Raw genomic sequence first — 112,154 nt, 5'->3', positions numbered from 1 at the left:
GCTCCGGCGACGAGGGTGGCGCCCGAGAGCGCGGCCGTGGCCGCTCTGGTCAGTGGTGAGCCGTCCCAGCCGATCACTGTGACCCGGTCGGCCATCTGTCGTCAGTCTCCTGGAGGTGTCGCAGGTGGGGCTGGTTGCCCGGGGCCGGGCAGGGTGAGGCTACCTGGTCCGGACCACAGCGGTGTGGGTGCCCCGGGGAAGTCAGTTCCAGTCGTTGTAGGTGCCGTAGCCACCGGCGTCGGCGAGCTCTTCGGCCACCCCTTCGAGGTCTTCGGGGAGCAGGCCCCAGACGATCAGGTCGGTCCTGATGTCGGTCCATCCTCCGTCCTCGGTCTGTGAGCGGGCTATGCGGGCGTTGCGCAGCACTCCCTCACTGATGCAGCCGAGCTTCTGCGCGACCTGCTGGGAGGCGGTGTTGTCGGCGGCGGTGCGCAGTTCGATGCGCTCGAATGCCTGGTCGCGGAAGAGCCACTGGGCCACGGCCAGGACCGACTCGGTGGCGTACCCCTCACCCCGTGCCCACGGAGCGGTGATGTAAGCGGCCTCGGTGGCGCGGGTGCGCCAGTCGGTGTTGCGCAGCCGCACCTGGCCGACGAGGCGCTGGGTGAGGAACTCGGTGACGGCGAACACGATGCCGTCGCCCGTGGTGCGCTGGGCGGGAGCGATCCTGCGGACCCAGCGTTCGGCGTCGACCTGGCCGTAGGGGTGGGGCGCCTCGGTCCAGGCGACGACGAGTTCGTCGTTCATCATCTCGATGTACGCGGGGACGTCCGCCATGTCGAACGGGCGCAGCACCAACCGGTCCGTGCTGATGGAGATGTCCGGAAAGGTGGAAGTCATGCGCAGCTCCATGCCGAAGACCGTGTAAAGGCACAGCATGCAGCATCGGGCGGGCCTCGTGCATGGCCGGGTCGGCACGGCGGAGCCCCGCACCCCCGGGCGGGGTGTGCGGGGCTCTAGGGGCAAGTGCCCTGCCGGGGTCAGGACTTGGCTGCGGCGTCGAACGCCGGAATGACCGAGCCCTGGTAGGTGTCCTCGATGAACTTCTTGACCTCGTCGGAGTGGAGGAGCTGCACCAGCTTCTCGACGCGGGCGTCCTTCTCGTTGCCCTTCTTCACGGCGATGATGTTGGCGTACGGGTTGCCGTCGGCCTTCTCCAGCACCAGGGCGTCCTTGGCCGGCTTGAGGTCGGCCTCGATGGCGTAGTTGCCGTTGATGACGGCGGCGTCCACGTCGTTCAGGGCGCGGGGGACGGTTGCGGCCTCCAGCTCCTTGAACTCGAGCCCCTTCTTGTCGGTGATGTCGCTCAGCTTGGCGCTGGTGCCGACCCCGGCCTTGAGGGTGATCAGGCCGTTCTCGGCGAGCAGCTGGAGGGCGCGGCCCTCGTTGGTGGTGTCGTTGGGTACGGCGATGGTCTGGCCGGACTTGATGTCGCCCAGGCCCTTGACCTTCTTGGAGTAGAGGCCGAGGGGCTCCAGGTGCACGGTGCCGACGGAGACCAGGTGGGTGTTGTTCTTCTTGTTGAAGTCGTCCAGGTAGGGCTGGTGCTGGAAGAAGTTGGCGTCGACCTGGCCGTTCTCGGTGGCGGTGTTCGGCAGGACGTAGTCCGTGAACTCCTTGACCTCCAGCTTGAGGCCGGCCTTGGCCGCCAGGTTCTTCTTGACGAAGTCCAGGATGTCGGCGTGCGGCGTCGGGGACGCGGCCACGACCAGCGCCTTGGAGGTGTCGGCCTGGGCGCCGGTCCCGCTGTTGGACGACGGGTCGGAGTCCGTGCCGCAGGCGGTGAGGCCGAAGGCGAGGGCGGCGGTGGCGGCGGCAGCCGCGGTGATCTTGATGTTCTTACGCACGAAGAGTGCCTCTTTCAGGTGGTGACGGTGGTACGCCCGGACAAGGAGTGCGGGCTCGGGGGGAGAAGTCTCAGGAGGTGGTGCGGCCGCGGCGGGCCAGCAGGCGTACGGCCCCGTCGCCGATCAGCTGGATCACGGTCACGATGACGATGAGCAGCGCGACGGTGATGAGCATGAACTGGTTGTCGAAGCGCTGGAATCCGTAGGTGACGGCCTTGGATCCGAGTCCTTCACCGCCGACCGCGCCCGCCATCGCGGAGTAGCCGATGAGCACGATGACGGTGGTGGTGACGCCGGAGACGAGGGACGGCAGCGCCTGCGGCAGCAGGACCTTGCGGACGATCGTCGGGATGGAACCGCCCATGGACTGGACGGCTTCGACGAGCCCGTGGTCGACCTCGCGCACCGCCGTCTCGACGAGCCGGGCGAAGAACGGGATGGCGCCGACGGCGAGCGGCACGATCATCGCGGTCGGGCCGATGAACGTGCCGACGACCCAGGTGGTGAAGGGGATCAGCGCGATCAGCAGGATGATGAACGGCAGCGAGCGGCCGATGTTCACGATCACGCCGATGACCTTGTTCACGGGGGTGTTCTGCAGCAGTCCGCCCTTGTCGGTGAGGACGAGGAGCACGCCGAGCGGCAGTCCGGCCAGGACGGTGACGACCGCGGACCACAGGACCATGTAGAGGGTGTCGACGGTCCCCTGCGTCAGCAGCGGCTGCATTTCGGACCAGGTCACTTCGCCACCTCCTTGGTGAGCGGTGCGGGAATGATGACGGGTGCGGTCTCGACGACCTCGGCCTGCAGCCCCTGCTCGCGCAGGAAGCCGATCGGCACGACGTTCTCCTCGAACCGGCCGGGCAGCTCGATGCGCATCCGGCCGATCTGCTTGCCGCCGACGGTGTCCATCGCGGCGCCGAGGATCGAGATGTCGATGTTGTACGTACGGGAGAGCTGCGAGATCACCGGCCGGCCGGCGGCGTCGCCGTGGAAGGTGACGTCGATGACCGTGCGGTCGGGGCCGGAGGCGCTGCCGCCGACCGGGAAGAGTTCGTGGGCGAGTTCGGAGCCGGGGGTGGCGAGCAGATCGCCGACGGTTCCGGACTCGACGACGCGGCCCTTGCGCATCAGGGCGGCGGAGTCGCAGATCGTCTTGACGACGTCCATCTCGTGCGTGATGAGCAGGACGGTGAGACCGAGCTGCTGGTTGAGGTCGCGCAGCAGGTGGAGGATGGAGCGGGTGGTCTCGGGGTCGAGGGCCGAGGTCGCCTCGTCGGAGAGCAGCACCTTGGGGTCGCCCGCGAGTGCCCGGGCGATGCCGACGCGCTGCTTCTGGCCGCCGGAGAGCTGGCCCGGGTATGCCTTGGCCTTGTCGGCGAGGCCGACCAGGTCGAGGAGTTCGAGGGCCTTGCGGGACCGTTCGCGGCCGGTGACGCCGAGGATCTCCAGCGGGAGCTCGACGTTGCCCTGGACGGTGCGGGAGGCCAGCAGGTTGAAGTGCTGGAAGACCATGCCGATGCGGCTGCGTGCCTCGCGCAGTTCCTTGCCGGCCCGGCGGCCGCGGCCCGCGAGAGCGGTGAGGTCCTGGCCCGCGACGGTCACGGTGCCGGAGGTGGGGCGCTCCAGCAGGTTGACGCAGCGGATGAGGGAGGACTTGCCGGCGCCGCTCTGCCCGATGACGCCGAACACCTCGCCCTCCCGGACGTGCAGGTCGACGCCGTCCAGAGCGGTGACCTCGCGGTCGCGCGACTGGTAGACCTTCGTGAGGCCCGTAGTGGTGATCACAGGGTTTCCGTCACTGTCGAGTGCGCGGCGCGGTGTCCGCCGGGCACGGGGCATTCGTCCGGTGAGACTGTCCGGACGTTTCGATCGGACGTTCCGAGCGGGGTTCCGGCACGGCCGGGCGCGGCGGTGGCCGCGCGGTAGCGTGCAGGAGGCGCGTTCCGCTGGATGCGGACGGCTCGGGCTCGGTCTCGCTTCGGGGCGCGAGGCTCAGGCGTGGGCCCTCAGAAGGCGCGCATTCGACACATACAACGAGCACCGGGCGTCGTGATCGCCTCGGTCGCAAGGGTGCGGCTGCTCGTCGTGGTCATGCGCCAAGTAAAACAGACGTGAGGTTCCCGCCGGACCGGCTGTCCGGATAGCGGACAGCGGTGGATGGAACGGCGCCCCGGCCCGGCCGGCCTCGGCGGTCTCCGGCCGCAACGCCGTGACCTGCACGGATAGGAGGGAGTGGCCGGAGCCCGGCCCCTCCCCCGCAGGCCTCGGACCCGTGCGCGTGTGGCCAAGACCACGACCCCCGGCCCGGCTCCCCGCCGGCCGGGCGGGTGCCGGGGACCGGGCTTCGCCGCCGTCGGGAGCGGTGTGCGGGCACGGGGGCGCACGCAGCGGGCCCGGGGGCCCGTAATACCCTCGCCTCATGCTTGACGCCCTGACGATCGCGGTCGGCGTGGCCGCCCTCGCCCTCGCCGCCTGGTGCGGATTCGCCGCCTACCGGGACCAGCCGACCAAGGACTGGCACTTCATCGGGATGGCCGTGGTCTCCCTGCTGGCGCTGTCCCAGCTGGTGGTGGGGATCGTGCAGACGGCCCGCGGCGAGCGGCCCGAGCAGGGCATGACCATCTTCATCGCGTATCTGATCGGGGCCTTCCTCGCCGTACCGGCGGCGGGCTTCCTGTCGTTGAGCGAGCGGACCCGGTGGGGTTCGGTGACGGTGGCGGCGGGCGCGGTCGTGCTGGCCGTTCTCGAAGTACGGCTCTACGACATCTGGGGAAACTGACCGTGACCGACACCGATCGCACCCCCGCGGCCGCCGGCGAGAAGCAGCCCTTCGATCTGGGCACGGGTCCCGGGCGGGTACTGGTCTGGTTCTACGGCGTGTTCACCGTGGCGGCGGCGTCCCGCGCAGTCGTCCAGATGATCCTGGACTTCGGCAAGGCCCCCCTGTCATACCTGCTGTCGGCCGCCGCCGCGGCCGTCTACGGCTTCATCACCTATTCGCTGGTGCGCGGGGGCGAGAAGGCGCGGCGGACGGCGCTGGCGTGCTGCGCCGCCGAGCTCGCCGGGGTGCTGATCGTGGGCACGTGGACGCTGGTCGAGCCCTCGGCTTTCGCGGACGCCACGGTCTGGTCCTACTTCGGCCGGGACTACCTGCTCATCCCGGTGATCCTTCCGGTCACCGGGATGATGTGGCTGCGCCGTGCGAGGCCTGCGTAACCAGGAGGTGTCCGCCGAGGCGGGTCCGACGGGACGCGCCGGACGGAATCAGGCGCTCGTCACGTAGGCGGTCGCCGAGGCCTCCTTCTCCAGCAGGATCATCCGGACGCCGTCCTGGCCGGTGGCGTCACCGACCGGGGCGTAGCCCGCGCGCCGGTAGAGCCGCAGATTGCCTTCGCTCCGGTGACCGGTGTGCAGTTGGAAGCGGGTGGTCGACCTCTGGTCGGCGAGTCCGGCCTCCGCCGCGCCCAGCAGGCGGGCGCCGAGGCCGTGCCCCTGGAGCCGGGGGTGGACGCAGAGTTTTCCGATCTGTCCGGTGCCGTCCTGGTCCGCCGACCCCCGTACCGAACCGACGACTTCCTCGCCGAGCCGCGCCACGAACACCAGGTTCGTGGCGATTTCGGCGCGTACCGAGTCGAGGGTCTGGACGAGGGGGTCGATCCGGTAGTTCCCGTACAGCTCCGCCTCGCTCTGGAAGCAGAGGTACTGGAGTTTCAAGATCTGTTCGGCGTCCTGTGCCTCCGCCGCCGAGATGATCACGCTCATGCCCATCTGCGCATGCCTCTCGCTCACCTGATCCGCCGGTTGTCTACCGCTCCTTTCCCCGCAGTTCAGGAGCTACAACCTCCGCCGCCAGCATTCTGCGCAGACATCCAAGGCATCGGGAACGGATCGGACCCAAACTCCCCTGTGACATACCCAACTCCCCTGCGATTTCCCGGTAGGTGGGATCGCCGGGGGCGAGCAGCGCGTGCAGCAGCCGAGCGCAGGGGCCGGGCAGCCGGTCCACCGCGGCGCGCAGCATCCGGCGCTGGTCGGCGCCGAGGGCGGCGCGCTCCGGGCAGCCGGAGGGGTCGGCGGCCGTCTCGTCCCGGTAGGGGCGCTCGCGCCGGGCGGTGCGGCGGGCGCGGCGGGCCTCCGCCCTGACGGTGCGCCGCACCCACCGGGCGGGGTCCGCCGGCAGCCCCTGGCCGGCCGGCCGTTCCAGCAGCCGTAACCAGACGGCCTGTTCGAGATCGGCGGGGTCGACGGCGGCGCCGGTGGCGGAGGCCGCGGCCTCCGCCACCGCCTCGGCCCTGACCAGGGGATAGAGGGTGCTGACGAGGGTCGCGGCACTCGGGGCGGGCGGGGCGTGAGGAAGATCGAGAAGCGTCACGCCCCCACCCGACCGCGCGCAGCGGCCACTGGGCGCCGAATCTGCCCGGACCACCCGACCGGGGCACGCCCCGGCCGGGTGCTGACGCCCCCGGGCGGGGGGCCGCTACCGGCCGGCGAAGTCCGCGGCGGCCAGCAGCGCCGTGTCCGGGTTGTCGGAGAAGATCCCGTCGATTCCCGTGGCGAAGTACGCCGCGAAGGCGCCGAACGCGTCGCCGTAGGCGTTGGGGTCCGTGCCCCGGCGGAAGTCGGCGGGCAGGAAGGTGTTCTCGTTGCGCATCGTGTACGGGTGCAGGATCAGGCCCTGCGCGTGCGCGTCCCGCACCAGGGTGGTGGGCGTGGTGAGCCGGCCGGCGCCGTCCTTGGGGATGACGAGGTCCAGGGTGGGGCCGATGCCCTGCGCGAAGGACGCCATCCACTTCAGCCCGGCGGGCTTCACCAGGTCGTCGGTGGTGCGCGGGTCGCCGGAGGCCACGAAGTCCCAGGGCCTGGAACCGGCGCCCGAGAGCAGCACGACGCGCGGGGTGGCGACGAGTTCGGACAGCCGCCGGACGCTGCCGGGCTCGAAGGACTGGAGGATGAGCGGCGACTGCGCACGGTGCCGGCCGTAGCGGCGCAGCAGCTTGGCGAGCGGCTCCTCCAGGCCGAGGCCCAGGCCGCGGAAGTAGGTGGGGTGCTTGGTCTCGACGTACAGCCAGACGGGCTTCTGCCGCCGGCGGCCCTCCCGGTCGGCCCAGCGCAGGACCTCCTCGAAGGTGGGGATCTGCCAGCGGCCGTCGTACAGCGTGTTCTTCTGGCGGGTGCCGGGGATGCGCTCCTTGGCCCGGAGCGTCTTCAGTTCGGCGAGGGTGAAGTCCTCGGTGAACCAGCCGGTCAGGGCGACGCCGTCGACCGTCTTGGTCGTGCGGCGGCTCGCGAACTCGGGGTGAGCGGAGACATCGGTGGTGGCGGTGATGTCGTTCTCGTGGCGGCACACGAGGTGGCCGTCCCTGGTCGGCACCAGGTCCTGCTCGATGACGTGCGCCCCCATGTCGAGGGCCAGCTGGTAGGAGCCGAGCGTGTGTTCGGGGCGGTATCCGCTGGTGCCCCGGTGGCCGATGACCGTCGGCACCGGCAGGTCGAGTCGGTGGCCGCCGCCGTTCCCGCCGGACTTTCCGGCGGCCTGCGCCGATCCGGTGACCCCGAGGGCGGCGGTGCCGAGTACCGCGGCCCCCACGCCCATGACGGTCCGTCGTCCGGGACTGGCCTGCGCACGCTCTGTCATGAATGCTCCTCGCATGTGATGTCCGGCACCTGTCGGGCGAGGACCGAGCGTAGGCGGACGGCACGGTCCGGACAGCGCCATCTGGGCGAACTTGGCGCAAACACAGGTCAACACTGCGTATCCACCGTGTGAACCCGATGTGCGATCAGCCAGTACCCGCGAGTATCGTCCTCACCTGCATGGACCCTCTCAATCCGTCGCCTCGGCCGGCCCGGCCACTACACCGGAGGAACCGTTGTCCCGACTCGCACTCATCAAGGCAGTGCTCGGACCGATCCTGCGTCTGATGTTCCGTCCGCGGATGGAGGGCATCGAGAACATCCCGGGCTCCGGGCCGGTGATCCTGGCGGGCAACCACCTGACGTTCATCGACTCGATGATCATGCCGATCTGCTGCGACCGGCCGGTGTTCTTCATCGGCAAGGACGAGTACGTCACGGGCAAGGGACTCAAGGGCCGGCTGATGGCCTGGTTCTTCACGGGCGTCGGCATGATCCCGGTGGACCGGGACGGTGGTCGCGGCGGTGTCGCGGCGCTGATGACGGGCCGCCGGATCCTGGAGGAGGGCAAGGCCTTCGCGATCTACCCGGAGGGCACCCGCTCCCCCGACGGCCGTCTCTACCGGGGCCGTACGGGGATCGCGCGGCTGACGCTGATGACGGGCGCCCCGGTGGTGCCGTTCGCGATGATCGGTACGGACAAGCTGCAGCCCGGCGGCTCCGGCCTGCCGCGGCCGGGCAAGGTCACGGTCCGCTTCGGCGAGGCGATGGAGTTCTCGCGCTACGAGGGCATGGACCGGGACCGCTATGTGCTGCGGGCGGTGACGGACTCCGTGATGGCCGAGGTGATGCGGCTCTCCGGCCAGGAGTACGTCGACATGTACGCGACGAAGGCCAAGGCCGCCTGACCGGAGCGCGACGGCGCTGCGCGCAGCGGCGGGAAGGGCCCGTACCCCGGTCGTCGGCGGTACGGGCCCTTCCGCATGTCCGGGCCTGGGGGGCGCCGGCCTACTCGTGGACGATGCCTTCCTCCAGTTCCTGGCCGCGCAGCAGGAACCAGGCGGCGACCGCGGTCGCCATCAGGACGACGGCGCCGATGGCCGAGGCGGCCCCCAGTCCGTCGACGAAGGCGTCCTGGGCGGAGGACACCAGGGGTGTCGCCTGCTGTTCGGGCAGCGTCTTGGCGGCCTCGACGGCGCCGCCCAGTGACTCGTGGGCGGCCGAGGCGACGTCGGGCGGGGTCCCGGCGGGCGCGGTGAAGCCCTGGTAGACGCCGGTGACGATGGAGCCGAGCAGGGCGATGCCGAGGGCGGCTCCCAGTTCGTACGCCGTCTCGGAGACCGCGGACGCCGAGCCGGCGTGCTCCTTCGGGACGCTGGAGAGGATCACGTCGGAGGTGACCGTGAAGGCGAAGCCCGCGCCCACCCCGACGACCAGGAGGAGCGCGCCGATCAGCGGGTAGGCGGTTTCCTTGTGGACGGCGGCGACCGCGGCCAGCGCCAGGGCGATCCCGGCGAGACCGCCGGCCACCACGACCCGTACGGAGAACCGGCGGGCGGTGGTTCCGGCCAGCAGACCGGCGGTGACCGCGCCGACGGCCGCGGGGAGTTCGGCGAGCCCGGCCTCCAGCGGTCCGCGCCCCTGGACCAGTTGCAGGAACTGGGAGAGGAAGAAGACCAGGCCGGAGAGACCGAGGATGGTCAGCAGATCGGCGAGCACGGCTCCGGAGAAGCCCCGGTGGTGGAAGAGCCGCATGTCGAGCAGCGGGGCGGGGAGCCGGAACTGCCGGCGTACGAACCAGACGAGCGCCGCCAGACCGCCGAGGCCCGAGAGCGCGACTTCCCAGCTCCCGCCGTGGGCGGCGAGTTCCTTGATGGCGTAGACGACCCCGATCATGCCGACCAGCGAGAGCCCCACGCTCACCAGGTCCCAGGGTCCGGGCGCCGGGTTCTTCGACTCGGGGATCATCTTGATACCGACCACCACGAGGACCGCCATGACCGGCAGGTTGATCAGGAAGACCGAGCCCCACCAGAAGTGCTCCAGGAGGAATCCGCCGACGACCGGCCCGACGGCCGCGCCGGCCGAGGCCATCGCCCCCCAGATGCCGATGGCGAGGCTCCTCTCCCGGGCGTCGTGGAAGAGGTTCCGGATCAGGGCGAGGGTGGACGGCATGAGAGTGGCGCCGGCGACGCCGAGCAGGGCCCGCGCCAGGATCATCATCTCGGGCGTCTGGGCGTATGCGTTGAGCACCGAGACCGCGCCGAAGGCGGTGGCTCCGCACAGCAGCAGCTTCTTGCGGCCGATGCGGTCACCAAGGCTGCCCATCGAGACCAGGAGCCCGGCGATGACGAAGGAGTAGACGTCGCCGATCCAGAGCAGCTGGGTGCCGGTCGGCTCGAGGTCCTCGCTGAGGAAGGGGGTCGCCAGGCCCAGCACGGTGGCGTCGACGGCCACCAGCAGCACGGCGAGCACCAGTACCGCCAGCGCGATCCACCGCCCGGGACGGTACAGCTCGGGCGGGGGCTCCGGTTGCCGTTCCATGCTGCTCATTGCTCCACGCTCCGGCGTGCGCCGCCGAGCAGCAACTCGACGATCATGTACGCGAAGTCCTGTGCGGCCACCCGGCCCGCCTGAACGGCCCACGCGGCGCTGCTGATCAGCCCGTACAGCGCTTCGGTCAGCCACGCCGTGGTCAGGTCGACGCGGATCTCGCCGCGCTCCTGGCCGCGCCGGAAGAACGCGGCGACCCGGGCGTCCAGCCGGTCCCAGCCGTCGTTCTGCTCGTCGCCCTCGAAGAGCTGGTTCTCGGTCACGAGGAGGGAGAGCAGCCCGGCGCTCGGTTCGATCGCGGCGACGAACCGGCGCAGCGCCTCCTCGGACGTCCCCTCGTCCAGGGCGGCGGCGTCGAGCGCCGCTCCGAACTCCTGGATCCCCAGTTCCTCCAAGGCCCTGACCAGGGCGTCCCGCCCGGCGAAGTGCCGGTGCAGGGTGGCGCGGCCGATGCCGGCGGCCTTGGCGACCTCGTCCATGGTGGCCGTCGACTTGCGGGTCAGCAGGGCGGCGGCGCTGCGCAGCACCTGCTCTCGATCAAGCGTCATGAGACGACACTAACCCAATTGAGACATGAACGTCTCACCCAAACGCCTCGCGTCGCCCACCGTGGGCGGAGGACCATGGCGGCATGAAGCCGCTGCTGCTGATCGACGTCGACGGTCCGCTCAATCCGTACGCGGCGCTCTCCCGCCGCCGCCCGCCCGAGGGATACACGCGGCACCGCATGCGGCCGACAGGGTGGACCACCGGCCCGGCGCTGCCCGTTCTGCTCAACCCCCGGCACGGCGAGGAGCTGCTCGCGCTGGCCGCCCGGTACGAGCTGGTCTGGGCGACCACTTGGAAGGACGAGGCGAACGAATGGGTCGGGCCGCGTCTCGGGCTGCCCGCACTGCCGTACGTCGACTGGCCGGCCATGCACGGCAGCGCCCCGGCCGGGACGTACTGGAAGACACAATACATCGTGGAGTACGCGGCCGGACGGCCGTTCGCGTGGATCGACGACGAGATCACCGAGCTGGACCGGGAGTGGATCGCGGCGGGCCAGGGGGCGGACGGGTCGAGTCTCCTGCTGCGGATAGATCCGTGGGTCGGTCTCGAGCGGGCCGACTTCGACGCGCTGGCCGCGTGGGCGGACGGCCGGGGCAGCGGCTGACCACGCTGACCACCCTCCCCGCCGGCCCCGCTCAGTCGTCGAGGAGCACCAGGTCGAGTCCGGGCAGCTGCGCCGGGTCGTTGATCACGAAGAGTTCGACGACCTTCCCGCGCTCGATCGTGAACCGCATGACGGAGAAGTTGCGCCCCTCGCCCGTCGAGACGACGGCCGGGGCGCCGTCCACCAGCGCGAACCGCGCCGACCGGGCGAACGGGGCGAACATGAGCGCCTGGCGGGCCACGTTCGCGGCGCCGCGCACGAGCGAGGCCGCGTCCTCGGACCGGGCCACGACATCCGGGTCGAGCACGGTCACGAGCGCGTCGAAGTCGCCGCTGCGGGCGGCGGAGAGGAAGGCGTCGACGACCTCGCGCCGGCGGGCGGCGCCGGGGTCGGGCACCGGGTCGGCGCCCCGCACCCGGCGGCGGGCCCGGCTGGCGAGCTGCCGGGCGGCGGCCGGGGTGCGGTCCACGATCCGGGCGATCTCGTCGAAGGGCACCGCGAACATGTCGTGCAGCACGAAGGCCAGGCGCTCGGCCGGGTCCAGCGTCTCCAGCACGACGAGCAGCGCGAGGCCCACCGAGTCGGCCATCAGCGCCTGGTGCTCCGGGTCGGCGTCCGGCTGCGGGCCGAGGGCCTGGCCTTCCGGCGTGCCGGTCTCCAGGAACTCCTCGCGGCGGGAGCGGCGCGAGCGCAGCATGTCCAGACAGACCCGGCCGACCACGGTGGTCAGCCAGCCGCCCAGGTTGTCGATCGCCGCGCTGTCGGAGCGGCCGAGCCGGATCCAGGCCTCCTGGACCGCGTCCTCCGCCTCGCCGTCGGAGCCGAGCATCCGGTAGGCCACGGCCTTGAGATGGGCCCGGTTCTCCTCGAAGCGCGCCGCCAGGAACTCGTATCCGTCCACAGCCGTCCTCCTGCGTCGTGTGCCGTCACCACCCTGACGCACCAGGTCCCTCGGATGTGACGGGAGTGCGGGAAGGGCTCAGCTCCACGGGAGCGACGCGCGATGCCGCCAGTACGCCTCCGGCTCCTCCACCAGCGCGGCCAGCCCGGCCCTGCGCTCGTCGTCGAGATCGAGGACCGCCGCGTGGAGGTTTCCGGAGAGCTGGCCCACGGTCGCCGCACCGGAGAGCACGACCCCGGCCCACGGCTGGTGCAGCACCAGCGCCAGCGCCACCGCGTCGCTCCCCAGGCCTTCTTCGTCGGCGATCTCCCGCATCACGGCCGGGGCCTCCGTGCCGGCCAGCCGGCCGTTGGCCATGGCCTCCTTGACGATGACGGTGAGCCCGGCGGCGTGGGCCTCGGCGAGCGCGGGTCCGGCGGAGGTCTCCAGGGCGTTGTAGGTGGCCTGGACCGTGCGGAAGAGGGGTTCGCCGTCCACCGTGACGGCGAGGGCGGCCCGGATGGCGTCGGCCTGGGCCGGTCCGCTGGTGGAGAGCCCGACGCTGACCCCGTCGGCGGCGAGCGCGGCGAGCCGGGCGTGCAGTTCCTTGTCGGTGAGCGCGGGGCTGTCGGGGGTCACCGAGTGGATCTGGTAGAGGTCGAGCCGGTCGCCGAGCAGAGCGGCGCTCTCGGCGCGCTGGCGCAGAAACGTACCGAGGGTGTGGTCCTTGACCTCGTGCGCCTCGGCGTCGACGCTCCAGTCGGCGGTGTAGGTGTAGCCCCACTTGGAGCCGATGACGACGTCGCGGACCTCGGGCCGGGCGGTCAGCCAGTCGCCGAGGAACTCCTCGGAGCGGCCGTAGGAGCGGGCGGCGTCGAAGTAGCGGACGCCCTGCGCGTAGGCCGCGTCGAGCAGTTCGTGGGTACGGGCGCGCAGCGCGTCGACGGTGCGCTCGCCGGGCAGGTCGCGGTCACGGTGGAGGTTGATGTAGCCGGGCCTGCCGACCGCTGCCAGGCCGAGCCCGATGTGGGCGGTCGGGGTGGTCGCTGTGGTCAGTCGGGCGAACGGCATCGCGGGCTCCTCGTCGTGGGCAGGAATCTCGGCTACCCCCAACGTAGCCCGCGATGCCCGTCCGGCTACTCGCGGGCCGCCGCCCAGGCGTGCTGCGTCGCCAGGTCCGCCTTGACCTCGGCCAGCTGGACGGCGACGGCCGAGGGGGCCGTGCCGCCGCGGCCGTCGCGGGAGGCGAGCGCACCGGCCACGTTGAGGACCGTGCGGACCTCGGGCGTGAGGTGCTCGGAGATCTTCGCGAACTGCTCGTCGGTCAGCTCGTCGAGCTCGATGCCGTGGCTCTCGCACTCCTTGACGCACTCGCCCGCGACCTCGTGGGCGACCCGGAACGGCACGCCCTTCTTGACCAGCCACTCGGCGATGTCCGTGGCGAGCGAGAAGCCGGCCGGGGCCAGTTCCTCCATCCGCGCGCGGTTGACGGTGAGGGTGGCCATCATGCCGGTGAAGGCGGGGAGCAGGACTTCGAGCTGGTCGCAGGAGTCGAAGACGGGCTCCTTGTCCTCCTGGAGGTCGCGGTTGTACGCGAGCGGCAGGGCCTTGAGCGTGGCCATGAGGCCGGTCAGGTTGCCGATGAGCCGTCCCGACTTGCCCCGGGCCAGTTCGGCGATGTCGGGGTTCTTCTTCTGCGGCATGATCGAGGAGCCGGTGGAGAAGGCGTCGTGCAGGGTGACGAAGGAGAACTCCTTCGTGTTCCAGATGATGATCTCCTCGGCGATCCGGGAGAGGTTGACGCCGATCATCGCGGTGACGAACGCGAACTCGGCGACGAAGTCCCGCGAGGCCGTGCCGTCGATGGAGTTGCCCACCGAACCGCGCTCGAAGCCGAGGTCGGCGGCGACCGCCTCCGGATCGAGGCCGAGCGAGGAGCCGGCGAGCGCGCCGGAACCGTAGGGGGAGACCGCGGTCCGCTCGTCCCACTGACGCAGCCGCTCCGCGTCCCGGGACAGGGACTGCACATGGGCCAGGACGTGGTGGGCGAAGAGCACCGGCTGGGCGTGCTGGAGGTGCGTGCGGCCGGGCATGGCCACGTCCGGGTGGGCCTCGGCCAGGCCGACGAGGGCGTCCTGGAGCTCGGCGATCAGGCCGCCGATGATGCGGGCGTGGTCGCGCAGGTACATCCGGAAGAGCGTGGCGATCTGGTCGTTGCGGGACCGTCCGGCGCGCAGCTTGCCGCCGAGGTCGGGGCCGAGCCGCTCCAGCAGCCCGCGCTCCAGGGCGGTGTGGACGTCCTCGTCGGCGATGGTGCCGGTGAAGGAGCCGTCGGCGACATCGGCTTCCAGCTGGTCGAGCCCTGCGGTCATCCGCTCCAGCTCGTCCTCGGTGAGCAGGCCGGCCTTGTTGAGGACGCGTGCGTGGGCGCGGGAGCCGGCGATGTCGTAGGGCGCGAGCCGCCAGTCGAAGTGGACGGACGCGGACAGCCTGGCCAGCGCCTCGGCCGGACCGTCCGCGAAGCGGGCGCCCCAGAGACGTACGTCGCCGTTGCCGTTGCCGTTGCTCACTGCGTGCTCCTCGGAAGAACCAGGGGGTGGGACGCGCGACCGCTTCCCCGTGCGCGTGCGACACGCTCGGACACGGATGCCTGCTCACGGCGCGATCCGCGGTGCGGCCACTGCCGCACTCACTATCAGGCATAACTATGCGGTCCTCTGTATGTTTTGTCAAAGCTGCCGGGCGGGACGCGACAGGCGGCTCACGCGTGTGCCCGGTGACGCCTCCCCCGGTACGGTCGGCGCTCGCACCCCGCGGGGGACCAGGAACGACGCCCTGACGGCGGCACGGCGACCGGCCGGCCGCGCGTCCTTGAAGGCTGCGCGCGCCCGGCCCCGTCCCACCGGTTGAAATGCTCCCGCCGATCCAGGAGTTGCAGCCGATAATCGGGCCATGGGAAAGACGTACGCACGCATGGACGGGCGACTGCGCGCCTTCATCGAGGAGCAGCGCATCTTCTTCACGGCGACCGCGCCGCTCGACGGGGAGGGCACGGTCAACCTCTCCCCCAAGGGCGTCAGTGGCTCGTTCACCGTGCTGGACGAGCAGCGGGTGGCCTATCTGGACTTCGCGGGGAGCAACGCGGAGACCGTGGCGCATCTGCGCGAGAACGGCCGCATCACCCTGATGTGGTGCGCCTTCCAGGGGCCGCCGAACATCGTGCGGGTGCACGGCCGCGGAGAGCCGGTCTTCCGTGACGACCCCCGGTTCCCGGAGCTGCTCGGGCGGTTCGAGGGGGTGGACCCCTCCTCGCACGGGCTGCGGGCGATCATCGTGGTGACGGCCGACCTGATCCGGGACACCTGCGGGTACGGCGTCCCGTTCATGTCGTACGACGAGGACCGGACGCTGCACGCGCAGCGATTCGCGCGGGAGGACGACGCCTCGCTCAGCGCCTACTTCGCGAAGAAGGAGTACATCGCCAGCAGCATCGACGGCCTGCCGGGGCTGCCGCTCCCGTTGCCGGCCATGCCGCCCTCGCCCTGAGCGGCTGGGCCGTACGGAGCAGGCCCGCAGGTGGTCACGCGGCAGCCGGTCTACGGTCCGGGGCATGCGCGGACTTCTGGTGACCGGTGCGGTCCTGCTCTCTCTCGCCGGCCTCGTCGGGGCCCGTCCCCCGGCGGTGGCGCTGCCGCTGCGGATGGCCGACACGGGCGGCGGCAGCCAGCTCATCACGGCCGAGGCGGCCGGGAGCGGGTCCACCACGGGCACGGTCACCTGGTGGAGTCTGCGGGCCGGCCGCTGGGTGGCGGCCGGATCGGTGCCCGCCCGCTTCGGGGCGAACGGGCTGGCCGAGGGGGCTTCCCGCAAGCAGGGCACGCACACGACACCCACCGGGCTGTACGACCTGCCGTACGCCTTCGGGGTCGAGGCGGCCCGCCCCGGGACCCGCTATCCGTACCGCCGGGTCAACGACCGGTCGTGGTGGTGCCAGGACAACGCGGCGCGTGCCTACAACCGGTGGGTGGAGCCCCGCCCCGCCGACTGCCGGGCCGCCGAGGCCGAGCACCTGATCACGTACCCGGCGCAGTACGCCCGGGCGCTGGTCGTCGGGTACAACTACCACCGGCCGGTACGGGGCCGGGGTGCCGGGATCTTTCTCCACGTCAACGGACGCGGAGCGACCGCCGGCTGCGTCTCCGTTCCGGCGGCCGCGATGGACCGGATCCTGGCCTGGGCCGATCCGGCCCGCCGTCCGCATCTCGCGATCGGGACCCGCTCGGGCCCGACCGCGATCATCCGCTACTGACGTCAGCGCTCGTTCTGCGCGAGCCTCAGCAGATGGTCGGCGAGCGCCTGCCCGCCGGCCGGGTCGCGGCTGATCAGCATGAGCGTGTCGTCGCCGGCGATGGTGCCGAGGATGTCGTGCAGCTCGGCCTGGTCGATCGCCGAGGCGAGGAACTGGGCGGCGCCCGGGGGCGTGCGCAGCACCACGAGGTTGGCCGAGGCCTCCGCCGAGATCAGCAGTTCGGAGGAGAGGCGGCGCATCCGCTCCTCCTTGGCCGAGCCGCCCAGCGGGGCCTGCGGGGTACGGAATCCGCCCTCGCTCGGCACCGCGTAGATCAGCTCGCCGCCGGTGTTGCGGATCTTCACCGCACCGAGTTCGTCCAGGTCCCGGGAGAGCGTGGCCTGGGTGACGCTCAGCCCGTCGTCCGCGAGGAGCTTGGCCAACTGGCTCTGCGAGCGCACCGGCTGCCGGTTCAGGATGTCCACGATCCGGCGGTGGCGTGCGGTGCGGGTCTGCGGCACGGACGGCCCACCGTGCTCGGAATCCTGCGCCTCGGTCATCGTCGTCGCCTCATTCTCCGGTGTGTCCCTCTCCGGATCGTCCGTCCCCGTAAGCCGCGTCGAGGGCGCCCGGCAGCGCCTGGAGGAACGCGTCGACCTCCGCCTCACCGATGATCAGCGGCGGCATCAGCCGTACGACATCGGGGGCGGGCGCGTTGACCAGGAGTCCGGCTCCCTGAGCCGCCTGCTGCACCTGGGGTGCGAGGGGCTCGGTGAGCACGATACCCAGCAGCAGGCCGGAGCCGCGGACGTGGGAGACCAGCGGGTGGCCCAGACCCTCCACGCCGTCGCGGATCTGCTCGCCGAGCCGCTTCACGGTGTCCAGCGCCCCGTCGGCGGCCAGGGTGTCCAGGACCGCGAGACCGGCGGCGCAGGCGATCGGGTTGCCGCCGAACGTCGTGCCGTGCTGGCCGGGTCCGAGCAGATCGGCTGCCGCACCGAACGCCACCGTGGCTCCGATCGGCAGTCCGCCGCCCAGCCCCTTGGCGAGCGTGACCAGATCGGGCTCCACGCCCTGGTGGGCCTGGTGCTCGAACCAGGTGCCGCACCGGCCGACGCCGGTCTGCACCTCGTCGAGGACGAGGAGGGTACCGGTGGCCCGGGTGATCTCCCGGGCGGCCTCCAGGTAGCCCTTCGGCGGCACGACCACACCGTTCTCGCCCTGCACCGGCTCGATGATCACCAGAGCGGTGTCGGTGGTCACCGCGGCCCGCAGCGCCTCGGCGTCCCCGTACGGGACGTGCGTGACGTCACCGGGCAGCGGGACGAACGGCTCGCGCTTCGCGGGCTGGCCGGTCAGGGCGAGAGCCCCCATGGTCCGGCCGTGGAAACCGCCGTCGGTGGCGACCATGTGGGTGCGGCCGGTCAGCCGGCCGATCTTGAACGCGGCTTCGTTGGCCTCGGCGCCCGAGTTGGAGAAGTAGACCTTGCCCGTGCGGCCGAAGAGCTGGAGCAGCCGTTCGGCGAGGGCGACGGGCGGCTCGGCGACGAAGAGGTTGGAGACGTGGCCGAGGGAGGCGATCTGGGTGGAGACCGCCTCGACGACCGCGGGATGGGCGTGGCCCAGCGCGTTCACCGCGATGCCGCCGACGAAGTCGAGGTACCGGGTGCCGTCGGCGTCCCACACGTGGGCGCCTTCGCCGCGGACGAGGGGCAGTCGAGGGGTGCCGTAGTTGTCCATCAGCGCGTGCTGCCAGCGCTGGACGAGTTCCTGGTTGCTCATGACTCCCCCTGTGTTCCGGCTGCGTCGGGCACGACCATCGTGCCGATTCCCTCGTCGGTGAAGATCTCCAGCAGGATCGAGTGCTGGACCCGGCCGTCGATGACCCGGGCGGTCTCCACGCCGTTGCGCACGGCGTGCAGGCAGCCCTGCATCTTGGGCACCATGCCGCTGGAGAGTTCCGGCAGGAGCTTCTCCAGTTCGGTGGCGGTGAGGCGGCTGATCACGTCGTCGCTGTGGGGCCAGTCCTCGTAGAGGCCCTCGACGTCGGTCAGGACCATCAGCGTCTCCGCGTTCAGCGCGGCGGCGAGTGCGGCGGCCGCGGTGTCGGCGTTGACGTTGTAGACGTGGTTGTCCTCCGCCGAACGGGCGATGGAGGAGATGACCGGGATGCGGCCGTCGTCCAGCAGCGCCTGGATGGCCCCGGTGTCGATCGCGGTGATCTCGCCGACCCGGCCGATGTCGACGGCCTCGCCGTCGATCAGCGGGCGGTGCTGGGTCGCGGTGATGGTGTGCGCGTCCTCGCCGGTCATGCCGACGGCGAGCGGGCCGTGCTGGTTGAGCAACCCGACGAGCTCGCGCTGGACCTGGCCGGCGAGCACCATCCGTACGACGTCCATCGCCTCGGGCGTGGTGACGCGGAGCCCGGCCTTGAACTCGCTGACGAGGCCCTGCTTGTCGAGCTGGGCGCTGATCTGGGGCCCGCCGCCGTGCACGACGACGGGCTTGAGGCCGGCGTGGCGCAGGAACACGACGTCCTGGGCGAAGGCCGCCTTCAGCTCTTCGTCGATCATGGCGTTGCCGCCGAACTTGATGACGACGGTCTTGCCGTTGTGCCGGGTCAGCCAGGGCAGTGCCTCGATGAGGATCTGCGCCTTCGGGAGTGCGGTGTGCTTCCGCGCGGCGGTCATGAGCTGTACGCGCTGTTCTCGTGGACGTAGTCCGCGGTGAGGTCGTTGGCCCAGATGACGGCCGACTCGGCGCCCGCGGAGAGGTCCGCGGTGATCTTGACCTCCCGGTAGCGCATGTCGACGAGATCGCGGTCCTCGCCGACCGCGCCGTTCTTGCAGACCCAGACGTTGTTGATGGCGACGTTCAGAAGGTCCGGCTCGAAGGCGGCCTTCGTCGTGCCGATGGCGGACAGCACCCGGCCCCAGTTGGGGTCCTCGCCGTGGATGGCGCACTTGAGGAGGTTGTTACGGGCGATGGAGCGGCCCACCTCCACGGCGTCGTCCTCGCTCGCGGCGTTCACGACCTCGATCCGGATGTCCTTGGAAGCGCCCTCCGCGTCACCGATCAGCTGCCGGGCGAGGTCGTCGCAGACGGCCCGTACGGCCTCGGCGAACTCCCCCTGCTCCGGGGTGATTCCGCTGGCCCCCGAGGCCAGCAGCAGCACGGTGTCGTTGGTGGACATACAGCCGTCGGAGTCGACCCGGTCGAAGGTGGTCCGGGTCGCGTCGCGCAGTGCGGCGTCGAGCGCGGGGGCCGCGACGTCGGCGTCGGTGGTGAGGACGACGAGCATCGTGGCCAGGCCGGGGGCGAGCATGCCCGCGCCCTTGGCCATGCCGCCGACGGTCCAGCCCTCGCCGCCCGCGACGGCCGTCTTGTGGACGGTGTCGGTGGTCTTGATGGCGATGGCGGCCTTCTCGCCACCGTGCTCGCTCAGGGCGGCCGCGGCCTTCTCGATGCCGGGCAGCAGCTTGTCCATGGGCAGGGGCAGACCGATGAGCCCGGTCGAGGCGACGGCGATCTCACCGGCGCTGTGGCCTTCGAGCACCTCGGCCGCCTTCTCGGCGGTGGCGTGGGTGTCCTGGAAGCCCTGCGGTCCCGTACAGGCGTTGGCGCCGCCGGAGTTGAGGACGACGGCGGTGACCTCGCCGCCCTTGAGGACCTGCTCCGACCACAGGACGGGAGCGGCCTTGACACGGTTGGAGGTGAAGACGCCCGCGGCGGCGCGACGCGGACCGTTGTTGACCACGAGGGCCAGGTCCGGGTTGCCGCTGTCCTTGATCCCCGCGGCGATGCCCGCCGCGGTGAATCCCTGTGCTGCCGTGACGCTCACGGTGCCACTCCGATCGTGGAAAGTCCGGTGTCCTCGGGAAGTCCGAGGGCGATGTTCATGCTCTGCAGGGCGCCGCCCGCGGTGCCCTTGGCGAGGTTGTCGATGGCGCTGATCACGATGACGCGGCCGGCCGCCTCGTCGTACGCGACCTGGATCTGCACGGCGTTGGAGCCGTACACGGCGGCGGTCGCGGGCCACTGGCCCTCGGGAAGCAGATCGACGAACGGCTCGTCGGCGTAGGCCTTCTCGTACGCGGCGCGCAGCGACTCGGCGCTCACGCCGGGCTTCGCCTTCGCGCTGCACGTGGCGAGGATGCCGCGGGGCATCGGCGCCAGGGTCGGGGTGAAGGACACGGTGACCGGTTCACCGGCGGCGGCACTGAGGTTCTGGATCATCTCCGGCGTGTGCCGGTGGACACCGCCGACGCCGTACGGCGACATGTTGCCCATCACCTCGGAGCCGAGCAGATGCGGCTTGGCCGCCTTGCCCGCGCCCGAGGTGCCGGAGGCGGCGACGATCACGGCCTCGGGCTCGGCGAGGCCGGCCGCGTACGCCGGGAAGAGCGCCAGCGACACGGCGGTCGGGTAGCAGCCGGGCACCGCGATGCGCCTGCTCCCCGCCAACGCGGCCCGTCGGCCGGGCAGCTCGGGCAGACCGTAGGGCCAGGTCCCGGCGTGCGGCGAGCCGTAGAACTTCTCCCAGTCAGCGGCGTCCTCGAGCCGGAAGTCGGCTCCCATGTCGACCACGAGCACCTCGTCGCCGAGCTGCTCCGCCACGGCGGCCGACTGCCCGTGCGGCAGGGCGAGGAAGACCACGTCGTGCCCGGCGAGCACCTCGGGTGTGGTCGGCTGGAGCACCCGGCCGGCCAGCGGTCGCAGATGCGGCTGCAGGGCGCCGAGCGGCTGACCCGCGTTGGAGTTCGCCGTAAGGGCCCCGATCTCGACCTCGGGGTGGACCAGCAGAAGGCGGAGCAGTTCCCCGCCGGCGTATCCGCTCGCCCCTGCCACCGCTGCGCGTACCACCATCGAAACCCTCCTCGTTGATGGCATGACTATACGCATCCCTGCACTTTTATGCAAAGAGTTGCGATCATCCGGCGGCGTCAGCCGGGGCTCAGCGTTCCAGGGGCCCTGCGGCGTCTGGCCGGTCCCCTGTCGCTCCGGAGGTACGACAGCGCACACCCCCTCCTCGCCGGGCCGTTCGGATCAGGGGCCGGGGGGCGCGGGTGATCCGGAGGCGTGGCCCGCGGGGCGGGCGTAGAACGTCGGTCGGGTTGGCGCCATGGCCAAGGTGAGCGGGGACGTGCCGGCCGAGCCCGGTGGGGGCGGGGAGCCCGGAGCGGCTCGTGGCGTTGTCGGACGGGGTCTACGCGATCGCGATGACGCTGCTCGTGCTGAGCGCGTCCGGCTCGGGCGGCGCGCACGTCGGCGGGCACGGGCGTCCGGGCAGGGGCGTCCTCCTCGTCCCTGCGAGACGGGCGGTCCGTGGGTGCCACCCGGCGCCGGCCCGCGCGATCCGCCGGGTGCGTCCGGCCCCGGCCGCTCGTGAACACCGGTGAAATCACCGATGCCGCCCGCCCCGCGCGCCCCGACCCTGAACCGAGCAGGCATCTGCGTCCCCGCATCCCCACACCCCTGTCAGGAGCGCTCCCATGCGTCGTCGTTCACCCCGCCGGCTTCTCGGCGTTCTCGCGGCCGTCACAGTCGCGTTCACCCTGTTCGGCTCGACGTCGACGGCCGGCGCTGCCGACCGTGCACCCGCCGCGAAGTCCGCCGCCGCGGCAGCCGTGACGCCCCTGTCGACCAGCACCCCGGTCGTCTTCGTCCACGGGTACACCGGCAACGCCTCGAACTGGGTCACCGCCATGAGCGTGTTCCAGCTCAACGGCTGGTCGAGCTCCAAGCTCTTCGCCTACGAGTACAACTCCTACGGCAACAACGTCACCAACGCCCAGGGCCTCGCCTCCTTCGTCAACAACGTGAAGGCCCGGACCGGCGCGAGCAAGGTCGCGATCGTCAACCACTCGATGGGCGGCCTCGTCAGCCAGTACTACCTGAAGGTGCTGGGCGGCAACACCAGCGTCAGCCACCTCGCCTCCATCGCGGGCGCGAACCACGGGACCACCTTCGCCGGCGCCTGCCTGATCTACACGACCTGTCAGCAGATGTACCCGGGCTCGTCCTTCATCTCCCAGATCAGCGCGGGCGACGAGACGCCGGGTGACACCAGGTACGCCACCTGGTACTCGGCGTGCGACGGCGTCATCCTTCCGTACACCAGCACCCGGCTGAGCGGCGCGACGAACAACAACGTGCTCTGCCAGACCCACATCGGGTACCTGGCGGACACCGTCGTCCTGGGCCAGATCGCGCGTTTCGTCGCCTCCTGACCCGGCGCCGCAACCCGACGGTGTCCCGCCCCCGCCCTCTCCGGGCGCCGGGGCGGGACACACCGCCCGTGGGTGGCGCACTCAGTGGGCGGCGGCGCCGAACCACCGGGGCAGCCGGTCCAGCAGGGCCCGCTGGTCGTCACCGGCCCACGCCACGTGGCCGTCCGGGCGCAGCAGCACCGCGGCGACGTCCACATCCTCAACGGCGTCGACGACGTGGTCGACCCGGTCGGTCCAGCCCTCCACCGAGAGCCGGCCGGTCCGGTCGAGGAGCAGCCCGCGCCCCTGGTGCATCAGCGAGTAGAGGCGCCGCCCGCCCTTCAGCTCCACGTCCCGCATCCGCCGGCCGAGCAGTTCGTGGCCCTCGCCGAAGTCGTAGCGGATGTCGACCGCGGTGATCATCCCGGTCACGTACCGGTTCACTTCCTCGAAGCCCATCAGCTTCGTGAACAGCGCCCGCAGCGCGGTCGCACCCGGGTCGGTCCCCAGCAGCGTGATCTGCGCGCGGGTGTTGTCCAGCACGGCGGAGCCGACCGGGTGGCGCTCGGCGTGATAGCTGTCCAGCAGACCCTCCGGCGCCCACCCCTGGACGGTGGCGGCCAGCTTCCAGCCGAGGTTGAACGCGTCCTGGACGCCGAGGTTGAGGCCCTGCCCGCCCGTCGGCGGATGGATGTGCGCCGCGTCGCCGGCCAGCAGCACCCGCCCCACGCGGTAGCGCTCGGCCTGGCGGGTGGCATCGCCGAACCGGGACATCCAGCGCGGTGAGCGCACCCCGAAGTCGGTGCCCGCGACGGCCCGCAGCCGCTGCTTGAAATCCTCCAGCGTCGGCGGGGCCGTACGGTCCTCGGCGACCCCCTCGGCAGGCACGACCACGCGGCACACCCCGTCCACCGGAGGGCTGACGCCGAACCGCAGCTGGGTCCTGCGGACCTCCGCGACCACGGCGGCGACCTTCTCCGGGTCCTCGGCCACCTCCATCTCTCCCAGCAGGGTCTCGACCGTGGCGGGCTCCCCGGGAAAGCCGACGCCGACCAGCTTGCGCACCGCGCTGCGGCCTCCGTCGCACCCGACGAGGTAGCGCGAGCGCAGCCGTGTGCCGTCCGCCAGTTCGACGGTCACCCCGGCCTCGTCCTGGCTCACCCCCACCACTTCGCAGCCGCGCCGGATCTCGGTGCCGAGTTCCACCGCGCGCTCCTCCAGCAGCCGCTCCGTGACCGGCTGCGGAGTGGCGACGCCGTACGGGTGAGCCGTGTCCAGCCGCTCCGGCCACGCCGTGGCGATACCGCCGAAGAGACCGCCCACCTGGAACTTCTCACTCACCGCCAGGAACCGGTCCAGCAGGCCGCGCTGATCCAGCATCTCGACGCTGCGCGCGTGCAGCCCCTGCCCGCGGGACTCCCCCGTCGGTCCGGTCAGTTTCTCCAGTACGACCACGTGCACGTCGTGCAGCCGCAGCTCGGCGGCCAGCATCAAGCCGGTCGGTCCGCCGCCGACCACGATCACGTCCATCATCGAAACGCCCATTCAGCAGATCGGATTCGGGCCGGCCGCTCCGCGCGGTCCGGTTGCTCGTCCACCCGCCCGTCCGCCGGTGCTCCGCCGGTCCGACGGCCGGGCGCCCCTGGGCGACAACAGCGCACAGGAGGCGTGGACCCGCGCATTCCCGCAGGTCCTGGCCGAGGCCGATCATTCTGCGGCCCCCGGGGGGCCTTGCCGCAAGCCCCCCGGTGGGCTATACCTTGAGAGTGGCAGGGAGCGGGTTCGCTCCTTGCCTTTTCGTTTTCCGGCCCGGGCCGCGAGCGCCGGTGGCTCGCCGCCGAAGGCGCGGGCAGCCCGTGATCACGCCGCGCCGGTGACGGTTCCCTCCCTCAGCTCCAGCCGGCTGCCGGTGAACCGGGCCCGCATCCGGCGGTCGTGGGTGACCAGCACCAGCGCGCCCGCGTAGCCGGCGAGCGCCGCCTCCAGTTCCTCCACGAGCGCGGGCGAGAGGTGATTGGTCGGCTCGTCCAGCAGGAGCAGGTCCACCGGCTCGCTGACCAGCCGGGCGAGTTCGATGCGGCGCCGCTGGCCGTACGAGAGGTCCCCGACGCGCAGCCGCAGGACGTCCGGCTCGAACAGGCCGAGCGACAGCAGCCGGTCGGCGTGCTCGTCCCGGTCTCCGGTGCGGCCGTGGGCGAACGCCCCCAGTACGGACAGGCCCGGTGGCCAGGGCGTCTCCTCCTGCCGCAGGTGCCCCGCCCGGCCGGCGACCCCCACCGTGCCCGCGTCCGGACGGAGTTCGCCGGCCAGGACCCGCAGCAGGGTGCTCTTGCCGGCGCCGTTGGGTCCGGTGACCAGCAACCGTTCGGACGGGCCGACGCGCAGCTCCGGCACCTTCAGCCGGCCCTCGACGACCACGTCGTCCAGGGCCGCGGCCGGAGCCCCTGAAGGAGCGCCCGCGGTGGCGATCCGGGCCGTGAAGGACAGCGGGTCGGGCGGCGGTGCGACCGGGTTCGCGGTGAGCCGCTCGACCCGCTCCTTGGCGTTGCGGATGCGGCTCATCGCGCCGTGGGCCCGGCCGCGCGCACGGAACGCGCCGGCCCCGGAGCCCGGCTTGGTCAGCTTGCGCGGGATGGCGTCCAGGCGGACGGCGTTGGACGCGGACAGCCGGCGGCCGCGGTCGAGCGCGGCCCGCCACTCGTCGTACCGCTCCTGGCGCCGCCGGCGTTCGGCGGCCTTGGCCGTGCGGTATCCCGCGTAGCCGTTGCCGTGGCGTGAGACGCCGCCGCCGTCGACCTCCAGGACCGTGGTGGCGATCCGTTCCAGGAACACCCGGTCATGGGTGACGGCGACGACCGTTCCGCGGTGGGCCCGCAGATGGTCCTCCAGCCAGCCGACCGCCCGGTCGTCGAGATCGTTGGTCGGCTCGTCCAGCAGCAGCAGTTCGGGACGGGACGCGAGGGTCGCCGCCAGCGACAGCCGTGAGCGCTCACCGCCGGAGAGTGTCCGCAGCGGCCGGTCCCGGGACAGCCACGGCAGTCCGAGTCCGTGCATCGCGGCGTCCACCCGCGTGTCGGCGTCGTAGCCGTCGCGCGCCTCGTACTGCTCGATCAGGCGCGCGTAGGCGGCGAGGGCCGCCTCCAGTTCCGGGCCGGGCGGTGCTCCGGCCAGCGCGGACTCCGCCCGGCGGAGCTGGGTTTCGAGGGCGCGGAGCTCCCCCAGTGCCACGTCTACGGCGTCCTGGACCGTGGCCCCGTCAGCCGCCCCGAGGGCCTGGGCGAGGTACCCCGTCCCACCGGGAGCGACGACGGACACCTCGCCCGCGTCGGGCCGTTCCGCGCCCGCGAGGAGACGGAGCAGGGTGGACTTGCCCGCCCCGTTGTCACCGATGACTCCGGCCTTCTCACCGGGCGCGAGGCTGAACGAGACGTTGTGGAGCACGGTGCGATCGCCGTAACGCTTGGTGACGCCGTGCAGAGAGAGCTGTGCGCAGTGTGCTGGGTGCATGAACAAGCCCCTGTTCCCGGCCATGCCGGCAGAACGGATTCGAGACGAATCGGCACCACGGCGGCGGAGCTGAGCTCTACGCGGTCGTGGGCGGGGCGATCACAGCGTTCCCATGCGGACCACGGTACGCGGGGGCCCGTAGGACGTCATCCGGTTTTCGGACCGACGGCGCTCGCGCGGAAACGACGAGTGGGTGGCATGCGTCCCGGCGCGGAACGCGAGCCACCCACTCGGCGATGTCTTCGGGCCGAGGCGCTACTGGGACGCGTCCTTGCGCTGCGCGTTCCGCTCCTTGATGCGTACGGTTTCCTTCCGGACCTCCGCCTGCGTGGCCCGCTCCTTGCGCAGCCACTCGGGGTCGTCCTGCTTCAGGGCTTCGATCTGCTCCGTGGTGAGGGCGTCCGTGACGCCTCCGCGGGCGAGGCCGGAGATGGAGACGCCGAGCTTGGACGCGACCACCGGGCGGGGGTGCGGGCCGTCGCGTCGCAGATCCCGCAGCCACTCGGGCGGATCGGCCTGGAGGGCCGCCAGCTCGGCGCGCGAGACGACACCCTCCTGGAACTCGGTGGGGGTGGCCTCGAGGTACACACCCAGTTTCTTCGCCGCGGTCGCGGGCTTCATGGTCTGGGCGGTCTGGTGCGACGTCATGGTGTCAAGAGTATCGAGCGTGTGCGCCGCCTCTGACCACGACCGGTAACCTGGCGGAGTGACAGGCTCGGAAGTATCCCCTTCGTTCCGGCTCGCGTATGTCCCGGGGGTGACGCCCACCAAGTGGGTGCGTATCTGGAACGAGCGCCTGCCCGGCATCCCTCTTTCGCTCGTCGCGGTGCCCGCCGCCGAGGCGACGGAGCTGCTGCGCGGCGGTGGCGCCGACGCGGGTTTCGTCCGGCTGCCGGTGGACGGGACGGATCTCAGCGCGATTCCCCTCTACACCGAGCAGACCGTCGTCGTGATCCCCAAGGACCACGTGGCGGCCGCCGTCGACGGGCTCTCGCTCGCGGAGCTGGCCGACGAGATCGTGCTGCATCCGCTCGACGACACCCTCGGCTGGGAGCAGCTCCCCGGTAAGCCCGCCGTCGAGCGCCCGGCCACCACGGCGGACGCCGTGGAGCTGGTGGCCGCCGGGGTGGGTGTCCTCGTCGTCCCGCAGTCGCTCGCCCGTCTGCACCACCGCAAGGACCTCACCTACCGCCCGCTGTCGGACGCGCCCGAGTCGCGGATCGCCCTGTCCTGGCCCGAGGACAGGACCACCGACCAGGTGGAGGACTTCATCGGGATCGTCCGCGGGCGGACCGTGAACAGTTCGCGGGGCCGCGGTGCGACGCCCGCCGAGCAGCCGAAGTCGAAGGCGAAGCGCGCCGAGGACGGCGGTACGCGCCGCAAGCCCGCGGCAAGGACGTCGGCCGGGAAGAACCCGCGGGGCGGCTCCGGCGGGGCGAAGGGCGTGAAGGGCGGCGCGCGCGGCGCCAAGGGCGCTTCGGCGGCCAAGCGCGGAAAGCCGCGCCGGCGGCCGTAGGCCGAAGCCCCGGCCGGGGGTCACGGCGGCGTGATGTCAGACCCTTCTGGCAGCCTCGCGATCATGACGAACACCGCACGTCCGATGCCGCCCCTGAACGCCGACGAACGCACCGGTCTGGCCGCCTGGCTCGACTTCTACCGGGCCACGGTGGCCCTGAAATGCGAAGGCCTCAGCGACGAGCAGGTGCGCCGGACCTCGGTGGCGCCGTCGACGCTGACCCTGAGGGGACTCGTCCAGCACCTGACGGAGGTCGAGCGGAACTGGTTCGGCCGCGTGCTGACCGGCGAGGACGTGGCGCCCGCGTACGGCGCACCGGCCGGCCCGGACGGCCACGACGGAGGGTTCGACGTCTCCGACGACGAGACCTTCGCGGGAGCCCTCGCGCGCTGGCAGCAGGAGATCGCCGTGTCCCGGGCCAACTGCGCCGCGCGGTCGCTGGAGGACACGGCTCCCTTCATGGGAGCGGAGGTGAACCTGCGGTGGATCTACACGCACATGATCGGTGAGTACGCCCGTCACAGCGGCCATGCCGACCTGCTGCGGGAGCGGATCGACGGCAGCACGGGGGTGTGAGGGGGCGGGGCGTGCCGGGGCCGGCGCTCCGGCGGGGTGTCCACCACATGCCCCCGGCCGGTCACCCGTGAGCGGCGTTTGGACGCGCCCGCCCGTCGGGGCCGGGCGGGCAGATGTCAGGATGGTTCCATGACGAGCAAGGTTTACTTCGACATCACCATCAACGACGAGCCCGCCGGGCGGATCGTCTTCAATCTGTTCGACGACGTCGTTCCCAAGACCGCGGAGAACTTCCGCCAGTTGGCCACCGGCGAGCAGGGCTACGGTTACAAGGGTTCGTCCTTCCACCGCGTGATCCCCGAGTTCATGCTGCAGGGCGGCGACTTCACCCGCGGTGACGGCACCGGCGGCAAGAGCATCTACGGCGCCAAGTTCGACGACGAGAACTTCAAGCTGGCGCACACCAAGCCGGGCCTCCTGTCCATGGCGAACAGCGGCCCGAACTCCAACGGCTCGCAGTTCTTCATCACGACCATCGTGACCTCGTGGCTGGACGGCAAGCACGTGGTCTTCGGCGAGGTCGCCGACCAGCAGAGCATGGACCTGGTCAAGAAGATCGAGGGTCTCGGCTCGCAGAGCGGCCGCACCAAGGCGAAGGTCACCATCGCCGACTCCGGGACGCTCTGACCCCGGTCCGTCCGCACGATCACCGGAACGCGCCCGCCGACGTACACCGTCGGCCGGCGCGTTCCGTCGTTCCGGGACGGCGGCCGCACGTGTGTTCACCTGCCGCACGGGTGTCAACTCAAGGTTGACACACGCCGACTGTCAACCTACCGTTGACACATGACGCATCCCGTAGGCATGACGCAGCCCGTCCGTCTGGACGACCTCATCGCAGCCATCAAGAAGGTCCACCCCGACGCCCTCGACCAGCTTCAGGACGCCGTCATCGCGGCGGACCACCTCGGCGACGTCGCCGACCACCTGATCGGCCACTTCGTGGACCAGGCCCGGCGTTCCGGCGCCTCCTGGACGGAGATCGGCAAGAGCATGGGCGTGACCCGGCAGGCGGCCCAGAAGCGGTTCGTGGCCAAGGACCCCGGCGGCCTGTCCGAGCTCGACCCGAGCCAGGGCTTCAGCCGCTTCACCCCCCGCGCGAAGAACGTCGTGATGGCCTCGCAGAACGAGGCCCGCGCCGCGGGCAACACCGAGATCGGCACCGAGCACCTCGTGCTCGGGCTGCTCAGCGAGCCCGACGCGCTCGCGGGCGCGTTCATCAAGGCGCAGGGTGTGGCCCTGGACACGGTCCGCCAGGCGGCCGAGCAGGCACTCCCGGCGGCCACGGAGGGCGAGCTGCCCGAGCTCATCCCCTACAACGCCGACGCGCGCAAGGCCCTGGAGCTCACGTTCCGGGAGGCGCTGCGGATGGGGCACAACTACGTCGGCACCGAGCACATCCTGCTGGCCCTGCTGGAACACGAGGACGGTACGGGGCTGCTGACCGGCCTCGGGCTCGACAAGGCGACCGCGGAGAGCGCCATCACCGAGGCGCTCACGCTCATCGTCGGCGCGCAGCAGAAGGACTGACCGGCCCCGGCGCTCCCCGCCGCAAGGCCCGTACACCCTTCGGCCGGTCCGCCACCGGCCGAGCGGTGGAACGGGGGGATCCGCGGACGTGTCGTGGGCGACGGTTCCCGTAGCGCCCTCTACGTTCTCGGGATGGGCACGAGGGACGCGCGGCGCCCCGACCGAACCGGCCCGTCCCACTTCTCCGGGGAGCGCCATGGTCCCGTCCAGCAGCACGTACGCCCCACCGGAACGCTCCGGCGGCAGGTGGCTGCTGCGGCTCGGCGAGTGGTGCGCGCGCCACTGCGTCGTGGTGATCGTGCTGTGGGTGGTCGCCCTCGGCGGGCTGCACGTCCTGCAGAGCGCGTTCGGGGGAACGTACTCCGACGACTTCAACCTGCCCGGCACCCAGTCGAACACCGGCGCTGAACTGCTGAAGGCGCACGACCCGGCCGCGGGCGGCACCGGGGCGCAGGTGGTGCTGCACGACGCGCAGAAGCCCCTGACCGAGGTGCAGGACCAGGTCGACCAGGTGGTGGGCAACCTCCAGAAGCTGCCGCACGTCCTGTCCGCGCAGAACCCGCTGCCCGCCTCCCCCTCGTCGACGTCCACCTCACTGTCCAAGGACGGCACGACCGGCTACATCACCGTGCGGTTCGACGTGAACCCGACCTCGCTGGACGACTCCTACCTCGACCAGGTCGACACGGCGGTGAAGCCGCTCCGCAGCGCCGGCGTGGAGGTCGAGTACGGGGGCCCGCTGGGAGAGCTCGCCAGGCCCGAGACCAAGGACCTCACCAGCGAGGCCATCGGATTCGCCGTCGCGGTGGTCGTGCTGCTCATCGGGTTCGGCAGCGTCATCGCCGCCGGCGTCCCGCTGGTCACCGCGCTCATCAGCGTGATCGTCGGGCTGAGCGTGCTGGCTCTGGTGGCCGCCGCCACCACCTTCGCGAGCGTCTCGCCCACGCTCGCCACCATGATCGGCCTGGGCGTCGGCATCGACTACGCCCTCTTCCTGATCACCCGCCACCGTCAGCTCGTCATCGACGGCGCCGACCCGGTCCGGGCCGCGGGCCGGGCCGTCGCCACGAGCGGACGCGCCGTCCTGGTCTCCGGCTGCACCGTCATCGTCGCGCTGGCCGGTCTGTACGTCTCCCGGGTGAGCTTCATCGGCAAGCTGGGGGCAGCGGCCGCGGTCACCGTGATCACCGCCGTCATCGGTGCGATCACCCTGGTCCCGGCGCTGCTCGGCCTCATCGGCCGCCGGATCGACCGCTACCGGGTGCGGCCGCCGGTCGCCGAGGGCGGGGCCGGGCCGGGCTCCGCGACGGAGGGCGGCTGGCACCGCTACGCCCAGCGGGTGGAGCGGCGGCCCTGGTGGTTCCTGCTCGCCGGGCTGGTCGTGGTGGGAGTCCTCGCCATCCCGCTGTTCTCCATCCGGCTCGGGCACATCGACGACGGAGCCGATCCGACGAGCTTCACCGACCGGCGCGCTTTCGACCTGATCTCCACAGGCTTCGGGCCCGGCGCGAACGGTCCGTTCACGCTGGTCGTCGATCAGCGGTCGGTGCCCGGGGCGGACCGCTCGGCACTCGCGGACAGTCTCCAGAAGGCGCTTACCGACGTGCCGGGCGCGGCCAGTGTCAGTCCGCTGCAGCCGACGGACGACGGGGCGCTCCTCGTCGGCACGGCCCTGTCCGAGGAGGCCCCGCAGGACGCGGGCACGACGTCCCTCTTCAACCACCTCAAGGACGACGTCCTGCCGCGGGGAATCGCCGGCACCGACGCCTCCGCCTACGTGACCGGTACGACCGCGGCCCAGGAGGACTTCCTGGACATCATCGCCCGCAGGCTGCCCCTGATCATCGCGGTCGTGGTCGGGCTCGCGTTCGTCATCATCCTGATCGTGTTCCGTGGCGTGCTCGTCGCCGTCAAGGCGGCCGTCCTCAACCTGCTCTCCATCGCCGCCTCGTACGGAGTGGTGGTGGCGGTCTTCCAGTGGGGCTGGGGCGGCCCCTCCCTGGGTGTCTCCGGAACGGTGCCCATCGAGAGCTACGTACCGATGATGATGTTCGCCATCGTCTTCGGCCTGAGCATGGACTACGAGGTGTTCCTGATCTCGCGGGTGCACGAGTCCTGGCTGCGGACCCGGGACAGCAAGGGCGCCGTGGCCCACGGGCTGGAGATCACCGCACGGGTGATCACCTGCGCGGCGCTCATCATGGTCAGCGTCTTCGCCGCCTTCGTCATCAGCGACAACATCGTGGTCAAGATGCTGGGGCTCGGGCTGGCGGTCAGCGTGCTCGTCGACGCCACGATCGTCCGGTTGCTGCTGGTCCCCGCCGTCATGACCCTGCTGGGCAGGAGCGCCTGGTGGCTGCCCCGGTGGCTGGACCGGGTGCTCCCCCACATCGACACCGAGGGCGAGCCGGTCCCGCCGCCGGCCCGCACCCCGTGACCCGGCCCGTGCCGGGACGGCCCCGGAACGGGCCGGTCACAGCGACGCGTACACCGCCTCGACCAGCGCCCTCTTGCGCGGGTCGTTCGCGATGTGCGGACCCATCCGGTTCATGACGTAGCCCAGGGCGACCCCGTTCTCCGGGTCGGCGAGGCCGCAGGAGCCGCCCGCGCCGTCGTGGCCGAAGGCCCGGGCGTTGGGTCCGTAGCTGGCGTCAGCGCCGCTCAGCCACAGGCCGAGCGCGATCTCCGTCTCATGGGTGAAGCCCGCGCCCAGCACCAGGTCGCGGCACAGCCCCTGGCCCTCGCGGACGCGCTCGGCGGCCTCCTCGGACAGGATCCGCACCCCGCCGAGACTTCCGCGCCCCGCGAGGATGCCGTACAGCGCGGCGACCGCGCGGGCCGTGCCGTGGCCGTTGGCGGCGGGGATCTCCGCCGCCCGCCATGCGGGGGTGTTGGCGGCGGCCGCGCCCGTGGGCGGATTGATCAGCGAAGCAAGGGCGACCGGCTCCAACTGGGCGAAGAGCGCCGCCTGCCGGGTCCGGTCCGCCTTCGGCACGACGAGTTCGGCGGCGCGCGCCGCCTCCTTCTCCGGCAGGCCGACGGTGAAGTCGATGCCGAGCGGACCGGTCACCTCCTTCCGGAGGAACTCCCCCGGCAGCAGTCCGCTGACCCGCCGGATCACCTCGCCGACCAGGAAGCCGAACGTCAGAGCGTGGTAGCCGGACCTCGTCCCGGGCTCCCACCAGGGCGCCGTCGCCGCGAGCCGGGCGGTCGTCAGCTCCCAGTCGTAGAGCTCCGCCAGGGTGTGCGGCTCGCGGAGGCCCGCGAGGCCGGCGCGATGGGAGAGCAGGTGCCGTACGAGCACGGCCTCCTTGCCCGCCGCGGCGAATTCCGGCCAGTAGGCGGCGACCGGGGCGTCGAGGTCGAGCAGGCCCCGGTCGGCGAGGATGTGCGCGCACAGCGCGGTCGGCCCCTTGGTGGTGGACCAGACGTTGACCAGGGTGTCCTGGTCCCAGGGGCGGGTGCGGGCGCCGTCCGCCCATCCTCCCCAGAGGTCGGCGACGGGCCGGCCGTCGACCAGGACGGTGACGGCCGCGCCCAGTTCGCCGCGCTCGCGGAAGTTCTCCTCGAACGCGCTGCGCACCGCGGAGAACCGTTCCTCGCAGTGGCCGTGGATCTGTGGCACGGTGGCCTCCCTCGCCTGGGACACGCCGGGTCGGACTCGACCCCGTCAACATACCGACTGGTCGGACTGCCGGGAAGGCGTGGCGCGCCCGGACCTTCCGGAGTCCTCCGGGCGCGGTCAGCGGGGCCCGGTCTCCAGGCACAGGCTCCAGCAGCGCGGCAGACCGATGAGCGTGACGGTGGAGAGCGGGCGCACGTCGACGTTCCAGTACGCCGACGGCGGGGCGTTGAGCGCGTAGACGAGGGCGGCCCGGATGACGGCCGGTTCGGTGACGGCGACGATGAAGCCCTCGCAGGCGGGCCGGGTGTCCAGCCAGTTGCCGATCCGGGAGATGAAGGCGAGCAGGGGCTCACCGCCGTGCGGCGCGGAGCGCGGGTCGGCGAGCCAGGCGTCCACGGCGGCCGGTTCGCGCGCGGTGACGTCGGAGAGCGTGCAGCCCCGCCAGCGCCCCATGTCGCAGTCGCGCAGGGCGGGCTGGACCAGCGGTGCGAAGCCGAGTGCCCGGCCGGTGGCGCGGCTGCGGGCGGTCGGCGAGCAGTAGCGCAGTTCGGCCGCGCCCAGGGGCAGGAGGGCCGGGGCCGCGAACTGCACCTCGTGCCAGCCGGCCTCGTCGAGCGGCCGGTCGTCGTCGAAGCGCTCACCGAGCAGGGAGGAACTGCGGGCCGTGGCGACGAGCGAGACTCGAACACTCATGGGCGCGATCGTGGAGCCGAACGCCGCGCCGGTCAAGAGTGCCGCCGCGGCGGTTTCCGGTTCAGGCGAACCGCAGGCACATCCACTGGTCCGGGTGGTCCAGTGGCCGGAAACCGGCCTTCTCGTACACACCGTGGGCATCGGCCGTGGCGAGCAGGAACCTGCGGACACCGGTCGGGGCGAGGTGGTCGCGCGCCGCCGCGACGAGCCTTCCGCCCAGACCGTTACCGCGGGCCACGGGATCGACGTAGACGTCGCAGAGCCAGGCGAACGTCGCGAGATCGCTCACCACGCGGGCGTACCCGGCCTGTTCGCCGGAGACGACGTCGTAGGCGCCGAAGTTGAGCGACCCGGCGATGGCCCGGTCCTGGTGCTCCCGGGTGCGCCCCTTGGCCCAGTAGGTGTCGGTGGACAGCCAGTCGTGGACCCGGGCGGCGTCCAGCCGGGCGGGGTCGGACGAGATCTCGTACCGTTCCTGCGGCGTTTCGGTCATGACGGGAGACTAACCGCCGGCGTGTCGAGCACCCCTTCCCAGGCGGTGCACAGCCGCCGCACGCCCTCGGCGATCTCCGCGAGGCCGGCGACGGCCACAAAGCTCAGCCTGACGTGGGGCGCGGGGGGTTCGGCGCAGAAGTAGGGCCGCCCCGGCGCGATGGCCACACCGGCGCGCAGGGCCGCCGCGACCATGGCGGACTCGTCCGCGCCGGCGCCGGAATCGGGCAGGCGCAGCCAGAGGCTGCCACCGCCCGCGGGAATGTGCGGCAGCGCGAGACCGGGCAGCTCCCGGCGCAGCGCGGTGATCATGGCGGTGCGACGGGTGCGCAACTCCGCCGAGACGGAGCGCAGATGGCGGCCCCAGGCGGGAGAGCCGACGAGTTCCAGCGCGGCCTCCTGGAGCGGCCGGGAGACGAAGAGGCTGTCGACGACCTGGATGGCGCGCAGCCGTTCCAGGACCGGCCCCCGGGCGGCGAGGGCGCCCACCCGGAAGCTGGGGGAGGTGGCCTTGGTCAGCGAACAGACGTGGACGACGACCCCGTCGGGGTCGTCGGCGGCCAGCGAGGCGGGGAGCGGCCCGGCGTCGTCGTGCGCGAGGTTGCGGGCGAAGTCGTCCTCGACGACGAACGCCCCCGCTTCCCGGGCGATCCGGACGACCTCGGCCCGGCGGGTGCCGGCGAGGACGGTGCCGGTCGGGTTCTGGAAGAGGGGCTGGCACACCAGGACGCGGGCGCCGGTGACCCGGAAGGCCTCGGCGAGAAGTTCGGGCCGTATGCCGTCGGTGTCCACGGGGACGGGCACGGGCCGCAGTCCGGCGGCCCGTGCGGTCGCCAGCATGCCGGGGTAGGTGGGCGATTCGACGAGGACCGGGGCGCCCGGCTGGGCGAGCGCGCGCAGCGCGGTGGCCAGGGCACTCTGCCCGCCCGCGGTGATCAGCACATCGGCCGCGGTGAGAGCGGGGCCGATCTCGCGGGCGAACCACGCGCGCAGTGCCGTGAGCCCGTCGGTGGGCGGCCGGCTCCACGCGCCGGGGCGGCGGCCGGCCCGGGCGAGGGCCGCGGCCATGGCCCGCTCGGGCTGGAGCGAACTGTGCAGGTAACCGCCGTTGAACTCGACGACCCCGGTGGGCGGGGGCGTCAGGGTGACCAGGAGACCGGACGCGTCGACCGTACGGGGCACGACCTCGGGGCCGCCGTCGCCGCTGAGCGACACCTCCTGCCAGGAGGTGTCGGCGGGCGGCCGCACGGGGGCGAGGGGCTCGGCCCGGAAAGCGCCGGAGCCGGGGCGGGTGACGACGAGTCCCTCGGCGGCCAGCCGCGCGATCGCCCGCGAGACGGTGACGGGACTGGCCTTGAACCGTTCGACCAGGGCGCGGCTGGACGGCAGCTTCTCACCTGGCGAGTAGCGGTTCAGTTCCCCTCGGAGTACTTCGGCCAACTCGGCGACACTGCTACGCTCTTGCATGACAGCAAAGGATAGCGCTACTCAGTCGCCCACGATAGCGGTAGTCCCGGCGGCGGGCGGGACCACGCCCCGCACCTCTGTGCACTCCCCCGGCTCGCCCGACGGCGTCACGGCGGGCCGCAACGGCACGTTGCTCGCCCTGCTCGGGGTGGTCTCCTTCTCGCTGACCTTCCCGTCCACCGCGTGGGGCCTGGAGAGCTTCGGCCCCTGGTCCCTGGTCGCGCTGCGCAGTCTGCTGGCCGCCGCCGTCGCGGGCGGCGTCCTGCTCGCGGCCCGGGTGCGGGTGCCCGAGCGGCAGCACTGGGCCGGTCTCGCGGTGGTGGCGGGCGGGGTCGTCGTGGGCTTCCCCCTGCTGACCACGCTGGCGCTGCAGACCTCCACGACCTCGCACGCGGCGGTGGTGGTCGGCCTCCTGCCGCTGACGACCGCGGTGTTCTCCTCCGTGCGCACCGGATCGCGGCCGCCGCGCGCGTTCTGGATCGCGGCGCTCGCCGGGGCGGGGGTGGTGATCGCCTTCACCGTGCTGCAGAGCGGCGGTGGTCTGTCGACCGGGGATCTCTACCTGTTCTGCGCGCTGCTGGTCTGCGCGGCGGGGTACACCGAGGGCGGCAGGCTGGCGAAGGTGATGCCGGGCTGGCAGGTGACCGGCTGGGCACTGCTCCTCACCGTGCCGCTCGCGGTGGCGGGCGCCGCGCTCGCGTTGCCGCACGAACCGGTGCGGCTGACCGCGCACGGCCTGATCGGCCTGGTCTGGGTGTCGGTGGCGTCGACCTTCTTCGGGCTGTACGTCTGGTACCGCGGCATGGCCGAGATCGGAGTGGCGCGGGCCAGCCAGCTCCAGCTCGCGCAGCCCCTGCTGACCCTGATCTGGTCGTTCCTGCTCCTCGGCGAGGAGATCACGCCCGCGGCCCCGGTGGCGGCGGTGGCCGTGCTCGTCTGCATCGCTGTCACCCAGCGCGCGGGAGCCCGCCGGTCATAGACTTGTCGACATGGAACGCCACCCGTGAGGAGGTCACTCCCGATGGAGGCACACACGGGCGACCGGCTGCTGACGCACGGCAGGACCGTGGGACAGCACGACCGGGTCGCAGAGATCGTCGAAGTGCTCGGGGACGGGGGCACTCCCCCGTACCGCGTCCGCTTCGAGGACGGACACGAGCACCTGCTCGCGCCCGGCCCCGACAGCGTCGTGCAGCACACCCCCGCCAAGGACCCGAACCCCGGAAGCTAGCCCGCCCCGTCCGCGCCGTACCGTCCCGTCCCGTCCGCCGCGCCCCGCCGCGGCGGACGGGACGGCTATCAGCGCGGCGGGCGCGTCCGCGTCCGGTAGTGGTCGGCCACCACCCGGTCCATCGCGCCGATCCGGTCCGTGACCACACTCTTCCCCGAGAAGTAGACGTGGCCGCGGACCTGGTCGTACCCGGTGGCGAAGTCGATGTGCCGGGACAGCTCCGCCGGGTCCTGCCAGGCGGCGGACTGGGCGGGGTCCCCCGCCTTGTACAGGGCCTCGCCGATGAACAGGTCCACGCCCGTGCCCCGGACCACGTCGGCCCACCAGGGCACCAGCGCGGCGTAGTCGGCGGGGGCGTAGCCGATGTTCCAGTACACCTGCGGGCAGACGTGATCGATCCAGCCCTTCTTGATCCAGCCGCGGGTGTCGGCGTACAGGTCGTCGTACGTCTGGACGCCCGCCGAGGTCCGCGAGCCGAGCGGGTCCGTGGAGGCGTTGCGCCACACGCCGAACGGGCTCACGCCGAACCGGACGGCCGGCTTGAGCGCCTTGATCCGCCCGGACATCTCCCGCACCAGCGTGTCGGTGTTGGAGCGCCGCCAGGCCGCCCGGTCGGAGAAGCCCGCGCCGTACTTCGCGTACGCGGCGCCGTCCGCGAAGGTCTGTCCTGCCACCGGGTACGGATAGAAGTAGTCGTCCCAGTGGACGGCGTCGATGTCGTAGCGGCGGACCGCGTCGAGCATCGCGTCCTGGACGAAGGCGCGGACCTCGGGCAGTCCCGGGTTGTAGTACAGCTTCCCTCCGTACGGCAGGACCCAGTCGGGGTGCAGCCGCGCGGGGTGGCCGGCCGACAGCCGGGAGGGGTCGGTGTGGTTGGCGACCCGGTACGGGTTGAACCAGGCGTGCAGTTCCAGGCCGCGGCTGTGGGCCTCCTTGACGGCCGTGCCCAGCGGGTCCCAGCCCGGGTCCTTGCCCTGGACGCCGGTGAGGCACTGGGCCCACGGTTCGTACGGGGAGGGCCAGAGCGCGTCGGCGCTGGGGCGGACCTGGAGGATCACCGCGTTCAGCCGCCGGGCGACGGCCTCGTCGAGGTACTTGATCAGCCCGGCCCGCTGGGCCGCCGCCGACAGACCCGGGCCGGACGGCCAGTCGATGTTCTGGATCGTGGCCACCCACATGCCCCGGAGCTCACGCCGGAGCACATCGCGGGGTGCGCCGGGCCTGCCCGGACGGCCGACGCCCCGCGCGGCCGCGGCGGCGTCACCCGCCACGGCGGCCGAGGCGACCACCCCCGCGACCGTCCCGGCCGCGCCCGTCACGAACTTCCTTCGGTCGATGTGCCGCATTTCGCCGTACCTGCCGTTTCCCTACTCGTCCGCAACCCCGGAATCCGGGCGTGAAGCCGAGCATGCACGCCCCGGCCCCCGATCCCCGGTAAGGCGCGGAGTAACGTCGTGGGGTCGTGGTGGAGCCCGGAATCACACGGAAGCCGCCGAACGGAGAACAGCGAAAGGCACGAGGTGACGGACTCTATGGCCGACATTGCACGCGTCGGAGTGGTGGGCTGCGGCCAGATGGGCGCAGGCATCGCGGAGGTGTGCGCCCGCAGCGGCCTCGACGTCAAGGTGGCCGAGACCACCGGCGAGGCGCTGGAGATCGGCCGCACCCGGCTCCACAACTCCCTCTCGAAGGCCGCCGAGCGCGGCAAGATCACCGAGGAGGAGCGCGACGAGACCCTGGGCCGTCTCAGCTTCACCACCGACCTCGGCGAGTTCGCCGACCGCGATCTCGTCATCGAGGCCGTCGTGGAGAACGAGCAGGTCAAGACCGAGATCTTCCAGGTGCTGGACCAGGTGGTGACCCGGCGGGACGCCATCCTCGCCTCCAACACCTCCTCGATCCCGCTGGTGAAGCTGGCCGTCGCGACCTCCCGTCCGGACCAGGTCATCGGCATCCACTTCTTCAACCCGGCCCCGGTGCAGAAGCTCGTCGAGCTGATCCCGGCACTGACCACGTCGGACGAGACGGTCAAGCGTGCCGAGGCCGTGGTGCAGGACGTCCTGGGCAAGCACCCGATCCGCGCCCAGGACCGTTCCGGCTTCGTCGTGAACGCGCTGCTGATCCCGTACCTGCTCTCGGCGATCCGGATGTTCGAGTCGGGCATCGCCAGCCGTGAGGACATCGACAACGGCATGGAGATGGGCTGCGCCCACCCGATGGGCCCGCTCAAGCTCGCGGACCTGATCGGCCTCGACACGGTGGCCTCGGTCGCCGACTCGATGTACGCGGAGTACAAGGAACCCCTGTACGCCGCTCCCCCGCTGCTCCAGCGGATGGTCGACGCGGGCCGCCTCGGCCGCAAGACGGGGTCGGGCTTCTACCCGTACGCCTGATCCCGCCCGCGCCCACGTGCGACAGGCCCGCGGCCTCTCGCACGTGGGCGCGACGCTGCCGGGTGACCTGCGGCAGCCCCTCAGCCCAGCCGTAAGTGGTGCAGCATCATCAGCCCCGCGGCCATCCCCGCGGCCGGGACCTCGCCGCGGGCGATCATGTCGGGCACCAGCTTCAGTGGTATCCACTCACGGCGCGAGGACTCGAAACCGTCCACGGGCTCACCGGTCCAGCCGGCCTCCTCGCCCCAGTAGAAGTGGTGCCGGGCGTCGGTGAGGCCGTTCGACGGCTCCACAGTCAGCAGCGGGTGCAGCGGGCCGGGGCGCCAGCCGGTCTCCTCCTCCATCTCCCGGGCGGCCGCGGCCGCCGGCTGCTCACCGTCCTCGACCACCCCCGCGGCGAGCTCCCAGCCCCAGCTGTCGGTGATGAACCGGTGCCGCCAGAGCAGCAGCACCTCGTTGGCCTCGTTGACGACGGTGGCCGCCGCGACGGCGCGGAGCCGGATCACGAAGTGGTCGAGGTGGTGGCCGTCCGGGAGGACGACGTCCGCCAGATTGACCCGGAACCAGCGGTTCTCATACACAGTCTGTTCGTTCAGATTCGTCCACTGCACAGTTCTGCCACCTTCTGACTAGTAGGTGGCCATATCGCAGCAGAACCCGGGTCACAGCGGTACGCGCAGCGCACCATCGACGATGCCGGCGGCCCGCTCCGCATCGGCGCTGCCGCTCGCGACCAGGTGCTCGCGCACCGCCCGCAACCGGTCACGCAGCCGCTGCGACTCCATGCCCCGGGCGCGCTCCGCCATCTCCGCCGCCGTGACCGCGGCCCGGTCGGCGTCGCCCTGCCGGAGCTCGATCGTCGTCAGCATCGCCAGCCGGTGGACCCGGCCCCGGTCGTGCGCGGGGGTGCGCACCGCGGCCGCGGCGTGCTCCCTGGCCGCCGGCAGGTCCCCGAGGCCCAGCAGGGCCTCCGCGACCTGGACGTCCACCAGGCCCGGCTGGACGTACCCCGTCTCGTCCGGCTCCCGGCCCGGCCGGATCCGCTCGGCCTCGGACTCGGCGCGCCGGATGCACCGCAACGCGCTCGGCCCGTCGCCGAGATGGGCGTACGCCTTGGCCTGCATCGCATGGAGGTCGGCCGCGAGCGCGGGGGTGATGTCGCGTCCGGCGGCCCGCAGCGCCGCCTCGGCGAAGGCGACGGACTGCCGGAAGTCGGCGAGGAAGAGCGACTGGTTCACCAGCAGGGCGATCACATAGCCGCCCAGCCCCCGGTCCCCGCTCGCCTTGGCCAGCCGCAGCGCCTGGTGGAAGTAGCGCTGGGCGAGCCCGTGCGCGTCGGAGTCGTAGGCGCAGATGCCCGCCACGGCCACCAGGGCGCCGGTCGCGCGGTGCAGTTGACGCCCCATCGCGTCGCTGTAGCCGCCGCGCAGCAGCGGGGCCGCCTCGGTGTTGAGGAAGCCGACGATGCGCGAACGCGTCGCGATACCGCCTGCCTTGCGGTACATCAGTTCGTAGTGGGTACGGGCGGCCCGCAGCGTCGCTATGTCGGCCGGGCCGACGCGTTGCGGACCGGTGCGGGACACGTCGGCGTCCTCCGGCGGGTTCTCCCACTCCCAGACGGGCATCACCGCCGTGGTTCCGGTGACGGCCGGGGCGGCGACGACATGCGGGCGCTGCTGTTCGTCCGAGCGCCACAGGGCGGTGGCCCGCTCGACGAATCCGGTGAGCGAGGAGCCCTGCACGGGCGGGTGGCCACCGAGGACCGCCATGCCGATGTCGTCCAGCGACAGCGCCCTGCGCAGCCGGGTCCCCAGCACTTCGCAGATCAGGTCGGGCACCTGGCCACGCGGCCGCTGGCCCTTCAGCCACCGGGCGACGGCGGTGTGTTCGTAGCGCAGGCCCAGCCCCCGGGCGCGGCCCGCCTGGTTCACATGTGCGGCGAGCCCGGCCCGGGAGACACCCGCCTCGTCGATCAGAGCCTCTAGCAGAGTGTTGGGCTCCATGGCCCCCATTGCCCCCTCCGATGGGTCGGCACGCCAGGACGTGTCGCCCCAGTGGAGCACGATTCACACGGGGTGTGAACGCAATGCCCGAACTGTCCCCCCGCGCACGCTGTCGGACGGGTCCGCGGCTCGCTTGAATGAGTCCCTCGCAAGAGGCGGCCGGGTCGTCTGCTCCCCCTCGTACAGCACGACGACCCGCATCCGCGCCGTCCGCTCTGCCGACCTGCCCGACACTCCGCGGCAGTGCGGACGGCGCCGGATCGCACGACCCACTGCCCACGGATCGGAGGGTGGCGGCGGGGCCGGCCAGAACCGGGTTCACCGGACCTGGGCCGGAGACCGCCCGCGTGCGGTCCTCCGCTTCTGGGCGAGCACACAGGAGGGGCGTATCCGGTGGCCGGACACGCCCCTCCTCACTGTGCGGGTGCGGCGTTACGCGCCGCGCAGCACCGCGCCCGTGCGCTCGGCGGCCAGGGCCACCGCCGTGTCACGGGCGGCGCTCGCCTCGTCGACGGTCAGCGTGCGGTCCGCGGCACGGAAACGCAGCGCGTACGCCAGGGACTTGCGGCCCTCGCCGATCTGCTCGCCCGTGAACACGTCGAACAGGCGCAGCGACTCCAGGAGTTCGCCCGCTCCGTCGCGAAGCGCCCGCTCCACGTCGGCGGCCGGCACGTCCTGGCCGACGACCAGGGCGACGTCCTGGGTCGCCACCGGGAAGGTGGAGATCCGCGGCGCCTGGAGGACGCCGTCGACGGCCCGCTCCAGGACGTCGAGCTCGACCTCCATGGCGCAGGTGCGCTCGGGCAGGTGGAGCTCCTTGATGACGCGCGGGTGCAGCTCGCCGGCGTGGCCGAAGAGGGTCTCCTCGCCGTTGACCGTCACGTAGAGCGCGGCGCAGCGGCCCGGGTGCCAGGGCGCGTGCTGGTCCGCGCGGACCGTCAGCTCGACACCGGCCTCACGGGCGAGCACGCGGGCGGCCTCGACGGAGTCCGCCCAGTCGGCGGGGCGGCCCTTGCCCCACCAGCCGGCCTGCTCGCGGGCTCCCGCGAGCACGACGGCGGCGTGGCGCGGCTGACGCGGCAGCGCGGCGTCGAGGGCGGCGATCTCCTCGGCGGAGGGGCGCCGGTCGACGGGCAGCCGGACGGGCTTCGTCTCCTGGCCGGTCGGCCGGAAGACCAGACCGGTCTCGAAGAGCGCGAGGTCGTGACTGCCGCGGCCGTCGTTGCGCCGCAGGGCGCCGAGGAGGCCCGGCAGCAGCGTGGTGCGCAGCGACGGCTCCTCGTCGGAGAGCGGGTTGACGAGCTTGACCGTGCGGCGGCGGGCGTCGTCCGCCGCCAGGCCGAGCTGGTCCAGGACCGCCTCGCCGGTGAAGGGGTAGTTCAGCGCCTCGACGTAGCCGGCGCCGGCGAGTGCCCGGCCGACCCGGCGGTGCAGCCGCTGGCGGTCGGTGAGCCCGCGGCCGGACGGCGGGGTCGGGAGCGTGGAGGGGAGGTTCTCGTAACCCTCCAGCCTGATGACCTCCTCGGCGAGGTCGTTCGGCTCGTTCAGGTCGGGCCGCCAGGACGGGGCCGTGACGAGGAGCTCGTCCTGCCCGTAGACGTCGCAGCCGACCTCCTGGAGACGGCGCACGACGGTCTCACGGCCGTACGCCACGCCGGCCACCCGGTCGGGGTGGTCGGCCGCCATGGTGATGGTGCGGGGTCCGGACGGGGCGCTCACCTCGGTGACGCCCGCCTCGGCGGTGCCGCCGGCGAGCAGCACCAGCAGGTCGACGGTGCGCTGCGCGGCGGCCGCCGCGGCCTGCGGGTCGACGCCCCGCTCGAAGCGCTTGGACGCCTCGGAGGCCAGCTTGTGGCGGCGCGCGGTGCGGGCGATCGAGATCGCGTCGAAGTGCGCGGCCTCGATGACGACCTCGGTGGTGTGCGCGTCCTCGGAGGCGTCGGCGATCTCGGTGTTGGCACCGCCCATGACGCCCGCCAGGCCGATCGGCCCGCGGTTGTCGGTGATGACGAGGTCGGCGGCGTCCAGGACGCGGACCGTGCCGTCGAGCGTGGTGAGCTTCTCGCCCTGCTCGGCGCGGCGCACGCCGATCGGACCGTCGATCCGGGTCCGGTCGTAGGCGTGCAGCGGCTGGCCCAGTTCGAGCATCACGTAGTTGGTGACGTCGACGGCGAGCGAGATCGGCCGCATGCCGGCTTTCTGGAGCCGGCGCTGCATCCAGATCGGGGACCGGGCCTCGGGCTGCAGGCCGACGACGGTGCGCGCGGTGAAGCGGGAGCAGCCGATCGGGTCGGCGACCTTGACCGGGTAGCCGTACGCGTTGGGCGCGGGCACGTCCAGGAGGGCCGGGTCGCGCAGCGGCAGTCCGTAGGCGATGGCGGTCTCGCGGGCGACGCCGCGCATCGACAGGCAGTAGCCGCGGTCGGGCGTGACGGCGATGTCGAGGACCTCGTCGACGAGCTGGAGCAGCTCGATCGCGTCGGTGCCGACCTCGTGCTCCGGCGGCAGCACGATGATGCCGTGGGTGCCGTCGTCGCCCATGCCGAGCTCGTCGGTGGAGCAGATCATGCCGTGCGAGGTCTTGCCGTACGTCTTGCGCGCGGCGATCGCGAAGTCGCCGGGCAGCACGGCGCCCGGCAGGACCACGACGACCTTGTCGCCGACGGCGAAGTTACGGGCGCCGCAGACGATCTCCTGCGGCTCGCCGGTACCGTTCGCGGAGCCGACGTCCACCGTGCAGAAGCGGATGGGCTTCTTGAAGCCCTCCAGCTCCTCGATGGTCAGGACCTGTCCGACGACCAGGGGGCCCTTGAGGCCGGCGCCGATCTGCTCGACGGTCTCGACCTCCAGACCGACCTCGACGAGTTTGGCCTGGACGTCGCGGCCGGTCTCGGTGACCGGCAGGTCGACGTACTCCCGCAGCCAGGAAAGCGGGACGCGCATCAGATCTCCATCCCGAAGGGCCGGGTGAACCGGACGTCGCCTTCGACCATGTCTCGCATGTCTTCTACGTGGTGGCGGAACATCAGCATCCGCTCGATGCCGAACCCGAAGGCGAAGCCGCTGTACTTCTGGGGGTCGACACCGCAGGCGATGAGCACCTTCGGGTTGACCATGCCGCAGCCGCCCAGCTCGATCCAGCCCTCGCTGCCGCAGGTGCGGCAGGGGCGGTCGGGGTTGCCGACGGACTCGCCGCGGCAGACGTAGCAGACCATGTCCATCTCGGCGGACGGCTCGGTGAACGGGAAGAAGTTCGGCCGCAGCCGGGTCTTCATGTCCGGGCCGAAGAGCGCCTGGACCATGTGGTCGAGGGTGCCCTTCAGGTCGGCCATGGTGAGGCCCTCGTCGACGGCGAGCAGCTCGATCTGGTGGAAGACCGGGGTGTGCGTGGCGTCGAGCTCGTCGGTCCGGTAGACCCGTCCGGGGCAGACGACGTAGACGGGGGGCTCGCGGTCGAGCAGGGTGCGGGCCTGGACCGGCGAGGTGTGGGTGCGCAGGACGACACCGGACTCGTCGTTCTTCGCGCCGTCGGCGCCCTCGACGAAGAAGGTGTCCTGCATCTGCCGCGCCGGGTGGTCGGGCACGAAGTTCAGGGCGTCGAAGTTGAACCACTCGGCCTCGGCCTCGGGGCCCTCGGCGATCTCGTAGCCCATGGCCACGAAGACGTCGGCGACGCGCTCCATGATCGTCGTCAGCGGGTGCCGGGCGCCGGCCGGGGTGCGGTCGTAGGGCAGTGTGACGTCCACCGCCTCCTCGACCAGGACCCGGGCGTCCCGCTCGGCCTCCAGCTCCGTCTGGCGGGCCGCGAGGGCCCTGCCCACGGCGGCGCGGGCCTGGCCCACGCGCTTGCCGGCCTCGGCCTTCGCCTGCGGCGGCAGCGCGCCGATCTCGCGGTTGGCGAGTGACAGGGGCGAGGTTCCACCGGTGTGCGCGGTCTTCGCCTGGGCGAGCGCGTCGAGGTCGCCCGCGGCGGCGAAGGCGGCGAACGCCTCGTCCCGGATGCGCTCGATCTCTTCCGGTTTCAGTGCCTCGACCTCGACTGGGTCGTACGACTTGTTCGGTGCCGACATCTCTTCCCGTACTTCCGATTGGCTGGTACTGCGCTTACCGGGGGATACCCCCGGACCCCCGTGGCCCCGCTCGACGCCTGGAGGACACAAAGGTGCCAAAGGTCGAGTCTACGGGCCGCAGGATGTATGGGGCGCCCGTGGGCCGCTCAGACCAGGTAGGCCGGCGTGCTCACGGGCAGGATAAATCGGAACTCGGCGCCGCCGCCGAGGCCGCGGCCGACCGTGATCGTGCCGCCGTGCGCCTCGACGATCCCCTTGACGATGTAGAGGCCGAGCCCGGTGCCGCCGCGCTTGCTGCCCCGCCAGAAGCGGGTGAAGACACGGCCCATCGACTCCTCGGGGATGCCGGGGCCTTCGTCGCTCACGGTGACCGCCGTTCCCATGTCGTCGCTCTTCGCCGGTGCGGGCGCCACCTCGATGGTGACGGTTCCCTCGCCGTGGCGCACCGCGTTTTCCAGCAGGTTGCCGAGCACCTGGTCGACCTTGTCCGGGTCGGCCCACACGGCGGGCAGCGGCTGGCAGGTGCGGACGAGGAACCGGCCGGGGTCCTGGCCGGACGCCGTGAGCGCCTGGACGTGGCGTTCGACGGCTGCGGACAGGTCCACGGGCTGGCGGCGCAGCTCCAGGCGCCCCGAGTCGATCCGGGAGATGTCCAGGAGTTCCGTGATCAGGCGGGTGACCCGGTTGGCGTCGGCGTCGACCGTCTCCAGCATCAGCCGCTTCTGGTCGTCCGTGAACCGCTCCCACTTGGCCAGCAGCGTGGCGGTGAAGCCCTTGACGGACGTCAGCGGCGAGCGCAGCTCATGGGCGACGGTCGCGATGAGTTCGGCGTGGCTGCGTTCGTTGCGGCGGCGGGCCTCGGTGCCGCGCAGGCTGACCACCAGGCGCCGTACGGGGCCGGTGGGGCTCTCGCGCACGTAGCGGGCGGAGACGAGGACCTCACGGCCGCCGGGCAGCAGGAGGTTGCGTTCGGGCTGGCCGACGCGGGTGGCGAGACCGCCGTAGGGGTCGGTCAGCTCCCACCAGCGGCGGCCCTTGAGGTCCTCCAGCGGCAGCGCGTGCTCCAGCGGGCGGCCGAGGGCGGCGGCCCGGGGCACGGCGGTGATCCGCGTGGCGGCGGAGTTGAAGCAGATGACCCGGCCGGTCTCGTCCGCGACGACGAGCCCGTCGGGAAGGTCGTCCGGATCCAGTGCGTGGCCGCCGGATCCGGCGCCCGCGACGGTGAGACCGTCCGGGTCCTCGGCGGCGCGCACGACGGCCGCGCGTCTCGCTCGCGGCCCGCTCATGCCGACAGCCATATTCCCGTACCCCACCTCTCGAACCGGTGCAGTGGGCCCCCGAGTTCGTCACCCTACTAGTCGCCGGTGACGGAGCGACACCCTCGGGAGCCGTGGGCCGGGGTGCGGCGGGGTTCAGCCGGCGCTGCGGCGGGGGCGCTGGGCGCGCGCGGAGGCGTACAGGCAGACGGCGGCCGCGGTGGCGAGGTTGAGGCTCTCCGCCCGGCCGTGGATCGGCACGCGCACGACGGCGTCGGCCAGCGCCCGGGTCTCCTCGGGCAGGCCCCACGCCTCGTTGCCGAAGACCCAGGCGGTGGGCCCGCCCATGGTGCCGGCGTCGAGTTCGTCGTCGAGGTCGTCCTCGCCCGCCCCGTCGGCGGCGAGGATCCTTGACCCCGCGTCCCGCAGCCCCCGCACGGCCTGCTCGACGGGCACGCCGACGGCGACCGGCAGGTGGAACAGCGAACCGACGGAAGCGCGCACGGACTTGGGGTTGTACAGGTCCACGGAGGCGTCGGTGAGGACGACCGCGTCGGCGCCCGCGGCGTCGGCGCAGCGCAGCACCGTACCGGCGTTCCCGGGGTCGCGGACGTTCGCCAGGACGGCGACCAGCTTCGGCCGTGCCGCGAGGACCGACTCGAAGGGCGAGTCGAGGAAGCGGCAGACGCCGATCAGTCCCTGCGGGGTGACGGTCTGCGACACCTCGGCCAGGACCTCGCTGTCGGCCAGGTGCACCCGGGCGCCCGCCGCGAGGGCGGCGTCGATGATCGCTTCGTACCGCTCGGCCGCCTCGACGGTCGCGAACAGTTCGATGAGGGTCGGCTCGCCGTCGCTGCCGCGGTGGTCCGCGGCCTCGCGCACGGCCTGCGGCCCCTCGGCGATGAACCTGCGCTCCTTACCGCGGAAGTTGCGCCTGGCCAGCCGCCGGGCGGCGGCGACCCGTGGCGATCGCGGGGAGATCAGTTCGGGGGTGCCCATGTCGGCGGCGAGCCTCTCTGCGTACGAAGGTGCTGGGTCGTGCAACGCACCGGACCCGCAGGCGGCGTGCACCTGCGGGTCCGGCTCGGAAACCGAGAAGAACTGCCTGGATCAGGCGGCCTTCGGGGCGTTGACGTCGCTCGGGAGGGCCTTCTGGGCGACCTCGACGAGGGCGGCGAACGCGTTGGCGTCGTTGACCGCGAGCTCGGCCAGGATCTTGCGGTCCACCTCGACGTTGGCGGCCTTCAGACCCTGGATGAGGCGGTTGTACGTCATGCCGTTCTGGCGGGCAGCGGCGTTGATGCGCTGGATCCACAGCTGACGGAAGTCGCCCTTGCGCTTCTTGCGGTCGTTGTAGTTGTAGACCAGGGAGTGGGTGACCTGCTCCTTGGCCTTGCGGTACAGGCGCGAGCGCTGACCGCGGTAACCGCTGGCGGCCTCGAGGATTGCCCGGCGCTTCTTGTGGGCGTTGACTGCCCGCTTGACGCGTGCCACTTGTTAACTCCTTGTAGCGGGGCCGTGGTCGTACTCACACGGCCCGGAAACGAATTGGTCCCGGTCGGATCGAGGGCGCGTCCCAGGTGTCACCGGGGACGACGGCCTCACTTGCCGAGAAGCTTCTTGATCTTCTTGGCGTCGGCCGGAGCCACGACGACCGTGCCGGTCAGCGAGCGGGTCTTCTTGGACGACTTGTGCTCGAGCAGGTGGCGCTTGCCGGCCCTCTCGCGGAGCACCTTGCCGGAGCCGGTGATCTTGAAGCGCTTGCTGGCACCGCTGTGCGTCTTGTTCTTCGGCATCGCGCCGTTCTCTCCTCGTCAGTGGCGCCCCTCTCGGTGCGGGCACCGGACTACAGGGGCGTCAGATCTTGGTGGGGATTCCGCGGGGACCCGGGGGCGCCTGGATGGCAGCCCCCGGAGGTCACGCCTCGGAAGGTGTCTCGGCCGGAGCCTCGGAGGTCGCCTCGGGGGTCGCCTCGGCCGGAGCCTCGGCAGCCTCGTCCGCAGCCTCGGCATCGGCGTCGGGGGTGTAGCCCTGACGCTCCGCCTTACGGGCGGCCTGGGCCTCGCGGGCCTCGGCCATGGCTTCGGTCTTCTTCTTGTGCGGGCCCAGAACCATGATCATGTTCCGGCCGTCCTGCTTCGGGTTGGACTCGATGAAGCCGAGTTCCTCCACGTCCGAAGCGAGACGCTGGAGCAGTCGGAAGCCCAGCTCCGGGCGGGACTGCTCACGACCACGGAACATGATCGTGATCTTGACCTTGTCGCCCTGCTTGAGGAACCGGACGACGTGACCCTTCTTGGTGTCATAGTCGTGCGGGTCGATCTTCGGCCGGAGCTTCATCTCCTTGATGACCGTGTGCGCCTGGTTCTTGCGCGCCTCACGGGCCTTCATGGCCGACTCGTACTTGAACTTCCCGTAGTCCATGAGCTTGCACACGGGCGGACGGGCGGTAGCCGCCACCTCGACCAGGTCGAGGTCGTACTCCTGTGCGAGTTCCAGGGCCTTGGCAAGCGGAACAATCCCGACCTGCTCGCCGCTGGGACCGACAAGTCGCACCTCGGGTACACGAATCCGGTCGTTGATGCGGGGCTCGGCGCTGATGGATCCTCCTCGGTAGCACCACGCGGCCGCCTGGCGGACAGCCGCGTAACGTCTGTTTTCGACAGACCAACCGCGCAAGGCCATGAAAAATGCCCCGCCGGGACACAGGCGGGGCTCCAGAACAACCGGAACACCGCCGCGGTCAACCGCGGGGCGCATCGGGCGGCTCCATCGTCCGTACGGAACGATGGGCGCCACCTGACCGGTGACCCGCCGTCCTGAGGACGGTCAGGTGGGAGATCGGAGCCTCCACTTGTGGGCCGGGCACATAGATGCCCAGCCGGTCGTTACACAAGGTTAGCAGCTCCCCGGGGCAGGCGCTAACCGGTGGTCACACGCACTCCCGCAGACGGGGCGGGCCTGCCGTGGGCCTATCGTATGGCCCATGAGTGACGCGACCCCCACCAGTGATTCCCCCGGCTTCGACGAGATGGCCCGCGACATCGCGGAGGTGCCCGCGGTCGAGGTGATCGTGACGGTCGCGGTCAACCTGATGAGCGCCGCCGCCGTGAAGCTCGGGCTGACCGAGGACGGCGACGAGCACAAGGACCTCGACGAGGCCCGCAAGCTGGTCCACGCGTTGGCCGGCCTGCTGGACGCGAGCACCACGGAGATCAGCTCCTTCCACGCGGCTCCGCTGCGTGACGGTCTGAAGTCCCTGCAGCTGGCGTTCCGCGAGGCCTCGCTCGTACCGGACGAGCCCGGCCAGGGCCCCGGCGAGAAGTACACCGGACCGGTCTTCGGCTGAGTCCGCCCCCTTACCTCCCGCCTCTCCGAACGCTGTGAGCCCCCTGCCGGACGGCAGGGGGCTCACAGCGTTCACGGAAGGGCCTGGGCCCGGCGCGGGGGGTCAGCGCGTGAACAGGGCCTCACCGGGCGTGGGCGCGTCGGCCGGGAGCAGAGCGAGGTCCAGGCCGCGGACCAGCCGGGCGCGCAGCACCTCGTCGGCCGCCAGCGACCGCGCGACCCGGCCGGCCGCCTTGGCGGGGTCGGCGTCCGCCGCCAGCACCAGGGCGAGCGTGCCGTCCGCGCGACCCGGTCCGAGGTGGGCGCGGAGCACCGCGGGCTCGACGGCGACGGCGGCGCGTACCGCGGCGGTCACGGCGGGGTCGTCCAGCGGGTCGGCGCTGGTCCGGCCCTCGGCGAGGGCGAGCAGAGCGGACCCGGTCAGCTCGAAGGCCACCGGCCCGGCGAGGTCGAGCACCACCGTGTCGGCCTTCTCGTGCACGGCGGCCTGGAGGGCCTGGTGCAGGGGCACGGCGACCGGGCGGGCCTGCGGGTCCCAGAGGGCCAGCGAGGCCGTGGAGGTGAAGGCGGGCAGGGCGCGGCGGTCGCCCGCCTGGAGCGTGGGGACCGCCATGTCGCTGGTCTTCTCCCGGCGCAGCCCCTTCTCGTCCTCCTCCACCTCGCCGAGAACGGCCACCACGGGAACGAGGAGACGGGCCCCCTTCAGGGCTTCGAGCACCGGGCCGACGGCCTCGCGGTCCTCGGCCCAGGCGGCCAGCGCCTCGGTCAGGGCGGGGTCGGCCGTGCCGTCGTCGTCGGAGTATCCGGGGTCCGGAATGTTCTTCTGCGCCACAGGGCGAGCGTAGTGCCTGGGCTTTCTCATCCTGCCGACAGGTCGGGCTCGGCCTCCTTACAGCCGCGGTTCCTGGCGTCCGGGCCATGCCCTGACACAGAATCCGCAGATCCGCCAGGTCCGCTTCTTTTTCGGCCGCGGCCGTACTGGCCGGCTCGGCCGCCGTGGGCGCGTACGTGACCGGCGGACCGCCGGATCACACGCCCGCCGCCGCGGCTTCCGTATCGTCCGTCCCACCGGCCGCGACCGCTCCGGTCGCGGCGGCGAGCGAGGAGCCGGTGATGGATGCGGACGCGGAACTGGCGGCGGCCGTCGAACCGCTGCTGGCCGGTTCGGGCACGGCGGCCGTGTCGGTGGCCGTGCTGGACAGCGGCAGCGGTACGCGTGCGGTGTACGGGGGCGCGGACGCGACGTACGACACCGCGAGCATCGTCAAGGTCGACATCCTGGCGGCGCTGCTGCTCCGCGCCCAGGACGAGGGGCGTGACCTGACCGCCGGCGAACACGCCCGGGCGGTCGCGATGATCGAGCGGAGCGACAACGACTCCGCCACCGCGCTGCTGGCGGCGGTGGGCGGGGCGGCCGGACTCGACGCCGCCAACGAGCGGCTCGGACTCACCGCGACGACGGCCGCGCAGGCCTGGGGGCTGACCCGGACCACCGCGGCCGATCAGCTGACGCTGCTGGAGGCGGTGTTCGGTACGGACACCGACGGGGAGCTGAGCGAGGGCTCCCGGACCTGGCTGCGGGAGCTGATGGCGCGGGTCGAGGCCGGCCAGCGGTGGGGGGTGTCCGCCGCGGGCAGTGACTGGGCGCTCAAGAACGGCTGGATGCCGCGGACCGCCACGGGGCTGTGGAACATCAACAGCATCGGGCGGGTGACGGCGGGCGGGCGGACCTGTCTGGTGGCGGTGTTGTCGGCCGGCCAGCGGACCAAGGAGTCGGGCATCGCGCTCGTCGAGTCGGTGGCGAAGGCGGCCGTGGGGGTGGTGCGGGCCGACGCCGCCGGCTGAGGCGCCAGTTCGGCGGTGACGGACGACCGGGCGGGGGCCGGTGCGCCCCCGGACGGAGGGCCCGCTCAGCGGGGCGGGACGAGCCGGCTGAGCGGCGCGGGACGAGCCTGCGGCCTTTGCGGCACGAGGTGCGGACTGTTTCAGCGACCCGGGACGAGGCCGCGGCCGTTGCGGCCGCGCCACAGGACGACGGCCAGGGCCAGCAGGACCGCGCCGAGGCCGCCCGCCGCCGGGGCGAGCCAGCCGGCGGGGCTGTCGTCCACCCGGGGCGGGGTGGGACCGGAGCCGAAGTACCGCTCGCGGTAACCGGCCGCGGCGGACTCGCCGCGCAGCCCGGCGGGGCGCACCGAGCCGCCCGCCTTGATGGCCGCGGCCGGGTCGACGATGCCGTAGCCCCGGGCGTCGTCGCGGCCGGCGGACGGGGAACTGCGGGCGGTGTCCGTGAGCAGCTTCCTGATCTGGGCGGGCGACAGACCCGGGTGGGCGGCACGCACCAGCGCGACCGCGCCGGAGACGAACGCCGCCGCCGCGGAGGTGCCCCACTCCACGTAGTACTTGCGGTCGGGCGCGGGGACGACGATGTCGACCCCGGGCGCGCTCACGGCGGCGTACCAGCGGCGGGTGGAGAACGAGGCACGGGAGCCGTACCGGTCGACCGCGGCGACGGCGATCACGCCCGGGTAGGCGGCGGGGTACGAGATGTGGTCGCCCTTCTCGCCCCCGTTGCCGGACGAGGCGACGACGACCGCGCCCTTCTTCAGCGCGTACTGGACGGCGGCGTCCTCACCGGGTTCGGGGTGCGCGGACTCGCTGTCGTCGCCGAGGGAGAGGTTGATGACGTCGGCGCCGTGGTCGGCCGCCCAGCGGATGCCGTCGGCGAGGGCGGTGCCCCGGGACTTGCGGGCCTCGGCGCGGGCGGGGTCGCTCGCTTCGAGGATGACCCGGACGGGCAGGATCCTCGCCTCGGGCGCGATGCCCATGACGCCCTCCTCGCCTCCGCTGCCATGGCCCCGGCCGGCGATGATCCCGGCCATCGCGGTGCCGTGCCTGGCCCAGGCCCGGTCACCGCGTCCGGCGCCGAAACCGATCATGTCCTTGCCCGCGAGCACCTGGCCCGTCAGGTCGGGCAGGGTGCCGTCGACCCCCGTGTCGACGACGGCGACCGTGATCCCCTTGCCCCGGGTGGTCTGCCAGGCGCGGTCCGTGTGGAGGGCGTCCAGACCCCACTGCTGGGCCCGGATGGTGTCCGCCCCGGCCGGGGACGCGGGCAGCAGCGCGAACGCGGTGGCGGCGCAGACCGCGCCGAGGAGTCTGCGGGAGCGGACGCGGCGGGTCATTCGGGCTTCTCCGTGAGATCGGCGACGGTTCTGCGCAGTCCTCGCTCGACCCGGTCCGCCACGCCCTTGGCCTCGTGTCCGAGTCCGGCCTGGGCGGCCGCGGTCGTCGCGTTCACCGCCATGGCCTTCTCGGCCGGCTGCGGGTCGGTGACCTTCCGGCCGTCGGCGAACCCGGAGACGGCGAACATCACGACCGGCACCTCGGTCAGTACGTGCACGGTCCAGCTGGCCCGCTGCCGGTCGCCGAATCCGGCGGCGGGGCCGCCCTTCACGGCGTAGGGCCGGGGCATCAGGTCGCTGCGCGCGTCGAGGTGCTCGCCGGCGAAGCGGGTGCTCAGTGTCCGCATGGCCGCGGTGTCGGCCTCGGTGAAGACCATGCCGACCGTGGTGACGCTGCTGCTCGTCGCGTCGGTGTACGTGGCGCGGAGCAGGCGGGCGCAGCCGACCGGGCGGAGGGTGTCGAGCAGCAGCGGGTCGAGCGCGCCCGCGCAGCCGCCGTCCGGCGCCACGGCGATCCTGGTCCAGACCCGGTCGGCGCCGCCGGGCCCCGCGCCGTCGCCCTTGAGCGTCCGGGGGAAGAGCGTGTCGACCGGGACGCTGTGCCAGGCGTCGCGGCCCACGGTGTAGGCGCTGTGGGCCGCGGGATCGGCCGAGGAGTCGCTGATGAGCCAGCTGCCGGTGGCGGCTCCGCCGATCAGCCCGAGTCCGAGCACGACGCAGACCGCGGCGGCCGCGGCCTTGAAGGGGTGCCGGGTCCGCACGGGCCGGAGCCGGGTGGTGGTCTCGGCCGGCGTCTCCGCCGGGGGGTGGACCTGCGGGGACCGGTACGCGTACGGGACGGCTGCCCCGGGTCCGGCCGGGGGGCCGCCGAGTTCCACGGCGCCCACGGGCCGCCGCCGGGTCGCTGCGGGGGGTGTAGCGGGCGGCCGCGGCGGAAGCACCGGCTGCGGGGGCGCCTCGGCGGGCCGGGCCGGGGGCACGGGGCGCAGGCCGGCGGTCGTCTCCACGGGCGGCGGGGTCCGGGGCGCGGGCGCGGCAGGGGGCTGCGGTGGAGCCGGGGGCCGCGGTGGGACCGGGGGCCCGTCCGGTGCCGCGCCACTCGTCGCGGGCCCGGATGCGGGGCCCTCCCGGGGCTCGGCGTCGGGGCCGGGCGGGACGGCGGTCCGGGTGGCCCGGTCCGTGTGCTCCGGGCGGAGCGGTGGCGGGGTGGTCGGACGTGGCGGGACGGGAGCGCGCTGCGCCTCGGTACTCATCCGCCCCCCTGGTCCGTTCCGTACCGCACGCGGATCGGGCGCGAGGCAGGCCCGCCGCTCGCCGCGTGTCCGTCACTCTACGGGCTGGCGGGGCCGGGGTGGGAGCGGGCCGCCGCTCTCGCGGTCGATCTGCACAGATCGTCCCCCTACCCAGCGGTACAGCCGTCTGGCAAGCTGCGGCCATGACTGCCCGCGCCGCTGACCGGACCCGTTACAACCGGGCCACCGCCCATCTCGACGCCCCGATCGCCGTCGTCGATCTGGAGGCGTTCGACGCCAACGCCGACGATCTCGTGCGGCGTGCCGGCGGCAAGCCCGTCCGGGTGGCGAGCAAATCGGTGCGCTGCCGGGCCCTGCTCGAGCGGGTGCTGGCACGGCCCGGATTCGCCGGGCTCATGTCGTTCACGCTCGCGGAGTCGCTGTGGCTGGCACGGGCCGGGTTCGACGACGTCCTGCTGGCCTATCCGTCGGCCGACCGCTCGGCCTTCGCGGAGCTGGCCGCCGACCCGAAGCTGGCCGCCGCCGTGACCGTGATGGTGGACGACCACGCGCAGCTGGAGCTGATCGACGCGGCGCGGGCCGGCGGCACGGAGGAGATCCGGGTCTGCCTGGAACTGGACACCTCGCTGCGGATGCTCGGCGGCCGGGTCAGGATCGGGGCCCTTCGTTCGCCGCTGCGCTCCCCCGCCCAGCTGGCGGAACTGGCCAGGTCGGTCGCCCGCCGCCCCGGATTCCGGCTGGTGGGGCTGATGGCGTACGAGGGTCACATCGCCGGGGTGGGCGACTCGCTCGTGGGGCGGCCGCTGCGTTCCCGGGCGATCCGGCTGATGCAGGCCTCGGCCCGCCGGGAGCTGGCGGCCCGGCGGGCCGAGGTGGTCCGGGCGGTCCGGGCCGTGGCACCGGACCTGGAGTTCGTGAACGGCGGCGGCACCGGCAGCGTTCAGCACACCGCGGCCGAACCGGCCGTCACCGAGATCGCGGCGGGCTCCGGCCTCTACGTCCCGCGGCTGTTCGACAACTACACGTCGTTCACGGCCCGCCCGGCGGCCCTGTTCGCCCAGCCCGTCGTCCGCCGCCCGGGGGTGGGCGTGGTGACGGTGCTCGGGGGCGGCTACCCGGCGTCCGGGGCGGCCGGCGCGGACCGGCTGCCGGTCCCGTATCTGCCGGAGGGACTGCGCTACGACCCGCAGGAGGGCCCCGGCGAGGTGCAGACCCCGCTGCTCGGCGCCCCCGCCGACGATCTGCTGATCGGCGACAAGGTGTGGTTCCGGCACGCGAAGGCCGGGGAGCTGTGCGAGCGGTTCGACGAGCTCCAGCTGATCGAGGGCGACCGGGTGACGGCGACCGTGCCGACGTACCGGGGCGAGGGCCGCACCTTCCTCTGAGGGGGCGGGGCGGGCCGGCTCAGGGGGCGACCGAGCTGCCGACGCCTCCGCCGGTCTCGCTGTCGCCGAGGGGCCGGATGCCCCGGGTGAGGGTGTCCATGAGGGCGAGCGGCGGCCCGTCGGGGCCGGCGTCGAAGGCGTAGCGGACGACGACGGGCGACTCGCTGCCGACGGCCGAGGGGAAGGCGAGGGACTGCACGTAGCCGCCCGGTCCCTTGCCCGTGACGACCCGCCAGCGCACCTGGTATCCGGTGCGGCCGGCCACGGTGACCGGGCCGGCGGCGATCTGCCGGTGCGACATGATGCCGCCGTGGAGGGGCCGGCCGATGATGTCCTCGTCGTAGGCGCGCTTCGCCGCGGCGTCGATGTCCTCCTCGGCGATCTCCTCGGGCGTGGTGGCGTCGGTGCCGCTCGCGGTGCGCGTGGTCACCGTGCCGTGGTGGCACAACGCGGAGGAGGTGCCCGGGCAGTAGTAGGCCTCGGCGTCGGCGGTACGCATCGTGAGCATTTCCTCGACGGGGTGCTCGACCCGCTCCCAGCCGTCGGGGATCGGCAGGGTGATGCCGTTGAGCTGGTCGACGAGCACGGTGGGATCCTCCCCGGCCGGTGAGGACGCCGGCGACGGGCCGGCGTCGCCGCCGGCCGCGTCGGTGCCGGTGGCCGCGGGCCGCGACGGGGCGCCGCTCGACCGGTGCGCGGTGGGCGAGGCCTCGCCGTCGCCGGTGAGCAGGACCGCGCCCGTCACGACCGCGCCGACGACCACCGCGCCGGCCGCCACGAGTGCGACGGTCCTGACGCTGCGGCCACCGGCGCCGCTTCCCCGGCCGGGCCCCGGCGGCACGGGCACGGTGGCGAGGGGGCGGGTGTGGGCGGTCCACGTCGCGCCGTCCCACCACCGCTCGTTGCCGGGCGCCGCTGCGTCGGGGTACCAGCCGGGCGGGGTCGGATAGCTCATCGCCCCACTCTAGGTTCCGCCGCCGGGGCCCCGTCCTAAGGGCTGAGAGGTGTGACGTACGCCCCGGAGATCCCGCCGTCGACGAGGAAGTCGGTGGCGTTGACGAAGGACGCGTCGTCGCTCGCCAGGAACGCGACGGCGGCAGCGATCTCCGTCGCCTCGGCGAACCGGCCGAGCGGGATGTGCACGAGCCGGCGGGCCGCGCGCTCGGGGTCCTTGGCGAAGAGCTCCTGGAGCAGCGGGGTGTTGACCGGCCCCGGGCACAGCGCGTTGACGCGGATGCCCTCGCGGGCGAACTGGACGCCCAGTTCCCGCGTCATCGCCAGCACGCCGCCCTTGGAGGCGGTGTACGAGATCTGGGAGGTCGCCGCCCCCATCCTGGCGACGAAGGACGCGGTGTTGATGATCGAGCCCCGGCCCTGGCGCCGCATGTAGGGCAGGGCCGCCTTGCAGCACAGGTAGACGGAGGTGAGGTTGACGTCCTGGACGCGCTTCCACGCCTCCAGCCCCGTGGTGAGGATGGAGTCGTCGTCGGGCGGCGAGATGCCCGCGTTGTTGAAGGCGATGTCGACGGAGCCGTAGGTGTCGTACGCCGCCTTGAACAGGGCCTCGACCTCTCCGGGATCGGTGACGTCCACGCGTACGAAGGTGCCGCCGACCGCTTCGGCGGCCGCCTGGCCGGCGGTCTCGTCGATGTCGCCGCAGACCACGTGCGCGCCCTCGGAGGCGAGGCGGTGCGCGGTGGCCAGGCCGATGCCGCTGCCGGCGCCGGTGATGACGGCGGTGCGGCCGACGAGGCGGCGGCAGATGTTCCCGTTGTCCGTGGTCATTCCGGTTCAGGCCTCCGTGCTGAGGAAGACGTTCTTGGTCTCGGTGAAGGCGGTCAGGGCGTCCGGGCCCAGTTCCCGTCCGAGTCCGGACTGCTTGAACCCGCCGAACGGGGTCCAGTAGCGGACCGCGGAGTGGGAGTTGACGGAGAGGTTGCCCGCCCGGACGGCCTGTGCGACGCGCAGCGCGCGTCCCACGTCACGGGTCCAGAGGGAGCCCGCGAGGCCGTACTCGGTGGCGTTGGCGAGCCGGACGGCGTCCGCCTCGTCCTCGAAGGGCAGGACGACCGCGACGGGCCCGAAGACCTCCTCGGTGGCGGCGGGCGCGTCGGCGGGAGCGTCGGTGAGGACGGTCGGGGGGAACCAGAACCCGGGCCCCTCGGGCGCGCTGCCGCGGAGCGCTGCGGCGCGCTCGGGGACGTACCCGCGCACCCGCTCCAGCTGCGCCCGCGAGATGAGCGGCCCCATCTGCGTCTTCTCGTCGGCGGGGTCGCCGACGACGACCGCCGCGAGGGCCGGGGCGAGGAGGTGGAGGAAGCGGTCGTACACGGAGCGCTGGACGAGGATCCGGGTGCGGGCGCAGCAGTCCTGGCCGGCATTGTCCAGGAAGGACAGGGGGGCGGCGGCCGCCGCGGCTTCGACGTCGGCGTCGGCGAAGACGATGTTGGGGCTCTTGCCGCCGAGTTCGAGGGTGACCCGCTTCACGCGTTCGGCGCACTTGGCCATGATCCGCTTGCCGACCCGGGTGGAGCCCGTGAAGACGATCTTGGCTACTCCCGGGTGTTCGACGAGGGCGTTCCCCGCCTCGTCGCCCGCGCCCGGCAGGACTTGGAAGAGGTGCTCGGGAAGGCCCGCCTCCAGAGCCAGTCCGGCGAGCCGGAGTGCGGTCAGCGGGGTGGTCTCGGCGGGCTTCAGGACGACGGCGTTGCCCGCGGCGAGGGCGGGGGCGGCCCCCCAAGCGGCGATCGGCATGGGGAAGTTCCAGGGCGCGATCACCCCGACGACGCCGAGGGGTTCGAGCAGGGTGAGGTCGATGCCGCCGGGGACGGGGATCTGACGGCCGCTGAGCCGCTCGACTCCCCCGGCGGCGAAGTCGAGCAGATCACGCACGTTGCCCGCCTCCCAGCGGGCATTGCCGATCGTGTGCCCGGCTTCCCGGACCTCCAGCCGGGCCAGTTCGTCGAGGTGGGTGTCGACGGCGACGGCGAAACGGCGCAGCAGCCGGGCGCGGTCGCCGGGGGCGAGGGCGGCCCAGACCAGCTGTGCGGCGGCGGCGCGGGCCACGGCGGTGTGCACCTCGGCCGCCGTGGTGGCGGGGACGGTGGCGAGGAGTTCCTCCGTCGCCGGGTTCAGGACTCGGTGCTCGTGGACCGGCTCGGGGATCGGCTCAGGGGTCAAGGAGGTCCTCACAGGCGTTCGAAGGAGCGTCGGAGCTCCCAGTCGGTCACCGCTGCGTCGAAGGCGTCGAGTTCGACGCGTGCCATGGTGCGGTAGTGCGCGACGACGTCGTCGCCGAAGGCCTCGCGGGCGATCTCGCTGTGTTCCCAGAGTCCGGCCGCCTCGCGCAGCGTGGTGGGGACGCGGTCGTACGCGGCGGCGTAGGCGTTGCCCTCGCAGGGCTCGGGGAGTTCGAGGGCGTGCTCGATGCCGTAGAGGCCCGCGGCGACGAGTCCGGCCACGGCGAGGTACGGGTTGACGTCGCCGCCGGGGAGGCGGTTCTCCAGGCGCAGGGACTGGCCGTGGCCGACGACGCGGAGGGCGCAGGTGCGGTTGTCGTGGCCCCAGGCGACGGCGGTCGGGGCGAAGGAACCCGGCTGGAAGCGCTTGTAGGAGTTGATGTTCGGCGCGTACAGGAGGGAGAAGTCGCGCAGGGCGGCGAGCTGGCCGGCCAGGAAGTGGCGCATCACCGGGGACATGGTGCCGTCGGTGTCCGCCATGACGCTGCGGCCGGGTTCACCGGTGGAGCGGAGCGAGAGGTGGATGTGGCAGGAGTTGCCCTCGCGCTCGTTGAACTTGGCCATGAAGGTGAGTGCCACACCCTCCTGCGCGGCGATCTCCTTGGCGCCGGTCTTGTAGACGGCGTGCTGGTCGCAGGTGACCAGGGCCTCGTCGTAGCGGAACACGATCTCGTGCTGGCCGGGATTGCACTCCCCCTTGGCGGACTCGACGGTGAGGCCCGCACCGGCCATCTCGTTGCGGATGCGGCGCAGCAGGGGCTCGACGCGGCCGGTGCCGAGGACGGAGTAGTCGACGTTGTACTGGTTGACGGGGGTCAGGTCGCGGTAGCCGCGGTCCCAGGCCTGTTCATAGGTGTCCTTGAAGACGATGAACTCGAGCTCGGTGCCGACGTGGGCCGTGTAGCCGTGCTCCGCGAGACGCTCCAGCTGGCGGCGCAGGATCTGACGGGGCGCGGCGGTCACGGGTGAGCCGTCGGCCCAGGCGAGGTCGGCGGTGACCAGGGCGGTGGCCTCGTTCCAGGGCACCCGGCGCAGGGTGGTGAGGTCGGGGCGCATGGCGAAGTCGCCGTAGCCGCGGTCCCACGAGGACATGGCGTAACCGTCGACCGTGTTCATGTCGGTGTCGACGGCGAGGAGGTAGTTGCACCCCTCGGTGCCGTGCCGCACCACCTCGTCGAGGAAGAAGCCGGCGGCGAAGCGTTTGCCCTGGAGGCGTCCCTGCATGTCGGGGAAGGCCAGGACCACGGTGTCGATCTCACCGCTGCCGACGAGGAGGCGGAGTTCCTCGACGGCGAGCGGGGCTGTTCGGTCGGACACGGATGGATCCTCTCCTCGCGGGCCGACAGTGATCCAAATCTATGGGCAGGGCAAGGGATTTGGATACGGTGCCGGTGCGTTGCGCGTGCCGTGCGAGTGAGGTGAGGGGTCCGATGAACCGTCCGCTGATCGGGATCAGTACCTACCTGGAGGCCTCGGTGCGCTGGGGTGTCTGGGACCTGCCGGCCACGCTGCTGCCCGCCGGGTACGCCCGGCTGGTCCGGGATGCGGGCGGGACGGCCGTGCTGCTGCCGCCGGACTCGCCGGAGCTCGCGGCGTCGGTGGTGGCCCGGCTCGACGCGGTGGTGGTGGCGGGCGGGCCGGATGTGGAGCCCGCGCGGTACCGGGCGGAGCGCGACCCGCGGACCGGGCCGGCCGCGCCGGAGCGTGACGGGTGGGAGGCGGCGCTGATCGGGGCGGCGCTGGAGTCCGGCACGCCGTTGCTCGGGATCTGCCGCGGGATGCAGTTGCTGAACGTGGTGCGCGGCGGCACGCTGAGGCAGCATCTGGACGGGCACGCGGGGCCCGGCGGGGCGACGGGCGTGCTCGGCACGCACGGGGTAACGCCGGTGCCCGGCACCCGGTACGCCTCCGTTGTGCCCGGCCCGTGCGACGTACCGACCTACCACCACCAGGCCGTGGACCGGCTCGGCGCGGGCCTGGTGGCCTCGGCGCACGCGGCGGACGGCACGGTGGAGGCCGTCGAGCTGCCGGGGCCGGGGTGGGTCCTCGGGGTGCAGTGGCATCCGGAGATGGGCGACGACGTGCGGGTGATGCGGGCGTTGGCGGCGGCGGCTTCACCGGCCGGCTGACGCGACCCGGTGGGGGTCGGCGCGGGGTGGGTGGTTACGCGGGAACCGCCGCTGCCCCGGGCGGCCTCCGGCGCCCGCGCGGCGTAGCGTGGCGGACAGGAGAATATCTGCGCCGTCTCGTCGGGCCGCCCCACCCGGAGCGCGGCCGGCCGTCCGTCCCGCCTCCCTCCCGTGGCCCCGTGGCCCGATGGCGAGAGGAGGAACCATGTCCGTCACAGCACCGGATGCGGTGAAGCAGGAGGCGTTCGCGGGCCGCATGGTCCAGGTGGTGAACGACACGTGCCTGGGCCTGATGGCGGGCCTGGGCCACCAGAGCGGCCTCTTCGACACGATGGCCCTGATGACGCCGGCCACGAGTGAGGAGATCGCACGCGCGGCCGGCCTGAACGAGCGCTACGTCCGCGAGTGGCTGGGCGCGATGGTGGTCGGCGGCATCGTCGACTACGCGCCCGAGCAGCGCACGTACGCACTGCCGCCCGAGCACGCCGCCTCGCTGACGCGGGCGTCCGGGCCCGACAACCTGGCCCGGATCGCGCAGGACTTCGGGATGATGGGCGAGGTCGAGCAGCAGGTGCTGGAGGCGTTCCGCACCGGTGGCGGCCTGCCGTACGCGGCGTATCCGCGCTTCCAGAGCCTGCAGGCGGAGGAGTCCGGGGAGGTCTTCGACCTGGCTCTGGTGAACGGCATCGTTCCGCTGGTGCCGGGTCTCACCGAACGGCTGCGTGCGGGCATCGAGGTGCTGGACATCGGCACCGGCCACGGTCACGCGGTCAACGTCCTGGCCAAGGCCTTCCCGGCGAGCCGCTTCCAGGGGCTCGACATGTCCGAGGAGGGCATCGCCGCCGCACGCGCCGAGGCCGCCGCGCTGGGGCTGGCCAACACCGCGTTCGACATCGGCGACTGCGCCGAGATCTCCGGCTCCTACGACCTGATCACGGCGTTCGACGTCGTCCACGACCTGGCCCGGCCGGCGCGCACACTGGCCGCCGTCGCCGCCGCCCTGGCGGAGGACGGCGTGTTCCTGATGGGGGACATCGCGGCGTCCAGTCGCCTGGAGGAGAACATCGATCACCCGCTGGGCCCGGCGCTGTACACGTTCTCGGTGTTCTACTGCATGAGCGTCTCGTTGGGCGAGGGCGGTGAGGGCCTGGGCACCGTGTGGGGCGAGCAGACCGCCCGCAAGATGCTCGGCGAGGCCGGATTCGGCCGGATCGACACCCAGCGCGTCGAGGGCGACATCCTGAACGTCTACTACGTGGCCCGGCGGTGAGACGGCGGACGGCTCCGCGCGCCCCCCGGGACCGGTCATCCGGGGAGCCGGCTCCGCAGCCAGTCCAGCGCGGCCACGCCCTGGGCGGCCTGGAAGGCCCTGAGCGTCGGCAGGCCCGGCGGGTCCGGGTGCAGTGAGTGCGCGACGAAGTAGCCGGCCAGGGCGGCGAGTACGGCGGTGACCGCGGCGGGATCGGCGTCCCGGCCGAGCGGGTGGGCGGTGAAGAGGGCCTCCGGTCGCGGACCGCCCTGCGCCGCCACGCACGGCAGCATCGCCAGCAGGTCGAACCAGGGCGCGGCGCGCACCGCGTGGGGCCAGTCGACGAAGACGACCCGGTCGCGGGTGAGCAGGATGTTGTCGGCGCGCAGATCGCCGTGGGCGAGGCTGTCTCCCGCGGCGGCCTCGGCCCAGCCGGACTCCAGTTCCGCCAGTGCGCCGAGCCGCTGTGCCGCCCAGGGGTCCAGGCGGCTGGTGTCACCCGCCGCGTGCAGGCTGCGCCAGCCGGTGAACAGGGTGGTCTTGCCCTCGGCGGCGCGGGGCGCGTCGACCGGGGCCGGGGTGAGGGTCCGGGACAGTGCGCCGACCGCCGCCAGCACGCGGTCCAGCTCGGCCGGATCCCAGGGGACGCGGGGCTGGCGGCCCTCGATGTCCTCCAGGACGAGGGCGACGCAGGTGCCGTCGTCGTACGAACCGAGCAGCTCCGGTACGGGGGCGTGCGGCGGGAGGGCCGCGGTGTGGCGGGCCTCGGCACGGTGGTGGGCCGGGCTGTCGGGGTTGACCTCGGCGCTCACGGCCTTGACGAACGCACGCCGTCCGTCCGCGAGCCGGACCCGCGCGGCGACCCCGGGCGAGAACCCGCCGCTCTGGCTGCGGGCCTCGACGACGGGCGCGCCCAGGATGTCCTGGACGGCGCTCCGTACGGTGTCGGGCAGGTCGGCCCAGTGGTGGCGGACGCCCGTGGCGGGCGGTGCGGTGACGGTCACACGCCCATCCTTCCCGGCCGGCGGGCAGGCGGGCCACCGGTTTGTGACGGCGACCGCGTGGGCGTACGCCCGGGGCCGGACGGGCCCGCCCCGCTGCTGGAGGCGCCGGCGACGGTCACGGCGAGGCGTCACACCGCGGCGCAGCTCGCCGACCGCTGGTCGACGGATGTCTCCGTCCGGTCGGCGCTCGCCGGTACGGGCCTTGGTCCACCCGGCAGGCCGCCGGTCAAGAGCGGTTCCGGACGGGCCGGCCGCAGCGGCGGGCTCGCTCAGTGCCCGGACGGGGACGACCGGGTGAGGGAGAGCAGGTCGCGGGCCGGGCCCGTGGGGCGGTGGCCCGACGGCCAGACGGCGCGGAGCTGGCGGCGCAGGCGGACCCCGGCGAGGGGCACCTTGACCAGGCGGCGGGCGGAGAGTTCCTCGCCGAGGGCCAGTTCGCTCAGCACGCACGGTCCGGCGCCGCTCTCCGCCGCCCCCTTCACCGCCGTGGTGGAGGACAGCTCCAGGAGCGGCTGGGCCAGGCCTCCGTGCACGGCGAGGGCGGCGTCCAGGACCTGGCGGGTGCCGGAGCCGCGCTCGCGCAGGATCAACGGTGTCGCGGCCAGCTCCTGCGGGGTCAGCGGAGTGCGGCGGCGGGCCCAGGCGTGCGCCGGGGCGACCACGACGACGAGGCGGTCGTGCGCGATGACCGTCCCGTCGAGCCCTTCCGGCACGGACAGCCCCTCGACGAAGCCGAGGTCCGCCTCGCCGGCCAGCAGGCGCTGCGCGACCACCGCGGAGTTGCCGGCGAGCAGCGACACCGCGGTGTCCGGCCGGTCGCCGCGCAGGGCTATCAGCCAGCCCGGGAGCAGGTACTCGGCGATGGTCATGGAGGCGGCGACCCGCAACCGGGAGTCGCGGCGGTCCCGCAGCGCCTGGGCGCCCGCGTCGAACGCCTCCGCGGCCTCGACGACCCGGCGCGCCCAGTCGGTGACCAGCGCTCCCGCGTCGGTGAGGCGGGAGCCGCGGGGCGAGCGGTCGAGGAGCGCGAGGCCCAGTTGCCGTTCCATCGAGCGGATGCGGCTGCTCGCGGCGGGCTGGGTGATGCCCACGTCACGGGCGGCCCGTCCGAGGCTGCCGTGCCGGGCGACGGCGAGGAGCAGCTCCAGCGCGCCGAGATCGGGGACCCGGTGGGACAGGAGGGCGGGCGCGTCGCTGGACATAAGCCCACCTTATGACCTCATAGGGCCGGGCTCCCTGGTGGGGGAAGGTCAGGGCCACGAAAATCGTGGCATGGCCACCTTTCCGCAGACCCGCACCGCTCCTCCGTATGCCGCCGCCGCCCGGCGGCCGGCTCTGCGGCACTTCGGCCCCAACTGGTACGCGACCGTCATGGGCACCGCCATCGTGGCGAGCGCGGGCGTCGCCCTGCCCGTGCACGTCCCGGGGCTGCGGGCGGCCTGTGCGCTGGTGTGGGTGCTCTCCGCGGTCCTGCTCGCCGCCGTGCTCGCCGCCCGCGCCGGGCACTGGAGCGCGCACCGCGACCAGGCCCGGGCCCATCTGCTCGATCCGGCGGTCGCGCCGTTCTACGGCTGTCTCTCGATGGCGCTGCTGGCCGTCGGGGGGTCCGGGATGGTGGTGGGCAGGGACGTGATCGGCCACCAGGCGGCCCTGGTGCTGGACGTGCTGCTGTACACCGCGGGCACGCTGACGGGGCTGGCCGCGGCGGTGGCGATCCCGTACCTGATGATCGTGCGCCACCGTCCGGAGCCCGGCACCGCTTCCCCCGTGTGGCTGCTGCCGGTGGTGGCGCCCATGGTGTCCGCCGCGCTCGGTCCGCTGCTGGTGCCGGAGCTGCCCGAGGGGCAGTGGCGGGAGGCGCTGCTGCTCGCCTGCTACGCGATGTTCGGGCTGAGCCTGCTGGCGACCCTGGTGATGCTGCCGCTGATCTTCGGCCGGCTGGTCCACCGGGGACCGCTGCCGCTCGTGCTGACGCCCACCCTGTTCCTGGTGCTCGGCCCGCTGGGCCAGTCGACGACCGCGGTCAACGCGCTGGCGGATGTGGCCCCCGGTGCGATCCAGGCGCCGTACGCCTCCGCGCTCGGCGCGTTCGCGGTGCTCTACGGGGTGCCGGTCATCGGGTTCGCGCTGCTGTGGCTGGCGCTGTCCGTCGCGTTGGTGGTGCGGTCGGTGCGGGGCGGGATGACGTTCGCCATGACGTGGTGGGGCTTCACCTTCCCCGTCGGCACGTGCGTGACGGGCTGTGCCGGTCTGGCCCGGCACACCGGGCTGTCGGCGTTCACCTGGCTGGCCGTCGCCCTGTACGTACTGCTGGTGGCGGCCTGGGCGGTGGCCGGGGCGCGCACGGTGCGCGGCCTGCTCAGCGGGGCGCTGCTCGCGGCGCCGCGGGGGCCCGCTCCGGTGGCGGCCCGCACGGCCTGAGCGACCGGCTCGTCTCAGCGCCGCGGGTCGAACGTGGCGTCGATGTGCTCGGCGACCGCGACGAACAGCAGCCGGGTGCCGGGGACGGTTGCCCGCCAGCGGTGGCGCACCCCGCCCGAGAGGAACAGCGTGTCGCCGCGCTCCAGCCGGTAGGCCTGCCCCTCGGCCTCCACCTCGGCGGCGCCCTCCGCGACGTACATCACCTCGTCGTTGCGGTGCTGGAACTCGCGCCCGAGATCGAGTTCGCCGGTGAATTCCAGGGCGCTGAGCTGATGGCGGCCGCGCACCACCCTGCGGACGCCGTCCTCCTGCCCGCCGCGCACGACGTCGACGGCGCGGGCCGAGTCCGCGGCCGCGCGCAGCCGTGCGGTGGTGGTCTCCAGCGCGTCGGCGACCCGGTCCAGGGAACGGGCGCTGGGCCTGGCCCGCTCGTTCTCGATCTGGCTGAGAAACGGTACGGAAAGACCACTGCGCGCGGCGACCGCGGCCAGGGTGAGTCCCAGGGATCTGCGCTGTCGGCGGACCGCGGCACCCACCCGGAGTGTTTCCTTGTCGTCCATGTCCGGCTCCCTCCCGACTCGCCATCCTTCCGGCTGCCAGCACCTTACGCACACCGTTGGGCGAGGTCGGCCGGTAACGAGTCCTCAGGACAGCCCGAAAGGGGTGGGCCCCGCCGCCGGCGGGGCCCACCCCTTCGCGTGGCGCCGCCCCTGGTGGGGGCGGCGGCGTTGTCACCGCTGAGGAGCCATCTTGTCCGCGATGCCCGGGTTCGCATCCATCCAGGCCTTCACGGCTTCCTCCTCGTGCCCCGCACCGCGCTTCTGGATCTGGTTCTCCAGGCCGGCGAGCTGGTCCTCGCCGAGCTTGAAGTTCTTGAACCACTCGGTCAGCTGCGGGTAGTTCTCCGGGAACTCCCCGGAGGCGATGGTGTGCAGCCGGTCGCCGTCCCCGAAGGCCTTCTTCGGGTCCTGGAGCTTGGTCATCCCGTACTCGCTGTAGGCCCAGTGCGGGGTCCACAGCACTACGGCGATGGGCTCCTTCTTGGCGTACGCGCGCTTCAGCTCGGCCAGCATGGCCGGCGTGGAGCCGTCGACGACCTTGTACTCCCCGTCCAGGCCGTAGCCCGGCAGCACGTTCTTCTTGAGGTTCTCCATCGTGGCGGTGCCCGGTTCGATGCCGACGATCCGGCCCTTGAACCGCGCGCTCTTGCCCTTCAGGTCGGCCAGGGACTTCACGTCCTTGACGTAGTCGGGAACCGCGATCTCGATGGAGGTCGGGCCGTACCACGAGCCGATGTCGGTCAGCTTCGAGCCGTACTTGTCCCAGTAGTTCTTCTGGGTGTACGGCAGCCAGCCGTCGAACTGCACGTCGATCTGGCCGCGGGACATCGCGGCGTACATCGGGCCGACCTCGAACTGCTTGAGGTTGACCTTGTAGCCGCGGTCCTCCAGGACTGCCTTCCACAGGTACGTGGCGGCGATGTCCTCCTCCCAGGGGAACCAGGCCATCTCCACGGCACGGTCGCGCTCGTCCTTGCCGTTCGCGCCCTTGGACGAGGCGGCCTTCTTGACCGGGGTCCACTTGTCGGCGACGCCCGGGTTGGCCTTCAGCCAGGTGCGGACGGCCTGCTGCTCCTTGCCGGAGCCGCTCTTCTGGATCTGCGCCTCCAGACCGGTGAGCTGGTCCTCGGTCATCTTGAAGTTCTTGAGCCAGGCGCCGGCCTCGGGGTTGTCGGCCGCGAAGCCCTTGCGGGTCAGCGTGTGGATGCCGTCGCCCTTGCCCCAGAGGTTCTTGGGGTCCTTGAGCTTGGTGAGCTCGTACTGGTTGTAGGCCCAGTGCGGCGACCAGAGGGGAACGACGATCGGTTCCTTCTTGGCGTAGGCGCGCTTCAGCTCGGCCAGCATGGACGGCGTGGAGCCGTCGACGACCTTGTACTCCTTGTCCAGGCCGTAGCCCGGCAGGATCTTGTCCTTGAGCAGGCCCGTCTCACCGGCGCTCGGCTCGATGCCGACGATCCGGCCCTTGAAGTCGGACGCCTTGCCCTTGAGGTCGTCGAGCGAGTCGACGCCCTTCACGTACGAGGGGACGGCGAGCTCCAGCGAGGTCGGGCCGTACCAGGAGCCCATGTCCTCCAGGCGGTCCTGGTACTTCTTCCAGTACGCGGCGTGGGTGACCGGCAGCCAGGAGTCGGTCTCGAAGTCGATCTGGCCGCCCGCCATGCCGGTGTACAGCGCGCCGGCCTCGTACTGCCTGGCGTCGACCTCGAAGCCGCGCCGCTCCAGCAGTTCCTTCCACAGGAAGGTGGAGGCGATGCCCTCGTCCCACGGGATGTAGCCCATGCTGATCTTCTTGCCGGCCCCGATGTTCTTGGGGTCGGAGCTCGCGGCGCTGTCCGCGTCCGAGGAGCCGAACAGGCTCATGCTGCCGGCCACGAGCGCGAGGACGACGACGCCGGCCACGGCGACGACGGGCTGGGGGCGGTAGTTCCACACCTTGAGTCCGCCGGCCGCCGACTGTGCCTTGGCGAGCGCGCGGCGGGCCAGCGGGGAGACCTCACGGCCCAGCGCGCTGGTCATGCGGTCCAGGTACATCGCCAGGATGACGATGGAGATGCCCGCCTCGAAGCCGAGGCCGACGTCGACGTTGCCGATGGCGCGGTAGACGGAGCCGCCGAGGCCGCCGCCGCCGACCATGCCGGCGATGACCACCATGGACAGGCCCAGCATGATGACCTGGTTGATGCCGGCCATGATCGTGGGCAGTGCGAGCGGCAGCTGCACCCGCAGCAGGGTGTTGCGCGAGGTGGTGCCGAAGGCCTCGGCCGCCTCGACGAGCTCGCCGTCGACCTGGCGGATGCCGAGTTCGGTCATCCGGACGCCCGGGGGCAGCGCGAAGATGATGGTGGCGATGATCCCGGGGACGACACCGACGCCGAAGAAGATGACGCCGGGGATCAGGTAGACCATGGCGGGCATGGTCTGCATGAAGTCCAGGACCGGCCGGGTCACCGCGCTGACGGTCTTCGAGCGGGACGCCCAGATGCCGAGGGGCACGGCCAGGACCAGCGTCACGATCGTCGCGACGAGCACCAGGGTGAGGGTGTCCATCGCTTCGTCCCACAACTCGATGGAGTCGATGAGGGCGAAGCCGGCGAACGCGAGCACACCGGCGAGCAGGCCGCGCAGCCACCAGGCGATGACGGCGACGATGCCCGCGAAGAGCAGGGGGGCGGGGGCGGAGAGCACGGCGGCGATGCCGTCGAACATGCCGCTCACGACCGAGCTGATGGCGTCGAAGAGCCAGGCCAGGTGGGTCTGGAGCCAGTCGACGGCGGAGTCGACCCAGTCGCCGAGGTGGAGCCTAAACACTGGCCACCTTCTTCAGCGAGGCCGAGGCGTCCTGAGGAGCCTCGGTGGGGGTCATCGGCTCGCCGAGCACGGCGAGGAGCCGGGCCCTCGGCACGACGCCGACGAGCTTGCCCTGGTCGTCGGTCACGGCGACCGCGACCCCGCTGCGCGAGCAGGGGGTGAACAGCTCGATGATCGGGGTGGACTCGGCGACGGTGGCCGGGGCCTCCCTCAGGACGTCGGCGGGCGTACGCAGCTCCCTGCCGTCGTCCGTGGTGGTGCCCATCACCGTGTCCGGGTCGGCCATGATGGCGCCCGCGGTGAGCACCCGGGAGCGGTCGACGTCCTGGGTGAAGGAGGCGACGTAGTCGTTGGCCGGGGTGACGAGGATGTCCTCGGCGGCGCCGAGCTGGACTATCTCGCCGTCGCGCATCACGGCGATGCGGTCACCGAGGCGCATGGCCTCGTTGAGGTCGTGGGTGATGAAGACGATGGTCTTCTTCAGCCGCTTCTGCAGCTCCAGGAGCTGGTCCTGCATGTCGCGGCGGATCAGCGGGTCGAGCGCGCTGAACGACTCGTCCATCAGGAGCAGGTCGGCGTCGGTGGCGAGGGCGCGGGCCAGGCCGACGCGCTGCTGCATACCGCCGGAGAGCTCGTCGGGCCAGGACTTCTCCCAGCCGGCGAGGCCGGTCAGCTCCAGTGCCTCGGTGGCGCGGCGGTTGCGCTCGGCACGCGGTACTCCCTGCACCTCGAGGCCGTAGGCGGCGTTCTCCAGGACGCTCCGGTGGGGGAAGAGCGCGAAGTGCTGGAACACCATGCTGATCTTCGTGGAGCGGACGTGGCGGAGCTCGGCGGGACTCAGGGCGGTCAGGTCCTGGCCGTCGAAGAGCACCTTGCCGGCGGTGGGCTCCAGCAGCCCGTTGAGCATGCGCAGCAACGTGGACTTACCCGACCCGGACAGGCCCATCACGACGAAGATCTGACCCGGCTCCACGGTGAACGATGCGTCGATCACCGCTGCGGTCGTTCCGTCGGCGCGCAGCTCGTCGCGGTCCGTACCGCTCTCGAGCTTTCGCACGGCTTGATCGGGTCGTCTGCCGAACACTTTGTACAAGTGCTCGGCCTGCAGCCTTGACACATACACCTCACGCGTTGAACCGAAAACGGCCTGCCAACCCCCCCGGCAGACCGTGAGCGGTGCGGATTCGGTCCGCATGGCACGTGCACTAGTTGAAAATGCGACGTGGTTCGCTCCGATGCCGCGCCTGCCCCCACTTACACAGGGCAAACGCACAAGTGATCCAGCTCACAAGGGGGTCGCGGCCGGGGAACCGCGTCCGCGGCGGTCACTGTCAGCGGGGTGCGGCATCATCGGGATGTGACGCGACGCCTGATGCTCCTCGACACCGCCTCCCTCTACTTCCGCGCCTACTTCGGGGTCCCCGACTCGGTGCGCGCGCCGGACGGGACACCGGTCAACGCCGTCCGCGGCCTGCTGGACTTCATCGGCCGGCTCGTCCAGGACCACCGGCCGGACGATCTGGTCGCCTGCTGGGACGCGGACTGGCGGCCGCAGTGGCGGGTGGACCTGATCCCCTCGTACAAGGCGCACCGCGTCGCCGTGGAGACGGAGGCGGGACGGCCCGACGAGGAGGAGACGCCGGACACCCTGGCCCCGCAGGTGCCGGTCATCGCGGACGTCCTCGACGCCCTGGGCATCGCCCGGGTCGGCGTGGCGGGGTATGAGGCCGACGACGTCATCGGCACGCTGACCGGGCAGGCGACCGGTCCGGTCGACATCGTCACCGGCGACCGGGACCTCTACCAGCTGGTGGACGACGCCCGCGGGGTGCGGGTGCTGTACCCGCTGAAGGGCGTCGGCACCCTCCAGCTGACGGACGAGGCGTGGCTCCGCGAGAAGTACGGGGTGGACGGCTCCGGCTACGTCGATCTGGCGCTGCTGCGCGGCGACCCGAGCGACGGGCTGCCGGGCGTCCCCGGCATCGGCGAGAAGACCGCGGCGAAACTGCTGGACGCGTTCGGCGACCTGGCCGGAATCATGGCGGCGGTCGACGATCCGTCCGCCGGACTGACCCCCTCCCAGCGCAAGCGGCTCGACGAGGCCCGCGACTACGTGGCCGTCGCGCCGACCGTGGTCCGGGTCGCCGGTGACGTCCCCCTGCCCGCTTTCGACCCCGCACTCCCCACCGAACCGCGCGATCCCGCGACGCTCGAAGCGCTCGCGGACCAGTGGGGGCTGGGCGGAGCGCTCCAGCGTCTACTCTCCACACTCGCCGCCTGAGGTGTTAGGTTAGGTGACCCTAAGACCAATGGTCCCGTGTATGGGCCACCGGTCCGGCACCCGGAGCAGGGAGACAACCTCGTGGCAGAACGACCGGCGCGGCGGGCACCCAAGGCGCGGAGCGCGCAGGTCCTGCGCACCGAGCAGATCACCCCGCACATGATCCGGGTGGTGCTCGGCGGTGACGGTCTCGCCGACTTCACGCTGTCCGGCTGCACCGACCACTACGTCAAGCTGTGCTTCGCCCCCGAGGGCGCCGACTACGCACACCCCTATGACATGGCCCGCATTCGCGAGGAGTTCCCGCGCGAGCTCTGGCCCACGACGCGTACCTACACGGTGCGCTCCTGGGACCCGGAGGCGCGGGAGCTGGCGATCGACTTCGTGGTGCACGGCGACGAAGGCCTCGCCGGTCCGTGGGCGGCACGCGCGGTGGCGGGCGAGCAGGTGACCTTCCTGGGCCCCGGCGGCGGTTACGGCCCCGACGCCTCGGCCGACTGGCACCTCCTGGTGGGCGACGAGAGCGCGCTGCCGGCGGTGGCCGTGGCGCTGGAGCAGATGCCCGCGGGGGCGGTGGTGCACGCGTTCATCGAGGTCGCGGACGCCTCGGAGGAGCAGAAGATCGCGTCGCCCGACGGCGTCGAGGTCACCTGGCTGCACCGGGGAGAGCGGCCGGTGGGCGAGGCGCTCACCGCCGCGGTCAAGGAACTGGAGTTCCCCACGGGCGACGTCCAGGCGTTCGTCCACGGGGAGGCCGGCTTCGTCAAGGAGATCCGCCGCCACCTGAGGCTCGACCGCGGGATCCCGCTGCCGCAGTTGTCGATCTCCGGCTACTGGCGGCTCGGCCAGAACGACGACGCCTGGCGCTCGGTCAAGCGCGAGTGGAACGAGCAGGTGGAGCGCGAGCAGGAGAGCGCCGCGTAGCCCCTGGCGACACGAACCGCACAGTGCCCCGGCCCCTGTGGACCGGGGCACACGCGTGTCCGCCCGCGCCACCGGCCCCGCCGCCGGGGCGCGGCTCGTGTACGCCGGAATGCAGTTCGTGTACGCCGGGGCGCGGCTCGTGTACGCCGGGATGCAGCTCGCGTGCGCCGGGATGCAGCTCGTGTACGCCGGGATGCAGCTCGTGTACGCCGGGGCGCGGCTCGCGCACCCAGGGGCGCGAGGGGCGCGACTCGGGTACGCCGGGGCGCGAGGGGCGCGACTCGGGTACGCCGGGGCGCGGCTGGCGCGCCCCGGACCGGACCGCGCGCACGTGTCGGGGCGTCGGCCTGGTGGCCGGGACCCGTCCCCGTCGGCACGCGTGTCCCGTGGCCGGGACGTTCGCCTCGCGCCGCGGGCTCAGCCGCCCGCCTCCGCCCCTCCCGGCTCACTGCCACCCGGCTCCCCGCCCCCCGCCTCCGAGCCGCCCGGCCCCTCGCCGTACGCCCGTGCCGACGCGTCCACGTGGGCCAGCCGTCGCAGCGCGGCGAACATCGCCTCGCCGAGCACCGTGCCGACGACCACGCTCTCCACCAGGTCCTCGCGCGCCACGCGGCGCCCGACGTAGTCGAGATCGATCCGCGCCACCCGTTCGGCGGCGGTCGCGTAGTCGTCGAGCAGTTCGACGAAGCCGCCGTGCCCGGCCGCGCGCAGCGCCACCAGCACCTCCGCCAGGGACTCCCCGCCAGGGCTGCGCGGCTCGGACCGCCAGCCCCTGCGCTTCAGCAGTTCCGCCACGTCCTCGCGGGCGTCCTCCAGTTCGGGCCCGTGGTCCTCGCCCTGCGACGGCGCGAGACCCTTCGCGGCGGCGCCCAGCACGTCGAACAGGGGCTGCTCCGGGTCCTCCATCACCCGGAGCACCTCCCGGATGGTCGCCAACGGGAGCCCGCCGACGTCCAGCAGAGCGCGGATCAGCCGCAGCCTGCGGGCGTGCCCGTCGTCGTAACTCGCCTGGTTCGGGCTGGTCAGCCGCCCGGCAGGCAGCAGCCCTTCCCGTACGTAGAACTTGATCGTCGGTACCGGAACCCCGGACTTGCGGCTCAACTCGCCGATGCGCACCGCGCGTTCTCCCTCTTACCGCTTGCCAACCCCCGCGCCCATCCTAGATAGTTCCACTATCGGATAGCGGCGAGTGCCACTATCCATAATGACTCTGGGGGATCTCATGCGGCATTGGCGTACCTGGCACCGTCCGTTAGTCCTCTTCGCCGCCGCCATGGCCGTGATGGCGGTGGTGTCGGGCGTGGGCCTGCTGGTCGACGACCGGGTCCTGGCGGGCTCGGCGATCTGGTCCAAACCCTTCAAGTTCGCGGTCTCGTTCGTGGTGTACGCCCTCGCGCTCGCCTGGATGCTGACCCTCCTCACCCGGGGCCGGCGCGCCGGCTGGTGGGCCGGGACCGTGGTCGCGCTCTCCAGCCTCGTCGAGATGGCGATCATCACGCTGCAGGTCGTCCGCGGAAAGCGCAGCCACTTCAACGTGGCCACGCCCTTCGACGCGTCACTGTTCAGCGCGATGGCCGTCACGGTGGTCATCCTGTGGGCCGGCACCCTGGTCATCGCGATCCTGCTGCTGCGGGCCCGCATCGCGGACCGGGCCTCCGCCTGGGCGATCCGCTCGGGCGTGTTCCTCGCCCTGGCGGGCGCCGGCGTCGGCTTCGTCATGACACGGCCCACGACGGAGCAGCGGGCGGCCGGCGACCTCGACACGGCCGAGGTGATCGGCGCGCACGCCGTGGGCGTACCGGACGGCGGACCCTCGATGCCGCTGACCGGCTGGTCGACGACCGGTGGCGATCTGCGCATCCCGCACTTCGTGGGAATGCACGCACTCCAGTTGCTTCCCCTGTTCCTGATGGCGCTGGTCGCGCTGGCGCCCCGCTTCGCCCGGCTGCGCGACCCCCGGGTCCGGCTGCGCCTGGTACTGGTCGCCTCCGGCGCCTATGCGGCGCTCACCGCTCTGGTCACCTGGCAGGCCCTGCGTGGTCAGTCGCTGATCCACCCGGACGGCGTGACCCTCGTCACCGCCGCGCTCGTCCTGGCCGCCACCGCCGCCGGTGCGTACGGGGCGCTGCGGCCGCGTTCCGGGGCGCCCGCCACCGCCGTCGCGGAGAAGGAGCTCGTGTCATGACCGGTGCGCTCTTCGAGGCCTCGTTCGTGCTGGCGGCGCCGTTCTGGCTGCTCATGATCTTCATGCCGGGGCGGGCGGTCACCGCCAGGGTCGCCGCCTCGCCGCTGACCGTCCTGCCGGTGCTCGCCGTCTACCTGGCGATGGCCCTTCCGGTCCTTCCCGAGCTCTGGACGGCGGTGAGCAGCCCGGACATCGACACGTTCCGCGATCTGACCGCGCTGGCGAACGGAGCAGGTGCGGTGTGGGCGCAGGTCATCGCCTGGGACCTGCTGCTGGGGCAGTGGATGTTCCTGGAGAGCCGGCGGCTGGGGATCTCGCCGTATGCGATGGGCCCTCTGCTGGTGCTGACGATTCTGCTCTCGCCGTTCGGATTGCTGCTCTTCCTGGCCCTGCGCGCGGTCCGGGCACGCGGAACCCGGCCCGGGAGCGAGCTCCCGGGCCGGGCGGGCGGTGCGGTGGCGGGCCGTTGAGGGACCGCCCCTCAGACGGACTTCTGGTACGAGCGGAAGGTGCGGGTCGACAGGTGGACCGCGATCACGGCGAGCACCAGCAGCGCTCCCCCGCGGTTGAGCACGAGACCCCAGTCGGGGTCCGAGGTCAGCGCCGACCGGCCGGCCACCATCGCCCAGTTGACGGGGTTGAAGTCGGCGATGTGGCGCATCCAGGGAGGCATCTGGCTCGGGGCCATGAAGGAGGTGGACAGGAAGGTCAGCGGCAGGAGGAGGAAGGTGTTGATGCCGATGATCGACTCCCGCTGGCGCACCAGCATGCCCAGGGCGTTGGAGAGCGCGCCGAAGACCGTACCGAGCAGGATCGAGGCGAGCACCAGGATCAGCAGCCCGCCCGCTCCGCCCGGATAGGTGGCGCCCGCGGCCCGGCCGAGCAGGACGATGATCACGGACTGCACCGCGGTGCTGATGCCGTTCTGCACGACGTTGGCGTTCATCAGGGCGTTGCGGCTGACGGGCGTCGTCAGGAAGCGGTTGAGCGTGCCGCGCTCGATCTCCTCCAGGGTGCCCATTCCGGCCCACATGCTGGATCCCAGGGCGCTCATCACGACGATGCCGGGGATCAGGTAGTCCAGGTAGGACGTCGTGCCGAAGCCGCCGAGTTCGACGACCTTCTTGAAGAGGTTGCCGAACAGGAACAGCCAGATGACCGGCTGGATCAGCGAGATCGCCAGGAAGACCGGCTGTCTGAGGATCGCCATCAGCTGGCGCTGGGTCATGTACCAGGTCTGGGCCCATGCCTGACTGCTCATCGGGTGCCTCCCGCGGCGGCCGGTGCGGGGGCGCCGTGCCGGCCTGCGGCCTCCGCCTCGGAGAAGCGGCGGCCGGCGTAACGCAGATAGACGTCGTCGAGGGAGGGGCGGGCGACCGTGGCGGCTGCCACGGCCGCGCCGGCCCGTTCCAGGGCGGCGAGAAGCACCGGGACGGCCGCCGCCCCGTCCTCGGCGCGGACGCTGACCCGGCGGCCGTCGACGAGCACCTCGTACACGCCGGGCAGCCCGGCGAGGGCGGCGGTGGCGGCGTCGCGGTCGCCGTCGGCGCGCAACTCCATGTGGACGGCGTCGCCCCTCAGTTCGCCCTTGAGGTCGTCGGGGGTGCCCTCGACGACGACGCGGCCCCGGTCGACGATCGCTATGCGTTCGGCGAGCCGGTCGGCCTCCTCCAGGTAGTGCGTGGTGAGCACGATGGTCAGGCCCTCCTCGTCGGCCAGCCGGGAGATCTCCTCCCACATCGCCGTGCGCGCCTCCGGGTCGAGGCCCGTCGTCGGTTCGTCGAGGAAGAGCACCTCGGGGCGGTGCACCAGCCCGAGCGCCACGTCGAGCCGGCGCTGCATACCGCCGGAGTACCCCTTGACCTGGCGCTTCCCGGCGTCCGCCAGGTCGAAGCGGTCCAGCAGTTCGTCGGCCCGGCGCTGGACGGCGGCGCCGCGCATTCCGTACAGCCGGCCCTGGAGCACCAGGTTCTCGCGCCCGGTGGCGACCGGGTCGGCGCCGGACTTCTGGGCGACCACGCCGATGGCCCGGCGGACCCGGCCGGGGTGGCGCAGGACGTCGTGCCCGGCGACGGAGGCGGTCCCGGAGTCCGGGCGGGCGAGGGTGGTGAGGATCTTCACCGTGGTGGACTTGCCGGCGCCGTTGGGCCCGAGGAGCCCGAAGACGGTGCCGGAGGAGACGGTGAGGTCCATCCCGCTGAGCGCGGTGACGCCCCCGGGATAGGTCTTGATCAGCTGCCGCGCCTGAACGGCGGGCGCACGGGTGCTCATGGCGGAGCTCTCCTGTGGTCGGCGGGACGCCCGGGTCTCCGAGCGCCCTGTGGGCCGAGCCGGTCCGCGCGTGGAGTGCCGGGCTATCCTGGGTGTGCCGCACCTCGATCGCCTGGCGTGCCTTCACGGCTTGTCCGGTCCGGGGTTCGAGACCCTGGCGGGCGCTGCTCCAACAGCTCCCGCCGGGGTCTTCCGCTCTTCGTCCACCCCTCCCGTCACATGTGTCCGGGGTCGAGGACGATGTCCTGCTCGTCCAGGTCCTGCCAGTCCTGGGGCACCTCACCGGTCTCGTGGAACGACTTCCATTCCTCGATGCCGCTGATGGTCGAGTCGGCGATCTCCTTACGGAAACCCCTGATCCACTCCAACTGCGCCTCGATCATGTGGAGCTGGTACTCGCTCTCCACGACGAAGACCCGGGGCAGCATGCCGCCCAACTGGGCGAGCACCCCCCGCAGGGCCGCCGCCCGGACGCTCTGGGCCTGCTCCCGGTCCAGCAGGAGCTCCGCCACCTCGTCCGGCGGCAGCACCGGAAGGAGCGACAGGGCGGTGTCGAAGAGGGGGAACTCGGCGGCCGGCACCGCGATCAGATCGGACAGCCAGTCCAGCATCTCGACGCGTCCGGCCTCGGTGATGCCGTACAGCGTGCGCTCGGGGCGGTTGCCCTGCCGCTGCACACCCGTCACCTCCACGAAACCGTGCTTCTCCAGGTTCTGGACCACGGTGTAGAGCGAGCCGAAGTTGATCTTGACGCTGTGCTCCTTGCCTCGACGGCGCAGGGTCTGGGCGATTTCGTACGGATGCATGGACCGCTCGGCGAGCAGCACCATCACCGTGAGCGCCAGTGGATTGCCGAGCTTGCGCCGCTTGGCCACCGCCCTCGCCACCCCTTCCCTTCGCCGTTGCGCGGGTTCACTTCGTCGTCGAATACTCGTGACCGAACATATCGCGAGCGTCGGCGACCGTCAACCGCGATGTATCGCGAATTCAGGGGATGCTGGAAGGATCTCGCGCTGTGACCCATCCGCGCCGCCGTCGGCTCCGAATCACCTCTCGAGACCGATGAGCACCCTGGGAGGAACCCCGCGTGAAGGAAGCCGTGTACATCAGCGGACCGGCCCCGGCGGGGCCCGATCTCCCGGAGCTTCTGGGGAGGGTGGCCCGGGGCGACCAGGAGGCCTTCGCCCAGGTGTACGAGGTGGTCTGCGGGCCGGTGCTGGGGCTGGTGCGCAGCGTTCTGCGGGATCCCGCCCAGTCGGAGGAGGTCGCACAGGAGGTGCTGGTCGAGGTGTGGCGCACGGCGGCGCGCTTCCAGGCCGCCCGCGGCAGCGCCATGAACTGGGTACTCACCCTGGCGCACCACCGGGCGGTGGACCGGGTGCGCTCGGTGGAGGCGACGACGGCCCGGGAGCACAAGGCCGCGCTGCTCGACCGCACGCCCGCCTTCGACCACGTCACCGAACAGGTCGAGACCCGGCTGGAGCGGGAGCAGGTACGCCGCTGCATGCGGACCCTCTCAGAACTGCAACGGGAGTCCGTCACCCTCGCGTACTACCGCGGACTGACCTACCGCGAGGTGGCGGAGCTGCTCACGGCACCCCTCGGAACGATCAAGACCCGCCTGCGCGACGGACTGATCCGGCTGCGCGACTGCCTCGGAGTGAGCGCATGAGCGACGCCGGACTGCACACACTGACCGGGGCCTATGCCCTGCACGCCCTTCCGGAGTCCGAACGCCGCGCGTTCGAGCGGCACCTGGGCGACTGCGGGGCCTGCGCCCTGGAGGTGCGCGAGCTCTCGGAGACCGCGACCCGGCTCGGGCTCGCCGTCTCCGCCGCGCCACCACGGGAGCTGCGCGAGCGGGTGCTGCGGGAGATCACGACCGTACGCCAGGAACCGCCGCCCGGTGGCCGCCGCACCCGCACCGGGCCCGCCGACCGCGTCGGCGCGGGCCGGATCCGGCGGTGGCCGGCGTTCGCGCTCGCCGCGAGTCTGGCCGCGGCGGCCGGTCTCGGCGGCGTCGCGGTGTGGCAGAACCAGGAGGCGCGGGACGCCCGGCAGGAGGCCCGTGCCGCGCAGGAGTGGAGCGAGCGGCTCGCCCAGGTCCTCGCGGCGCCCGACGCCCGGTCGCGGTCCGGGACGATGAGGAACGGCGCGCGGGGCACCGTGGTGGTCTCCGAGAGTCAGGACCGCGCCGTCTTCCTGGCCTCGGGGCTGGCCGAGCCCCCCAGCGGCAAGGTCTACCAACTCTGGTTCGACGACGACGGCACGATGCGCCCGGCGGGGCTGATGCCGACGAAGGGCGACGCCTCGACCTACGCGGCGCTGCTCGACGGACCGGTGGACGGCGCCACGGGCATGGGCGTCACCGTCGAGCCGACGGGCGGCTCGACGCGGCCGACGTCCGCCCCGCTGGCCCTGATGCCCCTGCCGCCCGCCTGAGCGCGGACGTACACGCGCCCCGGGCACGCCCGCCCGACCGGAAGCAGCTCGGCGCAGCCGCCGTCCGCCCCGCCGGCCCTGATGCCCCTGCCGCCCGCCTGAGCGCGGACGTACACGCACCCCGGGACACCCGCCAGACCGGAAGCGGCCCGATGCGGCCGACGTCCGCCCCACCGACGGCCGTCGGTCGAGCGCAGCCGTACACGCACCCCGGCCACCCCGCCCGCCCGGAAGCGGCTCACCGCAGCCGCACACGCCCCCCGCACCGCCGCCCGGCCCAACCCGGGTCACATTCATTCGGATGACCGACCAATCCGCCGGGCATCCGGGAACGAATCCCGGATGTGAGTGAAGATCAGAACGAAGCGCGGAACGGGGCCCCCGGGCCCCGACGGTCCCGGCGGGCCCGCTGGGTACGTGTCGTCCTCGCCGCGCTCAGCGGTGTGATCGCCGGCTTCTGCGCCCTGGCCGTCGCCGAGTTCACGGCAGCGGTCGTCCGTCCCGAGGCGGGTCCGGTCGCGGCGGTGGGCGGTGCGGTGATCGACCGCGCTCCCCCGGCGCTCAAGGACTTCGCCGTACGGAACTTCGGCACGAACGACAAGCTGGTTCTGCAGCTCGGAATCCTCACCCTGCTGGCGGTCTTCGCCATGGCGATCGGGGTGCTGGCGCTGCGGCACCGGCTGCTGGGTTCGGCCGGGGTACTGGTCTTCGGAGTCGTCGGGGCAGTCGCGGCGGTCGGGCGGCCCGAGGGCCGTGTGTCCGACGCGCTGCCTTCGATGGTGGGCGCCGTGGTGGCCGCGGGAGTGCTGTATCTCCTGGCCGGGCGGCTGGCACCGGCTTCCCGTGCCTCCCCCGCGGCTGGCGGGAGGGACGGCGAGCCGGACCACGGCGCCTTCGACCGGCGGGGATTCGTCATCGCGGCGAGCGCCGCGGTGGCGGCCTCGGCAGGCGCCGGGCTGCTGGGGCGTCACCTCACCTCCGCCGTCCAGGCCGGTGCGGCCGCCTCACGGGAGGACCTCGTCCTGCCCGTACCCGACTCGGTGGCGCCGGCCGTCCCCGCGGGCGCCGATCTGGGAATCCCGGGACTGAGCTCGTTCGTCACCTCGAACAAGAGCTTCTACCGGGTGGACACGGCGTTGGTCGTGCCGCGCCTCGATGCCGGCGAGTGGCGGCTGCGGGTCCACGGCAAGGGGGTGAGCAGGCCCCTGACGCTCACCTTCCAGGACCTGATGCGCAGGGAGATCATCGAGCGCGACATCACCCTGGCGTGCGTTTCCAACGAGGTGGGCGGGCCCTACATCGGCAATGCGCGGTGGATCGGCGTGCGGCTCGCCGACGTGCTGCGGGAGGCCGGGGTGAAGCCCCCGTCGCGGGGCGGGCCCGCCGACCAGCTCGTGGCGCGCTCGGTGGACGGCATGACGATCGGCACCCCCGTCGAGGCCGTCATGGACGGCCGCGACGCCTTGCTCGCCTTCGGCATGAACGGTGAACCTCTGCCTTTCGCGCACGGCTTCCCGGTCCGGATGGTCGTCCCCGGCCTGTACGGATACGTGTCCGCCTGCAAATGGATCAAGGACATCGAACTCACCACGTTCGACGACTACGACGCCTACTGGGTCAAGCGGTCCTGGTCCCAGCAGGCCCCCGTCAAGACCGAGTCCCGCATCGACACCCCCCGCCCCTTCGCCTCCCCGAAGGCCGGCGTGATCCCGGTCGCCGGGGTCGCCTGGGCCCAGCACCGCGGCATCCAGCGGGTCGAGGTCCGGGTGGACGGCGGCCCGTGGCACACCGCGCGGCTTGCGGCCGAGGACAACCGGGACACCTGGCGCCAATGGGTGTGGGAATGGCCGGCCACCTCCGGCGACCACACCCTCGAGGTCCGCGCGACGGACCGGACCGGGACCACCCAGACCGGACACCGCGTCGGCACCGTGCCCGACGGCGCGACCGGCTGGCACTCGGTGGTGGTCGACGTGTCCTGAGCTCTTCCACCGCCTTCCGTACCGAACGCCCCTGACCACCCCCACCCACCACCGATTACCCAGCGTGACGCATGTGTCACCCGTCCGCACCAGGAGAACAGCATGAAGCTCAATCACGCCCGTCGCGCCGCCGCCCTCGCCTCCGCGGCCATCGCCCTGCCACTCGCCCTGGCGGCCTGCTCCAGCGACTCCGACTCCGGGAACAGCGCCTCCGGCTCTACCGCGACTTCGGCGAAGCCCTCGGACACGGCCTCGGCGTCCGCCGGCGACACGATGCCCACGGACCGGCCCTTCGGCCCTGCCTGCGCGACGGTGCCGAAGGACGGGGCGGGCTCCTTCGACGGCATGGCGAAGGACCCGGTCGCGACAGCCGCCTCGAACAACCCGGCCCTCTCCACCCTGGTCACCGCGGTCAAGCAGGCCGGCCTGGTGGACACCCTGAACAACGCGCGGAACATCACGGTGTTCGCCCCCACCGACGACGCCTTCGCCAAGATCCCGAAGGCCGACCTGGACAAGCTGCTCGCCGACAAGGCAGCGCTCACCAAGGTGCTCACGTACCACGTCGTAGGGCAGAAGCTGACGCCGCAGCAGCTGCGGAAGGGGTCCTTCGACACCCTGGAGAAGAGCGCGCTCACGACGTCCGGTTCGGACATGACGTACACCGTGAACGACTCCTCGAAGGTCGTCTGCGGCAACGTCCGGACCGCCAACGCGACGGTCTACATCGTCGACACGGTTCTGATGCCCGCCGGCTAGCGGTTTCCCGCGCCCGCCCGGCAGGGGCCTTGTTCGTACGGCGGGACCGGGCGGGGCGACGGACGGCAGACAGATGGCCGCGCTCGTCGCGGATGGCCTGGTGGGCCGGTGCAGTGCACGGGCTCAGCGTGATCCCGGCACGAGGGAGCGGACCGCCGCACGTCCCGCTTCCGGGGTACGGCGCCCGCGTGCCGCGTACGCCGGATCTGATCGATCCGGCCGGACGGCTCGACGACCGGTGAACCGATCCGGACCCCTGCAATTCCCGCAGATATTCGGTCGCCTTGAAACTACACATAAGGGGAAAATAAGAGCAGAATGGCATAGCAGGCCGCTTTTCACCCCCACAGCGTCGGCCAGGCCTGCAGGATCGAAGGAGGCGAACGAACTCATGTCAAACGTCTCGCACGCCGGTCATGACATGGCCGGACATCCCGATGTCACCGAGATGCGCGACCGCTACGACCGGATGATGGGTGGCCGCGATGTGGTGCTCGTGGACGGACCGGTGTTCCTGGTCGGTCTGTACTGCGCCATATCGCCCTGGGTGCTGCACTTCACGACCTCCCAGTCCTCGCTGGCGTCGCACAACCTGGTCATGGGCATCGCCATTGCCGTGCTGGGGCTCGGATTCACCATGATGCCGCGGCGAATGTACGGCCTGAGCTGGGCCATCTGCGCCATGGGCGCCTGGATGATCATCTCGCCCTGGGTGGTGGGCAGCAGCCCGGACATGGGCGTCATCCTCAACAACGTCATCATCGGCGGTCTGACCGTCCTGCTGGGGCTGGTCTGCGCGGGCGCCTCGATGAAGAGCGACACCAAAGGCCGTACCTGATCGCGGGTGACGGGAGGAGCACGCCGTCGGCCGACCCGTTGGACGCGGGATCGGCCGACGTCTGCTTCCGCCCGTCCGGCGTCCGAGCAGCCGGAGTCCGCGGCGGCGAAGCTTCCTGAGGACAGGACGGGTTGGGCGTGAGGGGCGAAGCCCGCCGCAGGCGCAGGTCGCCCACGGCCGGCCGCAGAGCCCCGTACGGACACCCGGCCCAACGCCACGCGCACCACGCCGCACCGGCCCGCCCACCCGGCGACGCATCGCGCCGCACTTCGCCTCACCCCACGGAGCTGTAAGCCACCACTCCTCGCAACACCTCGTCAACCGCCTTCCGCGCGTTGCGCCCCACCGAACTGCCCTCGCGCGGCGCCGCGGCAGCCACCTGCCCCAGCACGTCGATCACCTGCTTGCACCACCGCACGAAGTCCCCCGCCGGCATCTCCGCCTCGCGCAGCACCTCGTCCAGCGACCGCCCGGACGCCCACATGTACACCGCCCAGGCGAATCCGAGATCGGGTTCGCGCTGTCCGACCCCCTCCGCCTGGTTGATCTTGAAGTCCTCCTCCAGGGCGTCGAGCCGCCCCCAGATCCGGACCATCTCACCCATCGCGGTCTTGGCCGGCCCGGACGGCAGCTTCGGGGCCACCGCGTCGTCGGACTGCCGCGCCTCGTACACCAGCGCCGACACGCACGCCGCGAGTTCGGCGGGATTGAGGCCCTCCCACACACGCGCCCGCAGGCATTCGCTGGCCAGCAGGTCCAGTTCGCCGTACAGCCGGGCCAGCCGCTTGCCGTGCTCGGTGACCTCGCTGCCGCGCAGGTAGTCGAGCTCGGTGAGCAGAGCCACGATCCGGTCGAAGGTGCGGGCGATGGTGTTGGTCCGCCCCTCGATCCGCCGCTCCAGCTGCCGGGTGTCCCGCTCCAGCCGGTGGTACCGCTCGGCCCACCGCGCATGGTCCTCGCGCTCGTCGCACCCGTGGCACGGATGGGCGCGCAACTCGGCCCGGTAGCGCGCGATCTCGCGGTCGTCGGCGGCGACGGACCGCTCCCGCCGGTGGCGGTCGGGCACGATGTGCCCGGCCTTGGTCCGCAGCGCTGACGCCAGGTCACGCCGCGACTGCGGCGAGCGCGGGTTGAACGACTTCGGGACGCGCATCCGCTCCAGCGCCTCGACCGGCACCGGGAAGTCGATCGAGGCCAGCCGCTTCACCTGGCGCTCCGCGGTCAGCACCAGCGGCCGCGGCCCGTCGTGGTATTCGAGCCCGCGGTGCCCGTGCCCGTTGGTCCGCCCGGCGGGCAGCCCCGGGTCGAGGACGAGCGCCAGACCGGCGAACTTGCCGGTGGGCACATGGATGACGTCTCCCGGCTTGAGCTTCTCCAGGGACGCCGCCGCCGCGGCCCGCCGCTGCGAGGCGCCCTGCTTGGCGAGCTCCGTCTCGCGGTCCTTGAGGTCGCGGCGCAGCCGCGCGTACTCCTCGAAGTCACCGAGGTGGCAGGTCATGCCCTCCCGGTAGCCCTCCAGGCCCTCCTCGTTCTTCTGGACCTGGCGGGAAATCCCCACCACCGACCGGTCCGCCTGGAACTGGGCGAAGGAGGTCTCCAGCAGCTCCCGCGAGCGGTGCCGCCCGAACTGATGCACCAGGTTGACGGCCATGTTGTACGAGGGCCGGAAGCTGGAGCGCAGCGGATACGTCCGGGTGCCCGCGAGTCCGGCCAGAGCCCCCGGGTCCATGCCGCGCTGCCAGAGCACCACGGCGTGGCCCTCGACGTCGATGCCGCGCCGGCCGGCCCGGCCGGTCAGCTGGGTGTACTCGCCGGGGGTGATGTCGGCGTGCTGCTCGCCGTTCCACTTGACGAGCTTCTCCAGGACCACCGAGCGCGCCGGCATGTTGATGCCGAGCGCGAGGGTCTCCGTCGCGAAGACCGCCTTGACGAGCCCGCGCACGAAGAGTTCCTCGACGACCTCCTTGAAGGTCGGGAGCATCCCCGCGTGGTGTGCGGCAATGCCCCGCTCCAGGCCTTCGAGCCACTCGTAGTAGCCGAGGACGTGCAGGTCCTCGGTGGGGATGGACGCCGTGCGCTGCTCGACGATCTCCCGGACCAGCCGGCGCTTGTCCTCGTCGTTGAGCCGCAGTCCGGCGTGCAGACACTGCTGTACCGCGGCCTCGCAGCCGGCCCGGCTGAAGATGAACGTGATGGCGGGCAGCAGTCCCTCGGCGTCGAGCCGGTCGATGACCTCGGCCCGCGACGGTGTCCAGATCCGGCTGCGCTGGCGCCGCTCGCGCTCGCGGTCCGCCTCGCGCACCATCTTTCCGCGGCGGCGCTCGCGCGGGTTGTACCCGCGCTGGTTCTCCATGCGGGCGAGCCGGACCAGGTCGGGGTTGACCTCACGGCGTCCCACGCCGCGGCCGCCGTGGTCGCTCTCCTCCTCGAAGAGGTCGTACATCCGGCGGCCGGCCAGCACGTGCTGCCAGAGCGGCACCGGCCGGTGCTCGGAGACGATCACCTGGGTGTCGCCGCGGACGGTGTCCAGCCAGTCCCCGAACTCCTCGGCGTTGGACACGGTCGCCGACAGCGACACGAGGGTGACGGATTCGGGGAGGTGGATGATCACTTCCTCCCACACGGCGCCCCGGAAGCGGTCGGAGAGGTAGTGGACCTCGTCCATGACCACGTGACCGAGACCGTTCAGCGCCTGGGAGCCCGCGTACAGCATGTTCCTGAGCACCTCGGTGGTCATCACGACCACCGGTGCGTCGGCGTTGACGCTGTTGTCCCCGGTCAGCAGGCCGACCTTGTCCGCGCCGTAGCGCTTGACCAGGTCGGCGAACTTCTGGTTGGACAGGGCCTTGATCGGCGTGGTGTAGAAGCACTTGCGGCCCTGGGCGAGGGCGAGGTGCACGGCGAACTCGCCGACAATCGTCTTGCCCGACCCCGTGGGGGCCGCGACGAGCACACCCTTGCCGGCCTCCAGCGCCTTGCAGGCCTCGATCTGATAGGGGTCCAGATCGAACTCGTACATCTCGCGGAACGGCCCGAGCGCGGTCGCCTGCTCGGCGGCTCGGATCCGGGAAGCCTGGTATCGCTCAGCTGGTGAGAGGTCCTCTGTCATCTTGTCCACGAGCCTACCCGCCGCCTCTGACAGTGACGCGATCTTTATCGAGCCCGCCGGCCCGGGCGCGGGCCCCCGTCACAGGAGCGGGTCAGAGCCGGCTCCCAGGACCCGGACCGCACCCGGTACGCAGGTGGCGGTCAGCGGCAGCGCGCCGAGCTGCTCACCGTCCGCGTACGCGGTGACACCGACCGCTTCGAGCGCGATGGAGGAGACCCGGTGCACGGTGACGGCGGGGTGGCCGAGGTGCGTCCCCTTGTAGACCTTGGGGAACACCTTGAGGAGGGTGGCGCGGCTGCAGTCGCCGACGACGGTCACGTCGAAGAGGCCGTCGTCCATGACGGCGTCCGCGCAGATCCGCATGCCGCCGCCGTAGGTCGATCCGTTGCCGACGGCGACGAGCGTCGCCTCGGTCTCGCGGAACGGTCCGCCGTCCAGACTCATGCGGTACCGGATGGGCGCGAACGCGGCGAGTTCGGCGAGGATCGCGAGGTCGTACTTGAACCGGCCGCCGACCCAGCGCATCCGGTTGCCGCGGTCGTTGACCCGGGAGTCGAAGCCGGAGGCGAGCACCGAGCCGAACCAGCGCTCACCGACCCGGCCGAGGTCGATCTCGCGGACGTCGCCGCCCTTGAGCGCCTCCGCGGCCAGCCGCCCCGCCGCCGCCGGGTCCCGTATCGGCATCCCGAGGGCCCGCGCGAAGTCGTTGCCCGTCCCGACGGCGACGACGCCCAGCGGCGTCAGGGTCCCGGCGACCGCCTGGAGGGCGAGGGACATCATGCCGTCCCCGCCGACGGCTATGAGCGCGCCCGTCCCCCCGGCCACGGCCTCGCGCGCCCGCCGCAACGCGTCGTCGGCGTCCTCACCGAGCACCGTACGGACGGAGAATCCGGCGTCCCGCAACGCGGAAGCGGCCGGCTGCGCGGCGCGCGCGCCCCGGCCGCGTCCCGCGGTGGGATTGACGAAAAGGGTGATCTCGCTGGTCACCCGGGGGACCTTACAAGGTCAGGTGATGTCGTCGTAACCGTTGACCCGGTCACGGTCCGAGGACGCCTGCGCGGGCAGCCCCCGGTGCGCGGAGACCGGTTCGGTCTCGCCAATGTCCTCGGGAGTGAGGTCCAGCTCCGACGCCTCGTCGTCGGCGGGGCCCTCCGCGTCGCGCCGTGCCTTGCGGCGGTCGTTGAGGAGGGAGACCGCGGTGGCGACGAAGTAGAGCACCCAGATCGGGCCGGCGAGGGCCAGCATGGTCAGCGGGTCGGTGCTCGGGGTGGCCAGGGCCGCGAAGAGCGTGATGCCCATGATCATGCCGCGCCACCAGCCGAGCATGCGCTTGCCGGTGATGACACCGCCGAAGTTCAGCATCACCAGGAGCAGGGGCAGCTCGAAGGAGAGACCGAAGACGACCACCATGCGTGTGATGAGGTCCAGCAGGTCGTCCAGCGGCAGCTGGTTGTCGAGGTCGGCCGGCGAGAACTCCAGCAGGACCTCGGCCATCGTCGGCAGGGTCTTGTACGCGAAGAAGCCACCCGCGAGGAACAGGGGGAAGCCCGCCCCGACGAACGCGAGCGAGTACTTCTTCTCGTGCTTGTGCAGCCCCGGCGCCACGAAGGCCCAGAGCTGGTAGAGCCAGATCGGCGACGAGAAGACGACTCCCGCCATCAGGGACACCTTGAGCGCGAGCGTGAACGGAGTGAGCAGACCGTTCAGGACGATGCGCGCGCAGGTGCCGTCCTTCTGCTTGGCCAGCTCCGCGAAGCTGTACTCGCAGCCGACCGCCTTCAGCACGGGGTCGGTGAAGAACTCGATGATCCCCTTGTAGAAGAACGCGGCGACGATCGTGACGACCACGATCGCCAGCAGGGCCTTCGTCAGCCGGTTTCGCAGCTCACGCAGGTGCTCCACCAGGGGCATGCGGCCCTCTGGGTCCGTCTCCTGTGTGCGGGCAGACTTGAGCAACCCACGTCCTCATCTCGTGCAGCAGGGCGTCACCGGTCACGGCGCCTGCTTTTCGGCCCGGTTGTGTGTGTCAGCGCTTGATCGTCGAGTCGGTCGGCTCGGCGACCGGACGGGAGCTGGTGACGTCGCCGGGGGCGGCCTGGATGGTGCGCGGGACGGCCTGGTCCTGAGCGGCGTCGTTGGCCGGCTCGGCCGGAGTGGCCGACGGGGCGCCCTCGGACTTCATGGCCTTGGCCTCGCTCTTGAGGATGCGGGCGGACTTGCCGAGCGAGCGAGCCATGTCAGGAAGCTTCTTCGCGCCGAACAGCAGAACAATGACGACGAGGATCAGGATGATCTCGGGAGCGCCGAGCCTTCCGAACATATGCGTGTACCTTCTCACCGAGGCAGCAGGGGTGGGGCGGACCGAGCGTCGGACGGACGTCCGATCGTCGTACTGTCAGCGATCGTATCCCGCAGGAGTAAACGCAGGGCAATACCCATGCATCCTTCCGATTACGGCCCAAGCCTCGCTCACAGGGCCGCCACCAGCAGCGTACCCCCCGCGCCCGCGAATGAGGAGGCCGCACCCTTCCGGATCGGACGGGGCCGGCCTGATCCGAACGACCGGCGCTAGCGCAGGGTTTCACCGGTCGCGGCGAGGTTCACGGCCGCGCGCTCCAGGTCCTCGGCGGCCCGGTTGATGCGCTCAGTGGTACGTGTCACCTGGTGGCCGAGGCGCTGGGCCTCGACGAAGACCTTGACGGCCAGGACGCCGAGGACGGCGATCCCGAGGAATCCCAGGGCGATGGCGAGCATGGGCCAGAACATGCGCAGAGCCTCGATGTGTCTCGTGTCCGAAGGGCCGGATCAACAGGTCATGCACCGGTGTGCAGACGCAGCGTCCGCACACCGCCGCCGGTGAGGAGTTCCACTATCCGCTCCCCCGCCGGCCTGCGGACGGACGCGTCGCACGCGGGGCAGGTGAAGGAGTAGAACGTGGTCCGGCTGCTCGCGCCGATGGCGAGACGGAACTCGGCCGCCGCCAGTTCGAACCGCGCGCGGCACTGCGGGCAGGCGGCCTTGAACCGGACGGATTCGGGAACGACCACGGTCGGCACGCCGGAAATACCGGACACCACAGACATCTTTCCCATATCTCCTCAGGTCCCCTCAGGCCAGGCCGTCGTACGCGGCGAGCGCGGCCCGGGCCGCGCTCTGCGCGCTCCGCGCCAGTTCCGGCGGTGAGACGATGCGCCCCTCCCCGCCGAGCCGGAGCGCGAGCCTGCGCAGCGATGCCGGGTCGGGGGTGCGCAGGGTGATCCGCAGACCGCCGTCGGGCAGTTCGTCGGCGCTGTCGTGCGGGTAGTACTCCGCGACCCAGCGTCCGCCGGGCCCGACCTCCACCACGACCTCCGGGTCCTCGGCGGCGGGCTGGACCAGCCCCTCCGACAGGTCCCGGAGCTCCAGTTCCGGCGGCGCGGCCGGCTCGTCGAGCAGCCGGATCTCGGCCACCCGGTCGAGGCGGAACGTGCGCCGGTCCTCGGAGGACCTGCACCAGGCCTCCATGTAGGTGTGCCCGACGGCGAACAGCCGGATCGGGTCCACCTCGCGCTCGGTGAGTTCGTCGCGCGCGGGCGAGTAGTAGCGCAGCCAGAGCCGGCGGCGCTCGGAGATCGCCCGGTCCACGTCGGCGAAGACGCCTCCCTCGGACTCGAAGGTGACCGACAGCCGGGAGCTGGCCGCCCCCACCTCGCCGGCGGCGGCCTCCAGTTTGGCGGTGGCCCGCAGCAGGGCCTGACGGTCGCTCTCGCGCAGTCCGGGCAGCGTCGCGACGGCGCGGGCGGCCACCAGCAGGGCCGTCGCCTCGTCGGCCGCGAGCCGCAGCGGCTCGGCGACGTCGTCCGGATTGTGCCACCAGATGCGGTCGCCGTCCGTGTCGATGTCCAGCAGATCGCCGCCGCGGAAGCTCGTCCCGCACATGGGCAGCACGTCGAGGTCGGAGATCAGTTCGTCCTCGGTGATCCCGAAGGCCCGGGCGACGTCCTGGACATGGGCGCCGGGGCGCTCGCGCAGATACGTCACCAGGGAGAGCATCCGGCGCGTCTGGTCGATGGCGTTCGTGGCCATGAAAAGGGCCTCCTCAGTCCTTGGCCACGGCGCGCAGCCGGTCCACCACGTCGGCCCGCAGATCCGCGGGTTCCTGTACGACGACGTCCGGGCCGAACTCGACGAGCCAGGCGTCCAGGCCGTGTCCGTACGGGATCTCCAACTCCTCCCAGCCGTCCCCGAGTTCCCGGACCGATATCGCCCGGGCGCGCAGCGGGTAGCCGGAATCGGCGCGCAGCCTGATCAGCGCGGTGCGCGTCGCCGTCTCCCCCGCCCAGCTCTCGACGGTCTCACGGACGGTGACCACGTCGGGCACCTCGGCGGTGAAGGCGCCGGCCCGGGAGCGCACCTTGCCGGCGATCCGGGACAGCCGGAACACCCGCTCCGCACCCCGCTCCCGGTCCCAGCCGGCCAGGTACCAGTGGCCGCGCCAGCACTCCAGCGTCCATGGTTCGACCTGGCGCTGCTCGGGGCGCGCCGCATTGGCCTTGCGGTAGTCGAAGGTCACCGGCCGGCGGTCGCGGCAGGCCAGCATCAGCGGCTCGAACGCCGCCTCGTGAACGGGGATACGGGGTTCGAGGGCGCTGTGCACCTCGTAGGCGTCCTCGGTCTCCGGCATGCCCGCGGCCCGCAGCTTCTGCAGGGCTCCGCTGGCGGCGCCGGCCAGCCGGGCCTGCTGCCAGACCTTGGCGGCCAGCCCGAGCGCGGCGGCCTCCTCGGCGTCCAGCGTGATGGGGGGCAGCCGGTTGCTGTCGCGGCGGGCGAGGTAGCCGGTGTCGCCGTCCAGGTTCTCCACGGTCTCGATGACCAGACCGAGCTCGCGCAGATCGTCCTTGTCGCGCTCAAACATCCGGTTGAAGGCGTCGTCGGAACCCGCTTCGAGGTAGGCCTCGATGGATCCGCGCAGTTCGCGCTTGCTGAGCGGGCGCCGGGTCCCCAGCAGACACAGTGCCAGGTTCATCAGCCGCTCGGCCTTGGCAATCGCCATCGACGCCCTTTCTGTTTTGCTCTTCGACCGTCGACCGTACCGCTCCGGGGTGTCCGGACAAAAGCGAGGGCCCGCGCCTTGCGGCACGGGCCCTGGCAGCGCATGGGCGCGGGATCAGACGGCGACCAGGTCGCAGACGAAGATCAGCGTCTCGCCCGGGGCGATCGCGCCGCCGCCGGCGCCGCGGTCACCGTACGCGAGGTGCGCGGGAATGGTCAGCTGGCGACGGCCGCCGACCTTCATGCCCTGCACGCCCTGGTCCCAGCCCTTGATGACCTGACCGGCACCGAGCTGGAACTGGAGCGGCGTACCGCGGTTCCAGGAGGCGTCGAACTCCTCGCCGGTGGAGAAGGCCACTCCCACGTAGTGGACGGAGACGGTCTGGCCGGCCTGGGCCACGGCGCCGTCACCCTCCCAGATCTCCTTGATCTCCAGGTCGGCCGGCGGCTCGCCACCCGGGAAGTCGATCTCGGGCTTCTCGATGCTCACTGACTTGCTCCTCTAAATGATGAACTGGGCAACCGGGACAGTCTTACATCTTTGCCAGGATGTCCACGGCGAAGACGAGCGTCGAGTTCGCGGGGACGGACTGCTGTGCCTTGTCGCCGAGGCCCTGGTCCGGCGGCACGACGAGCAGCACACGGCTGCCGATCTTCTTGCCGATCAGGCCGTTCTTGAGCCCCTTGAGGGTGACCTGGGCCAGCGGGAAGGAGGCGGTCTTGCCCGTGGTGTAGGTGTTGTCGAACTCCTTGCCGTCCTTCCACAGCTTGGCCACGTAGTTCACGATGACCGTGTCGGTCTCCTTGACGACCTCGCCCTTGGACTCCAGGACGTAGTTGGAGACCAGCTTCTTGGGCGGGGCGGCCTTGCTGGGGATCGTGAGGGTCGGCGCCTTGCCGTCGGTGTTCGTGCCCACCTTCGGCAGGTCGACGTCGTCCTGGGCGACCGGGGTGCCCTTGGCGGACGCCGGGATCTGCTTCGCCTTCAGGACGTCGACGACGAAGACGAGGGTGGCGTTCGGCTTGATGTCGCCCTGGCCCTGCGCGCCGTATCCGAGGTCCGGCGGGATGACGAGTTCGACCCGGCTGCCGACCTTCTGGCCCACCAGGCCCTTGTCCCAGCCCTGGATGACCATGCCGGCGCCGAGCGTGAGGTCGAACGGCTGCTTGCGGTCGAAGCTGTTGTCGAAGGGCTTGTCGGAGTCCCAGGCCTGTCCGAGGTAGTTGACCTGGATCGCGTCGCCGTTCTTCAGCGTCGCGCCGTCCCCCTCACTGATGACCTTGGTCTTCAGCTCTTTGGGCGGGGTTCCCGTGCCCTTGGCCAGGGTGGGCTTCTCACCGAACTTCGCGCCCGCGGTGATGGCGGGGAATCCGCCCTTCGTGGGGGCGGACGCGGAGGCGGAAGCGGAGTCGGAGCCCTTGTCGTCGCTGCCGCAGGCCGCTGACAGCAGCAGCAGGGGGACGACGAGAAGGCCGGCAATTCGGCGCACTGGTTCCTCAGATCTCAGACGACACGTTTGTTGGGACACAGCCCAGGGGGTCCCCGACACTCTAGGGCGTGCGCAGGGCCCCGTACGAGGAACGTACGGGGCCCGAGTGGCACGGGGGCCGAGGCGCGTCCTGCGCCGGCTCACATACCCGCGATCAGTTTCTCCACACGGTCGTCGACGGACCGGAACGGGTCCTTGCACAACACCGTGCGCTGCGCCTGGTCGTTGAGCTTGAGATGGACCCAGTCGACGGTGAAGTCCCGCCGCTGCTCCTGGGCCCGCCGGATGAAGTCGCCCCGCAGTCGCGCCCGGGTCGTCTGCGGGGGCACCGACTTGCCCTCGAAGATCTTCAGGTCGTTGCAGATGCGGGCGGCCTGGCCCTTGCGTTCCAGCAGGTAGTACAGGCCTCGGCGGCGGTGGATGTCGTGGTAGGCGAGGTCTATCTGCGCGACCCGCGGATTCGACATGGTCATGTTGTGCTTGGCCCGGTACCGCTCGATGAGCTTGTACTTCATGACCCAGTCGATCTCGGTGCCGATCCGGTCGAGGTCCTCGGCCTCGATCGCGTCGAGCGTACGGCCCCAGAGTTCGAGGACCTTCTCGACGTTGCCCGTGCGGATGCCGCGGCGGTCCACGAAGTCCACGGCCTTCTCGTAGTACTCGCGCTGCACCTCTATGGCGGACGCCTCGCGGCCGCTGGCGAGACGGACCTTGCGCTGCCCCGTGGTGTCGTGGCTGACCTCGCGGATCGCCCGGATCGGGTTCTCCAGCGTCAGGTCCCGCATCACCGTGCCCGCCTCGATCATGCGGAGCACCAGGTCGGTGGCGCCGACCTTGAGGAGCATGGTCGTCTCGGACATGTTGGAGTCACCGACGATGACGTGGAGGCGGCGGTAGCGCTCCGCGTCCGCGTGCGGTTCGTCGCGGGTGTTGATGATCGGACGGGAACGCGTCGTCGCGGAGCTGACGCCCTCCCAGATGTGCTCGGCACGCTGGCTGACGCAGTAGACGGCGCCCCGCGGGGTCTGCAGCACCTTGCCGGCGCCGCAGATCAGCTGCCTCGTGACGAGGAAGGGAATGAGGATGTCCGCGAGCCGGGAGAATTCTCCGTGCCGGGCCACGAGGTAGTTCTCATGGCATCCGTAGGAGTTTCCCGCCGAGTCGGTGTTGTTCTTGAAGAGATAGACGTCGCCTGCGATTCCCTCCTCGTGCAGACGGCGTTCGGCGTCGACGAGCAGGCCTTCGAGAATGCGTTCGCCGGCCTTGTCGTGGGTGACCAGCTCGGTCAGGTTGTCGCATTCGGGGGTTGCATATTCCGGATGCGATCCCACGTCGAGGTAGAGGCGGGCGCCGTTCCGCAGAAAGACATTGCTGCTGCGGCCCCATGACACAACACGGCGGAAGAGGTAGCGCGCCACTTCATCAGGAGACAGTCGGCGCTGTCCCCTGAACGTGCACGTGACGCCGTACTCGTTCTCCAGCCCGAAAATGCGGCGGTCCATGACTGAACATTACGCCTGATGGCCCGAGCTGAAACCGGGTTCGACGGCACCGTTTCGATCATTTTCCGATGCTCGCACCGCGACGGCACTACGCCCGGGAGCTGCGAGGACCTTTCCGGTGGCCAGCAGAACGGACAGCGCGGCCACTCCACCGGCCCCGGCGACGGCGAAGCTCCACGCCGTCCCGCCCAGTTCCACGGCGGGACCCGCCACGGCCGTGCCCGCCGCCGCGCCCACGCCGAACGTGGTCACGAGCCAGGAGAACGCCTCCGTCACGGTGCCCCGCGGGGCGTGCCGGTCGACGACGATGAACGAGCAGGCGATGGCCGGCGCCAGGAACACCCCGGCGACGGCGGCCAGTACGGTCATCGCGACCACACCCGGCGTCAGTATCAGTGGCAGATAGCCCAGCGCCAGCAGCGCCACGATCACCCGGAGCCTGCGCTCGGGCGCCCCCGACCACTGCCGGGCCCCGTACACCACGCCCCCGATGAGCGCGCCCAGCCCCAGAGCGGCCATCAGCCAGCCGTAGACGGACTCCCGGCCGTGGTCGTCGGCGTACGCCACGCCCGCCACCGTGATGGATCCCAGGGCCAGTCCGACGAAGAAGAAGGAGCCGAGGAGCGCCAGCAGCCCGGGCGAGCGCAGCGCACCCAGCCAGTGCGCCTCGCGCGGGGCGGAGCGCCAGGTCCTGGAGGGCTCGGACAGGACGACGGAGAGCGCCCCCAGGACGCCTATCGCGTTGATGACGAGCAGCGCGGCGGCCGGTGACCAGAGGGAGACCAGCACGGTCACCAGCAGCGGCCCGACCGTGAACATGACTTCCTGGGCGACCGCGTCCATGGCGTACGCCCGGTGCACCCGTTCCTCGCTGCCGAGCACGCTCGGCCACAGCGCTCGCAGGCCGCCCTCCAGGGGCGGCGTGAACACTCCGGCGACGGCCACCGCCGCGTAGGCGAGCGGCAGCGCTCCGAGCCCCGCCACGGCGAGCACGACCATGCCGAGGGCCGACAGGACGGCGGCGGGCAGCTGGACGCGCGGCTGGCCGTACAGGTCCACGGCGCGGCCCAGGAGCGGCTGTCCGACCGCCGTGCCGAGCCCGTACACCGCGGCGAGCGCGCCCGCGAGGGCGTAGCTGCCTCCCTCCGCACGGGTGAACAGCACGATCGCGATGGGGGCGGTGCCGTTCGGCAGCCGGCCCACCAGCGTGCCCGTCAGCAGCCGGGCGGCATGCCGCGCCCGGAGGATGTCCAGATATCCCGCGGCCATGTACCGACCCTCTCCTCGGAGCGCCCGTCCGGCCACTCGAAGTTTTACGTATAACTTCCAGGTTCATACGTACCATGAGCCCAGTCCGCAGGTCCACCTCGTTGCGCCTGCCCCGAACGGCCGGAGGCCCGCGTGACCAGCCCCGCTCCACCCGGTCCGCCCCGGCCCACCAGCCGCGACGTCGCGCGGGCCGTGGGCGTCTCCCAGGCCACCGTCTCCCTGGTCCTCGGCGACAAATGGCGTGGCCGGGTCTCCGAGGCCACGGCCGGCCGGGTGCGCGAGGCGGCCCGCGATCTCGGCTACCGGCCCAATCTCGCCGCCCGCAATCTGCGTCTCGGCCGGACCAGGACCGCCCTGCTCGTCGTCCCCGCCCTGACCAACGAGTTCTTCGCCCGGGTCTACACCGGCGCCGCCGCGGTGGCGGCCGAGCACGGCTTCGGCGTGGTCCTCTACCCCTCGCCCGACGGCACGGGCCCGGCCCGGGACCCCTTCGCCTCGGCACGCGCCGCCCTGGACGGGGTGATCGCCTCCTCCATGGCCGCCGACGCCCTCGGCGCCCTGCGCGGCGCCGGACTCCCCCTGGTCATGCTCGACAGCGACCCCGCGGCGCCGGGACCGGCCGCCCGGGTCAACCTCGACATCGCCGACGGGATGCGGCAGGTGACGCGTCACCTGCTGTCCCTCGGCCACCGCCGCTTCGTCCACCTCGCCTCGGCCGTCGACTCCTGGACCTTCGCGGTCCGCGCCCGCGCCCTCCACGAGGCCCTGCGCGACGCCCCGGGCACCGAGGTCCGCACCGTGCCGGCCGCACTGGACGTACGGGCCGGCCGCGAGGCGGCGGAACGGGCCCTGGCCCTCCCCGGACCCCGCCCCACCGCCATCGTCTGCGACGACGACATCCTGGCCGCGGGCGCGTGCAAGGCCGCCCGCCGGCTCGGGCTGCGCGTACCGGACGACCTCTCCGTGACCGGCTTCGACGACCTGGCCCTGGCCACGGCGGTCGAGCCGGAGCTCACCACCGTACGGCTGCCCGCCGAACAGGTCGGGGAGCGCGGCATGCACGCCCTGCTGGCCGTGCTCGAAGGCCGCGCGGCCGAGACCGGCAGCCTGCCGGTGCACCTGATCAGCCGTGGGTCGTCCGCTCCCCCGCCCGCGGACCGGCAGACATGACGGAGCCCCGGCCCGCCGGAGGGCGGGCCGGGGCCGGGGCCAGTACGCGGCGGGAGCGGCTACTCCACGTCCCCACCGGAATCGGTGGAGTCGGTGGAATCGGAGTCGGTCACGGCCTTCTTCCCGGCCGGCTTGCCGGTCGCCGTCGTCGCGGTCGTGTCCTCGCCGTCCTCCACGTCCGAAGGAGCGTCCGTCGGCGTCGAACCGGCGCCGTCGGCCTCCAGGAGCCGGGCCAGCTGCCGGCCGACGATCCGCTTGAACTTGCGCTGCTGCGGCCTCGTACGGTCCAGGACCGCGACCTCCAGCCGCTCCGCGGGGATCTCCCGCTCGCTGCCGTTGGGATCGCGGGACAGCGCCTGCACCGCCAGCTTCAGCGCCTCGGCGAGGGACATCCCGTCACGGTGGCGCTGGTCCAGGAAGGTGCTGATCTGTTCCGCGTTGCCGCCGACCGCGACCGAGCCGTGCTCGTCCACGATCGAACCGTCGTGCGGCAGCCGGTAGATCTGGTCGCCCTCGGGGCCGGCCCCGACCTCGGCGACCACCAGTTCGACCTCGTACGGCTTCTCCGCCGCGCTGGAGAAGATGGTGCCGAGCGTCTGTGCGTAGACGTTGGCCAGTCCACGCGCCGTCACGTCGTCGCGGTCATAGGTGTATCCGCGCAGATCGGCGTAGCGCACTCCGCCGATGCGGAGATTCTCGTACTCGTTGTACTTGCCGGCGGCGGCGAAGCCGATCCGGTCATAGATCTCGCTGAACTTGTGCAGCGCACGGGACGGGTTCTCGCCGACGAACACAATGCCGTCGGCGTACTGCAGCACAACCAGGCTGCGACCACGGGCGATGCCCTTCCGGGCGTATTCCGCCCGGTCGGCCATGGCCTGCTGAGGTGAGACATAGAACGGCGTCGACACCGGCTATCCGTCCCTTTCTGTCAGTGGCAGGAGCATCGAAGAAGCCTCGGTACGGGCCGTCAGAGCAGCGCGGCGCGCGGGCCGTCGGGCTGTTCCAGCCGGCGTTCCAGGATCGAGCGCGCGATCTCGGAGGATTCCGTCTCGGACAGCTTCCGGAAGCCCTCGTCGGTGATGACGGTGACGATCGGATAGATGCGACGGGCCACGTCCGGTCCGCCGGTCGCCGAATCGTCGTCCGCGGCGTCGTACAGCGCCTGCACGACGAGCGTGAGCGTCTGCTCCTCCGTCAGGTCCTCGCGGTAGAGCTTCTTCATCGAGCCACGGGCGAAGATCGAACCGGAACCGGTGGACGCGTACCCGTGCTCCTCGGAACGGCCGCCGGTGACGTCGTAACTGAAGATCCGGCCCCGCTCACGGTCGACGTCGTAACCGGCGAAGAGCGGCACCACGGCGAGGCCCTGCATGGCCATCGCCAGATTGCTCCGGATCATCGTGGAGAGCCGGTTCGCCTTGCCCTCCAGGGAGAGCTGGGCCCCCTCGACCTTCTCGAAGTGTTCCAGCTCCAGCTGGAAGAGCTTGACCATCTCCACGGCCAGGCCCGCCGTGCCGGCGATGCCCACCGCCGAGTACTCGTCGGCCGGGAAGACCTTCTCGATGTCGCGCTGCGCGATCATGTTGCCCATGGTCGCCCGCCGGTCACCGGCCAGGACCACGCCGCCGGGGAAGGACGCGGCGACGATCGTGGTGCCGTGCGGCGCCTCGACGGCCCCCTTCAAGGGCGGCAGCTGCCGGTTGCCCGGGAGCATCCCGGGCGACTGGTCGGACAGGAAGTCCATGAAGGAGGACGATCCCGGCGTCAGGAAGGCAGCTGGTAGACGCCCGGTGCTACGAGTGTTGGCTTCCACGCGTTTCCCTCCAGGTAAGCGATGGCCCTGCGCAAGGTGTCAGGATCATCTCCCAACGTGCCTACGGCCGAATTGCAGTTGAAGCACAATATGCCTCGGACCCTACCCGTATCGTGGCAGTGATCCACATGGACGGCGGGAGCAGCCAGGCGGATCGTGCAGACGCCCGACCGCGACGAGATCATGTCGTCGCGCTGCGCCTCGGTCATCCCGTACTGCCGCTCGAGGTGACCCGCGCGGCCCCTGAACCGACTTGCACGCCTTGCAGCGCGTCGCCAAGCCGGCAGGGGCAGTCGCGTTGCGGTGCCACTCGCTGTGGGGCTTGACTTCGCCACACGTACGACACTCCTTGTGGCCCTGCGGAACGTGCACGCGCTCCCTCACCGGCTTGCCTTCAGCTGCCCGGCGGCGCCGGTAATGCGCGGCGCTGTAAGCAGCCACGCACTCCCGACACCGCGGCTGAACGCCGTCGCGTCGGTTCCTGTCCGACGCGAAAGAAGGCAGTGGTAACTCTCTCTCTCACATCCAGAGCACCACTTCTCTTCACGCGATTCGGGCATCGCCCCTACTGTCCGCCCTTTTGTACGAAACTTCGAACAAAATCCTCGGCATTGGACTCGAGGACGTCGTCGATCTCGTCCAGGACGTCGTCGACGTCGTCGCTCAGCTTCTCCTGCCGCTCCTTGAGGTCCTCGGAGCCCTGCGCCTCCTGCGCCTGCTCCTCGACCTCCTCGGTGGAGCGCGTCGCCTTCTGCTGTCCGCCGCCGGTGTCCTTGGTCGCCATATAGCTCACCCCGCTCGGTTCGAAGCACTTGATCAGACCCTACCTACGGGGTCCGACATTGGCCCGGTACTTGTCTCAACGTCCGGAGGTCATCGGAATGATTCCCAGCCGGCGGCCCTTTCAGCCGCCCGTAAGCACCCGGACCAGCTCCTCCGCCGTACGGCAGCGGTCCAGGAGAGCCTTGACGTGCTCGCGGGTGCCCCGCAGCGGTTCCATGGTGGGGACCCGCTGCAGGGAGTCACGGCCCGGCAGGTCGAAGATGACCGAGTCCCAGGAGGCCGCGGCGACGTCGTCGGCGTACTGCTCCAGACAGCGACCGCGGAAATACGCCCTGGTGTCCTCGGGAGGCCCCGTACGGGCCTTCTCGACCTCGTTCTCGTCCAGCAGGCGCTTCATCCTGCCCCGGGCCACCAGACGGTTGTAGAGGCCCTTCTCGGGCCGTACGTCGGCGTACTGCAGGTCCACCAGGTGCAGGCGGGCGGCGTCCCAGTCCAGGCCGTCGCGGCGGCGGTAGCCCTCCAGCAGCTCCCGCTTGGCGATCCAGTCCAGCTCACGGGACAGGCTCATCGGATCGTTCTCCAGCCGGTTGAGCGTGTCCTCCCACCGGATCAGGATGTCCTTGGTCTGCTCGTCGGCGTCCGCCCCGTACCGCTCCTCGACGTACTTGCGGCCCAGCTCGAAGTACTCCATCTGAAGCTGGACCGCGGTGAGTGTCCGGCCGCTGCGCAGAGTGATCAGCTGCCGGAGGTCCGGGTCGTGGGAGACCTGGTGCAGGGTGCGCACCGGCTGGTCGACGGCCAGGTCGACATTGATGAAGCCGTCCTCGATCATGGAGAGGACCAGCGAGGTGGTGCCGAGCTTGAGGTAGGTGGAGATCTCCGAGAGGTTCGCGTCCCCGATGATCACGTGGAGGCGGCGGTACTTCTCGGCGTCGGAGTGGGGCTCGTCCCGCGTGTTGATGATCGGGCGCTTGAGAGTGGTCTCCAGACCGACCTCGACCTCGAAGTAGTCGGCGCGCTGGCTGATCTGGAACCCGTGCTCGTGCCCGTCCTGGCCGATTCCGACCCGTCCCGCACCGGTGACGACCTGGCGCGAGACGAAGAACGGCGTCAGGTGGCGCACGATGTCGGAGAACGGGGTCTCCCGTTTCATCAGGTAGTTCTCGTGCGTGCCGTACGAGGCGCCCTTGTTGTCGGTGTTGTTCTTGTAGAGGTGGATCGGCTGGGCGCCCGGCAGCTGGGCCGCGCGCTCGGCGGCCTCGGCCATGATGCGCTCGCCGGCCTTGTCCCACAGGACCGCGTCCCTGGGATTGGTGATCTCCGGCGAGCTGTACTCGGGGTGCGCGTGGTCGACGTAGAGCCGTGCCCCGTTGGTGAGGATGACATTGGCCAGGCCGATGTCCTCGTCGGTGAGCTGGCTGGAGTCGGCGGTCTCACGGGCGAGGTCGAAGCCTCGCGCGTCGCGCAGCGGGTTCTCCTCCTCGAAGTCCCAGCGGGCGCGGCGCGCCCGGTGCATCGCCGCCGCGTAGGCGTTGACGATCTGGGACGAGGTGAGCATGGCATTGGCGTTGGGGTGGCCGGGCACGGAGATCCCGTACTCGGTCTCGATGCCCATTACTCGCCGTACGGTCATGCGGCCCTCCTTGCCCGGCGTCGCTCCCTTCCGGGGGCGGCGCTCAAGTACCGCTGCTTTTCCGGTGCGTGCGCGGTTCGCCCGTCCCCGCACTGCGCGACCGGGCGGTACGCCAGAGCCTAGAGCGCCTCTGCGCCGGTGGGGAGATCAATTACGTCATTACTGGGGTGTCGTGGGAGCTGTCCGGAAAGCAACCGGCTGCGGATGCCCGGCCGGGCATCCGCAGCCGGTCCGCGTTCTAGAGGTACTGCCCGGTGTTGGCCACCGTGTCGATGGAGCGACCGGTGTCCGCGCCCTGTTTTCCGGTGACGAGGGTGCGGATGAAGACGATCCGCTCCCCCTTCTTGCCGGAGATCCTGGCCCAGTCGTCCGGGTTGGTGGTGTTCGGCAGGTCCTCGTTCTCCTTGAACTCGTCCACGCAGGCCTGGAGGAGGTGGGAGACGCGCAGGCCCTTCTGGCCCTGCTCGAGGAATGCCTTGATGGCCATCTTCTTGGCCCGGTCGACGATGTTCTGGATCATCGCGCCGGAGTTGAAGTCCTTGAAGTAGAGGACTTCCTTGTCGCCGTTGGCGTACGTGACCTCGAGGAAGCGGTTCTCCTCGGACTCGGTGTACATCCGCTCGACGACCGACTGGATCATCGCGTGGGCCGCGGCCTCCTTGGAGCCGGTGTGCTCGGCCAGATCGTCCGCGTGCAGCGGCAGCGAGGGCGTGAGGTACTTCGCGAAGATGTCCTTCGCGGCCTCCGCGTCGGGACGCTCGATCTTGATCTTCACATCGAGGCGGCCGGGCCGCAGGATCGCGGGGTCGATCATGTCCTCGCGGTTGGAGGCGCCGATGACGATGACGTTCTCCAGGCCCTCGACGCCGTCGATCTCGGCGAGCAGCTGGGGGACGATGGTGTTCTCCACGTCCGAGCTGACGCCGGATCCCCGGGTCCGGAAGAGCGACTCCATCTCGTCGAAGAAGACGATGACGGGGGTGCCCTCACTCGCCTTCTCACGGGCACGCTGGAAGACCAGGCGGATGTGGCGCTCGGTCTCGCCGACGTACTTGTTGAGGAGCTCCGGACCCTTGATGTTGAGGAAGTAGCTCTTCCCGGCGGGCTGGCCGGTGACTTCGGCGACCTTCTTGGCAAGGGAGTTGGCCACGGCCTTGGCGATGAGCGTCTTGCCGCAGCCGGGCGGACCGTAGAGCAGGATGCCCTTCGGCGGCCGGAGCTCGTGCTCCTTGAAGAGGTCCGGGTGGAGATAGGGGAGCTCGACCGCGTCCCGGATCAGCTCGATCTGGTCGCCCAGTCCACCGATCTTGTCGTAATCGATGTCCGGGACTTCTTCGAGGACGAGCTCTTCGACCTCGCTCTTGGGGACGACTTCGTAGACGTAGCCGGACCTGGGTTCGAGCAGCAGGGCGTCGCCGGGGCGGATGGTGATGTCCAGCAGCGGCTCGGCGAGCCGCACCACCCGTTCCTCGTCGGTGTGCCCGATGACCAGGGCTCGTTCGCCGTCCTCAAGGATCTCCTTGAGGGTGACGATGTCCCCGGCCCGCTCGAATTCCATGGCGTCGACCACGTTGAGCGCTTCGTTGAGCATGACTTCCTGGCCGCGCCGGAGGTCTTCGAGCTCAACGCTGGGACTCACGTTCACCCGGAGCTTGCGGCCCCCGGTGAAGATGTCGCTGGTGCCGTCCTCGTTCGCCTGCAGGAACACACCGAAGCCGGCCGGCGGCTGCGCGAGCCGGTCGACCTCTTCCTTGAGGGCCACGATCTGGTCCCGGGCCTCGCGGAGTGTGCCGGCGAGCCGCTCGTTCTGTGCGGACACGCCTGCGAGGTTGGTCTGCAACTCGACGATCCGCTCTTCGAGAATCCTCGTATGACGCGGAGAGTCGGCGAGCTTACGTCGCAGGACGGCGATTTCCTGCTCGAGATAGGCGACCTGGCCGGCGGGGTCATCGGACCCCCGCCCGGGCCGGATGCCGCGGTTGATGTCGTCGTCGTGGGCTGCCACGGTCCTCACCTCCTCCAAGGGGAGCTGGACGCTTCCTGACCCTACCTGGGTGGGTGATGATTGAAACCCCTAGATCACAAAGACTCTGGGGTGTGTCCGATCTTCACCCTTGCGCTCTCCCTCGTGTCAGGGGAATACCCACCCTTCAACATCGGAAAGCGGCCGGTTGTATCGTCGAACTGTTCAACACCCGTCAGGGCTGGCTTTTTTTGGTTCGATACGCAGGGAACGGCAGGAGAAATGACCGTGCAGCAGGACGCTCCCACCGGTGGCGAGACACAGGACCTGGAGGTCTGGATCGACCAGGACCTCTGCACGGGGGACGGCATCTGCGTGCAGTACGCGCCGGAGGTGTTCGAGCTGGACATCGACGGTCTGGCGTATGTGAAGAGCGATCAGGACGAGCTGCTCCAGGACAAGGGCGCGACCACGCCCGTCCCGCTGCCGCTCCTGCAGGACGTGGTCGACTCGGCCAAGGAGTGCCCGGGCGACTGCATTCACGTACGGCGCGTTTCGGACAGGGTCGAGGTCTTCGGCCCCGAGGCCGCCTGAGCACTTTCCCGGGCGGGACGGCGGATCCGCGGGGTGACGGTCAGACGCCGGCGCCGGCCGGGTCCTGTGACTGGCTGCTGCGCACGAAGGCGCCGTTCTGCCACTGCCAGGTGACCTTCTCCTGCTCGTCGGGGCAGCAGGAGGGGACCGCGGGCGAGGAGTAGCCGAGGAGCGTGGCGGAGACGACGCCGTCCCGCACCGCGAATTCGCCGACGCTCATCTTCTGGACGGGGTCGACCAGGGTCGCGACGATCCGTGGTGCGGCCCCGCTCTGCTGGGTGAGGACGTAGACGCCGCTGGGCGGGGTACCGGATCCGGCCGCGCAGTGGACCACCGCGACGGTTTCCGGGCGGCCGTCGCCGTCGAGGTCGCCGGGGGCCTGCTTGGCCACGGTGCGGCCCGCCCCGCGGCAGTCCAGGGGGAAGTCCGCACGGGCCGGGTCGGGCGCGGTGACGGGGGACGCGCCCCGCTGTGCCGTCGCGCGGTGCGGGGTGGAGGCCGAGGCGCTCGCGTCGGGCTGGAGCAGACCGGCTGCCGCGACGACGGCGGCCATGGCCGCGGCGGTGGCGAGCCAGTGCATGGCCTTGGTGTCGGTGTGCGCGAGGTCCGGGAGCGCGGAGGTCTGCACGCGGGATGTCTCCTGTGGTTCCTGTGGTGCGGGACGCCGGTCAGGCGGTGCCGTCGGCGGGACGTCGGCGGCGGGATGGGGGTGGCCAGCATCGTGCCACACCTCACACGGCAGTGGAACGGTGGGGTCGCCACGGATCCCGTGCCCCGGCACCGTCCGCTCGTGGACAACGGAAAGGCGCCACCGCCGAGTGCCCGGGTCGGTCCGGGAGCTCGGCGGTGGCGCCGGCCTGCGGGGGTGCGCGCCTGGGGCGGCGGCGCCCCTGGTTCAGTCGCGGGCGGAGCCGCTCCGGCTGCCCGGGCCGTCGTAGTCCTCGCCGTAGGCGCCCTTGGAGGGGCGGCGGCGGCGCGGCGGGGCCTGGACGCCGTCGGCGAGCCGGCGAGCGGTGACGAGGAATCCGGTGTGCCCGATCATGCGGTGGTCCGGGCGGACGGCGAGACCCTCGACGTGCCAGTTGCGGATCATCGACTCCCAGGGCTGCGGTTCGGCGAAGCAGCCGATCTCACGGATGGACTCGACGGTCCGGGAGAGCTGGGTGGTGGTCGCGACGTACGCGCAGAGGATGCCGCCCGGCACGAGCGCCTTGGAGACGACGTCCAGGCACTCCCAGGGGGCGAGCATGTCCAGGACGACGCGGTCCACGTCGGTGTCCGTGAGGTTGTCCTGGAGGTCGCCGACGGTGAGCTGCCAGGCGGGGTGCGGGGCGCCGAAGTAGCGCTCGACGTTCTGCTGGGCGATCTCGGCGAAGTCCTCGCGGCGCTCGTACGAGTGCAGCATGCCCTGCTCGCCGATGGCACGGAGCAGGAAGGTGGAGAGCGCGCCGGATCCGACACCCGCTTCCACGACGCGCGCGCCGGGGAAGATGTCGCCGAAGGCCAGGATCTGCCCCGCGTCCTTGGGGTAGACCACGGCGGCGCCGCGGGGCATGGACAGGACGTAGTCGGGGAGCAGGGGGCGCAGCGCCAGGTAGACGACGTTTCCCGTGGTACGGACAACGCTGCCCTCGGGAGCACCGATCAGCTCGTCGTGCTGGAAAGAACCCTTGTGGGTGTGGAAACTCTTTCCGGCTTCGAGCGTGAAGGTGTAGTGGCGTCCCTTGGGATCGGTGAGCTGGACCTGGTCCCCGACCTTGAAGGGCCCACGTCGGCGGGCGGCACCGGTCGGTTCAGACATGTGACCAGCGTACCGGTGTTTCAGCGGACGCCGACCGCCTGCCCGCGGGGGTGCGCGGGTCAGGCGCCGGGGCGTGCCATGGCGGCGACGAACGCCCGCTCCACGTCGGCGGTGGACAGCACTCCGTAGATCTCGCCGGTGTCCTCGACGACGAGGTACTCGGTGGCGGGGCTGGCCTTGAGCCGGTCCAGGAGGGCTTCGCCGGCGAGTTCGGCGGAGACCTTCATGCCGTCGGTGAGGTCCTGGGCGAGGCCGCTGACGGCGACCCAGGGGCGGCGGTGCTCGGGAACGCCGACGATCGCGGCCTCCCGGACGAGGGCCTGGGGTTCGCCGGTGGCATCGACGACGACGAGGGCGCGGGCGCCTGCCTCGTTGGCGCGGCGCAGGGCCTCGGAGAGCGGGGTGGCGCCCTCGACCGGGACGGCGCGGCGGGTGAGGGCGCGGGCGCGCAGTTCGGGGAGGTGTTCGCGGAGCCGGGCCATGCGCAGGCTGTTGCCCGCGCCGGTCCAGATGATGGCGGCGAGGATCGCGGCGAGCAGGGCGTCGGTGACGGTGTCCATGCCGCTGATCTCGCGGTTGCCGCTCCCGAGGACCTCGGTGTGGGTGAGCAGCGGCAGGCCGATGAGCGTGATGACGGCGAGGGCGCGGCCGACCCAGGCGGCGGCGACGGTGCCGCTCATCGGGCGGCCGGTGATCTTCCACACGACGGCGCGGAGCATCCGGCCGCCGTCGAGCGGGAGGCCGGGCAGGAGGTTGAACGCGGCGACGATGAGGTTGGAGATCATCAGGCCGCCGAGCAGCACGCCGGGCACGGTGCCGGCTTCGACGAACCGCATCGGCACGTAGAAGACGCCGGCGAGGACGAGGGAGAGCAGCGGGCCGACGAAGGCGAGGACGAATTCGCGGCCGGGGGTCTCGGACTCCTTCTCGATCTCGGAGACGCCGCCGAAGAACTGGAGCTGGATGCGGCGGACGGGGAGCTTGTAGCGCAGCGCGACGACCGTGTGCGCGAGTTCGTGGACGAGCACGGAGGCGTAGAACGCGATCGCGAAGAAGAGGGCGACGAGGTAGCGCGCCGCGCCGAGGTCGGGCAGGACACGGTCGAGCTGGCCGCCGAAGACCCAGGTGATCAGGGCCGCCACGACGAACCAGCTGGGCGCCACGTAGACCGGGACTCCGAAGGGGCGGCCCATGAGGATGCCGCCGCCCGGCTCTTCCCTCCGTCCCGGTGCGCCCTTGCCGGGGCCGTCGCCGGGTCCGGTACCCCCTGCGCCGGGCCGCGGCCGCCCGCTGTCGCCGCTCTCGTCCACGAGGTCCCTTCGGTCGGTGCCGGTTTCGGCACGATCATGCAGTGTTCGAGGGTCTGTGGTCGATGGTATGCCGATCGGTGTCAGTGGCGGGTCGTAGGGTCTTCGTCATGACCTCCGTACCGCGGCCGCCTCAGCCGCCCTCGTCCCTTTCGCCGTCGCGGGCGAGCGATTTCATGCAGTGCCCCCTGCTGTACCGCTTCCGGGTCATCGACAAGCTGCCGCAGAAGCCCAGTGAGGCGGCTACCCGGGGGACGCTGGTGCATGCGGTGCTGGAGCGCCTGTTCGACAATCCCGCGCCGGAGCGCACGCCGGGCCGGGCCACGTCGCTGATTCCGGCCCAGTGGGACCGGCTGCTGGAGTCGAAGCCTGAGCTGTCGGAGCTGTTCGCCGAGGATCCGCAGGGCGAGCGGCTGGCGCGGTGGCTGTCGGAGGCGGAGCGGCTGGTGGAGCGCTGGTTCTCGCTGGAGGACCCGACGCGCCTGGAGCCTGCCGAGCGGGAGATGTTCGTCGAGACCGAGCTGGAGTCGGGGCTGCGGCTGCGCGGGGTGATCGACCGGATCGACGTCGCGCCGACGGGCGAGGTCCGGATCGTGGACTACAAGACGGGGAAGGCGCCGCGTCCGGAGTACGCGGAGGGCGCGCTGTTCCAGATGAAGTTCTACGCGCTGGTGATCTGGCGGCTCAAGGGCGTGGTCCCGCGCCGGCTCCAGCTGGTCTACCTCGGCAGCGGCGACGTGATGACGTACGACCCGGTGGTGGCGGACCTGGAGCGGGTGGAGCGCAAGCTGCTGGCGCTGTGGGAAGCGATCTCGCTGGCCACGCGGACCGGTGAGTGGCGGCCGCGGCCGACGAAGCTGTGCGGCTGGTGCGACCATCAGGCGCTCTGCCCCGAATTCGGCGGGACTCCCCCGGTCTATCCGCTGTCGGTGCGCCCGGCGGAATCCCCGGAGGATGTCCAGGGCAGAATGGCCCCGGCCCGGGCTGAGGCCGGCCTGCCTGCGGCCCTTGAAGGACATTGAGGAGATCCCGTGGCAATCCGCGTCCTGCTGGTCGACGACCAACCGCTGCTGCGCACCGGCTTCCGGATGATTCTGGAGGCGGAGGGTGATCTCGCGGTGGTGGGTGAGGCCGGTGACGGGCTCCAGGCGCTCGACCAGGTGCGGGCGCTGCAGCCCGATGTGGTGCTGATGGACATCCGCATGCCGCGGATGGACGGTGTCGAGGCGACGCGTCAGATCACCGGTCCCGGCCGGGACGGTCCGGCGAAGGTGCTCGTGCTGACGACGTTCGATCTGGACGAGTACGTGGTGGAGGCGCTGCGCGCCGGCGCCAGTGGCTTCCTGCTGAAGGACGCCCCGGCCAATGAGCTGGTGCAGGCGATCCGGGTGGTGGCCGGCGGCGAGGCGATGCTCGCCCCCAGCATCACGCGCAGGCTGCTCGACAAGTACGCGGACCATCTGCCGTCCGGCGAGGAGCCGGTGCCGGACACCCTGCACACGCTCACGGACCGTGAGGTGGAGGTCCTGAAGCTGGTGGCACGCGGTCTGTCGAACGCGGAGATCGCCGCCGACCTGTTCGTCAGCGAGACCACGGTCAAGACGCACGTGGGACATGTGCTGACGAAGCTGGGGCTGCGCGACCGGGTGCAGGCCGCGGTGTACGCGTACGAGAGCGGACTGGTGCGCCCCGGCGCCCAGTGACCCCGTGGGGGTGGGCGGTCCGGGGCGGTGGGCCGGCGGATCAGCGGGTGCCGGTGCCGAGTTCCCAGAGGTGGACGTCGGCGGACGAGGTGACGGCCCACTCGACACCCGTGAGGCCCTCGCGGGAGGCGACGTACTGCTTGCCCTGCCAGACCGGAAGGACGGGGACGTCCTCGGCGACGAGGTCCTGGAGCTGCTTGAAGGTCTTGGCGGCGGCGCTGCGGTCGGCCTCGCGGCGTGACTGCGGAATGAGCGTCTTGCGGGCCGCGGCCGACCGGTAGGGCGAGTTCAGGAAGTTGTCCTCGTCGAGGAACGGAGCCGTGTAGTTGTCCGGGTCCGGGAAGTCGGGGAACCAGCCCATGCCGTACACGGTGTAGTCGCCGCGCAGCTCGGCGGGACGGTACTGCGTCCAGGGGGTGCCCTTGACGGTGACGTCGAAGAGTCCGGTGGCGTTGAGCTGCCGTTCGAGCGTCTTGAACTCGTCGGCGGTGGCCTCGCCGTAGTAGTCGCTCGTGTAGTGCATGGTGAACTTCACCGGGGTGTCGATCCCGGCGTGCTTCAGGATCGAGGCGGCCTTGGCGGCGCTGGGTTCGCCGTACTTGTTGAAGAACGAGTTCGTGTGTCCGGTGATGCTGGACGGGATCAGCGAGTACAGCGGCTCGGCCGTGGTGCCGTACACCTCGCTCGCGATCTCACCGCGGTCGATGATCTGGGCCATGGCCTGGCGGACCGCCTTGTTCTTCACGGCGGGGTCCTCGGTGTCGAAACCGAGGTACCGGATGGCGAGGCCGGGCATCTCGGTGAGCTTGATGCCGTTCTCGGGGTGCTCCAGCAGCCGCTGGGCCTGCTTCGGCTCCATGGTGCGCGTCATCATGTCGATCTTCTTCGCGTCGAGCGCCTCGCCCATGGCGGTGGCGTCGGCGAAGGAATCGAGTTCGACCTTCTCGTTCAGCACCTTCAGATCCCCCTTGTAGCGGGGGTTCCTGGTGAAGACGACCTTCTCCAGGCGGCCGTTCTTCACTTCCGGCTTCATCGTGTACGGGCCCGATCCGTCCACCTGGAATCCGCTGCGCGGGGTGGCCGCCGGGTATTTGTCGCGCGGGACTATTCCGGCGGGCGGCGTCGCGAGTTTGTACGGAAAGGTCGCGTCCGAAGTCCGGAGGTGGAATACGACCTCGCGCTCTCCCTTGGTCTCGACGGTGTCGATGTTGTTGAGCAGAGAAACCGGTCCGTTGGTGGATTTGATCCGGAGCACGCGGTCGATGGAGTACTTGACGTCGTCGGCGGTGACCGGACTGCCGTCCGCGAACGTCAGGCCGCTGCGCAGCTTGCAGCGGTAGCTCTCGTTGGCCGTGTCGGTGAAGAGGCAGCTCTCGGCAGCCTCGGGCTCCGGCCGGCCCCCGCTGCGCGGGATGTGCATCAGGGTCTGGACCGTCTGGCGCAGGACGTTCCAGACACCCGCCTCGTAGCCGATGGCGGGGTCGAGGGGTGCGGGGGCGTCCTTCGATGCGACGAACCGGTCCGTGGTGCCGACCACGATGGCGCCGTCGCCCTCGCTCCCGCCGCCCGACGCGCCGCAGGCGGCGAGTACGGGCGCGAGCAGGGCGGCGGCGGCCGGCAGCACCAGAGTCTTGCGGTTCATCGTGGGCGTTCTCCCTCATGCGGTCATGGAGAAAACGACATTAGTTGGCGCCGTCGGCACATCCGGACGGGCTCCGCGCCGGACGGGATCGAAGAGTCCGGGATATCGGGGGCGAGCCGGGTTCCGGCTCCGGGAATGATTCGTACACGGATTCATCAACCGGGACACTTGGGCACTCGCGGCGGAGCGGTTCGGCGAATCCCGAGCGCCCCGCGACCTCCGGACGAGTGACGAAGGTAACGCGGGGAATACCCGTGGCCGCGGCATGCCCGCACCTGATCAGCACGAGGGTGCGACATAAAAACCCATGCCTTTGCGCGAGAGCTTTTCCATTCATTCACAGAAACACTCTCGGTATGCGGTCACTGCATTCCGGTGACGAGGCCCCTGAGGAATGCGAGATCGACTTCTTCGAGCGAGCCCACGACCACCCGGCCCGCGGCCGGCGCGATCGGCGACACGGACGGCACGGCGACCACCCGGCACCCCGCGGCCTCCGCGGCGGCCACCCCGGTCGCGGTGTCCTCGATGACCGCACAGAGCCGGGGGTCGGCCCCGAAGCCCTTCGCGGCGGTGAGATAGGGCTCCGGGTGGGGCTTCGTACGGGAGACCTCGTCGCCCGCGACGGTGAGGGCGAAGTGGTGGCGGCCCACCGACTCCAGCACCCGGTCGATGATCCGGCGGTGCGAGGCGGAGACGAGCGCGGTGGGGATCTCGTGTCTCGCCAGTTCGGCGAGCAGCCGTGCCGCGCCCGGCATCAGCGGCACGCCGCGGGAGATGCGCTTCTCGAATCGGTCGTTGAGCAGCACGGTCAGTTCGTCGAGGGAGACGTCCGCGCCGGTGACGTCCATGAGGTATCCGGCGCTGCGGGTCATCGGGCCACCGACGACCACGTCCTTCCACGCCTCGTCCAGCCGGTGCCCCAGATCGGCGAAGACCTCGACCTCGGCGTCCCACCAGAAGCCTTCGGTGTCGACCAGGGTGCCGTCCATGTCGAGAAAGACGGCCTGCAGGGCAGCGCCCTCGGCCGTACGGGTCAGGGACGCGGGGATCGTACTGGTCATCCGGCACACCTTCCATAAGGGACGAGAAGGCCGGCCGCCTTTCCCGGAGGGAGAGCGACCGGCCTGCACTGGACCGACCAGTGTACGACTCGTGCGGCTACCGCGCGTCGAACGGAGCCTTACCGCGCGTTGAAGTACTTCGCTTCGGGGTGGTGGATGACGATCGCGTCGGTGGACTGCTCCGGGTGGAGCTGGAACTCCTCGGAGAGGTGCACCCCGATGCGCTCGGGCTGGAGCAGGTCGGCGATCTTCGCCCGGTCCTCCAGGTCCGGGCACGCGCCGTAGCCGAGGGAGAAGCGCGCGCCCCGGTACTTCAGCGCGAACATGTCCTCGACGTCGGCCGGGTCCTCGCCCGCGAAGCCGAGCTCGGTGCGGACCCGGGCGTGCCAGTACTCGGCGAGGGCCTCGGCGAGCTGGACGGACAGGCCGTGCAGCTCCAGGTAGTCGCGGTAGGAGTTGGCTTCGAAGAGCTTGGCGGTCTCGCCGCCGATCTTCGAGCCGACCGTGACGACCTGGAGGCCGACGACGTCGGTCTCGCCGGACTCCTCCGGGCGGAAGAAGTCCGCGAGGCACAGACGGCGGCCGCGACGCTGGCGCGGGAAGGTGAAGCGGGTGCGCTCCGAGCCGTCCTCGTGGAGCAGGATCAGGTCGTCGCCCTTGGACACACAGGGGTAGTAGCCGTAGACGACGGCGGCTTCGAGGAGGTTCTCGGTGTGCAGCTTGTCGAGCCAGCCGCGCAGGTGCGGGCGGCCCTCGGTCTCGGCGAGCTCCTCGTACGTCGGTCCGTCACCGGCGCGGGCCTGCTTGAGGCCCCACTGGCCCTTGAAGAGGGCGCCCTCGTCGAGCCAGGAGGCGTACTCCTTGAGCTGGATGCCCTTGACGACCCGGCTCCCCCAGAACGGCGGGGTGGGGACGGGGTTGTCCACGGCGACGTCGGAGCGCACGCCCTCCTCGGGCTCGTCGACCTCCAGCACGGCCGTGTCGCGCTTGGGGACGCGGCGCTGTTTGAGTTCGGGGAGGGTGGCTCCGGGGACGCCGCGCTTGACCGCGATCAGGGCGTCCATGAGGCGCAGGCCCTCGAAGGCGTC

General features: G+C 71.7%; 110 protein-coding genes (1 of these 110 running past the window's edge). 35 read left to right on the top strand and 75 right to left on the bottom strand.

Annotation, left to right across the window (positions count from 1 at the left end; all coding sequences use genetic code 11):
- The 5 genes from cbiE to ABZ454_RS18725 all read right to left on the bottom strand — a co-directional run.
- Positions 1–95: the 5' end (the start) of a precorrin-6y C5,15-methyltransferase (decarboxylating) subunit CbiE gene (gene cbiE, locus ABZ454_RS18745; protein WP_359539264.1), read on the bottom strand. The gene continues 1,156 nt to the left of window position 1, outside the view; 95 of the gene's 1,251 nt are visible here — the first part of the coding sequence; the start codon lies at positions 93–95; its stop codon lies beyond the left edge, outside the window.
- A 106-nt stretch (positions 96–201) separates the two neighbouring features.
- Positions 202–879 (bottom strand): GNAT family N-acetyltransferase, encoded by a 678-nt coding sequence (locus ABZ454_RS18740; RefSeq protein ID WP_356317288.1) that lies wholly within the window; start codon positions 877–879, stop codon positions 202–204.
- Positions 880–980: 101 nt separating this feature from the next.
- Complete coding sequence (locus ABZ454_RS18735) at positions 981–1,847, bottom strand: MetQ/NlpA family ABC transporter substrate-binding protein (RefSeq protein WP_359539261.1); 867 nt, start codon at positions 1,845–1,847, stop codon at positions 981–983.
- Between the two features lie 70 nt (positions 1,848–1,917).
- A complete protein-coding gene (locus ABZ454_RS18730) occupies positions 1,918–2,589 on the bottom strand; it encodes a methionine ABC transporter permease (protein WP_356317293.1) in 672 nt (223 codons plus the stop codon).
- Positions 2,586–3,635, bottom strand: a complete 1,050-nt coding sequence (locus tag ABZ454_RS18725) for an ATP-binding cassette domain-containing protein (protein WP_356317295.1) — start codon at positions 3,633–3,635, stop codon at positions 2,586–2,588. The genes ABZ454_RS18730 and ABZ454_RS18725 overlap by 4 nt, the downstream gene beginning before the upstream one ends.
- A gap of 634 nt (positions 3,636–4,269) precedes the next feature.
- Here ABZ454_RS18725 and ABZ454_RS18720 point away from each other — a divergent pair.
- Entirely contained in the window at positions 4,270–4,629 is a 360-nt protein-coding gene (locus tag ABZ454_RS18720; protein WP_356317298.1) for a hypothetical protein, read from the top strand.
- Positions 4,630–4,631: 2 nt separating this feature from the next.
- Entirely contained in the window at positions 4,632–5,066 is a 435-nt protein-coding gene (locus ABZ454_RS18715; RefSeq protein ID WP_356317300.1) for a hypothetical protein, read from the top strand.
- A gap of 48 nt (positions 5,067–5,114) precedes the next feature.
- Here the strand turns inward: ABZ454_RS18715 and ABZ454_RS18710 are convergent, their stop codons facing one another.
- From ABZ454_RS18710 to ABZ454_RS18700, 3 genes are all read right to left on the bottom strand, one after another.
- Positions 5,115–5,618: a GNAT family N-acetyltransferase gene (locus tag ABZ454_RS18710; protein ID WP_356317474.1), complete on the bottom strand. Its 504-nt coding sequence runs from the start codon at positions 5,616–5,618 to the stop codon at positions 5,115–5,117.
- Between the two features lie 37 nt (positions 5,619–5,655).
- The gene (locus ABZ454_RS18705) at positions 5,656–6,222 is read right to left on the bottom strand and encodes a sigma-70 family RNA polymerase sigma factor (protein WP_356317302.1); all 567 of its coding nucleotides are present in this window, start codon (positions 6,220–6,222) and stop codon (positions 5,656–5,658) included.
- A 105-nt stretch (positions 6,223–6,327) separates the two neighbouring features.
- A complete protein-coding gene (locus ABZ454_RS18700) occupies positions 6,328–7,485 on the bottom strand; it encodes a glycerophosphodiester phosphodiesterase (RefSeq protein WP_356317304.1) in 1,158 nt (385 codons plus the stop codon).
- A gap of 235 nt (positions 7,486–7,720) precedes the next feature.
- Here ABZ454_RS18700 and ABZ454_RS18695 point away from each other — a divergent pair, with 235 nt between their 5' ends.
- Complete coding sequence (locus ABZ454_RS18695; protein WP_356317306.1) at positions 7,721–8,392, top strand: lysophospholipid acyltransferase family protein; 672 nt, start codon at positions 7,721–7,723, stop codon at positions 8,390–8,392.
- Between the two features lie 100 nt (positions 8,393–8,492).
- On the opposite strand, the gene ABZ454_RS18690 is transcribed toward ABZ454_RS18695, so the two are convergent.
- On the bottom strand, positions 8,493–10,037 hold the full coding sequence (locus ABZ454_RS18690; RefSeq protein WP_356317308.1) for an MFS transporter: 1,545 nt from the start codon (positions 10,035–10,037) through the stop codon (positions 8,493–8,495).
- Entirely contained in the window at positions 10,034–10,585 is a 552-nt protein-coding gene (locus tag ABZ454_RS18685) for a helix-turn-helix domain-containing protein (protein WP_359539253.1), read from the bottom strand. The genes ABZ454_RS18690 and ABZ454_RS18685 overlap by 4 nt, the downstream gene beginning before the upstream one ends.
- Before the next feature lie 83 nt (positions 10,586–10,668).
- Here ABZ454_RS18685 and ABZ454_RS18680 point away from each other — a divergent pair, with 83 nt between their 5' ends.
- The gene (locus ABZ454_RS18680; protein ID WP_359539250.1) at positions 10,669–11,193 is read left to right on the top strand and encodes an HAD domain-containing protein; all 525 of its coding nucleotides are present in this window, start codon (positions 10,669–10,671) and stop codon (positions 11,191–11,193) included.
- Between the two features lie 31 nt (positions 11,194–11,224).
- Here the strand turns inward: ABZ454_RS18680 and ABZ454_RS18675 are convergent, their stop codons facing one another.
- From ABZ454_RS18675 to argH, 3 genes are all read right to left on the bottom strand, one after another.
- The gene (locus tag ABZ454_RS18675; RefSeq protein WP_359539248.1) at positions 11,225–12,094 is read right to left on the bottom strand and encodes a sigma-70 family RNA polymerase sigma factor; all 870 of its coding nucleotides are present in this window, start codon (positions 12,092–12,094) and stop codon (positions 11,225–11,227) included.
- 78 nt (positions 12,095–12,172) lie between these two features.
- Positions 12,173–13,144: an aldo/keto reductase gene (locus tag ABZ454_RS18670; RefSeq protein ID WP_359539245.1), complete on the bottom strand. Its 972-nt coding sequence runs from the start codon at positions 13,142–13,144 to the stop codon at positions 12,173–12,175.
- Positions 13,145–13,209: 65 nt separating this feature from the next.
- A complete protein-coding gene (gene argH / locus ABZ454_RS18665; protein WP_359539239.1) occupies positions 13,210–14,643 on the bottom strand; it encodes an argininosuccinate lyase in 1,434 nt (477 codons plus the stop codon).
- A 382-nt stretch (positions 14,644–15,025) separates the two neighbouring features.
- On the opposite strand from argH, the gene ABZ454_RS18660 reads away from it, so the two are divergent.
- Together ABZ454_RS18660 and ABZ454_RS18655 are read left to right on the top strand one after the other, a co-directional pair.
- Positions 15,026–15,619, top strand: coding sequence for a pyridoxamine 5'-phosphate oxidase family protein (locus ABZ454_RS18660; RefSeq protein ID WP_359539236.1), 594 nt, complete (start codon positions 15,026–15,028; stop codon positions 15,617–15,619).
- 64 nt (positions 15,620–15,683) lie between these two features.
- Positions 15,684–16,382 (top strand): L,D-transpeptidase family protein, encoded by a 699-nt coding sequence (locus ABZ454_RS18655; protein WP_359539234.1) that lies wholly within the window; start codon positions 15,684–15,686, stop codon positions 16,380–16,382.
- Between the two features lie 2 nt (positions 16,383–16,384).
- Here ABZ454_RS18655 and ABZ454_RS18650 read toward each other — a convergent pair whose 3' ends face one another.
- Genes ABZ454_RS18650 through argC form a run of 5 tightly spaced genes read right to left on the bottom strand, consistent with a single transcriptional unit; the run spans position 16,385 to position 21,227 of the window.
- Positions 16,385–16,921, bottom strand: coding sequence for an arginine repressor (locus tag ABZ454_RS18650; protein ID WP_356317325.1), 537 nt, complete (start codon positions 16,919–16,921; stop codon positions 16,385–16,387).
- Positions 16,922–16,931: 10 nt separating this feature from the next.
- On the bottom strand, positions 16,932–18,143 hold the full coding sequence (locus tag ABZ454_RS18645) for an acetylornithine transaminase (protein ID WP_359539232.1): 1,212 nt from the start codon (positions 18,141–18,143) through the stop codon (positions 16,932–16,934).
- A complete protein-coding gene (argB, locus tag ABZ454_RS18640; RefSeq protein ID WP_356317329.1) occupies positions 18,140–19,051 on the bottom strand; it encodes an acetylglutamate kinase in 912 nt (303 codons plus the stop codon). The genes ABZ454_RS18645 and argB overlap by 4 nt, the downstream gene beginning before the upstream one ends.
- A complete protein-coding gene (gene argJ / locus ABZ454_RS18635; RefSeq protein ID WP_359539229.1) occupies positions 19,048–20,202 on the bottom strand; it encodes a bifunctional glutamate N-acetyltransferase/amino-acid acetyltransferase ArgJ in 1,155 nt (384 codons plus the stop codon). Before argJ ends, argB begins: the two co-directional genes overlap by 4 nt.
- Entirely contained in the window at positions 20,199–21,227 is a 1,029-nt protein-coding gene (gene argC / locus ABZ454_RS18630) for an N-acetyl-gamma-glutamyl-phosphate reductase (RefSeq protein WP_356317333.1), read from the bottom strand. The genes argJ and argC overlap by 4 nt, the downstream gene beginning before the upstream one ends.
- Positions 21,228–21,520: 293 nt before the next feature.
- Between argC and ABZ454_RS18625 the strand changes: the two genes are divergently transcribed.
- Both ABZ454_RS18625 and ABZ454_RS18620 read left to right on the top strand, forming a co-directional pair.
- The gene (locus ABZ454_RS18625) at positions 21,521–21,760 is read left to right on the top strand and encodes a TMEM175 family protein (RefSeq protein ID WP_359539226.1); all 240 of its coding nucleotides are present in this window, start codon (positions 21,521–21,523) and stop codon (positions 21,758–21,760) included.
- Positions 21,761–21,853: 93 nt separating this feature from the next.
- Positions 21,854–22,591 (top strand): alpha/beta fold hydrolase, encoded by a 738-nt coding sequence (locus ABZ454_RS18620; protein WP_359539223.1) that lies wholly within the window; start codon positions 21,854–21,856, stop codon positions 22,589–22,591.
- A gap of 81 nt (positions 22,592–22,672) precedes the next feature.
- Here the strand turns inward: ABZ454_RS18620 and rox are convergent, their stop codons facing one another.
- The 3 genes from rox to ABZ454_RS18605 form a co-directional block, all read right to left on the bottom strand.
- Entirely contained in the window at positions 22,673–24,103 is a 1,431-nt protein-coding gene (gene rox / locus ABZ454_RS18615) for a rifampin monooxygenase (protein ID WP_359539409.1), read from the bottom strand.
- A 327-nt stretch (positions 24,104–24,430) separates the two neighbouring features.
- The gene (locus tag ABZ454_RS18610; protein ID WP_359539221.1) at positions 24,431–26,077 is read right to left on the bottom strand and encodes a TlrC/CarA/OleB/SrmB family ABC-F type ribosomal protection protein; all 1,647 of its coding nucleotides are present in this window, start codon (positions 26,075–26,077) and stop codon (positions 24,431–24,433) included.
- Positions 26,078–26,332: 255 nt separating this feature from the next.
- On the bottom strand, positions 26,333–26,725 hold the full coding sequence (locus ABZ454_RS18605) for a DUF5997 family protein (protein ID WP_356317341.1): 393 nt from the start codon (positions 26,723–26,725) through the stop codon (positions 26,333–26,335).
- A 58-nt stretch (positions 26,726–26,783) separates the two neighbouring features.
- Between ABZ454_RS18605 and ABZ454_RS18600 the strand changes: the two genes are divergently transcribed.
- From ABZ454_RS18600 to ABZ454_RS18580, 5 genes are all read left to right on the top strand, one after another.
- Positions 26,784–27,593: a LysR substrate-binding domain-containing protein gene (locus ABZ454_RS18600; RefSeq protein ID WP_359539218.1), complete on the top strand. Its 810-nt coding sequence runs from the start codon at positions 26,784–26,786 to the stop codon at positions 27,591–27,593.
- 63 nt (positions 27,594–27,656) lie between these two features.
- On the top strand, positions 27,657–28,169 hold the full coding sequence (locus ABZ454_RS18595) for a DinB family protein (RefSeq protein WP_359539215.1): 513 nt from the start codon (positions 27,657–27,659) through the stop codon (positions 28,167–28,169).
- A 129-nt stretch (positions 28,170–28,298) separates the two neighbouring features.
- Positions 28,299–28,796, top strand: a complete 498-nt coding sequence (locus tag ABZ454_RS18590; protein WP_356317345.1) for a peptidylprolyl isomerase — start codon at positions 28,299–28,301, stop codon at positions 28,794–28,796.
- A 159-nt stretch (positions 28,797–28,955) separates the two neighbouring features.
- Entirely contained in the window at positions 28,956–29,699 is a 744-nt protein-coding gene (locus ABZ454_RS18585) for a Clp protease N-terminal domain-containing protein (protein WP_356317347.1), read from the top strand.
- A gap of 196 nt (positions 29,700–29,895) precedes the next feature.
- Positions 29,896–32,136, top strand: coding sequence for an MMPL family transporter (locus ABZ454_RS18580; protein WP_359539212.1), 2,241 nt, complete (start codon positions 29,896–29,898; stop codon positions 32,134–32,136).
- Between the two features lie 36 nt (positions 32,137–32,172).
- Here the strand turns inward: ABZ454_RS18580 and ABZ454_RS18575 are convergent, their stop codons facing one another.
- The 4 genes from ABZ454_RS18575 to ABZ454_RS18560 form a co-directional block, all read right to left on the bottom strand.
- Entirely contained in the window at positions 32,173–33,324 is a 1,152-nt protein-coding gene (locus tag ABZ454_RS18575) for a serine hydrolase domain-containing protein (RefSeq protein ID WP_359539210.1), read from the bottom strand.
- Between the two features lie 117 nt (positions 33,325–33,441).
- Complete coding sequence (locus tag ABZ454_RS18570) at positions 33,442–34,017, bottom strand: histidine phosphatase family protein (RefSeq protein ID WP_356317353.1); 576 nt, start codon at positions 34,015–34,017, stop codon at positions 33,442–33,444.
- A gap of 61 nt (positions 34,018–34,078) precedes the next feature.
- Positions 34,079–34,510 carry a GNAT family N-acetyltransferase gene (locus ABZ454_RS18565; RefSeq protein ID WP_359539207.1) on the bottom strand — a complete coding sequence of 144 codons (432 nt, stop codon included), beginning with the start codon at positions 34,508–34,510 and terminating at the stop codon, positions 34,079–34,081.
- Complete coding sequence (locus tag ABZ454_RS18560; protein WP_359539204.1) at positions 34,507–35,976, bottom strand: PLP-dependent aminotransferase family protein; 1,470 nt, start codon at positions 35,974–35,976, stop codon at positions 34,507–34,509. Before ABZ454_RS18560 ends, ABZ454_RS18565 begins: the two co-directional genes overlap by 4 nt.
- Between ABZ454_RS18560 and ABZ454_RS18555 the strand changes: the two genes are divergently transcribed.
- Together ABZ454_RS18555 and ABZ454_RS18550 are read left to right on the top strand one after the other, a co-directional pair.
- The gene (locus ABZ454_RS18555) at positions 35,975–36,955 is read left to right on the top strand and encodes a DMT family transporter (RefSeq protein ID WP_359539201.1); all 981 of its coding nucleotides are present in this window, start codon (positions 35,975–35,977) and stop codon (positions 36,953–36,955) included. The genes ABZ454_RS18560 and ABZ454_RS18555 overlap by 2 nt on opposite strands.
- Before the next feature lie 42 nt (positions 36,956–36,997).
- Entirely contained in the window at positions 36,998–37,207 is a 210-nt protein-coding gene (locus ABZ454_RS18550) for a DUF1918 domain-containing protein (RefSeq protein WP_359539198.1), read from the top strand.
- A gap of 68 nt (positions 37,208–37,275) precedes the next feature.
- Here the strand turns inward: ABZ454_RS18550 and ABZ454_RS18545 are convergent, their stop codons facing one another.
- The gene (locus ABZ454_RS18545) at positions 37,276–38,526 is read right to left on the bottom strand and encodes a family 10 glycosylhydrolase (protein ID WP_359539406.1); all 1,251 of its coding nucleotides are present in this window, start codon (positions 38,524–38,526) and stop codon (positions 37,276–37,278) included.
- 213 nt (positions 38,527–38,739) lie between these two features.
- Between ABZ454_RS18545 and ABZ454_RS18540 the strand changes: the two genes are divergently transcribed.
- On the top strand, positions 38,740–39,600 hold the full coding sequence (locus ABZ454_RS18540) for a 3-hydroxybutyryl-CoA dehydrogenase (RefSeq protein ID WP_356317363.1): 861 nt from the start codon (positions 38,740–38,742) through the stop codon (positions 39,598–39,600).
- A gap of 80 nt (positions 39,601–39,680) precedes the next feature.
- Here ABZ454_RS18540 and ABZ454_RS18535 read toward each other — a convergent pair whose 3' ends face one another.
- From ABZ454_RS18535 to infC, 9 genes are all read right to left on the bottom strand, one after another.
- The gene (locus ABZ454_RS18535) at positions 39,681–40,211 is read right to left on the bottom strand and encodes an NUDIX domain-containing protein (RefSeq protein ID WP_356317365.1); all 531 of its coding nucleotides are present in this window, start codon (positions 40,209–40,211) and stop codon (positions 39,681–39,683) included.
- A gap of 51 nt (positions 40,212–40,262) precedes the next feature.
- Positions 40,263–41,603 (bottom strand): transcriptional regulator, encoded by a 1,341-nt coding sequence (locus ABZ454_RS18530; protein WP_359539194.1) that lies wholly within the window; start codon positions 41,601–41,603, stop codon positions 40,263–40,265.
- Positions 41,604–42,035: 432 nt separating this feature from the next.
- On the bottom strand, positions 42,036–44,546 hold the full coding sequence (gene pheT / locus ABZ454_RS18525; protein ID WP_359539191.1) for a phenylalanine--tRNA ligase subunit beta: 2,511 nt from the start codon (positions 44,544–44,546) through the stop codon (positions 42,036–42,038).
- A complete protein-coding gene (pheS, locus tag ABZ454_RS18520; RefSeq protein WP_356317371.1) occupies positions 44,546–45,673 on the bottom strand; it encodes a phenylalanine--tRNA ligase subunit alpha in 1,128 nt (375 codons plus the stop codon). The genes pheT and pheS overlap by 1 nt, the downstream gene beginning before the upstream one ends.
- Positions 45,674–45,819: 146 nt before the next feature.
- Complete coding sequence (locus ABZ454_RS18515) at positions 45,820–46,971, bottom strand: PAS domain-containing sensor histidine kinase (RefSeq protein ID WP_356317373.1); 1,152 nt, start codon at positions 46,969–46,971, stop codon at positions 45,820–45,822.
- Positions 46,972–47,085: 114 nt separating this feature from the next.
- Positions 47,086–47,928 (bottom strand): RNA methyltransferase, encoded by an 843-nt coding sequence (locus ABZ454_RS18510; RefSeq protein WP_356317375.1) that lies wholly within the window; start codon positions 47,926–47,928, stop codon positions 47,086–47,088.
- Between the two features lie 111 nt (positions 47,929–48,039).
- Positions 48,040–48,423 carry a 50S ribosomal protein L20 gene (gene rplT, locus ABZ454_RS18505; RefSeq protein ID WP_277325215.1) on the bottom strand — a complete coding sequence of 128 codons (384 nt, stop codon included), beginning with the start codon at positions 48,421–48,423 and terminating at the stop codon, positions 48,040–48,042.
- Between the two features lie 107 nt (positions 48,424–48,530).
- A complete protein-coding gene (gene rpmI / locus ABZ454_RS18500) occupies positions 48,531–48,725 on the bottom strand; it encodes a 50S ribosomal protein L35 (protein ID WP_003970213.1) in 195 nt (64 codons plus the stop codon).
- A gap of 121 nt (positions 48,726–48,846) precedes the next feature.
- The gene (infC, locus tag ABZ454_RS18495) at positions 48,847–49,614 is read right to left on the bottom strand and encodes a translation initiation factor IF-3 (protein WP_359539186.1); all 768 of its coding nucleotides are present in this window, start codon (positions 49,612–49,614) and stop codon (positions 48,847–48,849) included.
- Positions 49,615–49,915: 301 nt separating this feature from the next.
- Between infC and ABZ454_RS18490 the strand changes: the two genes are divergently transcribed.
- Positions 49,916–50,278 carry a DUF1844 domain-containing protein gene (locus tag ABZ454_RS18490; RefSeq protein ID WP_136327541.1) on the top strand — a complete coding sequence of 121 codons (363 nt, stop codon included), beginning with the start codon at positions 49,916–49,918 and terminating at the stop codon, positions 50,276–50,278.
- Between the two features lie 102 nt (positions 50,279–50,380).
- Here the strand turns inward: ABZ454_RS18490 and ABZ454_RS18485 are convergent, their stop codons facing one another.
- On the bottom strand, positions 50,381–51,109 hold the full coding sequence (locus ABZ454_RS18485) for an SseB family protein (protein WP_359539184.1): 729 nt from the start codon (positions 51,107–51,109) through the stop codon (positions 50,381–50,383).
- A gap of 281 nt (positions 51,110–51,390) precedes the next feature.
- Between ABZ454_RS18485 and ABZ454_RS18480 the strand changes: the two genes are divergently transcribed.
- On the top strand, positions 51,391–52,122 hold the full coding sequence (locus ABZ454_RS18480; protein ID WP_359539182.1) for a serine hydrolase: 732 nt from the start codon (positions 51,391–51,393) through the stop codon (positions 52,120–52,122).
- A gap of 140 nt (positions 52,123–52,262) precedes the next feature.
- On the opposite strand, the gene mycP is transcribed toward ABZ454_RS18480, so the two are convergent.
- Together mycP and ABZ454_RS18470 are read right to left on the bottom strand one after the other, a co-directional pair.
- Positions 52,263–53,459, bottom strand: coding sequence for a type VII secretion-associated serine protease mycosin (gene mycP / locus ABZ454_RS18475; protein WP_359539179.1), 1,197 nt, complete (start codon positions 53,457–53,459; stop codon positions 52,263–52,265).
- Positions 53,456–54,220: a hypothetical protein gene (locus ABZ454_RS18470; RefSeq protein WP_359539405.1), complete on the bottom strand. Its 765-nt coding sequence runs from the start codon at positions 54,218–54,220 to the stop codon at positions 53,456–53,458. The genes mycP and ABZ454_RS18470 overlap by 4 nt, the downstream gene beginning before the upstream one ends.
- 674 nt (positions 54,221–54,894) lie before the next feature.
- On the opposite strand from ABZ454_RS18470, the gene ABZ454_RS18465 reads away from it, so the two are divergent.
- Complete coding sequence (locus tag ABZ454_RS18465; protein ID WP_359539177.1) at positions 54,895–56,097, top strand: amino acid deaminase/aldolase; 1,203 nt, start codon at positions 54,895–54,897, stop codon at positions 56,095–56,097.
- Between the two features lie 19 nt (positions 56,098–56,116).
- Here ABZ454_RS18465 and ABZ454_RS18460 read toward each other — a convergent pair whose 3' ends face one another.
- Genes ABZ454_RS18460 through ABZ454_RS18445 form a run of 4 tightly spaced genes read right to left on the bottom strand, consistent with a single transcriptional unit; the run spans position 56,117 to position 60,653 of the window.
- Positions 56,117–57,052 carry a DUF2510 domain-containing protein gene (locus ABZ454_RS18460; RefSeq protein WP_359539174.1) on the bottom strand — a complete coding sequence of 312 codons (936 nt, stop codon included), beginning with the start codon at positions 57,050–57,052 and terminating at the stop codon, positions 56,117–56,119.
- A gap of 35 nt (positions 57,053–57,087) precedes the next feature.
- Complete coding sequence (locus tag ABZ454_RS18455; protein ID WP_356317391.1) at positions 57,088–57,882, bottom strand: 3-oxoacyl-ACP reductase; 795 nt, start codon at positions 57,880–57,882, stop codon at positions 57,088–57,090.
- A gap of 6 nt (positions 57,883–57,888) precedes the next feature.
- Entirely contained in the window at positions 57,889–59,277 is a 1,389-nt protein-coding gene (locus ABZ454_RS18450) for an aldehyde dehydrogenase family protein (protein ID WP_359539172.1), read from the bottom strand.
- An 8-nt stretch (positions 59,278–59,285) separates the two neighbouring features.
- A complete protein-coding gene (locus tag ABZ454_RS18445; protein ID WP_356317395.1) occupies positions 59,286–60,653 on the bottom strand; it encodes a glutamine synthetase family protein in 1,368 nt (455 codons plus the stop codon).
- Between the two features lie 113 nt (positions 60,654–60,766).
- Between ABZ454_RS18445 and ABZ454_RS18440 the strand changes: the two genes are divergently transcribed.
- Both ABZ454_RS18440 and ABZ454_RS18435 read left to right on the top strand, forming a co-directional pair.
- Positions 60,767–61,465: a gamma-glutamyl-gamma-aminobutyrate hydrolase family protein gene (locus tag ABZ454_RS18440; RefSeq protein ID WP_359539170.1), complete on the top strand. Its 699-nt coding sequence runs from the start codon at positions 60,767–60,769 to the stop codon at positions 61,463–61,465.
- A 205-nt stretch (positions 61,466–61,670) separates the two neighbouring features.
- The gene (locus ABZ454_RS18435) at positions 61,671–62,735 is read left to right on the top strand and encodes a methyltransferase domain-containing protein (RefSeq protein ID WP_359539168.1); all 1,065 of its coding nucleotides are present in this window, start codon (positions 61,671–61,673) and stop codon (positions 62,733–62,735) included.
- A gap of 35 nt (positions 62,736–62,770) precedes the next feature.
- Here ABZ454_RS18435 and ABZ454_RS18430 read toward each other — a convergent pair whose 3' ends face one another.
- Both ABZ454_RS18430 and ABZ454_RS18425 read right to left on the bottom strand, forming a co-directional pair.
- Positions 62,771–63,718 (bottom strand): aminoglycoside phosphotransferase family protein, encoded by a 948-nt coding sequence (locus tag ABZ454_RS18430; RefSeq protein WP_359539166.1) that lies wholly within the window; start codon positions 63,716–63,718, stop codon positions 62,771–62,773.
- Positions 63,719–63,987: 269 nt separating this feature from the next.
- Complete coding sequence (locus ABZ454_RS18425; protein WP_356317403.1) at positions 63,988–64,920, bottom strand: LysR family transcriptional regulator; 933 nt, start codon at positions 64,918–64,920, stop codon at positions 63,988–63,990.
- Positions 64,921–64,990: 70 nt separating this feature from the next.
- On the opposite strand from ABZ454_RS18425, the gene ABZ454_RS18420 reads away from it, so the two are divergent.
- Positions 64,991–66,139: a TDT family transporter gene (locus tag ABZ454_RS18420; protein ID WP_359539164.1), complete on the top strand. Its 1,149-nt coding sequence runs from the start codon at positions 64,991–64,993 to the stop codon at positions 66,137–66,139.
- Between the two features lie 14 nt (positions 66,140–66,153).
- Here ABZ454_RS18420 and ABZ454_RS18415 read toward each other — a convergent pair whose 3' ends face one another.
- From ABZ454_RS18415 to ABZ454_RS18405, 3 genes are all read right to left on the bottom strand, one after another.
- Positions 66,154–66,699, bottom strand: coding sequence for a helix-turn-helix domain-containing protein (locus tag ABZ454_RS18415; RefSeq protein WP_359539163.1), 546 nt, complete (start codon positions 66,697–66,699; stop codon positions 66,154–66,156).
- A 171-nt stretch (positions 66,700–66,870) separates the two neighbouring features.
- Positions 66,871–69,507: an ABC transporter permease/substrate binding protein gene (locus tag ABZ454_RS18410; protein ID WP_359539161.1), complete on the bottom strand. Its 2,637-nt coding sequence runs from the start codon at positions 69,505–69,507 to the stop codon at positions 66,871–66,873.
- Complete coding sequence (locus tag ABZ454_RS18405; RefSeq protein ID WP_359539160.1) at positions 69,500–70,564, bottom strand: glycine betaine/L-proline ABC transporter ATP-binding protein; 1,065 nt, start codon at positions 70,562–70,564, stop codon at positions 69,500–69,502. The genes ABZ454_RS18410 and ABZ454_RS18405 overlap by 8 nt, the downstream gene beginning before the upstream one ends.
- A gap of 315 nt (positions 70,565–70,879) precedes the next feature.
- On the opposite strand from ABZ454_RS18405, the gene ABZ454_RS18400 reads away from it, so the two are divergent.
- Together ABZ454_RS18400 and ABZ454_RS18395 are read left to right on the top strand one after the other, a co-directional pair.
- Positions 70,880–71,788 (top strand): 5'-3' exonuclease, encoded by a 909-nt coding sequence (locus tag ABZ454_RS18400; RefSeq protein ID WP_356317482.1) that lies wholly within the window; start codon positions 70,880–70,882, stop codon positions 71,786–71,788.
- Between the two features lie 81 nt (positions 71,789–71,869).
- Positions 71,870–72,712 carry a siderophore-interacting protein gene (locus tag ABZ454_RS18395; RefSeq protein WP_359539158.1) on the top strand — a complete coding sequence of 281 codons (843 nt, stop codon included), beginning with the start codon at positions 71,870–71,872 and terminating at the stop codon, positions 72,710–72,712.
- A gap of 417 nt (positions 72,713–73,129) precedes the next feature.
- On the opposite strand, the gene ABZ454_RS18390 is transcribed toward ABZ454_RS18395, so the two are convergent.
- Positions 73,130–73,828 carry a MerR family transcriptional regulator gene (locus ABZ454_RS18390; RefSeq protein ID WP_359539157.1) on the bottom strand — a complete coding sequence of 233 codons (699 nt, stop codon included), beginning with the start codon at positions 73,826–73,828 and terminating at the stop codon, positions 73,130–73,132.
- Positions 73,829–73,934: 106 nt separating this feature from the next.
- Between ABZ454_RS18390 and ABZ454_RS18385 the strand changes: the two genes are divergently transcribed.
- Positions 73,935–74,897, top strand: coding sequence for a hypothetical protein (locus ABZ454_RS18385; RefSeq protein ID WP_359539154.1), 963 nt, complete (start codon positions 73,935–73,937; stop codon positions 74,895–74,897).
- Entirely contained in the window at positions 74,894–75,367 is a 474-nt protein-coding gene (locus ABZ454_RS18380) for an ABA4-like family protein (protein WP_359539152.1), read from the top strand. Before ABZ454_RS18385 ends, ABZ454_RS18380 begins: the two co-directional genes overlap by 4 nt.
- 11 nt (positions 75,368–75,378) lie before the next feature.
- Here ABZ454_RS18380 and ABZ454_RS18375 read toward each other — a convergent pair whose 3' ends face one another.
- From ABZ454_RS18375 to ABZ454_RS18365, 3 genes are all read right to left on the bottom strand, one after another.
- A complete protein-coding gene (locus ABZ454_RS18375) occupies positions 75,379–76,158 on the bottom strand; it encodes an ABC transporter permease (protein ID WP_359539150.1) in 780 nt (259 codons plus the stop codon).
- Positions 76,155–77,168 (bottom strand): ATP-binding cassette domain-containing protein, encoded by a 1,014-nt coding sequence (locus tag ABZ454_RS18370; protein WP_359539148.1) that lies wholly within the window; start codon positions 77,166–77,168, stop codon positions 76,155–76,157. The genes ABZ454_RS18375 and ABZ454_RS18370 overlap by 4 nt, the downstream gene beginning before the upstream one ends.
- Positions 77,169–77,383: 215 nt before the next feature.
- Positions 77,384–78,043, bottom strand: coding sequence for a PadR family transcriptional regulator (locus ABZ454_RS18365; RefSeq protein ID WP_359539146.1), 660 nt, complete (start codon positions 78,041–78,043; stop codon positions 77,384–77,386).
- Positions 78,044–78,255: 212 nt separating this feature from the next.
- On the opposite strand from ABZ454_RS18365, the gene ABZ454_RS18360 reads away from it, so the two are divergent.
- The 5 genes from ABZ454_RS18360 (at position 78,256) to ABZ454_RS18340 (ending at position 83,189) form a co-directional block, all read left to right on the top strand.
- Positions 78,256–78,840 (top strand): sigma-70 family RNA polymerase sigma factor, encoded by a 585-nt coding sequence (locus ABZ454_RS18360; RefSeq protein WP_359539144.1) that lies wholly within the window; start codon positions 78,256–78,258, stop codon positions 78,838–78,840.
- Positions 78,837–79,610, top strand: a complete 774-nt coding sequence (locus ABZ454_RS18355) for an anti-sigma factor (RefSeq protein ID WP_359539142.1) — start codon at positions 78,837–78,839, stop codon at positions 79,608–79,610. The genes ABZ454_RS18360 and ABZ454_RS18355 overlap by 4 nt, the downstream gene beginning before the upstream one ends.
- A 443-nt stretch (positions 79,611–80,053) precedes the next feature.
- The gene (locus ABZ454_RS18350; RefSeq protein WP_359539403.1) at positions 80,054–81,592 is read left to right on the top strand and encodes a molybdopterin-dependent oxidoreductase; all 1,539 of its coding nucleotides are present in this window, start codon (positions 80,054–80,056) and stop codon (positions 81,590–81,592) included.
- A gap of 102 nt (positions 81,593–81,694) precedes the next feature.
- A complete protein-coding gene (locus ABZ454_RS18345; protein WP_359539140.1) occupies positions 81,695–82,351 on the top strand; it encodes a fasciclin domain-containing protein in 657 nt (218 codons plus the stop codon).
- Positions 82,352–82,742: 391 nt separating this feature from the next.
- Positions 82,743–83,189, top strand: a complete 447-nt coding sequence (locus ABZ454_RS18340; RefSeq protein ID WP_359539138.1) for an SPW repeat protein — start codon at positions 82,743–82,745, stop codon at positions 83,187–83,189.
- 274 nt (positions 83,190–83,463) lie between these two features.
- Here ABZ454_RS18340 and ABZ454_RS18335 read toward each other — a convergent pair whose 3' ends face one another.
- From ABZ454_RS18335 to ABZ454_RS18280, 12 genes are all read right to left on the bottom strand, one after another.
- Positions 83,464–86,298 carry a DEAD/DEAH box helicase gene (locus ABZ454_RS18335; RefSeq protein ID WP_356317486.1) on the bottom strand — a complete coding sequence of 945 codons (2,835 nt, stop codon included), beginning with the start codon at positions 86,296–86,298 and terminating at the stop codon, positions 83,464–83,466.
- 78 nt (positions 86,299–86,376) lie between these two features.
- Complete coding sequence (locus tag ABZ454_RS18330; protein WP_359539137.1) at positions 86,377–87,285, bottom strand: diacylglycerol kinase; 909 nt, start codon at positions 87,283–87,285, stop codon at positions 86,377–86,379.
- An 18-nt stretch (positions 87,286–87,303) separates the two neighbouring features.
- A complete protein-coding gene (gene tatC, locus ABZ454_RS18325) occupies positions 87,304–88,254 on the bottom strand; it encodes a twin-arginine translocase subunit TatC (protein WP_356317432.1) in 951 nt (316 codons plus the stop codon).
- 70 nt (positions 88,255–88,324) lie between these two features.
- Complete coding sequence (gene tatA, locus ABZ454_RS18320) at positions 88,325–88,618, bottom strand: Sec-independent protein translocase subunit TatA (protein ID WP_356317434.1); 294 nt, start codon at positions 88,616–88,618, stop codon at positions 88,325–88,327.
- Between the two features lie 248 nt (positions 88,619–88,866).
- Entirely contained in the window at positions 88,867–89,064 is a 198-nt protein-coding gene (locus ABZ454_RS18315) for a hypothetical protein (RefSeq protein ID WP_359539134.1), read from the bottom strand.
- A gap of 47 nt (positions 89,065–89,111) precedes the next feature.
- Positions 89,112–89,390 carry a hypothetical protein gene (locus ABZ454_RS18310; protein ID WP_359539132.1) on the bottom strand — a complete coding sequence of 93 codons (279 nt, stop codon included), beginning with the start codon at positions 89,388–89,390 and terminating at the stop codon, positions 89,112–89,114.
- Positions 89,391–89,406: 16 nt separating this feature from the next.
- Positions 89,407–90,363, bottom strand: coding sequence for a WYL domain-containing protein (locus ABZ454_RS18305; RefSeq protein WP_359539130.1), 957 nt, complete (start codon positions 90,361–90,363; stop codon positions 89,407–89,409).
- Between the two features lie 13 nt (positions 90,364–90,376).
- Positions 90,377–91,330 (bottom strand): WYL domain-containing protein, encoded by a 954-nt coding sequence (locus ABZ454_RS18300; RefSeq protein ID WP_356317442.1) that lies wholly within the window; start codon positions 91,328–91,330, stop codon positions 90,377–90,379.
- A gap of 114 nt (positions 91,331–91,444) precedes the next feature.
- Positions 91,445–91,819: an FKBP-type peptidyl-prolyl cis-trans isomerase gene (locus tag ABZ454_RS18295; protein WP_356317444.1), complete on the bottom strand. Its 375-nt coding sequence runs from the start codon at positions 91,817–91,819 to the stop codon at positions 91,445–91,447.
- 43 nt (positions 91,820–91,862) lie between these two features.
- Positions 91,863–92,819, bottom strand: coding sequence for an FKBP-type peptidyl-prolyl cis-trans isomerase (locus tag ABZ454_RS18290; RefSeq protein WP_356317446.1), 957 nt, complete (start codon positions 92,817–92,819; stop codon positions 91,863–91,865).
- A 140-nt stretch (positions 92,820–92,959) separates the two neighbouring features.
- The gene (gene pafA, locus ABZ454_RS18285; RefSeq protein WP_356317448.1) at positions 92,960–94,321 is read right to left on the bottom strand and encodes a Pup--protein ligase; all 1,362 of its coding nucleotides are present in this window, start codon (positions 94,319–94,321) and stop codon (positions 92,960–92,962) included.
- 9 nt (positions 94,322–94,330) lie between these two features.
- Entirely contained in the window at positions 94,331–95,590 is a 1,260-nt protein-coding gene (locus ABZ454_RS18280) for an MFS transporter (protein ID WP_356317450.1), read from the bottom strand.
- 132 nt (positions 95,591–95,722) lie between these two features.
- On the opposite strand from ABZ454_RS18280, the gene ABZ454_RS18275 reads away from it, so the two are divergent.
- Positions 95,723–96,760, top strand: coding sequence for a LacI family DNA-binding transcriptional regulator (locus ABZ454_RS18275; RefSeq protein WP_359539125.1), 1,038 nt, complete (start codon positions 95,723–95,725; stop codon positions 96,758–96,760).
- A gap of 59 nt (positions 96,761–96,819) precedes the next feature.
- Here ABZ454_RS18275 and prcA read toward each other — a convergent pair whose 3' ends face one another.
- From prcA to arc, 6 genes are all read right to left on the bottom strand, one after another.
- Positions 96,820–97,671 carry a proteasome subunit alpha gene (gene prcA, locus ABZ454_RS18270; RefSeq protein WP_356317455.1) on the bottom strand — a complete coding sequence of 284 codons (852 nt, stop codon included), beginning with the start codon at positions 97,669–97,671 and terminating at the stop codon, positions 96,820–96,822.
- 59 nt (positions 97,672–97,730) lie between these two features.
- Complete coding sequence (gene prcB / locus ABZ454_RS18265) at positions 97,731–98,576, bottom strand: proteasome subunit beta (RefSeq protein ID WP_356317457.1); 846 nt, start codon at positions 98,574–98,576, stop codon at positions 97,731–97,733.
- On the bottom strand, positions 98,528–98,761 hold the full coding sequence (locus tag ABZ454_RS18260; RefSeq protein ID WP_359539400.1) for an endonuclease VII domain-containing protein: 234 nt from the start codon (positions 98,759–98,761) through the stop codon (positions 98,528–98,530). Before ABZ454_RS18260 ends, prcB begins: the two co-directional genes overlap by 49 nt.
- Before the next feature lie 380 nt (positions 98,762–99,141).
- Positions 99,142–99,360, bottom strand: coding sequence for a ubiquitin-like protein Pup (locus ABZ454_RS18255; protein WP_356317459.1), 219 nt, complete (start codon positions 99,358–99,360; stop codon positions 99,142–99,144).
- A gap of 120 nt (positions 99,361–99,480) precedes the next feature.
- Positions 99,481–100,992 carry a depupylase/deamidase Dop gene (dop, locus tag ABZ454_RS18250; RefSeq protein ID WP_359539121.1) on the bottom strand — a complete coding sequence of 504 codons (1,512 nt, stop codon included), beginning with the start codon at positions 100,990–100,992 and terminating at the stop codon, positions 99,481–99,483.
- A gap of 238 nt (positions 100,993–101,230) precedes the next feature.
- A complete protein-coding gene (gene arc / locus ABZ454_RS18245; RefSeq protein WP_356317463.1) occupies positions 101,231–102,997 on the bottom strand; it encodes a proteasome ATPase in 1,767 nt (588 codons plus the stop codon).
- 240 nt (positions 102,998–103,237) lie between these two features.
- Here arc and ABZ454_RS18240 point away from each other — a divergent pair, with 240 nt between their 5' ends.
- On the top strand, positions 103,238–103,549 hold the full coding sequence (locus tag ABZ454_RS18240; protein ID WP_356317465.1) for a ferredoxin: 312 nt from the start codon (positions 103,238–103,240) through the stop codon (positions 103,547–103,549).
- Positions 103,550–103,589: 40 nt separating this feature from the next.
- Here ABZ454_RS18240 and ABZ454_RS18235 read toward each other — a convergent pair whose 3' ends face one another.
- The 3 genes from ABZ454_RS18235 to ABZ454_RS18225 form a co-directional block, all read right to left on the bottom strand.
- Positions 103,590–104,177, bottom strand: a complete 588-nt coding sequence (locus tag ABZ454_RS18235; RefSeq protein ID WP_359539118.1) for a hypothetical protein — start codon at positions 104,175–104,177, stop codon at positions 103,590–103,592.
- A gap of 267 nt (positions 104,178–104,444) precedes the next feature.
- Positions 104,445–105,350, bottom strand: a complete 906-nt coding sequence (locus tag ABZ454_RS18230; RefSeq protein ID WP_356317467.1) for a tRNA (adenine-N1)-methyltransferase — start codon at positions 105,348–105,350, stop codon at positions 104,445–104,447.
- 59 nt (positions 105,351–105,409) lie between these two features.
- Entirely contained in the window at positions 105,410–106,660 is a 1,251-nt protein-coding gene (locus tag ABZ454_RS18225) for a site-2 protease family protein (protein ID WP_359539116.1), read from the bottom strand.
- A gap of 173 nt (positions 106,661–106,833) precedes the next feature.
- Between ABZ454_RS18225 and ABZ454_RS18220 the strand changes: the two genes are divergently transcribed.
- Both ABZ454_RS18220 and ABZ454_RS18215 read left to right on the top strand, forming a co-directional pair.
- Positions 106,834–107,679: a PD-(D/E)XK nuclease family protein gene (locus ABZ454_RS18220; RefSeq protein ID WP_359539398.1), complete on the top strand. Its 846-nt coding sequence runs from the start codon at positions 106,834–106,836 to the stop codon at positions 107,677–107,679.
- 9 nt (positions 107,680–107,688) lie between these two features.
- Positions 107,689–108,360 (top strand): response regulator transcription factor, encoded by a 672-nt coding sequence (locus ABZ454_RS18215; protein ID WP_148016141.1) that lies wholly within the window; start codon positions 107,689–107,691, stop codon positions 108,358–108,360.
- A gap of 40 nt (positions 108,361–108,400) precedes the next feature.
- Here the strand turns inward: ABZ454_RS18215 and ABZ454_RS18210 are convergent, their stop codons facing one another.
- From ABZ454_RS18210 to ABZ454_RS18200, 3 genes are all read right to left on the bottom strand, one after another.
- Positions 108,401–110,002 carry an ABC transporter substrate-binding protein gene (locus ABZ454_RS18210; RefSeq protein ID WP_359539113.1) on the bottom strand — a complete coding sequence of 534 codons (1,602 nt, stop codon included), beginning with the start codon at positions 110,000–110,002 and terminating at the stop codon, positions 108,401–108,403.
- Between the two features lie 362 nt (positions 110,003–110,364).
- Positions 110,365–111,066: an HAD family phosphatase gene (locus ABZ454_RS18205; protein WP_356325966.1), complete on the bottom strand. Its 702-nt coding sequence runs from the start codon at positions 111,064–111,066 to the stop codon at positions 110,365–110,367.
- A 119-nt stretch (positions 111,067–111,185) separates the two neighbouring features.
- A partial coding sequence (locus ABZ454_RS18200; RefSeq protein ID WP_359539111.1) for a vitamin B12 dependent-methionine synthase activation domain-containing protein occupies positions 111,186–112,154 on the bottom strand: 969 nt, incomplete at its 5' end.

Source organism: Streptomyces sp. NPDC005803 (genome assembly GCF_040630435.1).
In the GTDB taxonomy this organism is placed as follows: Bacteria; Actinomycetota; Actinomycetes; order Streptomycetales; family Streptomycetaceae; genus Streptomyces.
Note: the sequence above shows the minus strand (reverse complement) of the source record. Positions and strands in the feature narration are given on the sequence as shown.

Bases quoted from the DNA above. Each gene is read 5' to 3' on its own strand.
- ABZ454_RS18515 (WP_356317373.1), bottom strand. From the start codon at position 46,971: ATGGCTGTCGGCATGAGCGGGCCGCGAGCGAGACGCGCGGCCGTCGTG.
- argB (WP_356317329.1), bottom strand. From the start codon at position 19,051: ATGACCGCCGCGCGGAAGCACACCGCACTCCCGAAGGCGCAGATCCTC.
- ABZ454_RS18690 (WP_356317308.1), bottom strand. From the start codon at position 10,037: ATGAGCAGCATGGAACGGCAACCGGAGCCCCCGCCCGAGCTGTACCGT.
- ABZ454_RS18255 (WP_356317459.1), bottom strand. From the start codon at position 99,360: ATGGCGACCAAGGACACCGGCGGCGGACAGCAGAAGGCGACGCGCTCC.
- ABZ454_RS18655 (WP_359539234.1), top strand. From the start codon at position 15,684: ATGCGCGGACTTCTGGTGACCGGTGCGGTCCTGCTCTCTCTCGCCGGC.
- ABZ454_RS18610 (WP_359539221.1), bottom strand. From the start codon at position 26,077: ATGCACCCAGCACACTGCGCACAGCTCTCTCTGCACGGCGTCACCAAG.
- ABZ454_RS18420 (WP_359539164.1), top strand. From the start codon at position 64,991: ATGGCCACCTTTCCGCAGACCCGCACCGCTCCTCCGTATGCCGCCGCC.
- ABZ454_RS18435 (WP_359539168.1), top strand. From the start codon at position 61,671: ATGTCCGTCACAGCACCGGATGCGGTGAAGCAGGAGGCGTTCGCGGGC.
- ABZ454_RS18240 (WP_356317465.1), top strand. From the start codon at position 103,238: ATGACCGTGCAGCAGGACGCTCCCACCGGTGGCGAGACACAGGACCTG.
- ABZ454_RS18230 (WP_356317467.1), bottom strand. From the start codon at position 105,350: ATGTCTGAACCGACCGGTGCCGCCCGCCGACGTGGGCCCTTCAAGGTC.
- ABZ454_RS18380 (WP_359539152.1), top strand. From the start codon at position 74,894: ATGACCGGTGCGCTCTTCGAGGCCTCGTTCGTGCTGGCGGCGCCGTTC.
- ABZ454_RS18550 (WP_359539198.1), top strand. From the start codon at position 36,998: ATGGAGGCACACACGGGCGACCGGCTGCTGACGCACGGCAGGACCGTG.
- ABZ454_RS18460 (WP_359539174.1), bottom strand. From the start codon at position 57,052: ATGAGCTATCCGACCCCGCCCGGCTGGTACCCCGACGCAGCGGCGCCC.
- ABZ454_RS18605 (WP_356317341.1), bottom strand. From the start codon at position 26,725: ATGACGTCGCACCAGACCGCCCAGACCATGAAGCCCGCGACCGCGGCG.
- ABZ454_RS18700 (WP_356317304.1), bottom strand. From the start codon at position 7,485: ATGACAGAGCGTGCGCAGGCCAGTCCCGGACGACGGACCGTCATGGGC.
- ABZ454_RS18570 (WP_356317353.1), bottom strand. From the start codon at position 34,017: ATGAGTGTTCGAGTCTCGCTCGTCGCCACGGCCCGCAGTTCCTCCCTG.
- ABZ454_RS18510 (WP_356317375.1), bottom strand. From the start codon at position 47,928: ATGGGCACCCCCGAACTGATCTCCCCGCGATCGCCACGGGTCGCCGCC.
- ABZ454_RS18345 (WP_359539140.1), top strand. From the start codon at position 81,695: ATGAAGCTCAATCACGCCCGTCGCGCCGCCGCCCTCGCCTCCGCGGCC.
- ABZ454_RS18400 (WP_356317482.1), top strand. From the start codon at position 70,880: ATGCTCCTCGACACCGCCTCCCTCTACTTCCGCGCCTACTTCGGGGTC.
- ABZ454_RS18260 (WP_359539400.1), bottom strand. From the start codon at position 98,761: ATGATCTCGTCGCGGTCGGGCGTCTGCACGATCCGCCTGGCTGCTCCC.
- infC (WP_359539186.1), bottom strand. From the start codon at position 49,614: ATGGCCTTGCGCGGTTGGTCTGTCGAAAACAGACGTTACGCGGCTGTC.
- ABZ454_RS18590 (WP_356317345.1), top strand. From the start codon at position 28,299: ATGACGAGCAAGGTTTACTTCGACATCACCATCAACGACGAGCCCGCC.
- ABZ454_RS18300 (WP_356317442.1), bottom strand. From the start codon at position 91,330: ATGGCGATTGCCAAGGCCGAGCGGCTGATGAACCTGGCACTGTGTCTG.
- dop (WP_359539121.1), bottom strand. From the start codon at position 100,992: ATGACCGTACGGCGAGTAATGGGCATCGAGACCGAGTACGGGATCTCC.
- ABZ454_RS18585 (WP_356317347.1), top strand. From the start codon at position 28,956: ATGACGCATCCCGTAGGCATGACGCAGCCCGTCCGTCTGGACGACCTC.
- ABZ454_RS18355 (WP_359539142.1), top strand. From the start codon at position 78,837: ATGAGCGACGCCGGACTGCACACACTGACCGGGGCCTATGCCCTGCAC.
- ABZ454_RS18565 (WP_359539207.1), bottom strand. From the start codon at position 34,510: ATGACCGAAACGCCGCAGGAACGGTACGAGATCTCGTCCGACCCCGCC.
- ABZ454_RS18335 (WP_356317486.1), bottom strand. From the start codon at position 86,298: ATGACAGAGGACCTCTCACCAGCTGAGCGATACCAGGCTTCCCGGATC.
- ABZ454_RS18305 (WP_359539130.1), bottom strand. From the start codon at position 90,363: ATGGCCACGAACGCCATCGACCAGACGCGCCGGATGCTCTCCCTGGTG.
- ABZ454_RS18210 (WP_359539113.1), bottom strand. From the start codon at position 110,002: ATGAACCGCAAGACTCTGGTGCTGCCGGCCGCCGCCGCCCTGCTCGCG.
- pheT (WP_359539191.1), bottom strand. From the start codon at position 44,546: ATGCGCGTCCCGCTTTCCTGGCTGCGGGAGTACGTCGACCTGCCGGTC.
- ABZ454_RS18680 (WP_359539250.1), top strand. From the start codon at position 10,669: ATGAAGCCGCTGCTGCTGATCGACGTCGACGGTCCGCTCAATCCGTAC.
- ABZ454_RS18650 (WP_356317325.1), bottom strand. From the start codon at position 16,921: ATGACCGAGGCGCAGGATTCCGAGCACGGTGGGCCGTCCGTGCCGCAG.
- ABZ454_RS18530 (WP_359539194.1), bottom strand. From the start codon at position 41,603: ATGGAGCCCAACACTCTGCTAGAGGCTCTGATCGACGAGGCGGGTGTC.
- mycP (WP_359539179.1), bottom strand. From the start codon at position 53,459: ATGACCCGCCGCGTCCGCTCCCGCAGACTCCTCGGCGCGGTCTGCGCC.
- ABZ454_RS18580 (WP_359539212.1), top strand. From the start codon at position 29,896: ATGGTCCCGTCCAGCAGCACGTACGCCCCACCGGAACGCTCCGGCGGC.
- ABZ454_RS18670 (WP_359539245.1), bottom strand. From the start codon at position 13,144: ATGCCGTTCGCCCGACTGACCACAGCGACCACCCCGACCGCCCACATC.
- ABZ454_RS18315 (WP_359539134.1), bottom strand. From the start codon at position 89,064: ATGTTCTGGCCCATGCTCGCCATCGCCCTGGGATTCCTCGGGATCGCC.
- ABZ454_RS18645 (WP_359539232.1), bottom strand. From the start codon at position 18,143: ATGAGCAACCAGGAACTCGTCCAGCGCTGGCAGCACGCGCTGATGGAC.
- ABZ454_RS18425 (WP_356317403.1), bottom strand. From the start codon at position 64,920: ATGTCCAGCGACGCGCCCGCCCTCCTGTCCCACCGGGTCCCCGATCTC.
- ABZ454_RS18540 (WP_356317363.1), top strand. From the start codon at position 38,740: ATGGCCGACATTGCACGCGTCGGAGTGGTGGGCTGCGGCCAGATGGGC.
- ABZ454_RS18480 (WP_359539182.1), top strand. From the start codon at position 51,391: ATGGATGCGGACGCGGAACTGGCGGCGGCCGTCGAACCGCTGCTGGCC.
- ABZ454_RS18555 (WP_359539201.1), top strand. From the start codon at position 35,975: ATGACAGCAAAGGATAGCGCTACTCAGTCGCCCACGATAGCGGTAGTC.
- ABZ454_RS18205 (WP_356325966.1), bottom strand. From the start codon at position 111,066: ATGACCAGTACGATCCCCGCGTCCCTGACCCGTACGGCCGAGGGCGCT.
- pafA (WP_356317448.1), bottom strand. From the start codon at position 94,321: ATGGACCGCCGCATTTTCGGGCTGGAGAACGAGTACGGCGTCACGTGC.
- rpmI (WP_003970213.1), bottom strand. From the start codon at position 48,725: ATGCCGAAGAACAAGACGCACAGCGGTGCCAGCAAGCGCTTCAAGATC.
- ABZ454_RS18660 (WP_359539236.1), top strand. From the start codon at position 15,026: ATGGGAAAGACGTACGCACGCATGGACGGGCGACTGCGCGCCTTCATC.
- ABZ454_RS18440 (WP_359539170.1), top strand. From the start codon at position 60,767: ATGAACCGTCCGCTGATCGGGATCAGTACCTACCTGGAGGCCTCGGTG.
- ABZ454_RS18220 (WP_359539398.1), top strand. From the start codon at position 106,834: ATGCAGTGCCCCCTGCTGTACCGCTTCCGGGTCATCGACAAGCTGCCG.
- tatA (WP_356317434.1), bottom strand. From the start codon at position 88,618: ATGTTCGGAAGGCTCGGCGCTCCCGAGATCATCCTGATCCTCGTCGTC.
- ABZ454_RS18340 (WP_359539138.1), top strand. From the start codon at position 82,743: ATGTCAAACGTCTCGCACGCCGGTCATGACATGGCCGGACATCCCGAT.
- ABZ454_RS18720 (WP_356317298.1), top strand. From the start codon at position 4,270: ATGCTTGACGCCCTGACGATCGCGGTCGGCGTGGCCGCCCTCGCCCTC.
- ABZ454_RS18465 (WP_359539177.1), top strand. From the start codon at position 54,895: ATGACTGCCCGCGCCGCTGACCGGACCCGTTACAACCGGGCCACCGCC.
- ABZ454_RS18455 (WP_356317391.1), bottom strand. From the start codon at position 57,882: ATGACCACGGACAACGGGAACATCTGCCGCCGCCTCGTCGGCCGCACC.
- ABZ454_RS18620 (WP_359539223.1), top strand. From the start codon at position 21,854: ATGCGTCGTCGTTCACCCCGCCGGCTTCTCGGCGTTCTCGCGGCCGTC.
- ABZ454_RS18375 (WP_359539150.1), bottom strand. From the start codon at position 76,158: ATGAGCAGTCAGGCATGGGCCCAGACCTGGTACATGACCCAGCGCCAG.
- ABZ454_RS18740 (WP_356317288.1), bottom strand. From the start codon at position 879: ATGCTGTGCCTTTACACGGTCTTCGGCATGGAGCTGCGCATGACTTCC.
- ABZ454_RS18595 (WP_359539215.1), top strand. From the start codon at position 27,657: ATGACGAACACCGCACGTCCGATGCCGCCCCTGAACGCCGACGAACGC.
- ABZ454_RS18415 (WP_359539163.1), bottom strand. From the start codon at position 66,699: ATGGACGACAAGGAAACACTCCGGGTGGGTGCCGCGGTCCGCCGACAG.
- ABZ454_RS18310 (WP_359539132.1), bottom strand. From the start codon at position 89,390: ATGGGAAAGATGTCTGTGGTGTCCGGTATTTCCGGCGTGCCGACCGTG.
- ABZ454_RS18685 (WP_359539253.1), bottom strand. From the start codon at position 10,585: ATGACGCTTGATCGAGAGCAGGTGCTGCGCAGCGCCGCCGCCCTGCTG.
- ABZ454_RS18280 (WP_356317450.1), bottom strand. From the start codon at position 95,590: ATGGCCGCGGGATATCTGGACATCCTCCGGGCGCGGCATGCCGCCCGG.
- ABZ454_RS18560 (WP_359539204.1), bottom strand. From the start codon at position 35,976: ATGCAAGAGCGTAGCAGTGTCGCCGAGTTGGCCGAAGTACTCCGAGGG.
- rox (WP_359539409.1), bottom strand. From the start codon at position 24,103: ATGATGGACGTGATCGTGGTCGGCGGCGGACCGACCGGCTTGATGCTG.
- ABZ454_RS18370 (WP_359539148.1), bottom strand. From the start codon at position 77,168: ATGAGCACCCGTGCGCCCGCCGTTCAGGCGCGGCAGCTGATCAAGACC.
- ABZ454_RS18710 (WP_356317474.1), bottom strand. From the start codon at position 5,618: ATGGGCATGAGCGTGATCATCTCGGCGGCGGAGGCACAGGACGCCGAA.
- argC (WP_356317333.1), bottom strand. From the start codon at position 21,227: ATGGTGGTACGCGCAGCGGTGGCAGGGGCGAGCGGATACGCCGGCGGG.
- pheS (WP_356317371.1), bottom strand. From the start codon at position 45,673: ATGTCGGCACCGAACAAGTCGTACGACCCAGTCGAGGTCGAGGCACTG.
- ABZ454_RS18490 (WP_136327541.1), top strand. From the start codon at position 49,916: ATGAGTGACGCGACCCCCACCAGTGATTCCCCCGGCTTCGACGAGATG.
- ABZ454_RS18385 (WP_359539154.1), top strand. From the start codon at position 73,935: ATGCGGCATTGGCGTACCTGGCACCGTCCGTTAGTCCTCTTCGCCGCC.